The organism is Kitasatospora sp. Root107, assembly GCF_001424875.1.
In the GTDB taxonomy this organism is placed as follows: Bacteria; Actinomycetota; Actinomycetes; order Streptomycetales; family Streptomycetaceae; genus Kitasatospora.
Map to the genome: position 1 here is coordinate 378,106 of NZ_LMCT01000072.1, position 95,382 is coordinate 473,487.

The 95,382-nt window shown below is 72.6% G+C and carries 82 protein-coding genes, 3 pseudogenes and 1 riboswitch; of the genes and pseudogenes, 41 read left to right on the forward strand and 44 right to left on the reverse strand.

What is annotated here, in order from left to right; genetic code table 11:
- The 6 genes and pseudogenes from ASC99_RS39595 to ASC99_RS35225 all read left to right on the forward strand — a co-directional run.
- A pseudogene (locus tag ASC99_RS39595) lies at positions 1-341 on the forward strand (type II secretion system F family protein); the annotation flags it as partial.
- Between the two features lie 65 nt (positions 342-406).
- Entirely contained in the window at positions 407-658 is a 252-nt protein-coding gene (locus ASC99_RS35205) for a hypothetical protein (RefSeq protein ID WP_057239824.1), read from the forward strand.
- Positions 655-1,068, forward strand: coding sequence for a TadE/TadG family type IV pilus assembly protein (locus ASC99_RS35210; RefSeq protein ID WP_057239826.1), 414 nt, complete (start codon positions 655-657; stop codon positions 1,066-1,068). Before ASC99_RS35205 ends, ASC99_RS35210 begins: the two co-directional genes overlap by 4 nt.
- Entirely contained in the window at positions 1,065-1,520 is a 456-nt protein-coding gene (locus ASC99_RS35215; protein ID WP_057239828.1) for a TadE/TadG family type IV pilus assembly protein, read from the forward strand. Before ASC99_RS35210 ends, ASC99_RS35215 begins: the two co-directional genes overlap by 4 nt.
- Positions 1,517-1,957: a hypothetical protein gene (locus ASC99_RS35220; protein ID WP_057239830.1), complete on the forward strand. Its 441-nt coding sequence runs from the start codon at positions 1,517-1,519 to the stop codon at positions 1,955-1,957. The genes ASC99_RS35215 and ASC99_RS35220 overlap by 4 nt, the downstream gene beginning before the upstream one ends.
- 83 nt (positions 1,958-2,040) lie before the next feature.
- Positions 2,041-5,628 (forward strand): BTAD domain-containing putative transcriptional regulator, encoded by a 3,588-nt coding sequence (locus ASC99_RS35225; protein ID WP_057239832.1) that lies wholly within the window; start codon positions 2,041-2,043, stop codon positions 5,626-5,628.
- 15 nt (positions 5,629-5,643) lie between these two features.
- On the opposite strand, the gene ASC99_RS35230 is transcribed toward ASC99_RS35225, so the two are convergent.
- Together ASC99_RS35230 and ASC99_RS35235 are read right to left on the reverse strand one after the other, a co-directional pair.
- Positions 5,644-6,024 carry a DUF6463 family protein gene (locus ASC99_RS35230; RefSeq protein ID WP_057239835.1) on the reverse strand — a complete coding sequence of 127 codons (381 nt, stop codon included), beginning with the start codon at positions 6,022-6,024 and terminating at the stop codon, positions 5,644-5,646.
- A gap of 2 nt (positions 6,025-6,026) precedes the next feature.
- Positions 6,027-6,533: a DUF3995 domain-containing protein gene (locus tag ASC99_RS35235; protein ID WP_057239837.1), complete on the reverse strand. Its 507-nt coding sequence runs from the start codon at positions 6,531-6,533 to the stop codon at positions 6,027-6,029.
- Positions 6,534-6,594: 61 nt separating this feature from the next.
- Here ASC99_RS35235 and ASC99_RS35240 point away from each other — a divergent pair, with 61 nt between their 5' ends.
- Both ASC99_RS35240 and ASC99_RS35245 read left to right on the forward strand, forming a co-directional pair.
- The gene (locus tag ASC99_RS35240) at positions 6,595-7,191 is read left to right on the forward strand and encodes a TetR/AcrR family transcriptional regulator (protein WP_057239839.1); all 597 of its coding nucleotides are present in this window, start codon (positions 6,595-6,597) and stop codon (positions 7,189-7,191) included.
- Positions 7,192-7,339: 148 nt separating this feature from the next.
- Entirely contained in the window at positions 7,340-7,708 is a 369-nt protein-coding gene (locus ASC99_RS35245; protein ID WP_157531949.1) for a hypothetical protein, read from the forward strand.
- Between the two features lie 174 nt (positions 7,709-7,882).
- On the opposite strand, the pseudogene ASC99_RS42460 reads toward ASC99_RS35245, so the two are convergent.
- From ASC99_RS42460 to ASC99_RS35255, 3 genes and pseudogenes are all read right to left on the reverse strand, one after another.
- A pseudogene (locus tag ASC99_RS42460) lies at positions 7,883-8,021 on the reverse strand (alpha/beta hydrolase); the annotation flags it as partial.
- 149 nt (positions 8,022-8,170) lie between these two features.
- Positions 8,171-9,436: a tetratricopeptide repeat protein gene (locus tag ASC99_RS35250; RefSeq protein ID WP_157531950.1), complete on the reverse strand. Its 1,266-nt coding sequence runs from the start codon at positions 9,434-9,436 to the stop codon at positions 8,171-8,173.
- A 96-nt stretch (positions 9,437-9,532) separates the two neighbouring features.
- Positions 9,533-10,225 (reverse strand): aspartate/glutamate racemase family protein, encoded by a 693-nt coding sequence (locus tag ASC99_RS35255; RefSeq protein WP_057239844.1) that lies wholly within the window; start codon positions 10,223-10,225, stop codon positions 9,533-9,535.
- An 86-nt stretch (positions 10,226-10,311) separates the two neighbouring features.
- Here ASC99_RS35255 and ASC99_RS35260 point away from each other — a divergent pair, with 86 nt between their 5' ends.
- From ASC99_RS35260 to ASC99_RS35275, 4 genes are all read left to right on the forward strand, one after another.
- Positions 10,312-10,851: a GNAT family N-acetyltransferase gene (locus ASC99_RS35260; RefSeq protein ID WP_057239847.1), complete on the forward strand. Its 540-nt coding sequence runs from the start codon at positions 10,312-10,314 to the stop codon at positions 10,849-10,851.
- A 4-nt stretch (positions 10,852-10,855) separates the two neighbouring features.
- On the forward strand, positions 10,856-11,644 hold the full coding sequence (locus ASC99_RS35265; RefSeq protein ID WP_057239849.1) for an MBL fold metallo-hydrolase: 789 nt from the start codon (positions 10,856-10,858) through the stop codon (positions 11,642-11,644).
- A 43-nt stretch (positions 11,645-11,687) separates the two neighbouring features.
- Positions 11,688-12,731, forward strand: coding sequence for a S66 peptidase family protein (locus ASC99_RS35270; protein WP_057239851.1), 1,044 nt, complete (start codon positions 11,688-11,690; stop codon positions 12,729-12,731).
- 133 nt (positions 12,732-12,864) lie between these two features.
- Positions 12,865-14,436, forward strand: a complete 1,572-nt coding sequence (locus tag ASC99_RS35275) for a hypothetical protein (protein ID WP_057239853.1) — start codon at positions 12,865-12,867, stop codon at positions 14,434-14,436.
- A gap of 40 nt (positions 14,437-14,476) precedes the next feature.
- Here ASC99_RS35275 and fabG read toward each other — a convergent pair whose 3' ends face one another.
- Genes fabG through ASC99_RS35290 form a run of 3 tightly spaced genes read right to left on the reverse strand, consistent with a single transcriptional unit; the run spans position 14,477 to position 17,609 of the window.
- Positions 14,477-15,235 (reverse strand): 3-oxoacyl-ACP reductase FabG, encoded by a 759-nt coding sequence (gene fabG, locus ASC99_RS35280; protein ID WP_057239855.1) that lies wholly within the window; start codon positions 15,233-15,235, stop codon positions 14,477-14,479.
- 9 nt (positions 15,236-15,244) lie between these two features.
- Positions 15,245-16,432, reverse strand: a complete 1,188-nt coding sequence (locus tag ASC99_RS35285) for an acetyl-CoA C-acyltransferase (protein ID WP_057239857.1) — start codon at positions 16,430-16,432, stop codon at positions 15,245-15,247.
- Positions 16,433-16,460: 28 nt separating this feature from the next.
- Positions 16,461-17,609 (reverse strand): acyl-CoA dehydrogenase family protein, encoded by a 1,149-nt coding sequence (locus ASC99_RS35290; protein ID WP_057239859.1) that lies wholly within the window; start codon positions 17,607-17,609, stop codon positions 16,461-16,463.
- Between the two features lie 119 nt (positions 17,610-17,728).
- Between ASC99_RS35290 and ASC99_RS35295 the strand changes: the two genes are divergently transcribed.
- Both ASC99_RS35295 and ASC99_RS35300 read left to right on the forward strand, forming a co-directional pair.
- Positions 17,729-18,382, forward strand: coding sequence for a TetR/AcrR family transcriptional regulator (locus ASC99_RS35295; RefSeq protein WP_057239861.1), 654 nt, complete (start codon positions 17,729-17,731; stop codon positions 18,380-18,382).
- The gene (locus tag ASC99_RS35300) at positions 18,379-18,648 is read left to right on the forward strand and encodes a glutaredoxin domain-containing protein (protein WP_082598890.1); all 270 of its coding nucleotides are present in this window, start codon (positions 18,379-18,381) and stop codon (positions 18,646-18,648) included. The genes ASC99_RS35295 and ASC99_RS35300 overlap by 4 nt, the downstream gene beginning before the upstream one ends.
- Positions 18,649-18,653: 5 nt before the next feature.
- Here ASC99_RS35300 and ASC99_RS35305 read toward each other — a convergent pair whose 3' ends face one another.
- Positions 18,654-19,811, reverse strand: a complete 1,158-nt coding sequence (locus ASC99_RS35305) for an aminoglycoside phosphotransferase family protein (RefSeq protein ID WP_200948509.1) — start codon at positions 19,809-19,811, stop codon at positions 18,654-18,656.
- A gap of 41 nt (positions 19,812-19,852) precedes the next feature.
- On the reverse strand, positions 19,853-20,920 hold the full coding sequence (locus ASC99_RS35310) for an RNA ligase (ATP) (protein ID WP_057239863.1): 1,068 nt from the start codon (positions 20,918-20,920) through the stop codon (positions 19,853-19,855).
- Positions 20,921-21,208: 288 nt separating this feature from the next.
- Between ASC99_RS35310 and ASC99_RS35315 the strand changes: the two genes are divergently transcribed.
- The 3 genes from ASC99_RS35315 to ASC99_RS35325 all read left to right on the forward strand — a co-directional run bounded on the left by ASC99_RS35315 (position 21,209) and on the right by ASC99_RS35325 (position 22,871).
- Positions 21,209-22,114, forward strand: a complete 906-nt coding sequence (locus ASC99_RS35315) for a DMT family transporter (protein ID WP_057239865.1) — start codon at positions 21,209-21,211, stop codon at positions 22,112-22,114.
- Positions 22,115-22,214: 100 nt separating this feature from the next.
- On the forward strand, positions 22,215-22,586 hold the full coding sequence (locus tag ASC99_RS35320) for a DUF4259 domain-containing protein (RefSeq protein WP_057239867.1): 372 nt from the start codon (positions 22,215-22,217) through the stop codon (positions 22,584-22,586).
- A 6-nt stretch (positions 22,587-22,592) separates the two neighbouring features.
- Positions 22,593-22,871, forward strand: a complete 279-nt coding sequence (locus ASC99_RS35325) for a hypothetical protein (RefSeq protein ID WP_057239869.1) — start codon at positions 22,593-22,595, stop codon at positions 22,869-22,871.
- A 103-nt stretch (positions 22,872-22,974) separates the two neighbouring features.
- Here the strand turns inward: ASC99_RS35325 and ASC99_RS35330 are convergent, their stop codons facing one another.
- The 10 genes from ASC99_RS35330 to egtA form a co-directional block, all read right to left on the reverse strand.
- Entirely contained in the window at positions 22,975-24,282 is a 1,308-nt protein-coding gene (locus ASC99_RS35330) for a DUF2254 domain-containing protein (RefSeq protein WP_057239871.1), read from the reverse strand.
- Between the two features lie 13 nt (positions 24,283-24,295).
- On the reverse strand, positions 24,296-25,564 hold the full coding sequence (locus ASC99_RS35335) for a sugar ABC transporter permease (RefSeq protein WP_057240050.1): 1,269 nt from the start codon (positions 25,562-25,564) through the stop codon (positions 24,296-24,298).
- A gap of 68 nt (positions 25,565-25,632) precedes the next feature.
- Entirely contained in the window at positions 25,633-26,412 is a 780-nt protein-coding gene (locus tag ASC99_RS35340; protein WP_057239873.1) for an ATP-binding cassette domain-containing protein, read from the reverse strand.
- Positions 26,413-26,470: 58 nt separating this feature from the next.
- The gene (locus ASC99_RS35345; RefSeq protein WP_057239875.1) at positions 26,471-27,571 is read right to left on the reverse strand and encodes a sugar ABC transporter substrate-binding protein; all 1,101 of its coding nucleotides are present in this window, start codon (positions 27,569-27,571) and stop codon (positions 26,471-26,473) included.
- Positions 27,572-27,689: 118 nt separating this feature from the next.
- Complete coding sequence (locus ASC99_RS35350; protein ID WP_057239877.1) at positions 27,690-28,505, reverse strand: alpha/beta fold hydrolase; 816 nt, start codon at positions 28,503-28,505, stop codon at positions 27,690-27,692.
- A 43-nt stretch (positions 28,506-28,548) separates the two neighbouring features.
- A complete protein-coding gene (locus ASC99_RS35355) occupies positions 28,549-29,565 on the reverse strand; it encodes a nitric oxide synthase oxygenase (RefSeq protein WP_057240051.1) in 1,017 nt (338 codons plus the stop codon).
- 265 nt (positions 29,566-29,830) lie between these two features.
- Positions 29,831-30,799 (reverse strand): L-histidine N(alpha)-methyltransferase, encoded by a 969-nt coding sequence (gene egtD, locus ASC99_RS35360; RefSeq protein ID WP_057239879.1) that lies wholly within the window; start codon positions 30,797-30,799, stop codon positions 29,831-29,833.
- A 44-nt stretch (positions 30,800-30,843) separates the two neighbouring features.
- A complete protein-coding gene (egtC, locus tag ASC99_RS35365; RefSeq protein ID WP_057239881.1) occupies positions 30,844-31,581 on the reverse strand; it encodes an ergothioneine biosynthesis protein EgtC in 738 nt (245 codons plus the stop codon).
- On the reverse strand, positions 31,581-32,903 hold the full coding sequence (gene egtB / locus ASC99_RS35370; RefSeq protein ID WP_057239883.1) for an ergothioneine biosynthesis protein EgtB: 1,323 nt from the start codon (positions 32,901-32,903) through the stop codon (positions 31,581-31,583). Before egtB ends, egtC begins: the two co-directional genes overlap by 1 nt.
- Positions 32,897-34,219, reverse strand: a complete 1,323-nt coding sequence (gene egtA / locus ASC99_RS35375) for an ergothioneine biosynthesis glutamate--cysteine ligase EgtA (protein WP_057239885.1) — start codon at positions 34,217-34,219, stop codon at positions 32,897-32,899. The genes egtB and egtA overlap by 7 nt, the downstream gene beginning before the upstream one ends.
- A 337-nt stretch (positions 34,220-34,556) precedes the next feature.
- Between egtA and ASC99_RS35380 the strand changes: the two genes are divergently transcribed.
- Positions 34,557-35,123 carry an antibiotic biosynthesis monooxygenase gene (locus ASC99_RS35380; protein ID WP_057239887.1) on the forward strand — a complete coding sequence of 189 codons (567 nt, stop codon included), beginning with the start codon at positions 34,557-34,559 and terminating at the stop codon, positions 35,121-35,123.
- On the opposite strand, the gene ASC99_RS42465 is transcribed toward ASC99_RS35380, so the two are convergent.
- The 3 genes and pseudogenes from ASC99_RS42465 to ASC99_RS35390 form a co-directional block, all read right to left on the reverse strand.
- Positions 35,050-35,565 (reverse strand): GNAT family N-acetyltransferase, encoded by a 516-nt coding sequence (locus ASC99_RS42465; protein WP_369825216.1) that lies wholly within the window; start codon positions 35,563-35,565, stop codon positions 35,050-35,052. The two genes, ASC99_RS35380 and ASC99_RS42465, sit on opposite strands and share 74 nt — an antisense overlap.
- Before the next feature lie 114 nt (positions 35,566-35,679).
- Positions 35,680-36,042, reverse strand: a pseudogene (locus tag ASC99_RS41610) (GNAT family N-acetyltransferase); the annotation flags it as partial.
- Positions 36,043-36,103: 61 nt separating this feature from the next.
- The gene (locus ASC99_RS35390) at positions 36,104-37,192 is read right to left on the reverse strand and encodes a winged helix DNA-binding domain-containing protein (RefSeq protein ID WP_057239889.1); all 1,089 of its coding nucleotides are present in this window, start codon (positions 37,190-37,192) and stop codon (positions 36,104-36,106) included.
- Positions 37,193-37,606: 414 nt separating this feature from the next.
- Here ASC99_RS35390 and ASC99_RS35395 point away from each other — a divergent pair, with 414 nt between their 5' ends.
- Positions 37,607-39,781, forward strand: coding sequence for a glycoside hydrolase family 6 protein (locus tag ASC99_RS35395; RefSeq protein ID WP_082598910.1), 2,175 nt, complete (start codon positions 37,607-37,609; stop codon positions 39,779-39,781).
- 7 nt (positions 39,782-39,788) lie between these two features.
- Here the strand turns inward: ASC99_RS35395 and ASC99_RS35400 are convergent, their stop codons facing one another.
- Positions 39,789-41,597, reverse strand: a complete 1,809-nt coding sequence (locus tag ASC99_RS35400; RefSeq protein ID WP_057239893.1) for a glycoside hydrolase family 15 protein — start codon at positions 41,595-41,597, stop codon at positions 39,789-39,791.
- A 163-nt stretch (positions 41,598-41,760) separates the two neighbouring features.
- Here ASC99_RS35400 and ASC99_RS35405 point away from each other — a divergent pair, with 163 nt between their 5' ends.
- The 7 genes from ASC99_RS35405 to ASC99_RS35435 all read left to right on the forward strand — a co-directional run bounded on the left by ASC99_RS35405 (position 41,761) and on the right by ASC99_RS35435 (position 49,345).
- Positions 41,761-42,567: an SAM-dependent methyltransferase gene (locus ASC99_RS35405; protein WP_057239894.1), complete on the forward strand. Its 807-nt coding sequence runs from the start codon at positions 41,761-41,763 to the stop codon at positions 42,565-42,567.
- Positions 42,568-42,593: 26 nt separating this feature from the next.
- Positions 42,594-44,678 (forward strand): bifunctional diguanylate cyclase/phosphodiesterase, encoded by a 2,085-nt coding sequence (locus ASC99_RS35410; protein WP_235502940.1) that lies wholly within the window; start codon positions 42,594-42,596, stop codon positions 44,676-44,678.
- A gap of 327 nt (positions 44,679-45,005) precedes the next feature.
- Positions 45,006-45,839 (forward strand): glycosyltransferase family 2 protein, encoded by an 834-nt coding sequence (locus tag ASC99_RS35415; RefSeq protein WP_057239898.1) that lies wholly within the window; start codon positions 45,006-45,008, stop codon positions 45,837-45,839.
- A complete protein-coding gene (locus tag ASC99_RS35420) occupies positions 45,839-47,137 on the forward strand; it encodes a glycosyltransferase family 2 protein (protein WP_057239900.1) in 1,299 nt (432 codons plus the stop codon). The genes ASC99_RS35415 and ASC99_RS35420 overlap by 1 nt, the downstream gene beginning before the upstream one ends.
- A 138-nt stretch (positions 47,138-47,275) precedes the next feature.
- Positions 47,276-47,554 carry a hypothetical protein gene (locus ASC99_RS35425; protein WP_157543758.1) on the forward strand — a complete coding sequence of 93 codons (279 nt, stop codon included), beginning with the start codon at positions 47,276-47,278 and terminating at the stop codon, positions 47,552-47,554.
- Complete coding sequence (locus tag ASC99_RS35430; protein WP_063857278.1) at positions 47,514-48,536, forward strand: glycosyltransferase family 2 protein; 1,023 nt, start codon at positions 47,514-47,516, stop codon at positions 48,534-48,536. The genes ASC99_RS35425 and ASC99_RS35430 overlap by 41 nt, the downstream gene beginning before the upstream one ends.
- Positions 48,533-49,345: a polysaccharide deacetylase family protein gene (locus ASC99_RS35435; RefSeq protein WP_200948510.1), complete on the forward strand. Its 813-nt coding sequence runs from the start codon at positions 48,533-48,535 to the stop codon at positions 49,343-49,345. The genes ASC99_RS35430 and ASC99_RS35435 overlap by 4 nt, the downstream gene beginning before the upstream one ends.
- An 18-nt stretch (positions 49,346-49,363) precedes the next feature.
- On the opposite strand, the gene ASC99_RS39250 is transcribed toward ASC99_RS35435, so the two are convergent.
- Genes ASC99_RS39250 through ASC99_RS35445 form a run of 3 tightly spaced genes read right to left on the reverse strand, consistent with a single transcriptional unit; the run spans position 49,364 to position 52,575 of the window.
- Complete coding sequence (locus ASC99_RS39250; protein ID WP_157531951.1) at positions 49,364-49,522, reverse strand: hypothetical protein; 159 nt, start codon at positions 49,520-49,522, stop codon at positions 49,364-49,366.
- A gap of 13 nt (positions 49,523-49,535) precedes the next feature.
- Positions 49,536-51,329, reverse strand: coding sequence for a hypothetical protein (locus ASC99_RS35440; RefSeq protein ID WP_057239904.1), 1,794 nt, complete (start codon positions 51,327-51,329; stop codon positions 49,536-49,538).
- A gap of 28 nt (positions 51,330-51,357) precedes the next feature.
- Positions 51,358-52,575, reverse strand: coding sequence for an NAD(P)-binding domain-containing protein (locus ASC99_RS35445; protein WP_235502939.1), 1,218 nt, complete (start codon positions 52,573-52,575; stop codon positions 51,358-51,360).
- 273 nt (positions 52,576-52,848) lie between these two features.
- Between ASC99_RS35445 and ASC99_RS35450 the strand changes: the two genes are divergently transcribed.
- Positions 52,849-53,988 carry a hypothetical protein gene (locus ASC99_RS35450; RefSeq protein WP_057239906.1) on the forward strand — a complete coding sequence of 380 codons (1,140 nt, stop codon included), beginning with the start codon at positions 52,849-52,851 and terminating at the stop codon, positions 53,986-53,988.
- A gap of 4 nt (positions 53,989-53,992) precedes the next feature.
- Here the strand turns inward: ASC99_RS35450 and ribA are convergent, their stop codons facing one another.
- The gene (ribA, locus tag ASC99_RS35455; RefSeq protein WP_057239908.1) at positions 53,993-54,622 is read right to left on the reverse strand and encodes a GTP cyclohydrolase II; all 630 of its coding nucleotides are present in this window, start codon (positions 54,620-54,622) and stop codon (positions 53,993-53,995) included.
- Between the two features lie 158 nt (positions 54,623-54,780).
- Between ribA and ASC99_RS35460 the strand changes: the two genes are divergently transcribed.
- Both ASC99_RS35460 and ASC99_RS35465 read left to right on the forward strand, forming a co-directional pair.
- A complete protein-coding gene (locus ASC99_RS35460) occupies positions 54,781-55,689 on the forward strand; it encodes an NADP-dependent oxidoreductase (RefSeq protein WP_057239910.1) in 909 nt (302 codons plus the stop codon).
- Between the two features lie 13 nt (positions 55,690-55,702).
- Positions 55,703-56,467 carry a VOC family protein gene (locus ASC99_RS35465; protein ID WP_057239912.1) on the forward strand — a complete coding sequence of 255 codons (765 nt, stop codon included), beginning with the start codon at positions 55,703-55,705 and terminating at the stop codon, positions 56,465-56,467.
- On the opposite strand, the gene lnt is transcribed toward ASC99_RS35465, so the two are convergent.
- Positions 56,443-57,984, reverse strand: coding sequence for an apolipoprotein N-acyltransferase (lnt, locus tag ASC99_RS35470; protein WP_057239914.1), 1,542 nt, complete (start codon positions 57,982-57,984; stop codon positions 56,443-56,445). The two genes, ASC99_RS35465 and lnt, sit on opposite strands and share 25 nt — an antisense overlap.
- Before the next feature lie 177 nt (positions 57,985-58,161).
- On the opposite strand from lnt, the gene ASC99_RS35475 reads away from it, so the two are divergent.
- Positions 58,162-58,683 (forward strand): EF-hand domain-containing protein, encoded by a 522-nt coding sequence (locus tag ASC99_RS35475; protein ID WP_057239918.1) that lies wholly within the window; start codon positions 58,162-58,164, stop codon positions 58,681-58,683.
- 64 nt (positions 58,684-58,747) lie between these two features.
- Here the strand turns inward: ASC99_RS35475 and cobN are convergent, their stop codons facing one another.
- Entirely contained in the window at positions 58,748-62,359 is a 3,612-nt protein-coding gene (gene cobN / locus ASC99_RS35480) for a cobaltochelatase subunit CobN (RefSeq protein WP_057239919.1), read from the reverse strand.
- Positions 62,360-62,450: 91 nt separating this feature from the next.
- Positions 62,451-62,592: riboswitch (cobalamin riboswitch) on the reverse strand.
- Between the two features lie 91 nt (positions 62,593-62,683).
- Here cobN and ASC99_RS35485 point away from each other — a divergent pair.
- From ASC99_RS35485 to ASC99_RS35495, 3 genes are read left to right on the forward strand one after another with little or no spacing between them, the layout of a single operon-like run.
- Positions 62,684-63,886 (forward strand): cobalamin biosynthesis protein CobG, encoded by a 1,203-nt coding sequence (locus tag ASC99_RS35485; protein WP_235502938.1) that lies wholly within the window; start codon positions 62,684-62,686, stop codon positions 63,884-63,886.
- Entirely contained in the window at positions 63,883-64,509 is a 627-nt protein-coding gene (locus ASC99_RS35490; RefSeq protein ID WP_057239921.1) for a precorrin-8X methylmutase, read from the forward strand. Before ASC99_RS35485 ends, ASC99_RS35490 begins: the two co-directional genes overlap by 4 nt.
- Positions 64,506-66,014: a precorrin-2 C(20)-methyltransferase gene (locus ASC99_RS35495; protein WP_057239923.1), complete on the forward strand. Its 1,509-nt coding sequence runs from the start codon at positions 64,506-64,508 to the stop codon at positions 66,012-66,014. Before ASC99_RS35490 ends, ASC99_RS35495 begins: the two co-directional genes overlap by 4 nt.
- A gap of 34 nt (positions 66,015-66,048) precedes the next feature.
- Here the strand turns inward: ASC99_RS35495 and ASC99_RS35500 are convergent, their stop codons facing one another.
- Positions 66,049-66,603 carry a hypothetical protein gene (locus ASC99_RS35500; protein ID WP_057239925.1) on the reverse strand — a complete coding sequence of 185 codons (555 nt, stop codon included), beginning with the start codon at positions 66,601-66,603 and terminating at the stop codon, positions 66,049-66,051.
- Positions 66,604-66,684: 81 nt separating this feature from the next.
- On the opposite strand from ASC99_RS35500, the gene ASC99_RS35505 reads away from it, so the two are divergent.
- The gene (locus ASC99_RS35505) at positions 66,685-67,581 is read left to right on the forward strand and encodes a S41 family peptidase (protein WP_057239928.1); all 897 of its coding nucleotides are present in this window, start codon (positions 66,685-66,687) and stop codon (positions 67,579-67,581) included.
- Here the strand turns inward: ASC99_RS35505 and ASC99_RS35510 are convergent.
- Positions 67,552-68,295, reverse strand: a complete 744-nt coding sequence (locus ASC99_RS35510; RefSeq protein WP_057239930.1) for a cobalt-precorrin-6A reductase — start codon at positions 68,293-68,295, stop codon at positions 67,552-67,554. The two genes, ASC99_RS35505 and ASC99_RS35510, sit on opposite strands and share 30 nt — an antisense overlap.
- Positions 68,296-68,315: 20 nt before the next feature.
- On the opposite strand from ASC99_RS35510, the gene ASC99_RS35515 reads away from it, so the two are divergent.
- Complete coding sequence (locus ASC99_RS35515; protein WP_057239932.1) at positions 68,316-69,425, forward strand: cobalt-precorrin-5B (C(1))-methyltransferase; 1,110 nt, start codon at positions 68,316-68,318, stop codon at positions 69,423-69,425.
- 13 nt (positions 69,426-69,438) lie between these two features.
- Here the strand turns inward: ASC99_RS35515 and ASC99_RS35520 are convergent, their stop codons facing one another.
- Complete coding sequence (locus tag ASC99_RS35520) at positions 69,439-69,876, reverse strand: nuclear transport factor 2 family protein (RefSeq protein WP_057239934.1); 438 nt, start codon at positions 69,874-69,876, stop codon at positions 69,439-69,441.
- Between the two features lie 87 nt (positions 69,877-69,963).
- Here ASC99_RS35520 and ASC99_RS35525 point away from each other — a divergent pair, with 87 nt between their 5' ends.
- From ASC99_RS35525 to ASC99_RS35545, 5 genes are all read left to right on the forward strand, one after another.
- A complete protein-coding gene (locus tag ASC99_RS35525) occupies positions 69,964-70,536 on the forward strand; it encodes a PadR family transcriptional regulator (RefSeq protein WP_057239936.1) in 573 nt (190 codons plus the stop codon).
- Complete coding sequence (locus tag ASC99_RS35530; protein WP_057239938.1) at positions 70,520-71,320, forward strand: SGNH/GDSL hydrolase family protein; 801 nt, start codon at positions 70,520-70,522, stop codon at positions 71,318-71,320. The genes ASC99_RS35525 and ASC99_RS35530 overlap by 17 nt, the downstream gene beginning before the upstream one ends.
- 122 nt (positions 71,321-71,442) lie before the next feature.
- Positions 71,443-72,159 carry a molybdopterin-dependent oxidoreductase gene (locus ASC99_RS35535; RefSeq protein ID WP_057240059.1) on the forward strand — a complete coding sequence of 239 codons (717 nt, stop codon included), beginning with the start codon at positions 71,443-71,445 and terminating at the stop codon, positions 72,157-72,159.
- Positions 72,140-72,745 carry a cytochrome b/b6 domain-containing protein gene (locus ASC99_RS35540; protein WP_057239939.1) on the forward strand — a complete coding sequence of 202 codons (606 nt, stop codon included), beginning with the start codon at positions 72,140-72,142 and terminating at the stop codon, positions 72,743-72,745. The genes ASC99_RS35535 and ASC99_RS35540 overlap by 20 nt, the downstream gene beginning before the upstream one ends.
- 144 nt (positions 72,746-72,889) lie before the next feature.
- Positions 72,890-74,167, forward strand: coding sequence for a transposase (locus ASC99_RS35545; protein ID WP_235502937.1), 1,278 nt, complete (start codon positions 72,890-72,892; stop codon positions 74,165-74,167).
- Here ASC99_RS35545 and cobM read toward each other — a convergent pair.
- The 3 genes from cobM to ASC99_RS35560 all read right to left on the reverse strand — a co-directional run bounded on the left by cobM (position 74,110) and on the right by ASC99_RS35560 (position 76,640).
- Positions 74,110-74,883, reverse strand: a complete 774-nt coding sequence (cobM, locus tag ASC99_RS35550; protein ID WP_057239941.1) for a precorrin-4 C(11)-methyltransferase — start codon at positions 74,881-74,883, stop codon at positions 74,110-74,112. The genes ASC99_RS35545 and cobM overlap by 58 nt on opposite strands.
- Complete coding sequence (gene cbiE / locus ASC99_RS35555; RefSeq protein ID WP_235502936.1) at positions 74,880-76,127, reverse strand: precorrin-6y C5,15-methyltransferase (decarboxylating) subunit CbiE; 1,248 nt, start codon at positions 76,125-76,127, stop codon at positions 74,880-74,882. The genes cobM and cbiE overlap by 4 nt, the downstream gene beginning before the upstream one ends.
- A 171-nt stretch (positions 76,128-76,298) precedes the next feature.
- Positions 76,299-76,640 carry a DUF5713 family protein gene (locus ASC99_RS35560; RefSeq protein WP_057239944.1) on the reverse strand — a complete coding sequence of 114 codons (342 nt, stop codon included), beginning with the start codon at positions 76,638-76,640 and terminating at the stop codon, positions 76,299-76,301.
- A gap of 102 nt (positions 76,641-76,742) precedes the next feature.
- Here ASC99_RS35560 and ASC99_RS35565 point away from each other — a divergent pair, with 102 nt between their 5' ends.
- Positions 76,743-77,168, forward strand: a complete 426-nt coding sequence (locus ASC99_RS35565) for a hypothetical protein (protein ID WP_057239946.1) — start codon at positions 76,743-76,745, stop codon at positions 77,166-77,168.
- 69 nt (positions 77,169-77,237) lie between these two features.
- Here the strand turns inward: ASC99_RS35565 and ASC99_RS35570 are convergent, their stop codons facing one another.
- The 8 genes from ASC99_RS35570 to ASC99_RS35605 all read right to left on the reverse strand — a co-directional run.
- On the reverse strand, positions 77,238-77,999 hold the full coding sequence (locus ASC99_RS35570; protein WP_057239947.1) for a DUF4239 domain-containing protein: 762 nt from the start codon (positions 77,997-77,999) through the stop codon (positions 77,238-77,240).
- A gap of 68 nt (positions 78,000-78,067) precedes the next feature.
- A complete protein-coding gene (locus ASC99_RS39255) occupies positions 78,068-78,811 on the reverse strand; it encodes a hypothetical protein (RefSeq protein ID WP_157531952.1) in 744 nt (247 codons plus the stop codon).
- Positions 78,812-78,969: 158 nt separating this feature from the next.
- Positions 78,970-81,213 (reverse strand): germacradienol/geosmin synthase, encoded by a 2,244-nt coding sequence (locus ASC99_RS35580; protein ID WP_235502935.1) that lies wholly within the window; start codon positions 81,211-81,213, stop codon positions 78,970-78,972.
- An 84-nt stretch (positions 81,214-81,297) separates the two neighbouring features.
- The gene (locus ASC99_RS35585; protein WP_057240065.1) at positions 81,298-82,710 is read right to left on the reverse strand and encodes a family 2B encapsulin nanocompartment shell protein; all 1,413 of its coding nucleotides are present in this window, start codon (positions 82,708-82,710) and stop codon (positions 81,298-81,300) included.
- Positions 82,711-83,019: 309 nt separating this feature from the next.
- On the reverse strand, positions 83,020-84,081 hold the full coding sequence (locus ASC99_RS35590) for a branched-chain amino acid aminotransferase (RefSeq protein WP_057239952.1): 1,062 nt from the start codon (positions 84,079-84,081) through the stop codon (positions 83,020-83,022).
- 44 nt (positions 84,082-84,125) lie between these two features.
- Entirely contained in the window at positions 84,126-84,509 is a 384-nt protein-coding gene (locus ASC99_RS35595) for a nuclear transport factor 2 family protein (protein ID WP_057239954.1), read from the reverse strand.
- Positions 84,506-94,738 carry a non-ribosomal peptide synthetase gene (locus tag ASC99_RS35600; RefSeq protein ID WP_057239956.1) on the reverse strand — a complete coding sequence of 3,411 codons (10,233 nt, stop codon included), beginning with the start codon at positions 94,736-94,738 and terminating at the stop codon, positions 84,506-84,508. The genes ASC99_RS35595 and ASC99_RS35600 overlap by 4 nt, the downstream gene beginning before the upstream one ends.
- Positions 94,735-95,382, reverse strand: a 648-nt coding sequence (locus tag ASC99_RS35605) for a phosphopantetheine-binding protein (protein ID WP_057239957.1), incomplete at its 5' end; no start/stop codon positions are given. The genes ASC99_RS35605 and ASC99_RS35600, both read right to left, overlap by 4 nt.

Sequence of the window (95,382 nt, forward strand, 5' to 3'; positions counted from 1 at the left end):
GCCGGTCCACCGTGTTCCGCCGGATCAGGGATGCGCTGGAGCGGGCCGCCACCGACCGGCTGCCGCCCTGGGACGGGCTGGACGCGCTCGCCACCGAGCTCGGCCTGACGCCGCTTCAGGACGTTGCCGACATCATGCGGCTGTCCGGCAGCGACGGCGCCGCCGTCTACGACACCCTGCGGGCCCGTTCCAAGAGCCTCCGTGACGAACTGCTCGCCGAGGACCTGTCCAGGGCCAACACCGACAGCGAGCGGATGGTGGCGCCGGGCGCGGCGCTCACCCTGCTCATGACGGTGCTGATCGTCTTCCCCGCGCTGTACCAGATGCTCAACGTGATCTAGCCCGCCCGCCCGCCCGCCTGCCCGTCCGATCCGCCCTCCGCCCTCGTCGCCCTGGAGACCACACCATGGTTGCTCTGCGAAACCTGCTCACGGCGCTGTTCCTGCCCGTGAAGCTCTGCCTGTTCGTCTTCCACTACCGGGTCGGCCGGGTCCGCGCGGCCCGCGCGGCCGGTGACCGCGGCGCCATCAGCATCGAACTCGCCCTCGCCATCATCGTGTTGGTGGGCATCGCGGTCGCCATCCTCGGCGTCCTGCTGGGTCTCGCCAACAAGGTGAAGAGCCAGGTACCGAAGGACGCAGTGGTCACGGCACCGTGATCCGACGCCCGACGATCCGTCACCGGCCGGGAGACCGGGGGGCGCTGACCCTCAGCCTCGCCCTGGTCTTCCCGGTGGTGCTCTTCCTGGTCTTCCTCGTGGTCCAGGCCTCGCTGTACTGGTACGCGGGCCAGGCCGCGCTGACGGCTGCCCGCGAGGGGGCCGACGCGGGCCGGGTCAGGGGCGGCACGCCCGAGGCGGGGGAGCGGAAGGCCAGGGAGTTCCTGACCCGGGTCGGCGATCTCGCCGAGCCCGTCACGGTGGACCCGACCGGCGGGGACCCGAACACCTTCAAGATCGTGGTGACCGTCCGGCCGCTGGCGGTGCTCCCGGGCTTCGACGGTTTCACCATCACCCGTCAGGTCACCGCCCCCCGGGAGAAGTTCGTACCCCAGGCGGTCCAACCATGAGGCGCGGCAGGGGGGACCGGGGCAGCGCCGCCCTGGAGGCCGCCATCATCGCGCCGGTGCTGGTCGCTTTCGTACTGATCGCGGTCGCGGCAGGGCGTATTCAGAGCACCGGCGGGGTAGTTGATGCGGCAGCCCGTTCCGGTGCCCGCGCGGCCTCGCTGGCCCGCACGCCGGAGGGGGCGCAGCAGGCGGCGGGGGACGCGGTGCTGGAGGTGCTCCGGGGGCAGGGGGTGCAGTGCGCGCAGGCGACGAGTCCGCCGGTCGAGTACGGCACGCTGAACACCCCGGCCGGCCCCCTCAGCACGGTGACGGTGCGGGTGAGTTGTACCGTCCGGCTGAGCGACCTGCTGGTCGACCTGACGCCGGGCAGCAAGACCCTGACGGCCAGTTTCACCTCGGTGCTGGACCACTACCGGGGGACCGAACCGGGAACGAAGGAGAGACCGCGGTGAGAGCACGGCGGACCGGCGACGCGGACGGCGGCTCGATCGCCCTGTTCGTCGCCATCTGCGCTGCCGGGCTGGTGATGATGATCGGGATCGTGCTGGAGGCCGGGGGCCGGTTGCGGGCGATCGAGACCGCCGACGCCCGGGCCCAGGAGGTGGCCCGGGTGATCGGTCAACAGCTCGACGAGACGGCGCTGCTGCGCGGCGGGGGTTACCTGCTGGCCCAGGACGTGGCCGCCGCCCGGGCGGCCGCCGACGCCTACCTGCAGCCGTACGGTCTGCACGCCGAGATCGGGTTCCGCGAGGGCCGCACGGTGGTGGTGGACATCCGGGCCCAGTACCGGACCACTCTGCTCGGAGCGTTCGCGGTGGAGTCGCTGGAGGTGCGCGGGCATGGCTCGGCCACTCTGGTGCACGGCGTCAAGGAAGCGGAGACTGCCTGAATGGGTGCGGGCAGGACTCTTGATGGGCGTCGGCGCGGCACGGCCGCGGTGGCGCACGGTGTGACGGAAGCGGAGAAGGACTGATGGCCGCGCGACGAGCCAAGGAACAGCACCGGGCCGGTACGGGCACGAGCCCGCCGGCCGGACGGCGGCCGGTGCCGCTGCGGCCCGACCACCGCCGCCGGACGGCCGGTTCGGTGTTCACCGCACTCGGTGCGCTGGTGCTGCTGGCGCTCCTGCTGGTCGGCGTGCCCGCGCTGCTGCTGTACGGGACCACCGCCGTCGCCGACATGGGCGGCCAGAGCACCGACAGCCTGGCCGAACTGCTGACCACCCCGGACGACGGGCGGATCTTCCTCTGGGCGCTGGTCGCGATCGGCTGGGTGGCCTGGCTCTGCTTCGCCGTCTCTGTGCTGCTGGAGATCCCGGCCCAGCTGCGCGGCCGGGTGGCCCGCAGGCTGCCCGCCTTCGGCTGGAGCCAGCGGATCGCGGCCGGGCTGGTCGGCTCGGTGCTGGCCCTGCTGCCGGTGGCCGGTTCGGCCTTCGCCGCCGTGCCCGACCGCCCGGTCGCGGTGGCCCCGGCCCAGCTGACGGCCGCGCCGCAGTACGCCGCGCTGCCCGCCGCCCCGGTGGCGCCCGCGCTCACCCCGGCGGCCGACCCGCAGCCCCGCTACACGGTCCAGGACAGCCGGCCGGCCGACAGCCTCTGGTCGATCGCCGAACGCCAACTCGGCTCCGGTGAGCGGTGGCTGGAGATCGCCAAGCTCAACGACGGCCGGGTGATGGACGATTCGGGCCGCACCTTCGACGCGGACCGGCCGATCCACCCGGGCTGGCAGCTCCTGATGCCGGGCGACGCCAAGACCCAGGCGGCACCGGCTCCCGGGCCTGTGCCCGCGTCCGCGCCCGCCGCGCAGACTCCCGCGCCCCGGCACGCCTCGGTGACCGTCGAGGCGGGGGACACTCTGTCGGCCATCGCGGAGCGGGAGTTGGGCGATGCGGAGGGGTGGCCGAAGCTCTTCGAGGCGAACAAGGGCGTGGCCGCGCCCGACGGTGCGCGGCTGACCGATCCGGACGTGGTGGTGCCGGGCATGGTGCTCGCCATCCCCGGCGCCCCTGCCCCTGCCCCTGCCCCTGCCCCTGCTCCTGCCCCTGCCCCTGCTCCCGCCCCTGCCCCTGCTCCCGCCCCCGTTCCCGATCCTGTGCAGGAGACGCCCGCGCCGGTCACGCCCGCGCCCGTCACCCCTGCTCCCGCTACACCCGCCCCCGCGACCCAGGGCCCGGTGGTCCCGTCCCAGGCGCCGACCCCCGCCGCCCACACGCCTGCCGCCCACACCCCCACCAAGGCGGAAGCGCCGAGCGACGACTACTCCGTGGCGCTGGCCGCCTCGACCGTCGGGGTCCTGCTCGCCGCCGTCCTGGTCGGCACGGTGGCCCGGCGGCGCGGTGACCAGCAGCGGTCCCGCAAGCCCCGGCACCGGATCGCGCTACCCGCCCCGGCCGCGCTCGCCTTCGAGTCCGAGCTGAAGGTCCGTCAGGACGACTCGGGGCTGGCCCTGCTGGACCGGGCGCTGCGCACGCTCGCCCGGAACACCGTCCGGGGCGGCAAGCGCCTGCCCACCCTGGTCGCGGCCCGCATCACCCCCGGCCGTACGGTCGAGCTGCACCTCGCCGCCCCGGCCGCGCCGATCGCGCCGTTCCGGGCCGCGCACGCCCCGAACGTCTGGTGGTGCCCGGACGACTCGTCCGAGCTGCTCGGAGCCTCCCAGGCGGCGAAGAACAACGCCCCGTACCCGGCGCTGGTCACCCTCGGCAGCGCACCGGACGGCTCGGTGGTGCTGGCCGACCTGGAGACCGTCCGGCTGATGCACCTGTCCGGGCACCCGGACGACTCGCACGACGTACTGCGCACCCTGGCCGTCGAGTTGGCGCACAGCCCGCTCGCGGACCGGCTGAACCTGCACCTGGTCGGGCTGGCCGAGGACCTGCCGATCTCCGGCCCGGCGCTGGAGCGGGTGCACCGGCACGACTCGCTGGAGGCGGCGCTCGCCGCGCTCGGACCGCGTACCGCCCGGGCCAGGGCCACCCTGGTGGCCGCGGAGGCGGCCAGTCCCCGGGACGCCCGCAGCCGGGGTCAGGACGACGAGTCCTGGGTGCCGGAGATCGTGCTCTCGGCCCAGCCGCCCAGCGGCAGTCTGCCCACCGAACTCGGCCGGCTGCTCGACGGCACCCCGCGCACCTGCCTGGCCGTCGTCACCCGGGCCCCGGAGCGAGGCAGCGGCCCGGTCGCCCGGTGGACCCTGCCCAGCACCGGCAGTGCCGTCATCCCGGGCCTGCACCTCACGGTGCAGATGCAGCGGCTCAGCCAGGACCAGTACGCCCAGCTCGGCGACCTGCTCCGGTCCTCGGCCGACACCGCCCAACTGCCCGCTCCCGACTGGACCTTGGACGGCGTGGAGCTCGAACCGTCCGAACTCCCGCTGCCGGTACCGGTGCTGGCCGCAGTCGGCGCCTCGTCCGGGAGTGCCGGGCGGACCGTCGCCGAGACGGCCGCCCTCGAAGCGGTCTCCCGGGTGATCGGCACCGGCAGCAGCCCGTTCGCGGGTGTCAGTCCGGCCGCCACGCCCCGGCACTCGGCCAACTCGGTGGGCCTGCACATCAAGTCCCCCGACCCGGTGACCCCGGTCGCGCCGGTCCCGCCCGTGCTCCCCGCTCCCATTTCCACTCCTGCTCCTGCTCCTGCGCCCGACCCGGAGCCGGTCCCGACGCACGAGCCCGCCGCGCCGGTGGCCGACACCACCCCGGCCCGACCCAGCCCGCCACCTGCCGCAGCCCCAACTCCCGCTCCCCGCACCGACAGTGACGACCTGCTCGCCATTCTCCGGTCCCCGGAGGCACACTCGGTCCGTACCGCGCCCCGGATCCGGCTGCTCGGTCCACCCGACGTGCTCGGCACCACCGGACCGGTCACCCCCGAGGGCCAGCCCCGACTGACCGAACTGGCCGCCCTGCTCGCCCTCCGCCCGGGCGCCGACCAGTCCACCCTGGACCGCGCCCTGCACCCCGGCGCCGCCCACCTTGACCCGCACCCCACCACCACCGAACACACCGTCACCCCGATGCCGACCCGGCTGGCCGAACTGGCCACCTGGCTGGGCGAGTCCACCGAGGGCCGGGCCTTCCTCCCGCTCGACGGCGGCGAGGGCCACACCTTCGCACCGACCGTCAGCTGCGACTGGGACGAGTTCCGCAGCCTGTACCGGCGCGGCATGCGCAGCACCAGCAGCACCGCCGACGCCGCCCTCGCCCACGCCCTCGCCCTGGTCCGCGGCGCCCCGTTCGCCGAGGCCCCGGGCTCCGCCTACGGCTGGGCCGAGCCCGAACGCCAGGACATGATCGCCACCATCGTCGACACCGCCCACGAACTGGCCGCCCGCCGCCTTCAGTACGGAGACCACCGCACCGCCGAGGCCGCCATCTTCCGCGGCCTCGCCGTCGCCCCGGACATCGAACTGCTGCACCGCGACCTGTTCTACGCCTACGCCTCGGCCGGCGCCCGCGACCAACTCGTCCGCGCGGTCAACCGCCTGGACGCGCTGAGCCGCCGGACCGGCCGCGACCTCGACCCCGACACCGTGGCCCTGCTCCGCGACCTCCTCTCGGGAGGGTGACCCGGAAGGCCGGTTCTAAAGAGGTGTCCGACTCCTCTCTCCTGCACTGTCCCGCCGAGCCGCGATCAGGGCCAGCACCCCGAGCACGATCAGTCCGGGCGCGCCGGAGACAGGACAGAGAACCTGCAGCGGCACGCCGATGGCGAGCAGATACCAGCCCAGCTGTGCCGGGAGCCTGCCGGTGTCACGGGCGATGCGTTGGCTGAGTGTGCCCAGGGCGAGGAGGCCGAACCCCGCGAGGAAGAACCACATCTCGTACCCGCGTTGCGGATTTCCCGGGACGGCGTTCCAGAATCCGTCGCGGGCCACATCACCGAAGGTGCCGGAGGCGGTCAGGGAGACCGCGAAGTGCACTGCGGCCAGTCCGATCACGAGTCGGGGAATCAACCGGATCATCGTCAGTTTCCTCGATTCGTACGGTTCTTGGGCGTCTGGATGACATGGAGCGGGTCCTGACGGCGAGGGGCGCGAGTGGAGGCAGCGACGTACGCCGTCAGTCCTCCGAGCACCAGACACAGCGGGGAGTACAGCGCCAGGTCCCAGCGGGTGTACTCGGGCGGCCGGCTGGTGCTGGTCAGACCGGAGGAGATCAGACCCGCCGCACCTCGCAGCAGCAGCACGCCCGCGACACCCCATGCGCCGTGGCGCACCAAGCCGCGCGGTGGTACCCGAGGGACCAGGTCGGCCCGCGCCGCAACCACGTAGGCCGCCGCCCCCAGGGCCGCCGCGACTGCGGCCGTCAACTCCGGTGTGGGCAGGTCCGCTTCGGCCACCCCGACCACCGTCCGGGCGATCTCGGCCCGGCCGGCCAGCGGCCAGGGAGAGAAGGTCCAGATCCCGTGCAGCGCCCCGGCCGCTCCGAGGCCGACTGCGGCCGTCCCGGCGGCGAGTTTCGTCAGTGTCATAGTGATCCCCCAGTCCATCCGTACACCCCTGTACGGATGGACCAGACAGTACTGTACGGGGATGACGAGAAAGCAGCTCACCCCCCAGGACTGGTCGACTGCGGCGTTGCGCGCGATGGCACGCGGCGGAGTCGCCGCCGTCTCGGTCAATGCGCTCGCCGGCGAGCTGGGGGCGACACGGGGCAGCTTCTACTGGCATTTCAAGGATCGCGACGCGCTGCTGACGGCCGCACTGGAGATGTGGGAGCAGGACACCACCACAGCCCTGATCTCGGAGCTGGGCGACATCACCGACCCTCGGCAGCGGCTGACGGTCCTGCTCACCACCGCGCTGGGGCAGGAAAGCAGCAACGGCCTGGAGCCCGCGATCGTCGCCCACGCCGATCACCCCGCCGTCGCCCGAGTCCTGCGCCGGGTCACCGAGCGGCGCATCTCCTACCTCACGGACCTCTACGCCGACCTGGGCCTGGCCCCCGCGCCAGCCCGACGTCAGGCAGTCGCCGCGTACGCCGCGTACCTCGGATGGCACGAACTGCGCCGCTCCGTCTGCGACATCGTGCCCGAGGTTGCCACCACAGGTACCGTCGCCAGCGCCGCGCTCGAGCACCTCCTCACCGAGCTGGCCAGACCTGCCATGCACCAGGCGGAGCCGAAGTAGAGCGCGCCACCGCCCCCGAGAGTCCCGCCCACGAGCCCGGAATCGGGCACAGATTGCCCGTGATTCCGTGATGCGTCCACTCGGCAACCGCCGAGGCCCCTTGACCGTCCTGTTGGTTGACGATGGATCATCGAACGGGGAGCGGTTCGTGCGGAGAACGGTGTCGGGGTTCGCGGCGGCAGTCCTGGGGTGCGAGGCGCTGTACGCACTCTTCCTCTGCTCCGGGGTCGTGGAGAAATGGGTGGTCGGAAGGTCGGAGTTCGAGGGCCTGCACCTGAGCGATTTCGCCATCTACATCGGCTGGACAGTCCTGTGCTTCTGGGTCGCGCGCAGCGCCGTACGGCTGCCCAGGGAGCCCTCGGCCGCACACCGGTGGCGCCTGCTCGCGATGGCGGCGCTCCATCTCCTCCTGGCGGTACCCCTGCTCGACTACCAGAACCAGCTGATCCCGTACTGGCTGATCGCGGTTGGAGCCCTGCTGGTGCTGCTCGGCGCGCAGCGGGTACCGAGCAGGTAGTGGGCACGGGCCGTCCCGCCGCCGAGACCGCGTACGTCCTGCCATGCCTGCTCGGTGCCCAGTTCATGGCTTCGGGCACCACGGGCCCCTGCCAGTTCGGCAGGGGCCCGTGGTGTGGACAGCCGAGGAGAGCTGACACCGCTCACCGTCCGGAGGCGGCCTGACGGCCCGGCCTCACTTCAGGTGCCGGGCGAAGAAACGGTCCCCTGTCCTCCACCTCGAACCACGGGGTGCCGGCGTGCCCGCCCAGGTTGGCGTGCAGCGTCTTCTCCCCGGTGCCGAAGGCGTCGAACAGGTCAAGGGCCCGCTGCCGGCAGCGGGACGACGAAGGACTCGAAGATCTCGTCGACCGGCTCGCCGGCCTGCATCGCCCGGCGGAGGTCGGCGCGGGCCGGGAGCTAAGCATTGGTCGCCGTGGTCCCCCAAACGGTTTTTGCGCGAGCTCCGCGGGCCTGAGCCCGGTCACATCCCGGCGAGTTCCGTCCGGATGCGGTCGGTCTCCGCGTCACGCCCGAGCAGGTCCAGCGTCCGCAGTTGGGTGCTGAGAGCCCGCCGCAGCCCCGCGCCGTACCGGCCGGGTGACCGCTCGGACAGGACCCGGTATCCCGCTGCCGCCAACTCCCCCTGAAAGCGGGCCTGTTCGAGTAGACCTTCGGTTGTCAGCTGCTCGGCGGCGGACAGCATGCGGTCCGCCAGCGACTGCTCATGGTCCTCATCGCTCAGCAGGGCCAACTCGCGGAGCGCGGCGGTCGTCTCCTCAGCGCGGCCGAGGTGGGCGCAGACGCAGGCGAGGTTCCAGAGCACCTTCTTGGCCGTCCAGTCGTCGGCCCAGCTGCGGCTCTCCGGTCGGCGCACCAGTTCCACCGACCGGCGGGCGTGGAGCAGGGCCTCCTCCGGTTGGCCGCAGTCGCGCAGGAGCAGGGCGAGGTGCGACAGATGGGCCGCGGGCAGGGCGGACTCCGGGCCGCCCGGTTCGACCTCCGGAAGCAGGCCGACCAGTTCCTGCTGGGCGGCCAGCGCTTCCCCAGGACGACCGGTGCGGGACAGGGCTCGCGCCAGCAGGTCCAGCACCTCGCTCAGCAGCTCGCCGTCCTGTGCGGGGTGCTCGCGCAGGAACTCGGCGGCGCGGCGGGCCGGTTCGACCGCCTCGGCCGGACGGTCAGCTTCGATCAGGTGATCGGCGAGCGCAGCCCGGCGGCCCGCCATCCACGGCCGGTCCGGGCCGGGTGTGCGTTCCTCCAGCGTGAGCGCCTCGGTAAGGTCTGCGATGACCTCGTCGGACCGCCCGAGCTCGTGGCGGATCGCAGCCCGCAGGCCGAGTGCTCCGCTGAGCAGGCCGGTGTGCGGGTGAGGCTGCCGTACGATGAGTCGGCGTCTGACCGCGACGGACTCGTCGAGAGCCGTCAGCGCCTCCTCGTAGCGCGACTGCTTTCCCAGTTCCAGCGCCCTGCTGTACTGGGTCGCCGCGAGCTTCGCGTCGAAGTGGCTCGACCGTCGGTAGACGGCCGTCACCGTACCGAGCACCTCGGCGTGTTCGGCCGGCGGAATGGCTGCGATCAGTCTCCGGTTGAGTGGCGGCACCAGCCGGTGCACCGCGATCTGTGCGAGGACCGCCGGCGCCACACCCCACCAGAGCCCCGTGACCGCGCAGTACACCGCGCCCGCTGCCGGAACAAGCGCCGCCAACGCCGTGGCCCCGAGTCCGGCCTTGGCCCATCCCCCTGTCACCCGCGGGACCCGGCCAGCTGCAGGCTGGTGGGGCCGCGCGGCAGCGGCGGTTCGGCAAGGAATTCGAGTTCGCTCTGCCCCCGGGCCCGGCCTTCTTCAGGTCCCGAGGGCGGCCGCGACCGCAGCTTCGGCATGCAGGCGGGTGGTGGCGAAGACCGGGACGGGGCTGTCGGCGGGGGAGATCAGCAGCTCGATCTCGGTGCAGCCGAGAATGATCCCCTCGGCGCCCTGCGCGACCAACTCCCCGATGACGGAACGGTAGGCGGCCCGCGACTCCTCGCGGATCACGCCCAGGCAGAGCTCGTCGTAGATCACCCGGTGCACCAGCGCACGGCCCGGGGCGTCCGGGGTCAGCACCTCCAGACCGTGCGAGGCCAGCCGGTCCCGGTAGAACGACTGCTCCATGGTGAACGCGGTGCCCAGCAGGCCGACCCGGGTCAGGCCCGCCGACCGGACGGCGAGGGCGGTGGCGTCTGCCAGGTGCAGCAGCGGGACGTCGACGGCGGCCGCCACCTGGTCGGCCACCTTGTGCATGGTGTTGGTGCAGATCAGCAGCAGCTCGGCCCCGGCCGCCTCCAACGACCGTGCGGCGTCGGCGAGTACGACCCCGGCCCGGTCCCACTCCCCGGCGGCCTGGAGCCGTTCGATCTCGGCGAAGTCCACCGACCAGAGCACGCAGCGGGCCGAGTGCAGCCCGCCCAGCCGCTCCCGGGTCAGCTCGTTCAACAGCCGGTAGTACTCGGCGCTGGATTCCCAGCTCATCCCGCCGATCAGTCCGATGACCTTCATCGCTCACCTCCACCCGCGCATCATCGCACCGTCCTGGATCGGTAATGCGCTTGCTATCGCTCGTCCCGTTTCGGTAGACCCGTCCCATGTTGCGTGGAGAGCGAATCGGCCTGCGGGTCCGCCTGGAGTCGGATGTACCGGTACTGCACGAGGAGTTGTACGAGGATGTGCTGACCCGCTCGCGAGCGGACACCCGGCCCTGGCAGCCGACCCCGGTCGGCGCCTCGCCGTACGCGGTGGGGGAGGCCAGTGAGGGCCACGCCGCCTTCACGGTGGTGGAGTTGACGAGCGGTGAGGTGGTCGGCGAGGCGATCGTCTGGGGGATCGACAGCCACAACCGGCTGGCCCACCTCGGGCTGGCCCTGCGGCCCGGCTTCCGGGGGCGCGGCTACGGGGCCGAGTCGGTCCGGGTGATGTGTCAGTACGTGTTCGAGGTACGTGGTTTCCAGCGGGTCCAGCTGGAGACGCTGGCCGACAACGAGCCGATGATCCGGGCCGCCGAGAGCGCCGGGTTCGTCCAGGAAGGGCGGCTGCGGCGGTCCGCGTGGGTGTACGGCGAGTACCTGGACGAGGTGATCCTCGCGCTGCTGGCCGAGGACTGGGCGAAGGCGAAGACGGAGGCGTAGCGGGATGCCGCATCAGGGGTTGGTGATGGCGGGCGTCGAGGTGATCCCGCTGTGCGACGCGGTCGGGCCGATGGGGGATCAGATCGCCCTGCCGCTGCGCGAGATGTTCGGCGGCCCGGACCACCCGGTCTGGACGCGGCCGGGCGCCGCCGACCCCTGGGTGCTGCACTTCCACTGCTACCTGCTGCGCGCCCCGGACGGCCGCACCGTCCTGGTGGACACCGGCCTCGGCGGGCCCGACTCGCCCGCCGCCGGCTGGGCCCCGGTGCCGGGGCGGCTGGCCGCCGAGCTGGCGGCGGCCGGGGTGCGGCCCGAGCAGGTGGACACCGTCGTGCTGACCCATCTGCACAGCGACCACGCGAGCGGCAGCCTGGCGGCTGACGGCGCCACCCCGGCGTTCCCGAACGCCCGCTACCTGGTCCAGCGCACCGAGCTGGACTGGCTGGAGGCGAGCGACTCGCCGCTGCTGGACGCGGTGGTGCGGCCGCTGCGCGCGGCAGGCTGCCTGGACGCCCGGCCGGGTGAGGTGACGCTCGCCCCGGAGATCAAGGTCTTCGCCACCCCCGGCCACACCCCGGGCCACCAGAGCGTGGCGGTCGGCGGACGCCAACTCGTGGTCGCGGGCGACGTGGTGCTGCACCCCGTCCAGCTCGCCGACCCGACGGCGGGCTACGTCTACGACCACTCCCGGGAGGCCGCCACCCGGACCCGGCAGCGGCTGCTGGCGGAACTGACAGCGCGGCACGGCATCCTGGCCACCGCGCACTTCGCGGACCCGTTCACCCAGCTGTGAAACCCGTTCGTCCGAGCACGACACCTCGCACTACCCTCCCGGCATGACCGAATTCCGCTGCCCGCCCAAGCCCGTCCCCGGTGACCGGGTCGCCGTCCTGTCGCCCGCTGCCGGGCTCGCCGAGGTCCTGCCGCTGCCGCACGATCTCGGCGTGCGCCGGCTGGTCGAGGCGTACGGCCTGAAGCCGGTGGAGTACCCGACCACCCGTCAGCTCGGCGCGAGCGCCGAGGCCCGGGCGGCCGACATCCACGCCGCGTTCGCCGACCCGGAGATCAGGGCGGTGATCGCCAGCATCGGCGGCGCCGACCAGATCACCGTGATCCCGCACCTGGACGCCGAGCTGATCCGGGCGAACCCGAAGCCGTTCTTCGGGTTCAGCGACAACACCCACCTGCTGAACTTCCTGCGCAATCTCGGCCTGGTCGGCTACCACGGCGCCGCCGTGATGACCCAGTTCGGCCGCCCGGGCGCCGAGCACCCGCTGACCGCCGAGTCGGTTCGGGCCGCGCTGTTCACCTCCGGCGAGTACGAGCTGCGCCCCTCGGCCGACACCAACGACGTGGAGCGCCGCTGGGAGGACCCGGCGACCTTCGACAGCGAGCCCGTGATGTACGCCGCCGACGGCTGGACCTGGCACAACGCCGACCGGGTGGTGGAGGGCCCGAGCTGGGGCGGCTGCCTGGAGTCGCTCGCCGAGCTGGTGATGGCGGGCCGGGACGTCCGGCCGGTGGCGGAGTACGCGGGCCAGGTGCTGTTCCTGGAGACCTCGGAGGAGCTGCCGAGCAGTACGGCGGTCTACCGCATCCTGCGTGCCTTCGGCGAACGCGGGCTGCTCGCGCAGTTCCCCGCCCTGCTGATGGGCCGGGCCAGGGCCTGGTCCTTCGACCACCCCAACGACGCCGAGGCCCGCGCCGCGTTCCGGGCCGACCAGCGTGCGGCCGTCCTGCGGGCGCTGGCGGAGTACGCCCCCGGAATGCTGGCGGTCTTCGACGTCGACCTCGGGCACACCGACCCGCAACTGGTCATCCCGTACGGCGGCCGGATTCGGGTCGACGGCCCGGCCCGGCGGATCACCGTGACGTACTGACCAGGTAACGGGTGGCCGGTGATCACCACCCGCTCTGGCTCCGTCGCCGGAGCTCGTCGTAAGGTGGCGAGATCGTGGTGGCGGGCACTGCGGCGGATGTCGCGCTGGCGACGGGGTGGGGCGGTGACCTGCGGTGGCTGACCTGACGGCGGGCGGCATCTGGTCGGGCGCGACGGCGGACCGGGCCGACCCGAGCGCCCATCGCGAGGTCTCGACGGGCTGGACCGGCAGCATCCCGGCCGTCCAACTGCCCAAGCCCGCCGCAGCGCAGACGGTCGGCGACGGGGCCCGGGGCCGCATCCTGGTGATCGAGGGCGGCTACGGGGCCGCCGGCCGCCGGCACTGGGGGCGCGGCGCGGGCTCGCAGGCCCAGGTGCTCTCCGCCATGCTGGCGGCCGTCTCGCCTGGCACCCTGCTGGCCGCCGAGTCGGTCGACGCCGTGCACCTCCCGGGCGCCACCGACCCGCAGAGCGTGCTGGCCCACCTGCGCGCCGCCGCCCTGCACCCGGGGCCGCTGCTGATCCACCTCGGCGGCCACCTGGTCACCGACCGGCGTGGCGAGCACCTCTACCTGACGCTGCGTGACTCCAAGCCCGCCACCGTCCGGCAGGACGGCCTGCCCTGGCAGGCGCTGGCCGCCGAGCTCCAGCACCGGGGCGAGCTGCCCACCCTGGTGATCGCCGACCTGAGTGCCGATCAGGCCGCCTGGCCGCTGGTGCAGAGCGCGATCTCCCCGCTCGCGGACGGCATCCCGCTCTGGGCCGTGGTCAGCCCCGACCCCGAGCAGATCGGCACCTTCTCCCGCGCGCTGATCGAGGTGCTGCACCGCGGCCGCCCCGGCGGCCCCGCCCTGCTCGCGCCCGAGCTGCTCCGCGACCAGGTGCACTCGGTGGTGCGGAACGACTCGATCATCCTGCACTCGCACCCCACCGAACGGCCGTTCTTCCGCAACACCTCGCGGCAGATCAACGAGGCGTTGCCGGGTGCCGCGTCCGGGCCGCGACCGGCAGCCGTACTGGTGCCGCCGAAGGGGCAGGCCCGTATGCCCAAGCCCCGCCCCGGTACGCCCGTGGTCCAGCTCGGCAAGCCTGCCGTGGCCTCGGCCGGGGTCTCGCTGCTCAAGCCCGGTGTGCCGCCCACGCCCCGGCGGGTCGGGCCGCCGGTCTCGTTGCTGAAGGCGGGTCAGCACCCGGTGGTCAGCCTGGACAAGCAGCCGACGGCGGTCTCCTTCGACAAGCCCGGCCCGGCGGCGACCCCCGACCCGGCCCCGGTCGACTACCGGGAGGCGATCGGCCGGATCGTCCGCAGCGCGGAGGCGGGCGAGCACGACACCGCTGCCGAACTCGCCCTGGCCCTGGAGGAGTCCGCCGTCGCCGCGCACGGCCCGGTGGCCGCCGAGGTACTCCAGGTCCGCCAGGTCCGCGCCCACATCGCCCGCCTGGCCGGCCGCCTGGCCCAGGCCGCCGAGGTCTACCGCGAGGTCGCCCTCGCCCTGCTCCGCTCGCACGGCGCCGACCACCCCGAGACCCAGCAGGCCGCCACCAACGCCGAAGCCTGCTGGCGCGCCGTCCCGGACCGCACCGAGGCGATCCGGATGGCCCCCGAGATCATCGAACTCCGCGCCCACCTCCCCGGCCCCGACGGCCGCAAACTCCGCGCAGCCGAACGCCACTTGAAGCAGCTCGCGGCCGCCGCGCACGGCTAGTGCCGTGCCCGGCACGGCACTAGGACCTCCGGACGGTGCGTCAGCGGGCGCCGCCGTTGACGTAGAGGGTCTGGCCGCTGACGTACGAGGCGTCGTCGCTGACCAGGAAGGCCACCACCGAGGCGATCTCCTCCGGCTGGCCGACCCGGCGCAGCGGGGTGCGCTCGGCGACCTGGGCCTGGTGGTCCTCGGCGGTGGCGCCGACGCGTTCGGCGGTGGCGGCGGTCATCGAGGTGGCGATGTAGCCGGGGGCGACCGCGTTGACGTTGATGTTGTACGGGCCGAGCTCGATCGCCAGGGTGGCGGTCAGGCCCTGGATGCCGGCCTTGGCGGCGGCGTAGTTGGCCTGGCCGCGGTTGCCGAGGGCGGAGCGCGAGCTGAGCGAGACGATCTTGCCGTACTTCTGCTTGACCAGGTACTTCTGTGCCACGTGGCTGCAGTTGTAGGCGCTGGTCAGATTGACCGTCAGGACGGCGTCCCAGTCGGCCTTCGGCATCTTGAAGAACAGGTTGTCCCGGGTGATCCCGGCGTTGTTCACCAGGATGTGGATGGCTCCCAACTCCTCGACCACCGAGGCGAAGACGGCCTCCACCGCGTCGTAGTCGGCCACGTCGCAGCCGTACGCCCGCGCGCTGCCGCCCTTGGCGGTGATCGCGTCCACGGTGCCCTGCGCGCGCTCAGCGGAGAGGTCGACCACCGCGACGGTGGCGCCCTCCTCGGCGAGCCGCAGCGCGGTGGCCGCGCCGATGCCCTGCGCCGCACCGGTGACGACGGCGACCTTGCCTGCGAAACGAGTCATGACAGCTCCCTAGACGTTCTCGACGAGTACGGCGGTGCCCTGCCCGACACCGACACACATGGTGGCCAGCCCGCGCCGGGCGCCGGTCCGGTGCATCCGGTGCAGCAGGGTGGTGAGGATCCGGGCGCCCGAGCCGCCCAGCGGGTGACCGAGGGCGATCGCGCCCCCGGACGGGTTGACCAGCTCCGGGTCGAAGCCCAACTCCCGGACGCAGGCGAGCGCCTGGGCCGCGAAGGCCTCGTTGAACTCGGCCTCCTCGACGTCCTCGACCGCCCAGCCGGTACGGGCCAGCACCTTGCGGGTGGCGGGCACCGGGCCGATGCCCATCACGTCGGGGTGCACCCCGGCCGAGGCACCGGCCACGTAGCGGCCGAGCGGTTCGAGCCCGAGCTCGTGCAGCACCTCCTCGCTCACCAGCAGCAGCGCGGCCGCGCCGTCGTTCATCGGTGAGGCGTTGCCCGCCGTCACGGTGCCACCGGCCCGGAAGACCGGCTTGAGGGCGGCGAGGCGCTCCAGCGAGCTGTCCTCCCGGATGCTCTCGTCCTGGGTGACGGTCACGCCGTCGGCCCGCAGCACCGGCAGCAGTTCGGCGTCGAAGTGCCCGTTCTTCCGGGCGGCGGCGGCCCGTTGGTGGCTGCGCAGCGCGAACTCGTCCTGGTCCGAGCGGCTGACGCCGTACCTGGCGGCCACCTCCTCGGCGGTCTCGCCCATGCTCAGCACACCGTGCAACTCGCGCATCCGGGGGTTGGTGATCCGCCAGCCGAGCCGGGTGTCGAAGGTCTCCAGCTTGTGCGGCAGTGCCTCGTCGGGGCGCGGCAGCACGAACGGGGCGCGGCTCATCGACTCGCAGCCGCCCGCGACCACGACCTCGGCCTCGCCGGAGCCGATCGCCCGGGCGGCGGTGGTGACGGCCTCGAGGCCGGAGGCACAGAGCCGGTTCACGGTGGCGCCGGGAATGCTCTCCGGCAGACCGGCCAGCAGTACGGCCATCCGGGCCGCGTTGCGGTTGTCCTCCCCGGCCTGGTTGGCGGCGCCCCAGTAGACGTCGTCGATCCGGGCCGGGTCCAACTGCGGTACGGAGTCGAGCAGTCCGCGCAGCACGGCGGCCGACAGGTCGTCAGGCCGGACGGACGAGAGGGCGCCGCGCAGCCGCCCGATCGGGGTGCGGCGAGCGGCGGCGAAGTAGACGGGACGCACGTCGTTGGGCTCCTCAACTACTGGTTGATTAGAAGGCGTTGACGCCGGTCAGCGAACGCCCGATGAGCAGCTTGTGGATCTGGCTGGTGCCCTCGTACAGGGTCATCACGCGGGCGTCGCGCAGGTACTTGCCGACCGGGTACTCGTCGATGAAGCCGTACCCGCCGAAGACCTGCAGCGCGTTGTTCGCGGCCCGGACGGCGGCCTCGCTGGCGTACAGCTTCGCCACCGAGGACTCGGTGGCGAACGGCAGCCCGCGGTCGATGTGGTCGGCCACCCGCCAGGTGAGCAGCCGGGCGGCGTCCAGGTCGACCGAGATGTCGGAGATCAGCTCCTGCACCAACTGGTAGGAGGCGATCGGCTTTCCGAACTGCTCGCGCTCCTTGGCATAGCCGACGGCGGCGTCCAGGCAGGCCTGGGCGATGCCGACACAGCCGGCCGCGACCGACATCCGGCCCTTGGCCAGCGCGGCCATCGCGACCGAGAAGCCCTTGCCCTCGGCGCCGAGCCTGGTACTGTCCGGCACCCGGACGGCGTCGAAGGTCAGCTCGGCGGTGGCCTGGCCGCGCAGGCCCAACTTGCCGTGGATCTCCCGGCGTTCGAGGCCAGGGGTGGCGGTCGGGACCAGGAAGGCGGTGATGCCCTGGTGACCGGGCCCGCCGGTGCGGGCGAAGACCAGCGCGACCTCGGCCCACGTCCCGTTGGTGATGAACATCTTGGCGCCGGTGATCAGCCAGTCCTCGCCGTCCCGGACCGCCCGGGTGGTCAGGTTGGCGGCGTCCGAACCGGTGCCTGGCTCGGTGAGAGCGAAGCAGCCGAGTGCCTCGCCTGAGGTCAGCCGGGGGAGCCAGTGCCGCTTCTGCTGCTCGCTGCCGTAGCTGTTGACCGACTTGGCCACTAGGCCGAGCGAGACCGAGACGATGCCGCGCACCGAGGAGTCGCCCCGGCCGAGCTCCTCCAGCACCAGGCAGTACGCCAGGTGGTCGCCGCCGCTGCCGCCGTACTCCTCCGGGATGGTCAGGCCGAGGAAGCCGACCTTGCCGAGTTTGCCGATGATCGCCCGGTCCACCGACTCCGCGCGGTCCCAGTCGGCGGCGTACGGCACGATCTCGCGGTCGGTGAAGTCTGCGGCGAGCTGCTTGGCGGCGGCCTGCTCCTCGGAGAGCTCCAGGTTCATCGGGGCCTCTCGGTTAAACTAGCGGTGCAAGTTTTGACCCGACTGTAGCCCGCCTCCGGACGGCTGTGAAGAGCGGCCTGCGAGAATGCCCGGAACCCCACCCGACCGGAGGAGCGACCATGGCCCGCCCGCGCACCCCGCTGCTCAGCCGCGAGCGGATCGTCGCGGCCGCCCTCGCCCTGGTGGACGCCGAAGGGCTGGCGGCGCTCTCCACCCGCCGGCTGGCCACCGAACTCTCGGTCAGCGGCCCCTCGCTGTACAACCACTTCGCCACCAAGGACGAACTGCTGGACGCGGTGGTGGACAGCGTGATGGGAGAAGTCGACCTGTCGATGTTCGAGCCGCCCGCACCCTGGCGTACCGCGCTGCGCGACTGGGCCCGCTCCTACCGGGCCGCGCTGGCTGCCCACCCCGCGATCGTCCCGGTGCTGGCGCAGGGCCCGGGCCGCCGGCCGAACGCACTGCGGCTGGCCGACGCGGTCTTCGGCAGCCTGGTCGCGGCGGGCTGGCCGCGCGGCCAGGCCACCCGGATCGGCGCGCTGATGCGGTACTTCGTCACCGGCTCGGCCCTCGGCTCGTTCGCGGCCGGCTTCCCCGAGGATGCGGCGCTGTACGCCGAGGAGTACCCGCACCTCGGCGAGGCCCACAAGCTCGCCGAGCACCGGCGGCGGATCGACGAAGGCGCGTTCGAGACCGGCCTGGAGGCCCTGCTCGACGGCCTGGAGCTACGCTACGGACGTACCGTCAACTCGACCCGGGGGAGCGAAGCGTGACCGAGGACCAGGACGGCGTGGTCGTTTACTGGCGGCCGATGTGCACCTTCTGCATGAAGTTGCTCACCCAGCTGCGGTTCACCGATCTGCCCTACCGCAAGGTCAACATCTGGCGCGACCCCGAGGCCGCCGCTTTCGTCCGCTCGGTCGCCGACGGGAACGAGACCGTCCCGACGGTGACCGTGGCCGGGCACGCGATGGTCAACCCCTCGCGCAAGGAACTGCTGGCGGCGGTGCGGGAGCACGCCCCGCACCTGCTGGCCTGACTCCCTCAGCGGCAGGCCAGGGCGGCGCGGATCTCGGACTCCGGGTCGCCGTCGTGGTAGACCCGCTCGGTGGCCTCGATGCCGTCCAGGAACTCCTGGTAGCGGACGGCGTAGCCGAGGTGCATCAGCGGCTCCGCCAGCTCCAGCGCCCTGGCCGGGTCGGAGCCCGGGGCGTGGGTGGTCCAGGCGTCGATCCAGAGCTGACGGACTGTCGCCCAGCGGTCCTCGGCGAGGAAGTCCTGCGGCCGCAGGCCGTCAATGGCGGGGTGCCCGTAGTAGCTGTCGGAGAAGTCGACGAGCACGTTGCGGGTGCCGTCGAAGCGCCAGTTGCCCGGGTGGAAGTCACCGTGCACCAGCGTCTCGGGCAGCCCGCAGGCCGCCAACTCCTCGATCAGTGACGGGAGATCGGCGAGCAGACGCTCGGCGGCGGCCCGCTCTTCGGATGTCAGGACGACCCGGGGGAGCAGCGCCGCGAATCGCTCGGGCAGCGTGCCGGGGGTGCGGTCCGGCAGCCCGGCGCCCTGCCCGGCGAGCGCGGCCTGGGCCGCGACCAGCCGGGGGACCGCGTCCAGCATGGCGTCCTCGGGCAGCCCCCAGCAGTCCACCCCGGGCAGATGGCCGAGCAGCACCCGGCCCTCGGCGGCGGCCAGCACGGGCGGCACCAACTCCGGGTCGACGGCGGCCAGTCGGGCGATCACCTCGGCCTCGGGCACCGCGAACGCGGGCGTGGTCTTCAGCCAGACCGCACCGTCGGCGGTCGGCAGCCGGTAGAGGCCGGAGAGGTTCCAGCTCTTCACCTGCTCGGCCGGACCGACCGCCCGCACCGTACCGGCGGCCCATGCCAGCGCGGCCCGCAGCCCGGCCGGGGTGGCCCACGGAGCCCGCAGCGGGTCCTCGCCCACCGAGAGGGCGGAGTCGGCGAGTTCGACCTCCGGGAACCGCAGCGCCTCGGCGTGGTACGCGACCGTGCCGCCGTACCCGGTGTCGGTGCTGTCGTGCGTCAGCAGGCGCAGCACATGCACCGGCACGCCCAGCCGGAGCGTCAACTCCTCGGCCACAGGCCCGACGTCGTGCCAGCGCGGCGTCGCCACCGGGAACGGCCCGATCTCGCCGAGCTGCTCACCCTGATACGTCACCAACACCGTCACGCTTCGCTCTGTCACCTGCGAAGTTTCGGCCCCGACACCCCGCTCGGCAACTGGTTTTACTCGTACTCGGTGCCGCCCTTGCGGGTCAGGTACGCCCCGCTGACCACCTTCGCGATCGCCCGGCCGCCGGTCACCGGGCTGTACCGCTCGACCACCGGCCGGACCACGACGCCCTCGCGGAGGTGCAACTCCCGCCCGGAGAAGGTCTCCCGGCCGTCGGCCAGCGCCAGTACGGTCTCGGCGTCGAACGGGCCGCTCCACAGCTGCGGCACCAACGGCAGCTTCCCGGCCAGCAGTTCGGCCGCGTCCAGCCAGATCAGCTGCCCGTCGATCACCGCCGAGACGTCGAAGGCCGCGTACCCGGGCAGCTCGGTGCGTCCCGACTCGCCGTACGTCAGGTCCTGGACGCCCGCGCCGAAGACCTCGCCGAAGATGCCGACCCGGCTCGCGCCCAGCCGAGCCGCCAACTCGGCGGCCACTGCCGGGATTCCGTGCGCGCGGACCGTCCGCCAGTACAGATTGGTGTCATCCTCGCGCAGCGCCAGCCCTTGGGCGCCGATCCCCTTCGAGGAGACCTGCACGGTGCCGGAGTCGGCGTGGAACGTGACCAGGCAGCAACTGCCGTGCAGCTTCTCGGAGACGACCACCGGCTCGCCCGGCTCGAAGACGTCCGGGAAGCGCTTGAGGTTCTCGATGTCCACCCAGGGCAGCAGCTCCGGCGCCGACTCGACGTCACCGCTCATGCCGACCGGGATCGGCGGGACCCACTTGGTGATGCCGAGCCGCTCGGCGAAGTCCGCACCCTCGGCGACGGCCTCGGCCAGATCGGTGCCGGCCAGCGCGGCGGGGCGGCAGACGATGCCCTGGGAGAGCTCGCCACGCAGCCGGACCGCCTTCACCCGGTCACGGGCACTGCCCGCCAGCTTCCCGGTCAGGCCCAACTCCTCGATCAGCGCGGGCGGCAGCACCGCCTGCTCCGGGATGTAGACGGCCAACTCGCCGGTCCGATAGGCGCCCTTGGCGACCACCGCACGGTAGAGGCCGACCTGCGCCAGCTCCAGTGCGTCGGCGTTCGGGTGCGTCAGGATGGTCAGCCGCTCGGCCGTGACCCGCAGTGTCGACATGGTGATTCCTCCCCGGATGGTGAACGAGGATCACTCTGTCCGGTGGACGTTCCCGGCTGCGACCGGTTTTCGGGGCCGATATCCAACTGATCTTTCCCGGCCGGGCGTACTAAGGTCCTGGCCATGAAGCCGTACTCCCTCGCAGTCCTGCCTCCGCCCGCCCGCTAGCGGGCGGCCCGACCGGATCTCATCCCCCTCCGAGCGCTCCCCGAAGGAGCCGCCGGAGCGGTGTCCGCTGCCCGCGCGCCGAGTCCACGCGCCGTCAGCGACCACCGACCGGAGTCCTCCATGCGGGCTGCACCCGTACGTCCACTGCTCTACATCTCCCTCTCCGCCGCCTCCTGGGGCAGCGCCGGAGCCGCCGCCGCGCTGCTCCACCGCACCAGCGGCCTCGGCCCGGTCGCGGTCTCCTGCTGGCGCTTCGCCGTGGGTGCCGCGCTGCTGCTCGCCGGGCGCGCGTTCATCAGGCGAGCCGTCGGCGAGCAACGCGCCCGGCCGCTTGCCCTGGTGGCGACCGGCATCCTGATGGCGGTCTTCCAGACCTGCTACCTGGCCGCGGTGACCCTGGCCGGCCTGGCCGTCGGCACCGCCGTCGCGCTGGGCGCCGGGCCGGTCTTCACCGCTCTCGGTGCCCGGCTGGTCTTCGGCGAGCGGGTGGGGCACCGCGGCGCGCTCACCCTCCTGCTCGCCGTACTCGGGCTCACCCTGCTGGCCTTCGGCGCTGACGACGGCTCAGGAGGCAGCGCACCGGCGTGGGGATTCGTCTGCGCGCTCGGCTCGGCCGCCGGTTCCGCCGCGATCAACCTGCTCACCCAGGCCGAGGCACGCTGCGGCCGCTCCGGCCATCCCTACGACCGCGCGCTGGCGGGCTTCGCCGTCGGCGCGGTCTGCCTGCTGCTCGTGGCGGCACCCACCGGCCCCCTGCTGCCCGTGCAGACGGAGCTCGCCGGCTCCGTCGCGCTGCTCGGCTACCTGGGCGCGATCCCGACCGCCCTCGCCTACGCACTGTTCTTCTCGGCCCTGCGGGCGGTCCGAGCCACCACCGTCTCCGTGGTGATGATGCTCGAACCCGTCGCCGCCTTCGCCCTGGGCATCACCCTGCTCGGCGAGCGGCTCACCCTCGGCGCCGCCACGGGCACGGCCGTACTGCTGTGCGCGGTCCTGCTGCTGACGAAGGAGAAGACGAACGGCTAGCCGAGCCGGCCAACGCTCGAGGCTCTGCCGGCCGGTGGTGTCGCTCCGGCCTGGTTCGATGGGACCCAAGGACACGGCACCACCATGCAGAGGAGACTTCGTGGGCACCTGGGGCAGCGGCAACTTCGAGAGCGACGCGGCGTTGGATCACCTGTCGATCGTCGTCGACCGGCTCGTCACCGAGATCGCCGAGGCCGTGGCCGGCGATCCCGTCGCCCTCGAACCCGATGAGTACTGGGGTGTTGCCGTGCCGTGCAACCTGGAGCTGCTGCACGTCCTCGCCCAGGCCGGTCACGCCGCCGACGACCTGCCGGAGCCCGGGGTGGTCGAGGAATGGAAGAAGACCTACATGGCCGTCTGGGAACGGACCGTCGACAACCTGCAGCCCTCGCCGGAGTTCAAGGAGGAACGGCGGTCGGTGCTGAACCGTACGTTCGACCAGCTGGCCGACGCCGCCGCCGGGCGGAGCTGATCCTCGGTGAAAAAGCCCTACTGGCAGCCGTACTGGTGGCGACTGCTGTTCCGCGCGGACGGTGAGCCGGGCTGGCAGGTGATGGGCCCCGAGCCGGTCAGCGAGGTTCCGAACGACGCTCTGAAGACGGCATCGCTCGAAGCGTGGGCGCACGCCCTGCTGGCGGAAGCACCCTACGAGCTCGACGACCTGCGCGGCGACCTGCTGCTCGAGTGCTACGCAGAGCCCGCTCCCGCGGACGGTACGCCGCCGGTGTACACGTGCCAGGTACGGCTGCCCGGATAGACCCGGTCAGTGGATCGTCTGAGCGCGACGGTTGCGGCATCGGCGGCCGGCGCGAGTCCGGCATCCATGCACCGCTGGACCGTGGCGGAGCGTCGGCTCCTGCTCAACTCCCGGTCAGTTCCGCCGCCAGTTCCCGCACCAGGACCAGGTCGGCCGGCTGGGCGATCCGGCGCTCCGCGTCGGCGAGCACCAGCGCCGCCTGGGTGGTGATCGCCTGCCGGCGGGTGGGGTCGTCGGTCACGGTGGTGAGGACGGTGAGCAGCCGGAGCAGGGCGAGGCAGACGGCCGGCTCGGCGGCGCCGTAGCGGCGGACCTGGCCGCAGGCGAGGTCGAGGTAGTCGGCGAAGGCCGGTCCGCGGGCGATCACCCGGGCCACTCCGGCCGGGTCGGCGAGGAGGCTGTCGCCGAGCGTTCGGCGCGCCAGCAGGGCGAGCAGGGTGGCGAGCCGGTCGAGTGCCTGGACGGCGGTGTAGGGGTCGTTGATGGCGGGCGAGAGCGCGCGGAGCGCCATGTCCTCCAACTGCCGGACGCCGAACAGGGTGTCCTGTTGCCGGGTCCGTTCGGGGCCGATCTGCACCGCCTGCCACAGCGCCTGGGTGACCCGGACGGTGTCTGCGGGCGGCGCGCCGCCCGGCCGCCAGGCGTACCCGAGCGGTTCGGCCCCGGCGACGAGGTGGTCGCCGACCCGGGCCGTGACGGTGACCACCAGGTCCAGTTCGACGGCCACCGCCAGCAGGCGCTCGGGGTGGACGGTCTGCAGGTAGCCGGAGCGCGGCGCGGCGATCGGCACGGCGTCCGGCGGCGGGGCAGGGGCGACCAGGTCGATGCCGGGTCCGGGCGGGGTGCGGGTCTGCGCGCCGCGTGCGGTGGTGGTGGCGACCGAGTTCATCACGCTGTCGATCTGGATCGAGTGCGCGACGTGGTCCACGAAGTAGACCAGCATCACCAGGCTGACGAAGACCAGCGTGATCGCCCCGGTGACGGCGAGCCGGGGGAACTCCTCGACGTCCATGCCGCCAGAGATCCCGACCGTGTACAGCCCGGCGGTGCTGTAGGCGAAGGTGGCGCAGAAGGACGCCAGCACGATCTGGTTGGGGCGGTCGCGGAGGAAGTTGCGCAGCAGGCGGGGCGAGAACTGGGTCGAGGCCACCTGCAGCGCCACGATCGTCAGGCCGAGCACCAGCGCGATCACCGTGACCATGGTCGCGGCGATCGCGGTGAGCACGTTCCGGGCGTCGTCCGCCGTGCCGGCGAAGGCGAGCGGGTCGAGCGGTGAGTCCGGCGGGATGTCGATCTGGGAGAGCACGCTGCCGGCGATCAGCGCGAACACCACCGCCAGCCCGGGCAGTACCCAGAGCGCACCGCCCAGGTACTCGTGCAGCGCCTCGGCCCGGGTCCGCAGCGGTCGCATCAGCGGTTCACCCTCAGGCCCGGCCGGCCGCTCGCTGGGTCCGGCGGGACAGCGAGTCGATGACCACCGCGGCCAGCAGGACCGCACCGGTGATCATGAACTGGATGGCGTTGCTGAGGCCCTGGATGTTCATACCGGACTGGATCGACCCGATCACCAGTGCACCGAGCAGGGCCGACCAGGTGTTGCCGCGTCCGCCGAAGAGGCTGGTGCCGCCGATGACGGCGGCCGCGATCGCGTTCATCAGCAGGTTGCCGCCGCCGGAGGTCTGGCTGGCGGACTGGATCTGGGCAGCCAGGAACAGACCGCCGACCGCCGCCATGGTCGAGCAGATCATGAAGACCGAGATCCGGATCCAGGAGATGTTGATACCGGCCCGGCGAGCGCCCTCGATGTTCCCGCCGAGCGCGAAGATCTGCCGCCCGTAACCGGTCCGGCGGAGCACGAAGTCGAGCACCACGATGAAGATCAGGAAGATCAGCAGGGCCAGCGGCAGACCCTTGTACTGGTTCAGCGTGTACGCCGCCAGGAAGGCCAGCACGGCGAGCACGATGGTGCGCAGTGCGATGTCGCTGGCCGGCCGGTACGGTACCCCGGCGTTGCGGCGGCGCCCGGCGTCGAGCAGGGCGGCGCCGAGGAAGAGCAGGACGCCGACCGCCGCGAGGGCGTACGCCGCGATGGCCTGGCCGTAGATGGTGGTGTAGAGCCGGGAGACGATGTCGTGGCCGGAGAGGTTGACGGTGCCGCTGGCACCGAGGATCTGCAGCATCAGACCGTTCCAGAACAGGAAACCGGCCAGGGTGACGACGAAGGCGGGCACGCCGATCTTGGCGAAGAAGAGGCCCTGGATGAGCCCGACGACCGCGCCGCCGGCCACCGCGGACAGCAGCGCCACCCACTCGTTGACGCCGTGCGTCACGTTCATCACGGCGAAGATCGCGGCACACAGACCGCTGACCGAGCCGACCGACAGGTCGATCTCCCCGAGCAGCAGTACGAAGACCACGCCGATCGCGATCATGCCGGTGCCGACGATCTGCTGCGAGAGGTTCGAGAGGTTCTGCGCCGACAGGAAGGTGCTGTTCAGGCTGCCGAAGACGGCCCAGATCACGATCAGCGCCAGGACGACCGGCAGCGAGCCGAGCTCGCCGCTGCTCACCCTGCGTCGGAACTCGCCGAGGTAGCCCTTCACGCCCTCCTGGCGGATGATCAGGCGCGGGTCGACGGCGGGGGTCGCCTCGGCCGCCACCGGGACGGGGGCGTTGACCCCGCCCTTGGGCATCGCGTCCTCGGGGAGCGGGTTCCGTCGGGAACCGTTCCCCGGCTGGGGGGTGTTGTTGCCGTCGTCGCTCACAGGTCGCCCTCCGTGCCACGGGCCTGACGGCGGGTCACAGCGTTGTCCGTGGCGCCGGTGATGGCCGAGATGATTTCTTCCTGACTGGTGCTACGGCGGTCGAAGAACCCGTTGTTCCGACCCAGCCGGAGTACCGCGATCCGGTCCGCCACAGCCATCACGTCCGCCATGTTGTGGCTGATCAGGATGACGCCCAGACCCTGGTCGCGGAGCCGCTCGACCAGGTCGAGGACCTGGGCGGTCTGTTCCACGCCCAGGGCGGCGGTGGGCTCGTCCAGAATGACGATCTTGGGTGAGCCGATCAGCGAGCGGGCGATGGCGACCACCTGACGCTGGCCACCGGAGAGCGAGGCGATCGGGATCCGCACGCTGGGGATCCGGATGGAGAGGGTGTCCAGGAGAGTCCGGGACCGCTTCTCCATCCGGACCTCGTCCAGCACGCCGAACCGCATCAGCTCGCGGCCGAGGAAGAGGTTGCCGACCACGTCGAGGTTGTCGCACAGCGCGAGGTCCTGGTACACGGTGGCGACGCCCAAGTGCTGGGCGTCCTGCGGCCGGTGGATGGCCACCGGCCTGCCCTCCCACTCGATGACGCCCTCGTCCGGCTGGTTGACCCCGGCCACCGCCTTGACCAGGGTCGACTTGCCGGCGCCGTTGTCACCGACCAGGGCGACGACCTCGCCCGCGTTGACCTCCAACTCGATGTCGGTGAGCGCCTGGACGGCGCCGAACCGCTTGGAGACCCCGCGCAACGCCAGTACGGGCGAACCTGTCACAGCAATCAACTTCCTTTCCCCGTACCGGATCCGACGTGACGTGATGTGACGTGTGCGATTACTGGAGCCCGGCCGCGGTGCACGCGGCGGCGTAGTCGGGCGTGCAGATCTGGGCGACGGTGTACAGGCCGTCGGCCACCACGGTGGTCTTGATGTTGTCCTTGGTCAGGACGATCGGCGTGATCAGGTTCGACTTCACCTCGGTGCCGCTGCCGTTGGTGGCCTTGGTCGGCGCGAGGGAGGGCTCCAGGCTCTTGCCCTGGGCGAACTGGACGGCCATCGTGGCGGCCGCGTCCGTCTCCGGCTTGAAGGGCTTGTAGATCGACATCGTCTGCGTGCCCGCCAGGATCCGTTGCACCGCGTCGAGTTGGGCGTCCTGCCCGGTCAGCGGGACGCTCAGGCCCGCCGCCTTGAGGGCGGTGGCGATACCGGCGGCCATGCCGTCGTTGGCGGAGTAGACGCCGACCACGTTCGGTGCGCCGAGGGCGGTGATCGCGGCGGCGGCCTCCTGGTTGGCGTTGTTCGGGTCCCAGTTCGGCGTGTCGTACTCCTTGCCGATGGTCAGCTTCCCGTCGATGGCGCTGTGCGCGCCCGCCTTGAACTGGGCGGCGTTCGGGTCGGTCGGCGAGCCGTTGATCATGATGATCTTCCCGCTCGACGCCTTCGGGCCCACCGCCGCGACCAGGGCCTCGCCCTGGAGCTTGCCGACCTTGTTGTTGTCGAACGACACGTACGCGTCGACCGGCCCCTGGGCGAGCCGGTCGTAGGCGATCACCTTGACGCCGGCGTCATGCGCCTTCTGCACCGAGGACTGGATGGACTTGGAGTCCACCGCGTCCAGGATCAGCACCTTGTCGCCCTTGGTGAGCGCGGTGTCGACCTGGGTCTGCTGGGTCGTCGCGTTCTCGTTCGCGTTGTAGTAGTCGATCTGGGCGTCCGGCGCGAGCTCCTTGATCTTCGCCTCGATCAGCGGCCGGTCGAACTGCTCGTACCGGGTGGTCTTGGTCTCCGGCAGCAGCAGGCCGATCTTGATGGGTCCGGCCGCCGCCGATCCTGTGGAGGTGCCGGTGGACTGTTTGGCGCTGCCGCAGGAGGCCATGCCGAGGCCGATGGACACTGCAGCGGCCGCGACCGCGATACGACGAAGACCGAGCTTCATAGGGACTGCCTCTCAGTTCGAGCTCACCCCCGCCTCCGAGTCTGGGAAGCCGCGCCCGCCTCCGCGAACGGAACTGCGCCGTACGTGCGGTGGTGCACCCCGTTCGGCGGACAGCCCGTCAGGCGGGGCCCGTGACCAGGGCGGCGAACGCGGCGATGTCGCGGGTCACCTCGTCGGGGCGTTCCCAGTACACGAGGTGTCCCGCGCCCTGATGGACGATCAGGCGCGCGCCGGGGACGGCGTCCAGGATCACCTGCTGGTCGGCGCGGGGCAGCAGGTCGTCGCGATCGCCCCACACGACCAGCGTCGGCACCGAGATCCCGTCGAGGGTGGCCCGCAGGTCGGTGTCGAGGAGGCCGAGCATGGTGTCCCGCCAGACCCGGGCCGGTGCTTTCAGGCTCTCGGTGATCATGGTCTGCAGGAAGTCCGGGTCCACGCCGCCGTCGGTCAGGCCGCTGCTGAACGCCGCGGCGAACTCCCGCCCGACCGGATCGCGCAGCTCCTGCACGCGCGCCCGGACCTCACGGGCCATGGGCTTGTCGGCGAGCGTGGCGGGCACCCCGAGCAGCACCAGCCCGGCGACCCGGTGGGGGTGCCGTCCGGCCAGGATCCTGGCCTGCACCCCGCCGCTGGAGCCGCCGACCAGGATCGCCCGGCCGATGCCGACGGTGTCCAGGAAGGCGAGCAGGTCCTCGGCCAGCTCGGCGGGGGCGTAGCCGTCCGGCGGCCGGTCGGCGTCACCGTGCCCGCGCTGGGTGAGGGCGTACGCGTGCAGTCCGGCGGGCAGCCGCCGCAGCAGCGGCTCGAAGGAGCGCCAGGTGTCCGCCCAGCCGTGCACGAACACGACCGGCGTGCCGCCCGGCGCGCCCACCTCGGCGTACGGGAGCGCGAGACCTTCCCGTAGCCTCGCGGTCTTCAGGGCGATCTCGGGCATCGTGTCTCCTCCCGCCACCTCCAGGGTAGGCACGGACCTCGGGTCAGCGGGGGAGGAAGGCCGGGCGGAGGTCCGGTTCCACCGGGTCGTAGTAGCGGTGGTAGACCGGGGTGAGGCCGCCGGAGACGGGCGGGACGATCCAGCTCCAGTCGGTCGGGGTGCGGCGGCCCAGGCGTTCCTCCTGGGCGATGTGCTTGAGGAAGCGTTCGGACTCGGTGTGGTGGTCGGCCATCGTGACGCCCGCCTCCTGGAAGGAGTGCAGGACGGCGACGTTGAGTTCGACCAGGGCGCGGTCCCGCCAGAGCGTGCGTTCGGAGGAGGTGTCGAGCCCCAGGCGGGCGGCCACCACCGGGAGTTGGTCGTAGCGGTCGGCGTCCGCCAGGTTCCGGGCGCCGATCTCGGCGCCCATGTACGCGGGCACCGCGTACCAGCGCAGGCCGAGCTCGGCGAACCAAGCGTGCTCGGGGTGGCGCAGCGGTACCTCGAGCACCGCGTCCTCCGGCACCTCGTACCACTGCGGCTCGTCCTCGTCCCGCCGACGGACCATCAGCGGCAGTACCTCGAACCGCTCCTCGCCGCCCTTCCACCCCAACTCGCGGGCCTGGGTGGTCAGTACGGCCCCCGCCGGGTCGCCCGCCCCGGAGGGGTGGCCCGCGTAGCGGACCAGCTGCTGGTTGACGATCCGCGGGGCGGGGCGGTCGGGGCGGTCGGGGGCGAAGACGGTGATCACCGGCCGGATCCGGCCGCCGTTGGTGGCCGTGCGCAGGTGCTCGAAGCACTCCTCGGCGATCCCGTCGGGGGAGTCGACGTGGCGCCGGTCTCGGACCACCAGGCTGCGCCAGTAGAGGCGGCCGATGCAGCGGGCGGAGTTCCGCCAGGCCACCCGGGCGCCGAAGGCCAGCTCCTCGGCGGTGTGTTCGTACGTGCCGGTGCGCTCGATCTCGGCGAGCACCTGACGGACCCTCGGCGCCGGATCGCCCGCACCGGGCCGCTCCTGGTGGAACTGCCGGACGAAGGCGACGGCCTGCCCGGCCAACGAACCGTCAGGTGCCGCGGGCAGCTCGGGCGCTGCCGGGATGCCGGTGTACGGGCAGCCCGGGGCGACCACGGCGGTCGAGACGGTGGCGGTGACGAGCCTGGCGGACTTGCGGGTGCGGAGCCGACTGAAGATCAAGGACACATCCCTCCCACCGACATGGGTACCGGAGGTGATGTTCGGGGCGCGCGGAGTGAGTGAATCCCGCCCACTCCGGTGTGATCAGCCGCTAAGGTGCGCGCGGAACGGGGCCCCACGCCGCAGTGTGAGGCCCCGCACGGTCAGATTCTCAGAGGGTCGAGAGCGAGAGCCCGAACCGGCCGGCCCGGTCGGTCCACCAGGCCGACAGCTCCAGCCCGGCCGCGCGAAGTTCCGCCGCCACCCGCTCGCGGCGGAACTTCGCCGAGATCTCGGTCCGCAGCTCCTCGCCGCGCTCGAAGTGCACCGGCAGGTCCAGCTCGCGGATCTTGACGGTCTGGGCCACCCGGGAGCGCAGCCGCATCTCGATCCACTCCTGCTCGGCGTCCCAGAGCGCCACGTGGTCGAAGAGCTCCGGGTCGAAGTCGCCGCCCAGCTCCCGGTTCAGCACGTTGAGCACGTTCTTGTTGAAGGCCGCGGTCACCCCGGCCGCGTCGTCGTACGCCGCGACCAGCGTGTCCGGGTCCTTCACCAGGTCGGTGCCGAGCAGCAGGGTGTCGCCCGGCTCCATCGCCTCGCGCAGCTCGCGCAGGAAGACCGCGCGCTCGGCCGGCAGCAGGTTGCCCAGCGTGCCGCCCAGGAAGACCACCAGACGCGGGCCCTGGCCCGGCGGCAGGCCGAGCCGCTGGGTGAAGTCGGAGACCACCGCGTGCGTGGTCAGCTCCGGGTAGTCGACGGTGAGCGCCTCGGCGGCGGCCGCCAGCGCGCTCTCGCTGACATCCACCGGGACGTATGTCCGCAGGGTGCCGAAGTCGCGCAGCGCGTCGAGCAGCAGCCGGGTCTTCTCGGAGGAGCCCGAGCCCAGTTCGACCAGGGTGCGGGCCCCGGTGGCGGCCGCGATCTCGGCGGCCCGGTCGGTCAGGATCTCCCGCTCGGCCCGGGTCGGGTAGTACTCCGGCAGCCGGGTGATCTCCTCGAACAGCTCGCTGCCCCGGGCGTCGTAGAACCACTTCGGCGGCAGCGACTTCGGACTCGCCGTCAGACCGCTGCGTACGTCGTGCCGTAGCGCGTGGCTGAAGTGGTCGGCGGCCAGCAGACGGGTCAGCTCGTAGGCCCTCACAGCAGTATTCCCTTGCTCGATCGGTCGGTTGAGGTTGGTTGAGGTCAGTTGAGAGAGGAGACGGTCACACCGTGGACATCGGCGAGCAGCAGCGAACGGTCCGGCAGGTGCTGCCAGTCCGGCAGGTCGTCGGAGGGTTCCGAGGCGACCAGCACCGAGCCGGGTCCGGTCCGGTAGCAGAGCGTGTCGCCCCAGCTGGTCGCGGCGACCGAAGTGCCGTCGGTGAGCAGCAGGTTGAGCCGGCCTTCGGTGTGCTTGGCGGCCTCGTGCACCGTGGCGGTCAGCGCCTCGTCCAGCCCGGCGCCGTCCCGCAGGTGGTGCAGGGCGAGCGCCCAGAGCAGGGCCGAGTCGGTGCGCGCGGTGAGCCGCAGCAGCTCGGCGGGCGGCAGCAGGGCCGCCAGCCCGGCCAGCCCGTCCGGCCACCCGGGCAGCGCGCCGTTGTGGCTGAACAGCCACTGGTCGGCCGCGAACGGGGCCGCCGCCGCCTCGCCCGCCGCACACCCGGCGGTGGCGGACCGGACGGCCGCCAGCACCGCGCCCGAACGCACCACCCTGGCCAGGTCGGTGAAGCCCTCGTCGGCCCAGATCGGCCCGGCCCTGCGGTACCGGGCCGGGACCGGATCACCCTCGGCGTACCAGCCGACGCCGAAGCCGTCCACGTTGACCGTGCCGTACTGCTGCAGCCGGGGTGCCCAGGACTGCCGGTACAGTCCGGCCGGTGGTGCCACCAGCAGCTCGTTCAGCGTCACCGGTGCGCCCAGGTAGCCGAGATGACGGCACATCAGCCCGCCTCGCCGTCGCGCGCGGTCCGGAAGCCGGCGAAGATCTGCCGGCGGATCGGGTAGTCCCAGTTCCGGAAGGTCCCCCGGCTGGCGACCGGCGCGGCGGCGAAGCAGCCACCGCGCAGCACCTTGTACTCGGGGCCGAAGAAGACCTCCGAGTACTCCTGGTACGGCCAGGCCCGGAAGCCCGGGTAGGGGGTGAAGTCGCTGGCCGTCCACTCCCACACATCGCCCATCAACTGCCGGACACCGTGGGGGGATTCACCCTCGGGGTAGCTACCGACCGGCGCGGGCTGGAGGTGCCGCTGGCCCAGGTTGGCCAGCTCGGCGGTGGGTTCCTGGTCGCCCCAGGGGTAGCGGCGGGAGCGGCCGGTGGCCGGGTCCTGCCGGGCCGCCTTCTCCCACTCGGCCTCGGTCGGCAGCCGCCGCCCGGCCCAGCGGGCGTACGCGTCCGCCTCGTACCAACTGACGTGCAGTACCGGCTCGTCGGCCGGTACCGGCTCCACCGTGCCGAACCGGCGGCGCAGCCACTGCCCGCCGTCCCGGCTCCAGAACAGCGGCGCGAACAGCCCGGCCTGCTGCCGGTGCGCCCAGCCCTCGGCGGTCCACCAGCGCGGGTCGTCGTAGCCGCCGTCGGCGATGAACTGCTGGTACGCGCCGTTGCTCACCGGGGTGGTGTCGAGGTGGAACGCGGACACCTCCACCTGGTGGGCCGGGCGCTCGTTGTCCAGCGACCACGGCTCGGTGTCGGTGCCCATGGTGAACGGGCCGCCGGGGACCAGGACTTCGGTGGGCAGCGGCCCGGTCGCGGTGACCGGTGGCGGCGGGGCGGTCAGCGCGCCCTGACCCTTGCGGAGCTGATGGGTGATCAGCATGGTCTCGTCGTGCTGCTGCTCGTGCTGGATGATCATGCCGAAGGCGAAACCGTCCCGGACCAGCGGGAGTTCGCCGTCCAGCGGCGTGGTGGCGAGCAGGTCGAGCACCCGGCCGCGCACCTCGTGGGCGTACGCGTGGGCCTCCTTCGGCGGCAGCAGCGGCAGCTTGGGCCGCTCGGCCCGCGGGTGCTCGAAGGCGTCGTAGAGCGGGTCGATCTCGGGCCGCATCGGCTCCCGGCCGCCGACGTTGCGGAGCAGCCAGAGCTCCTCCTGGTTGCCGATGTGGGCGAGGTCCCAGACCAGCGGGGACATCAGCGGGGAGTGCTGGGCGGTCAGGTCGTGGTCGTCCAGCGCGGTGAGCCCGGCGGTGCGCTCGCGGGCGGCGATCAGCTCGGTGGCGATCCGCTCGCGGACGGCGTCTGCCTCGCGGTGGTCGGTGTTCAGCATGCTGCGGTCTCCAGGGCATGGGGAAGGGCGCCGGTGCGCAGGGCGTCCAACTGGTCGTCGGCGGGGCAGCGGCCACGGGCCGGGTAGCGCTCGGCGAAGTCGGCCAGCGCGGTCCGCAGCCGGGACGGGCCGCCACGGGTCTGCTCCCGGCGGGCGAGCGCCTGGTCGGCGGCGCCGAAGCAGGCCAGCGCGGCCCGGCGGAGCTGCGGGTCGCCCAGCGCCAGGGTGGCTGCCCGGTGCCACAGTTCGGTGCGTGGCGGGTGGCGGTCCCGGTAGGCCGGGGTGCCCAGCGGTTCGAGCGCCTCCTCGGCTGCCTCGGCCGCCACCGGGTCGTCCAGCAGCGCGCCGACCAGGGCCAGCGGCACCTGCCAGCCCTCGCCCGGCTGGGCGTCGATCATGCGCAGCTCCAGGTGCCCGCGCGGCCGTACGGGTGGGAAGAGCGTGGTGCGGTGGTACTCCAGGTCGGCCATGGTCGGCGGCCGCTCGCCCGCCCCCCGCAGCCAGCCGCGGAAGGTCAGCCCGGCCGGGGCGGTCCACGGCAGCCCGTCCGGGCGGCGGACACAGATCACCTCCGCGTCCAGCACGTACTCGGCCCAGCGCTCGCGCGGGTCGCCGGCGAAACCGGGGGCCAGGGTGCGGCTCGGGTCCATCCGGGACCAGACCAGCTGACGGGTGGACCGGTAGCCGGTCGGCCGGCCGTCCAGCAGGGGTGAGTTGGCGAAGGCGGCCACCAGGACCGGGCCGAGGCGGTGGGCCAGCTGCCAGCGCCGGGTGAAGCCGTGCGTCCCGGCCCCGGTGCCCGCGTCCACGCAGACCTGGGCGGAGGCGGTGCCGGTCATCATCACCCGGCCCCACGGGCCGACCCGGTCGAAGTGCTGCTCCATCGCCAGGTAGCGGGGGTGGTCGAGCCGCATCAGACGCTCGCGGCCGAGTGGATCGGTGCCGCTGCCGGTGAGCCGTAAACGGTGGGCGGCGAGGGCGGCGCGGAGGGTGGCCTGATCCCGCAGCATGGTGTCGGCACACTCTTCGGGGTCGGCAGCGGGCGGGGAGCTGAGCTCTACCTGTCCGCCCGGTTCGTAGGTGAGACCGGTGCCCGAGGGAAGCAGCGGGGCGGGGTCACCCGGATTCTGGTGGGTGGGAAGTGCGGAGAGTGCGTCGGCCAGGCGACGCGGGTCGACCGGTGACTCCGGACAGTCGCCGTCGTGGACGAACCACTCGGCTTCCACCCCGATCAGCCGGGGAGGTCCGATCTTGAAACAGATTCCGGCCAGATGGCTCAGTGCGGCCGATTCGGTCAGCGGGAGCGGTGTCTCCACCGCCTGTTGCTGTGGTGCGGACTGGGCGGGCGCTGAATTGGGACGTAGGGGTATCACCGGACTCACCATTCCTTGGGTAGTGATTCGAGGCCCGGAGGTTCCTGCTCAGTCTGCAATGGAACAAACCTCGGTGCCGAACAGAACACGCCAATCCGGATCCGGATCCGGTCAATCGCCGCCGGCCGACCTCCAGTGACGGAGTGTGACCGGCTTGGCGGAACTGCCGACCGCGCGGTCGTCCGGCCGGGCCGGGACTGTGTCAGTGGATGATCCGTCAGGCCTTCACCCCCGGCGCCGCCGCCGCATAGGCTGCGGGCGGACCAATGGGCGGAGAACCATGAGCACGGACGTACGGGACGGGGAGAACGGGGAAGAGGTCACCCTCTTCGTGGCCCGACGGGTCGACCCGGGGCACGAGGAGCAGTTCGAAGCCTGGGCGAAGTCCATCCTGCGTGCGGCCGCCGACCACCCCGGCAACCTGGGCACCGGGCTGCTGCGCCCGGCCGGCCCGGACGACCCGTGGCACCTGCTGCTGTCGTTCCAGGACGCCGACTCGTTCCGCGCCTGGCAGCTCTCGCCGGCCCGGGCCGCCTGCTTCGCCGAGGCCGACGGCCACCACGTCGAGGTGGCCCGGCGCGAACTGCTCGGCATGGAGGGCTGGTTCGCCACCACCGCGGCCGGCGCCCGGCGCACGCCGGCCCCGCGCTGGAAGATGGCCGTCGCCTCCACGCTGGCGATCGCCCCGCTCACCACCACCGCGAACTTCTACCTCACCCCGCACCTGGCCACCCTCCCGGTGCTGGCCCGCTCACTCATCCTGGCCCCGGTGATCAGCGCCCTGATGACCTACCTCGCCCTCCCGGTCGCCACCCGGGTGCTGCGCCGCTGGCTGTTCCCCGGGTAGGGCCTGTCTGACAGGCCCGAGGCCGGCTGGGGTCGGCTTCGGGGCTGCCTCGAGGATCATCCACTTCTGTGGCCGCGGACCAGGTCGATGCCGGTGGAGCTGAGCCACTCGACCTGGCTACGCGGCGCAGCTCGTACGGCGCGAGGTGGTCCCGAACGGCGGCGGCCAGGGCGGTGCCCAGACCCCGGCCCCGGGCGGCGGGCGCGATGTAGACGTCGCAGAGCCAGGCGAAGGTGGCCAGGTCGGTGACCACCCGGGCGTAGCCCAGCTGGGTGCCGGTGGCGGAGTCGTACACCCCGAAGTTGAGCGATCCGGCGATCGCCAGGTCCTGCTTCTCCCGGGACCGGCCGAGCGCCCAGTAGGCGTCCTCCGACAGCCACCGGTGGACCAGCGCGGCGTCCAGCCGGGCCGGATCGGTGGAGATCTCGCAGCCGGTCGGCAGAAGCCGGGCCCGGAGCTGTTCGTGCCATCGCCCGGGGTCGCGGGGGTGCGGCTCACGTTCGCCGGTCGGCCGGAAACCGGCGCGCAGGTAGAGACTCCGGGCCGGGGCGTTGTCCTCGCCCACGGTCAGCGAGACGGTGGTGGCGCCCTCGGTGCGGGCCCGGTCGAGCACGGCGGCCACCAGGGCGTCGCCCACGCCGCGCCCGCGCCGGGTCGGGTCGACCCACATCGCGTTGAGCTGATGCTCCGTCAGGGAGGTGACGGCCGAGGCCAGACCGACGGGCTCCGGGCCGTCCCAGGCGATGAACCAGACCCCGGCCGCGATCCGTCGGCGCCAGTACTCCGCCGGCTGGTCCTGCTCGCGTTCGAGCGTCGATCCGAACGCCTCGGGGTTCTGCTCCAGCGCGCGCAGGCGTACCGCCCGAAGGGTCTGCCAGTCCTGGTCCGTCACTGTTCCCACTGTCACCATGCGCCCCATGCTGCCTGCTGGCCACCAGCGGGGACCACCGGTATTTCGGGCCCGGGAAGGTGACGCCGAGTCACCCCGTCAGGCGGCGCTCCAGCGGAGTCCGGAAGCGCGGGGTGACCCGGGCCGGGCCGAGCCAGCGGGTGAGGCGGTCGGCCTCGGCGTCGATGGCGGCGGTGGCTTCACGGGGGAGAGGTTCGAGGGCCTCCCAGCGGAGGCGGCCGTCGGCGTGCTGGGCCCAGCCGCCGACCACGCGGCCGTTCCACCAGACGGTGGGGCCGATGTTGCCGGAGCGGTCGATCAGGTCGGTGCGGTGGGCAGCGGGCAGGTACCAGTCGCGCTGCTGCCAGCCCATCGGGGTGGGGTCGAGGGACGGGAGCAGGGCGGCCCACGGGGCGGGGTCCGGCAGCGGGTCGAGGTCGTCCGGGAGGGCGTGGCCAGGGCCGCAGTCCAGGTCGACGGTCACCGCGCCGCAGGCGGCCAGAGCCGCCCTGGCCTCGCGGACGCCCCAGCCCGTCCACCATCGGACGTCCTCGGTGGTGGCGGGGCCGAAGGTGGTCAGCCAGCGGCGGGTCAGTTCCGCCTGGGCCTGGCCGCGGACGATCTCGTTCTCCATCCCGAGCACCCGGAGCAGCCGCACCCCGATGGTCTGCTGCGCCTCGTAGGGCTTGCCGACCGCCACCGTGATCGACTCGCGCAACTCGGGGACCAGCCCGCCCAGTTGGCTGCCGGTGGCCTGGCCGGCCTCGGCCAGGGCGGCCAGCGTGCGGCGCTGCACCGCGGCCAGCCAGTCGGCGTCGAAGCCGCCCTCGGCGGCGAAGGCGAGCAGCCCGCGCCGCTCCTTCTCGGCCACCTTGCGGGTCGTGGAGGCGTACACCACCGGGGCGAGGTCGGCCGGGACCACGAACAGCGTGTGTCGCATACCGTGCATCCGCAGCAGGGTCTCGTCCTGGTACAACGCCCGTTCCAGGTCGGCGGGTTCGAGCCGGGTCAGCCGGGCGGCGACGGACAGGAAGACGGTGGCGGGATCGGTGGCGTGCAGGGCCACCAAGGCCTCGACGACCTGCTCGGGGGAGTCTGCCCGGTGGGCGGGGGCGAGGAGTTGACGGGACGCCAGGCGGGCACGGCGCTGCTGGTCATCGATCGTGGGGCGGGCGGTCATCGAGTGGCCTCCGAGGTGGTGGAATCCCGAGGTTCTCACGGGACACCGTCAACTCCCGTTCGGGAGCGCTCCCATGAGACCTGCCGTGTTCAACTACTGAAGTCGGTCAGAACGCTTGACGCTCCAGCGCCTTCATGGGTTGATATGCCCTGAGCTCAGGGGCCGCCCTGAGATGCGGGGAGTTATTCACCCGTCGAGTCGGTCATGCATCACCGCACCCCACCAGCCTTTCCCGTGATGCCGACCGAGTCACAGTAAGTGGGAGCGCTCCCACAGTTGGGCCGGCGCTCCCGCTACTCCGCCCCACCGGATTTCCCCCCACCCGAAAGGAATCCGCACGTGTCAGGACAGCTCCTTCGCCGCCTCCGCTCGGTCGCACTCGCGACCGCGCTCGGCGCGGCAACCCTGCTTCCGATGGCGGGCAGCGCGCACGCCGCGACCAAGGTCGACAACCCCTATGCCGGCGCCGGCGTCTACGTGAACCCCGAGTGGTCCGCCAATGCCGCAGCCGAGCCTGGCGGTTCGGCCGTCTCCAACCAGCCGACCTACGTCTGGCTGGACCGGATCGCCGCGATCAACGGCTCGAGCAGCTCAATGGGCCTGCGGGCGCACCTGAACTCCGCCGTCACCCAGGCCAACGCCGCGGGCAAGCCGTTCGTCTTCCAGGTGGTCATCTACGACCTGCCCGGCCGCGACTGCGCCGCGCTGTCGTCCAACGGTGAGCTCGGCCCGACCGAGATCGGCCGCTACAAGACCGAGTTCATCGACCCGATCGCCGCGATCCTGGCCGACCCGGCCTACGCGAACCTGCGGATCGTCACCACGATCGAGCTCGACTCGCTGCCGAACCTGATCACCAACGCAGGCGGCACCGCCACCGCCACCCCGACCTGTGACGTGATGAAGGCCAACGGCAACTATGTGGCCGGCGTCGGCTACGCGTTGAACAAGTTGGGCGCGATCTCCAACGTCTACAACTACATCGACGCCGGGCACCACGGCTGGCTGGGCTGGGACTCCAACTTCGGCCCGACCGCGAGCCTGCTCTACCAGGCCGCCAACGCCTCCGGCTCCACCGCCGCCAACGTGCACGGCTTCGTGGTGAACACCGCCAACTACTCGACGTTGAAGGAGCCCTACTTCACCATCAACGACACCGTCGGTGGCCAGTCGATCCGGGGCACCTCGAAGTGGGTGGACTGGAACCGCTACGTCGACGAGCTGTCGTACGCCCAGGCGTTCCGGGCCAAGGCGGTCGAGGCCGGCTTCCAGTCGAACGTCGGCATGCTGATCGACACCTCCCGCAACGGCTGGGGCGGCGCCAACCGTCCGACCGGTCCCGGCCCGCAGACCAGCGGTGACGCGTACGTGGACGGCGGCCGCCTCGACCGCCGCTTCCAGACCGGCAACTGGTGCAACCAGTCCGGTGCGGGCCTCGGCGAGCGGCCGACCGCCGCCCCCGAGCCGGGCATCGACGCCTACGTCTGGGTGAAGCCTCCGGGTGAGTCGGACGGCGCCAGCAAGGTGATCCCGAACGACCAGGGCAAGGGCTTCGACGGGATGTGCGACCCGACGTACGCCGGGAACGCGCGCAACAACTTCCAGATGTCCGGCGCCCTGCCGGACTCGCCGCTGGCCGGCACCTGGTTCTCCGCCCAGTTCCGCCAGCTGCTCCAGAACGCCTACCCGCCGGTCGGCGGCGGCACCAGCGACACCGTCGCCCCGACCGCTCCGACCGTGCTCGCCTCGAGCAGCGTCACCGCCTCCGGTGCGACCCTGAGCTGGACCGCCTCCACCGACAACGTCGGCGTGACGGGTTACCAGATCTTCCGTAACGGTGTGCAGGTCGGCACTTCGGCCACCACCTCCTACACGGACAGCGGCCTGACCGCCTCCACCGCGTACAGCTACACGGTCAAGGCCCGCGACGCGGCCGGTAACGTCTCGGCGGCCTCCGCCGCGCTGAGCGTCACCACCTCGGCCGGTACCGGCGACACCACCGCTCCGTCCGTCCCGACCGGGCTGGTCGCGAGCAACGTCACCACCACGGGTCTGACCCTGGGCTGGGCCGCTTCGACCGACAACGTCGGTGTGACGGGCTACCAGGTCTTCCGTAACGGTGTGCAGGTCGGTACCTCGGCCACCACCTCGTACGCCGACAGCGGCCTGACCGCTGCGACCGCGTACAGCTACACGGTCAGGGCCCGCGACGCGGCCGGTAACGTCTCGGCGGCCTCCGCCGCGCTGAGCGTCACCACCCTGACCGGTGGCGGCGGCGGGAACGCCGGTTGCACCGCGACCTACAAGGTGAGCAACGACTGGGGCTCCGGCTTCAACGCCGACGTCACGGTGACCAACACCGGCACCGTTTCCATCAACTCCTGGAAGGTCACCTGGACCTGGGGCGGCAACCAGCAGGTCACCAACCTCTGGAACGGCAGCCTCACCCAGAGCGGTACGGCGGTCGCGGTCACCAACCTCGGCTACAACGGCACCGTGGCGGCCGGTGGCAGCACCGGCTTCGGCTTCGGCGCCAACTACTCGGGCAGCAACACCGCCCCGACCCTGAGCTGCACCGCCACCAGCTGACGGCGGTTCAGTGAGCGGCGGCCGATCCCACGGCGGTGGGGTCGGCCGCTTCGCCGTCGGCCAGCCCGAACGCGGTGTTCACCAGTGCGACATGCGTGAACGCCTGTGGGGCGTTGCCGAGTTGGCGGCCCGAGACCGGGTCGTACTCCTCGGCCAGCAGGCCCAGGTCGTTGGCCACCGTCAGCGAGCGCTCGAACAGCTCCCTGGCCTCGGCCCGCCGTTCGGTCAGGGCCAGCGCGTCGGCCAGCCAGAACGAGCAGGCCAGGAAGGCCCCTTCGGTCCCCGGCAGCCCGTCGGTGTCGGGGGCGGCCCGGTAGCGGCGGACGAAGCCGCCCTGGTCCAGCTCGGTCCGGACGGCGTCCACGGTGCGCACCAGCCGGGGGTCGTCGGGCGGCAGGAAGCCGGACTTGGCGATGAACAGCGTGGCGGCGTCCAACTCCTCGGCGCCGTACGACTGGACGAAGATCCCGCGCCGGGCGTCGTAGCCGTGCTCGCAGACCTCGGCGTGCACGGTGTCACGCAGGGTCCGCCACTGCTGTACCGGTGCGGGCAGCCCGGTGGCCTCGGCGAGCCGGACGGCGCGGTCGGCGGCCACCCAGACCATCACCTTGGAGTGCACGAACTGCCGTCGGCAGCCCCGGACTTCCCACAGTCCCTCGTCCGGTTCGCGCCAGTGCAGGGAGAGAAAGTCCATCAGGCTGCGGAGCAGTCCCCAGACCTTGCGCTCCATCGGGATACCCGCCCGGTAGGCGAGTTCGAGGGTGTCCAACACCTCGCCGTAGACGTCGAGTTGGAGCTGCCGGACGGCCGCGTTGCCGAACCGGACCGGGGTGGAGTCGCGGTAGCCGGGCAGCCAGTCGGCCGAGGTCTCCGGCAGGGTGCGCTCGCCGGCCACCCCGTACACCGCCTGGAGGTCGCCCGGGTCGCCCGCGATGGCCCGCAGCAGCCACTTGCGCCAGGCCGCCGCCTCGTCCCGGAAGCCGCCGCGCAGCAGCGCGGCCAGCGTCATGCTGGAGTCCCGCAGCCAGCAGAACCGGTAGTCCCAGTTGCGTTCCCCGCCCGGGTGTTCGGGCAGCGAGGCGGTCGGGGCGGCCACGATGCCGCCGGTCGGGTCGTAGGTGAGCGCCTTGAGGGTGATCAGCGAGCGCAGTACCTGCTCGCGGTACGGGCCCTGGTAGCGCAGGCCGTCGGCCCAGGACTGCCAACCGGTCAGGGTGCGGCTCAGCAGCTCGGCCGGGTCCACCCGGGGGGTGTCGGTGCGGTGCGAGGGCTGCCAGGTCAGCACGAACGGGACCTGCTCGCCCGGCTGCACGGTGAACTCGGAGACGGTCGCACCGTCCTCGCCCCAGGTGTGCACGCCGGTGGGCACCCGGAGCCAGGCGGAGTCGGGTCCGGCCACCGCGATCCGGTGGTGGTCGGTGCGGCGCACCCAGGGCTCGATCCGGCCGTGGTTGAAGCGCAGCCGCAGCTCGCCCCGGATCCGGACGGTGCCCGAGAGGCCCTCGACGATCCGCACCAGCCGGGGCAGCCGCTCCCGCTGGGGCATGAAGTCGGTGACCCGGACGGAGCCGGTGGGGGTGTGCCAGACGGACTCCAGCACCAGGCTGGCCGGGTGGTAGCGGCGTTCGGTGCACGGGCCGCCGGTGCTGGGGGCCAGCCGCCAGGCGCCGTGCCGGTCGGTGCCGAGCAGTCCGGCGAAGCAGCTGGGAGAGTCGAAGCGGGGCAGGCACAGCCAGTCGACCGATCCGTCCCGGCCGACCAGGGCGGCGGTCTGCAGGTCTCCGAGGAGCGCGTAGTCCTCGATGGGTCCAGCCATGAGGGTCTTATTCTCGCCCGCCCGGCCCGGAACGGCGCCCCGTCCGGCGCCGAGCCCCTTCCGTCACACCCGTCTCATCGGTTTCACTGCTTGCAGGCGACAGGCGATGATAGGAAGATCCTCATGTTTTGTAGTCCACTCCACCTTCGGTAGGGATGCCGCCATGCAGCAAGCGAACTGGGTCCCCGCCGGCACCGACACCGAGAAGCCGAACGCCGCCCGGGTGTACGACTACTACCTCGGCGGCTCCCACAACTTCGAGGTCGACCGGGCGATGGCCCGGAAGGCGATGGAGTTCTGGCCCGAGCTGCCCGCCATCATGCGGGCCAACCGGGCCTTTCTGCGCCGGGCCGTGCAGCACCTCGCCGAACAGGGTGTCACCCGCTTCCTGGACATCGGCTCCGGCATTCCGACCTTCGGCCCGGTGCACGAGGTGGCCAGGGCGGTGAATCCGGACAGCCAGGTGGTCTACGTGGACCACGATCCGATCGCGGTCGCGCACAGCCGCCTGCTGCTCAAGGACGACCCGCACAGCGTGGTGGTCGAGGCCGACCTGCGCCAGGTCGAGGACCTGCTCGCCCGGCCCGAGGTGGCCGGGCTGCTCGCCGCGGGTGAGCCGGTCGGGCTGCTGATGGTCGCGGTGCTGCACTTCATCACCGACGGCGACGACCCGTACCGGCTGGTGCGGGTGCTCAGGGACGCGCTGCCGCCGGGCAGTGCGCTGGTGATCTGCCACGCCTCGCTGGAGGGCCGGCCGGACCAGGCCGGTGCGCACCAGGACCTGTACAAGCGCACCCCCACCCCGATCACGATGCGCAACCGCGCGGCGATCGGCGCCTTCTTCGACGGCTTCGAGCTGCTCGAGCCCGGGCTGGTCTACCTGCCCGAGTGGCGCCCCGAGGACCCGGAGTCGGTCGGCCCGCACCCGGAGCGGATGACCGGCCTGTCAGGCGTCGGACTGCTGCCGTGACCGCAGGGTCGGACGGGGAGGGCCGGGTGGACGCTCCCACCTGGTTCCACCAGGAGTGGGAGCGGCTGCTGCGTGGTGGCCACGGCATGGCCGTGCACCCGGGCATCCTGAGCCGCCTGGTGTCCCGGACGGCCGTGCTGCTGCACCGGGCCCAGCACGAGGATCCGTTCCGGCCCGAGCTGGCCGGGCAGGCCGGTGCCCAGCTGGTGGACGCGCACTTCACCGACCCGGCCGTGCTGGCCAGGGCGGTCGAGCTGCTCCAGCTCGGCCCGGTCGGCGACGGCCGGGGCCCGGCGCTGTGCGGCGCCTTCGCGGCGGGCTGGGCGGAGGCCCTGCGGGAGCGGACCCTGCGCGAGCAGGAGGCGATCCGACTGGCCGCCGACACCGCCCGGCGGGAGGTGGAGAAGGCGCTACGGGAGTCGGAGAACAAGTTCCGCGCGCTGTTCGAGAGCGCCGCGATCGGGATCGGCATCGGGGACACCGACGGCAAGATCATCTCGGTCAACCGGGCGCTCGGAGAGATCTTCGGCACCGGCTCGATGGACATGACGGGCCGTCGGGTGGACGAGCTGGTGCACCCCGAGGACACCCCGGGCGTCTGGGAGGCGTACGAGGACCTGATCGCCGGGCGCCGGGAGTACTTCCAGTTCGACAAGCCGTACTACCGGCAGGACGGCGAGGTGGTCTGGACCCACCTGACCGTCTCGCTGATCCGGGACGACGAGGGCGTGCCGCTCTACCAGGTGGCCATGCTGGAGGACATCACCGACCGGTACCGGCTGCAGGAGCGGCTGCGGCACCAGGCCACCCACGACCCGCTGACCGGGCTGCCGAACCGGGTGGCCTTCTTCGAGCGGCTGGAGAAGCTGTTCGAGGAGCCGGAGCCCGGGGCCAGGTTCGGCCTCTGCTACGTGGACCTGGACGGCTTCAAGGTGGTCAACGACAGCCTCGGCCACGACACCGGCGACCAGCTGCTGGCCGCGGTGGCGCAGCGGCTCGAGACCGCGCTGACCCCGCTCGGCCACCTGGTGGCCCGGCTCGGCGGCGACGAGTTCGTGGTGCTGCTGGAGGACTGCCGGGGCGAGCAGGAGGCGGTGGCGGCCGCCAAGACGGTGCTGGCCGCGCTGGCCAGGCCGGTGCAGGTCGGCGACCACTCGCTGGCGGTCGGCGCCAGCGTCGGCGTGCTGGAGCGCCGGGTGGCCACCACCACGCCGGGCGCCGCGGTCCGGGCCGCCGACCTCACGCTGTACCGGGCCAAGGAGGCCGGGCGCGGCCGCTGGACGCTGTTCGACCCGAAGGAGAACGCCCGCGCGGTCAGCCGGTACGCGGTGTCGGTGCGGATGCCCGCCGCGCTGGACCGGGGCGAGTTCTTCATCGACTACCAGCCGCTCTGCTCGCTGGCCGACGGCTCGCTGGTCGCGGTCGAGGCACTGGTGCGCTGGCGGCACCCGCAGCTCGGGGTGCTCGGCCCGGACGAGTTCATCGGGGTGGCCGAGGAGACCGGCCTGATCATGCCGCTCGGCCGCTGGGTACTGGAGCAGGCCTGCCGCCAGGCCACCGACTGGGTGCGGGAGTTCGGCCCGGACGCACCGCAGATCAACGTCAACCTGGCGGTCCGGCAGGCCCGCAACGCCGGGCTGGTCACCGATGTCGAGCGGATCCTGCGGAAGACCGGACTGCCGCCGGCCAAGCTCCAGTTGGAGATCACCGAGTCCACCGTGGTGGGCCCCGAGGACGAGGCGCTGAAGGCCCTGCACGGCGTACGCGACCTGGGCGTCTCGCTGGCGGTGGACGACTTCGGCACCGGCTGGTCCAACCTGGCCTACCTGCGGGACCTGCCGGTCTCCTGCCTGAAGATCGCCGGCTCCTTCGTCGGCGACCTGCACGATCCGACCAAGGACGCGCACACCGGCTGGCGGATCGTCAGCGGGCTGGTCTCGCTGGCCCACACGCTCGGCCTGACCGTGACCGCCGAAGGGGTGGAGAGCGGTGCGGACGCCGAGCGGCTGCGGCAGATGGGCTGTGACTGGGCACAGGGCTGGCACTTCGGCCGCCCGGTCCGCCCGGACGAGATCTCCCGGCGGATCGCCGAGGCGCGCCGCACCCCGTAGGCCCGCAGCACCCCGTAGCCCGGTCCGAAGGACGAGAGTTGATAAAGCGGACATAAGGGTTGACATGGGGCATACTCCGGGCGGACGATGAGGCCCTGGCACCAGTTCATTCGCCAGTTGCCCGTGACAGTCGGCGTCAAGCCGCCCGAGTCCGACCGGCGCATTTCGGAGGGGTCCGGGGGAGTCCGTACCAGCCCGCCGTGCCGTACGTCGTTCTCATTCCGACCGGGGCCTGCCCCGCGCCCAGCGCGGCCCGCCCGCCCCGTCTCCCGGGTCACGCCTGTGGGGGGCCCGCGTGCCCGCAGCCTCGGAGAAGGCCGTTTCGCGATGAGCATCACGCTGCCCCCCAACGTCCTCCCCTACCCGACCCGTGACGACGGCCGGCCCAGGCGCCGCGCCACCGACCGGCTGCCCGCCGACCGGCCGATGCGCCGGGCCGAGGACGGGATCAGGACCAGGCACTCGGTCAGCCTGGTCGTCCCCGCCCAGAACGAGGCCCGCAACATCCCGTGGGTGTTCGAGCAGATCCCGAACTGCGTGGACGAGGTCATCCTGGTGGACGGCTCCTCCACCGACGCCACCCTGGCGGTGGCCGAGCACTGCCTGCCCACCGTCCACAGCGTCCAGCAGAGCGCACCCGGCAAGGGAAATGCGCTCCGGACCGGCTTCGCCGCAGCCGGCGGCGAGTACGTGGTGATGATGGACGCCGACGGCTCGATGTGGCCCGGCGAGATCCCGCACTACCTGCACTTCCTGGACCACGGCTACGACTTCGTCAAGGGCTCGCGGTGCATCGCCGGCGGCGGCTCGCTGGACCTGACCCGGATCAGGGCGCTCGGCAACCTGGCGTTGCTCGCTGTGGTGAACCGGCTCTACCAGACCAAGCTCACCGACCTCTGCTACGGATTCTGCGCCTTCCGCCGCAGCTTCCTGGACCAACTCGACCTGCGCTCGGCCGGGTTCGAGATCGAGGCCGAGATGATCGCGCACGCGCTGCGGTCCGGCCTGCGGATCGCGGAGGTGCCGAGCCTCGAACTCCCTCGCCGTAGTGGCCGTTCGCACCTGCACGCCGTCTCGGACGGCCGCCGGGTGCTGCGGACGTTGCTCGCCGAACGTCCTGGCGGCAGTGGAACGGCCCACCACGCCACGAGGGAGCGGTGATGAACGGCACCGACCGGCGCACCGCAACGGCCTGCCCCTGCCCCGCCGCCCGAGACTCGCTCTACACCCCTGTCCACGTGGTCGAACTGGACCTGGCCGAACCCGGTGAGCTCCGCTCGCCCGGGGGCACCGGGCCGGCCACTCCGGACGGCCGCGTGTTGGCGTTGGTGCGGCTGCACGGACACCCGCTCGGACTGGTCACCGCCACCGGCAGCGCCGACGATCCGGTCGGTCTGCGCCGGGCGCTGGTCGAGGCCGCTTTCAGCGAGATCCGCATCACCGCACACCAGTTGACCACCGCGACGATCAGGGCGCCCCTCAGTCGGGTCGGCGGCGTCCGGCCGTCAGCGGAACCGCCCAGGATCAGCGTCGTGATCGCCACCCACAACCGTCCCGAGCTGCTCCGCCAGTGCCTGGACTCCGTCCTGCGGATCGACAGCCCGCAGTACGAGGTGCTGGTCGTCGACAACGCCCCGGCCGGGGATGACGCGAAGACCCTGATCCGCGAGCGGTACGCCGACCGGGTCCGCTACCTGCGCGAGCCGGTAGCGGGCCTGGCCCGAGCCCACAATCTCGGACTGGCCGCCGCCCGGGGCGAGTTGATCGCCTTCACTGACGACGACACGCTGGTCGACCGGCACTGGCTGAGCTCCCTGGTCGCGGCCTTCGCCGACGATCCCGCTGCCGGCTGCGTGACCGGCCTGATCCTGCCCGCCGAGCTGCAGACCGCGGCGCAGGCCGCGCTCCAGCAGCACGGCGGCTACGACAAGGGCTTCAACCCGCGCCGCTGGTCGCTCGACCTGCCGCCCGGTGACCCGCTGTTCCCGTTCACCGCAGGGCAGTTCGGCTCTGGCGCCAACATGGCCTTCCGGACCCGACTGCTGCGCACGCTGGGCGGTTTCGACCCGGCCACCGGCGTCGGCACCCCCGCGCACGGCGGCGACGACCTGCTGGCCTTCTTCCGGATCGTCACCGCCGGGCACGTGCTCAGCTACCAGCCGGACGCCATCGTCTGGCACCGGCACCGCCGGACCCCCGACGCGCTGCCCGCCCAGCTCTACGGCTACGGCGCGGGCCTCGGCGCCTACCTGGCCGCCGCCGTCGTCGCCGAGCCCCGGCTGCTGCCCGCACTACTGCGCCGGATCCCCGGCGGGCTGCGGCACGCCGCCGCACAGGCGAGGAGCCGCACCCTGCCGTCCGGCCAACGGTCCACCCGGCTGGCCGCGTTGGAGCTGCGCGGGATGCTGTACGGGCCGGTCGGCTACCTCCGCTCGCTGCGCCAGGCGAGGACGGAGTGAGCGTGATGGCCAGCTTCGTCACCGGGACCCGCGCCGCAGGCTGCGGCTGCCCGCAGCCGCCGCCCTGCCAGTGCTCCTGCCGCACGCTGCTCCGCGCCCGGCTCCGGGCCGCCGGTTCGGCCGAGCCGCTGCCGCACCATGGCCATGTGCCCGCCCAACCTGGTGCTCGGCGTCGCCGTCGACGTCTGCCGGGCCCGGCGCGCGATGCGCTGGGTGATCGGCCTGCAGGCCGCGCTGCTGGTCGTCGTCCTGTCGCTCACCGTCTGGCTGCTCCCGCTGTACGGCCTGGCCGGCGTCGGCCTGCCCGGAACGCCTCGCCCGGAACGGCGCTGCCCCGGGAGACGGCCCCCCGGACGACGAAGGGAAGGCGAGGACGATGACCGACCGACTCGACCCGGTCCGCGAGGGGACCGGTGAGCAGCTGACGGGGCATCGGCTCACCCTGAGCGTGGTGGTCTGCTCGTACACCATGGCCCGCTGGCCCGATCTGGTCGCCGCCATCAGCTCGCTGCAGCGCCAGTCGAGCCCCGCCGACGAAGTGCTGCTGGTGGTCGACCACTGCCCCGAACTGGCCGTCCGCGCGGCCGGGGTACTGGCCGGCGTGCGGGTGGTGGCGAACCGGGAACAGGCTGGTCTGTCCGGCGCCCGGAACACCGGGGTGGCGCTGGCCAACAGTGACGTGGTGGCCTTCCTGGACGACGACGCCACCGCCGACCCGGACTGGACCGAACGGCTGCTGGCCGGGTACCTGGACGCCCGGGTGCTCGGCGTCGGCGGCCTGGTCAGGCCGCGCTGGGAGACCGCCCGCCCGCCCTGGTTCCCGCCCGAGTTCGACTGGGTGGTCGGCTGCTCCTACCGGGGGATGCCGGAACAGGCCGCCAGGGTACGGAACTTCATCGGCGCCAACATGTCCTTCCGGCGCGCCGAACTGGTGGCCGCCGGCGGCTTCCGCCCCGACCTCGGCCGGATCGGCAGCCGGCCGCTGGGCTGCGAGGAGACCGAGCTGTGCATCCGGCTGGCGGCCGGTCGGCCGGAGGCCGAACTGCGCTACGAACCGGCCGCCGGGGTCAGCCACCGGGTCCCCGAAGGGCGGACCAACTGGGCGTACTTCCGGGCCCGTTGCTATGCCGAGGGCCTCTCCAAGGCGGTGGTCGCCCGGTACACCGGGCGCGGCCCGGCGCTGGCCAGCGAACGCCGCTACCTGCGCAGCACGGTGCCGCGCGGGCTGGCCAGGGCGATCGGCCCGGGCGGCGGCGGCCCGCGCGAGTTCGCGGCCCTCGCGCTGGGCGTGGCCACCACCCTGGCCGGCTACACCAGCGGCCGGTTCGGCCGGCCCGGCGCCCTCGGCCGACTGGTCGGCCCGGTACGGCGGGCCAGGGACCCGGGCGGTGCGCCATGACCGTCGTCCCGGTGTTCCTTTACCACTCGGTGTCCGACGACCCACCGTCCTGGATCGCACCGTTCACCGTCACCCCGCACGTCTTCGCCGAGCAACTGGACCGGATCGCCGACGCCGGTCGCACCATCGTCCCGCTGCACCGCCTGGTGGCGGCGATCCGCGGCGGCCCGGCGCTGCCCGCCGACTCGGCGGTGCTCACCTTCGACGACGGCTTCGCCGACTTCTACTGGACGGTGGCCCAGCTGCTGACCGAACGCGGCCTGCCCGCCACGCTGTTCGTCACCACCGGCGCCGTCCACCCGCCGGGCGGGGAGGCGGCCGGCAGCCTGCTGCCCCCGGCCCCGATGCTGAGCTGGCGTCAGGTGGTCACGCTGGACGCCTGCGGCGTGGAGATCGGTGCGCACACCCGGACCCACCCGCAGCTGGACACCCTGTCGGGCCGCTGGCTGGCCAGCGAGATCGTCGGCTGCCGCCAGGAGTTGGAGGATCTGCTCGGCCACCCGGTGACCTCCTTCGCGTACCCGCACGGCTACTCCAGCGCCACCGTCCGCCGCCAGGTCGCCGAGGCCGGTTTCAGCTCTGCCACCGCGGTGCTGAACGCCTTCAGCTCGGGCAACGACGACCCGTTGCGGATCGCCCGGCTGATGGTGCGGGCGGACACCACGCCCGAGCAGTTCCGGAGCTGGACACGGGGCGAGGGCGCCCCGGTGGCGCCGCTCCCGGAGCGCCTGCGGACCAAGGGCTGGCGGCTCTACCGCCGGGCCAGGGCCGCAGTCGGCAGCCCGGTCGGCGGGCCGCCGGAGATCTGACCCCGGGTCAGGCGAGCGTCAGTGCCGCCAGACCAGCAGGTAGGCCAGGGTGACGGGCAGTCGGACCGGCGTCGGCAGGGCCAGTGCCCCCAGCGCGACCCAGCCGGAGGCGGCGAGCAGCAGCGAGACCGTCAGTTTCGAGGTCGCCAGTTTCGACGTGAAGGCCTTCACCACCATCGGTGACACCTCCTCAGGCCGCGTTCGGGACGAAGCGGTAGACCACCGCGTCGTCGTTGCGGTAGACCACGGTGAACCGGGGCGCCCCGTCCACCGCGGTGCCGAGCCGGGCCACCGTGTCGGCCGGCAGTACGCCGGTCAGGTAGCACTCGGCGGCCTGGGCCCGGTTCAGGAGCAGGTAGGCGGGTGTGCCGGCCTCGGTGGAGTCGGCGGCCCGGGTCAGCCCGGCCAGGGGGTCGGCGAGCAGCAACTGCTGGGTCTCCCGGCTCTCCTCGGAGAGCTGGATGCGCGGGTGCAGGTCGTACTCGGCGGCGCCGCCGGGCAGGTTGCCGGTGACCGAGACGATCACCGCGCCGGGCGGGGCGAGCGCGATCATCCGGCGGGCGGCGGTGACCTCGCCTGGGGTGAAGTAGTTCATGTCCTCCTTGCTGTAGTAGCCGAAGAACAGGCCGCCCAGCAGGGCCAGTGCCACCGCCATGGAGGTGAGCGAGCGCAGTCCCGGCAGCCGCCCGGGGCGCAGCAGGGCGGCGATCAGGAAGGCGCAGGCGGGCAGCGCGAACAGGTAGACCCGGAAGACCATCTCGCCGCCGTAGCTGTTCGCGGCGAGCAGTGGCATCGGCGCCACCGCCAGCAGCGGCAGCGCGGTCCGGCGGACCCAGGGACGCCGCCAGACCGCCGCCAGCGCGAGCAGGACCACCGTCGCCGACAGTCCGCGGTCCACCCAGGCCACCACCACCTGGCCGGGCGCGGCGGCGCCGAGGCCGACCAGCCCGGAGAGGATGTTGCTCTCCGGCGCGGTCAGCCCGGCCACGAAGTCCGACAGGTTCTCGGAGAGGAACGGCCGGGCCACGGTGGCGTACCAGACACCGTTCAGCACCAGCAGCCCGGCCAGCGCGGGCAGCACCGCGCGCCGGTTGCGGCGGGGCAGGGCGAGGGCGGTCAGCGCGCAGAGCAGCATCAGCGGGGTGAGCTGGTGGGAGACCACGATCGCGGCCTCCAGCAGCAGGATCGCCGGCAGCCGGCCGCGGCTCGGCGCGGTCCGGGCCGGGGCCAGCGAGGGCCGGGTGCCGCCCGGACCCGTACCGCCGTTCGGGAGTTGGCCGGCCACCAGCACCAGCACCGTGAGGAACAGCAGGAAGGCGAAGGCCTGCGGGGCGAAGTAGTCCTGGCCGACCCAGGCGCAGCAGTAGTAGATCCACAGCGCGCCCCAGACCAGCCGCCGTTCGGTGCTGAAGGTCCGGTAGAGCAGCAGCAGCGGCGCCAGCAGCAGGGCGTTGGTGGCAGCGGGGGCCCAGGCGGCGTAGCCGAGCGCCGACTCCATGCCGGTGACCCGCAGGAACAGCCCGTTCAGCACGAAGAAGCCGGGCCACTGGTTGTAGATGTCGAAGCCGCCGGCGTGGGGCACCGGGCCGTCGTTGCGGATCATCGCGTCGAGCACCGCGATGTGCTTCCAGGCCCAGGCGTACCGCAGGCTCGGGTACAGCAGGCTCGGGGTGGCGTGGATCATCGCGATCAGCCCGAGCAGATACGCCGTCAGCCACCCGGTGCGGACCCGGCGGTCACGCAGCGCCAGCCAGAAGCCGACGGTCAGCAGCACCACCGCGATCCAGTACAGCGGCGGCAGCACCTGGAGCAGCCCCAGGTCGTTCATCGCGTCCAGGTCGACCGAGCGCAGCGAGAGCAGCCAGAGCAGCAGCGCGAGCGGCAGCACCAGGTACGGCGCGAGCCTCCCGGCCCGCCGGCAGGTCGCTGACCAGGCGTCAGCGGCGTCCTTCCCGGTACCGGCGCCGTCCGCGGCGGCTAGCACGGGGGCAGCTCGGGCCGCCCCGGCCGGTTCACCGGACGGCCTCCGCGACGGCGGCGCAGATCCGTTGGGAGGCGAAGCCGGTGCCGCAGACGAACCGCATCAACGGGCCGAAGGTGGCCGCAGCCGCCAGCCCGGTGAAGTACAGGCCGGGCACCGAGGACTGGAAGGTCTGGTCCAGCCGGGGCGCGCCTTCGATCCGGCGTAGCCCGCGCCGCAGTTCGGGTCCGAGCAGGCCAAGACGGTCGACGTCCACCCGGTAGCCGGTGGCGGCCAGCACGTGGTCGGCATCCAGCACCTCGGTGCCGCCGCCGGGCCGGTGCAGGTCCAGCCTGACCTGCCCGGCGGACTCCTGGACGGAGCCCAGTCGGTGGCCGGTGAGCAGCCGGACCCGGCCCTCCACCCGGTCCCGCAGCCACCAGGCGCCGGAAGGACCGAGCACGGTGCGGACCAGGTGCAGCCTGGTCCGGTCCGGCAGGTGCCGGAAGACGGCGGGTGCGCGGCTGAACGCGAACAGCGACCAGCCGGGCCCAAGCGGCGAACCCGGTTTGACCAGCCGGCCGGTCAGCGCCCGGTCGGCGTTGCGGTCGGCCTCCGGCGGGGTGCCGAACAGCAGCGTGTCCGTCCTGGCCACCACGGTCGGCTCGGCCCCTGCCTCGTGCAGCAGCGCCGCGCTCTCCAGCGCGGACTGCCCGGCGCCCAGCACCACCACCCGCCGGCCGGCGAACCGGGTCAGGTCCCGGTGCTCGGAGGAGTGCGAGACCAGTCCCGCCTCGGCGAGCGGCGCCAACTCCCGGGGCAGGTGCGGGAACGTGCCCAGGCCGGTGGCCACGACCACCTGACGGCTGGTGAACTCCTCGCCGTCGGCCAGCTCGATCCGGAAACCGGTCCGCCGGGCGTCGATCCGCTGCACCGCAGTGCGCTCGAGCGCGGGCACGCAGCGCTCCTGGAACCAGAGGCCGTACCGGATGAACTCCCCGATCGGGACGGGGTACAGATCGCCGCCGGTGACCCGGCCGTCGAAGGCCCGGAAGTCGTCCAGCCGGTGCAGCTCGGCCGGGTCGGAGATGGAGGAGGCCGAGGGCGTGGACTTGAGGTACATCCCGGCGGGCATCCGGGACCGCCAGCTCTCCATCGGCTCGCCGAAGACCCGCAGCGGCACCCGGCGCCCGCGCAGGTGGGCGGCGGCGGCCAGCCCGTACGGGCCCGCCCCGACCACGGTGACCGGCACCGCGTCGGCGGGACTCACGAGGGCCTTCCCGATTCGGTACGGCAGGTGGTCAACAGACGGTTGGTCAACACTCGGCGCCCTCCTCGGACGGAGCACCCCTCAACCCAGGGTGCACCCGTGTAGCCGACCGCGAACACCCCCCATCGGGTCACCGCCGGTGCCGCTGTGTACTCGTACGCTCCTGCACTGGCCCGATCCGCTCCGAACGCGCGAGAATTGTCCTGACCGGCCCGGTGCGGGGACGGGGGCATCGCCCGTCCGGAGTCGGACTGCACCAGCGATGAGGCTCTCATGCCGCAAGCCCGGATCGAGCCGGACCGCGCGACCCCCGCCCTGCTGGTGAAGATCGGGCACTACCCGCAGCACCACGGCGGGGTCGGGGTGATCCGTACCCTCGGCCGGCTGGGTGTCCCGGTCTACGCCATGGTCGAGGACCGCTGGACGCCGGCAGCGCTCTCCCACTACCTCACCGGTGCCTTCGTCCGCCGCAGCGACGGTTCGGAGGAACCGGACGCGCTGCTGGCCGTGCTGCTGGAGATCGGCGCCGCGATCGGCCGCCCGAGCGTGCCGGTGGCCACCGACGACGAGGCGGCCCTGCTGCTGGCCGAGTACGCCGAGCCGCTCTCCCGGTACTTCCTGCTCCCGCCGGTGCCGCCCGCGCTGCCCCGGCGGCTGGCCAGCAAGGCCGGGCTGTTCGAGCTGTGCCGCCGGTACGGCGTGCCGAGCCCGGCGGCCTGGGCACCGCAGGAGTACCGGGACCTGCTGGCGGTGGGCCGTGAGCACGGCTACCCGCTGGTGCTGAAGAACCTGGAGGCGTGGACCAGACTGCGGGCACCCGCAGTCGGGCACACCACGGTGGTGCACGACGAGGCCGAGCTGCGGGAGGTCTGTCCGCCGGGCCCGGTGCCCTCGGTGCTGGTCCAGGAGTACCTGCCGCCGGAGCAGGCCGAGGACTGGATCACCCACCTGTACTGCGGCCGGGACGGCGCAGCACCGCAGGTCTTCACCGGCCGCAAACTCCGCTCCTGGCCGCCGGGCGCCGGGGTCACCACCCGGGCGCAGTCGCTGCCCAACCGCGAACTCGCGGCGCTGGCCGGCGAGTTCTGTGTCGGGATCGGCTACCACGGGGTGGCCGACCTGGACTGGCGGCTGGACCGGCGGGACGGCCAGTACAAGCTGGTCGACTTCAACCCGCGCACCGGGGCGCAGTTCCGGCTGTTCCAGAGCACCGGCGGGGTGGACGTGGTGCGGGCCCTGCACCTGGACCTGACCGGCCGTCAGGTACCGGCGGGTCGGCTGCCGCAGGACGTGCTGCCCCGGGTCGGCACCGAACGAAGCTGGCTCTGCCGGGACGACCCGCTGCCCGCGTTCGGCGAGGCGGTCCGCTTCACCGGCACGGTGGCGGAGCGGCTGCGCCGGGCGGTGCGCTGACTCCTCAGCTCACGAGTTCGGCCAGCGGGATGGCGTGGTTGGTGTGCTCGACCTTTGCGCGCAGGTACCGGACGTTGCTGGCGGAGACGTGCACGCCGGTGGGGACCCGCTCGGCCACGTCGATGCCGAGGGCGGTCAGTTGGGCGGCCTTGTCGGGGTTGTTGCTGAGCAGCCGGATGCCGGTGGCGCCGAGGGTGCGGAGCATCTGGGCGGCGGCGGTGTAGTCGCGGCCGTCCTCGGGGAGGCCGAGGGCGGTGTTGGCGGCGTACGTGTCGAGGCCCTGGTCCTGGAGCTGGTAGGCGTCGAGCTTGTTGTAGAGGCCGATGCCGCGTCCCTCCTGGCGGAGGTAGAGCAGGTAGCCGCCGGCCCCGGCGATCCGCTCGACGGCCTCGCGCAGCTGCGGGCCGCAGTCGCAGCGGGCCGAGCCGAACACGTCGCCGGTGAGGCACTCGGAGTGCAGCCGGACCAACGGCGTCCGGTCTCCGGGCTCGCCGATCCTGAGCGCCAGGTGCTCGGCGCCGTCGGTCAGGCCGTGGAAGGTGAAGACCTCGGCGTCGACCCGGTAGCCGTCCGGGAATACCAGGGGGATCTGGACGTTCGACCGTACCGTCGCGGGGCTCAGCTGATCCGCCATGCCGGACCTCCTTCGGGCTGTTTCGACCGACCGTACACCGTTGTTCCAATTTGAACAACATGCTTCCGGGCTATCCCGTTCGGCTCAGCATCCCCATCCGTGCCGGGCTCGCCGCCCGCAAGCTGGTGGAGGCAGGTGAGCCCGAGCGAAGGAAGAACATGTCCAAGGCATTCGGATTCGTGGCGTACGGCGGGCCGGAGCACCAGGAGTTCCTGGACCGGCCCGTACCCGTGCCAGGGCCGGGCCAGCTGCTGATCGCCGTGCACGCGGCCGGGGTCAACGCGGCCGACTGGAAGATCCGGCAGGGCCTGTTCGGCACCGCGGAGCCGACGCCCCGGGTGCTCGGTCTGGAGGCGGCCGGGGTGGTTCAGGTGCTGGGGGAGGGGGTGACCGGACTGGTGGTCGGCGACCCGGTGTTCGGGCCCACGCCGGGCGGGGCCTTCGCCGAGCACACGCTGCTGGAGTCGGACAACGCCGCCCAGGTGCCCGACGACGTGTCCTTCACCCAGGCCGCCACCCTCTCGGTGGCCGCCGCCACGGCGTACGACGCGGTCGAGCAGCTGGGCCTGACCCCCGGTCAGGTACTGCTGGTGCTCGGTGTCGCGGGCGGGGTCGGCAGCGCCGCCGCGCAGATCGCGGCGGCCCGGGGCATCAAGGTGCTCGGCACCGCGAGCGACCAGAACCGGGAGTACGTGGCGAGCCTGGGCGCGGCCCAGATCGCGTACGGGGAGGGGGTGGCCGGGCGGGTGAAGGCGGCCGCGCCCGGTGGTGTGGACGGCATCCTCGACCTGGTCGGCGGCGAGGATGCCAGGGCCGCTTCGGCCGCGCTGCGCCCCGGCGGCCGGCTGGTCTCCACCGCCGATCCGGTCACCGCAGTCGCTCTGGGCGGCGAGGCCGTGAGGCGGCGGCACGGTGGGGAGGTGCTGACCGCGCTGGCGGCCCTGGTGGCGAACGGCGGCCTGGACCCGCACGTCTCCGAGACCTTCACGCTGGAGCACGCCGCCGAGGCGATGCTCGCGGTCGAGTCCGGCCACGCGCGCGGCAAGTGCGTCATCGAGATCCGCTGAGAGGACGTCCGAGATGAGGATCACCGAGAGCACCCCCGGCGCCCCCTGCTGGGCCGAGCACTGCAGCGGCGACGCGAAGGTGGCGCAGGCGTTCTACGGCGAGCTGTTCGGCTGGCGGGCCGAGACCGACCCGCGCCCGGAGGCGGGCGGCTACACCGTGATGCTGCTGGGGGAGGACCCGGTGGCCGCGATCACCCCGCTGGCCGGGACCGGGCGGCCCACGGCCTGGACGGTGGCGATCGCCACCGCCGACGCCGACACCACGGCGGCGACCGCGACGGCCGCCGGGGGAGCGGTGCCGATGGCGCCGACGGACGTCTTCGACGAGGGCCGGTACGCGATGCTGGCCGATCCGGCGGGCGCGGTCTTCTCGGTCTGGCAGGCCAGGGCCTTCCGGGGCGCCGCGCTGCTCGGTGAGCCGGGCGCGCTGGGCTGGATCGAACTGGCCACCCGTGACGTGCCCGGCGCGCTGGCGTTCTATCCGGAGCTGTTCGGATGGAGCGTCAGCCCCGGCGAGTCGTACACCCAGTGGGGCCTGGGCGGCCGGGACTTCGGCGGGGTGCTGGACATGGGCGAGCAGTTCCCGGCCGACCTGCCGCCGTACTGGATGCCGTACTTCGCGGTCGCCGACGTGGACCTGTCGGCGGAGCGCGCGGTGGCGCTGGGCGCCGAGGCGATGCTGCCGCCCACCGACGTGCCGGACGGGCCCCGGCTCGCGGTGCTCCGGGACCCGCTCGGCGCGGTGTTCGGGATCTACCTGGCCGACACCTCGGGCTGACGCTCGGTCAGCTCCTGCACCGCCGCCCGGCGGCGGCGCAGCTCCCCGACGGCGGCGGCCAGCGTGACGGCCGCCGCCGTGTACGGGACCCAGTCGCCGAGCCGCAGGTACCAGGTTTCGGCCCCCGGCGCGGCCAGCGGCAGCGTGACGGTCAGCGCCCCGGAGCCGCCGGTGCCGAGCGAGGCCAGCCGGCGGCCCTGCCGGTCGTACGCCACCGACTCGCCGGTCAGCGCCGCCTGGACGACCGGGCGGCCGGTCTCGGCGGCCCGCAGCGCGCCGAGCGAGGCGTGCTGCTGCGGGGCCCAGGAGGACTGGAAGGTCGAGGTGGCGGACTGGAAGACGATCATCCGGGCGCCGTCGGACGCCGCCACCCTGGACAGGTCGGGGAAGGTCGACTCGAAGCAGATCAGGGCGCCGAACGGGAGCGGACGGCCCGCCCGGTCAGTGGCGTGCAGCAGGTGGAAGCCCGCGCCAGGGGCCCGGTTCTCGCCCGCCGCCTTGCTCACCCCGGTCAGCCAGCCGAGCACCGGCCGGAGCGGGACGTACTCGCCGAACGGGACCAGCCGGATCTTCCGGTAGCGCTCGGCCACGCCGTCGGGGGTGACCAGCACGGCGTCCTTGGAGATCTTCCCGTCCGCCTTCCGGGCGTCCTCGCCGACCAGCAGCGGGGCGCCGGTGGCGGTGGACAGCTGCCGCAGCCGGGCCAGCGTGTCGGGGGAGCGGTCCAGGTCGGCGGTGGTGCTGCTCTCGCCCCACACGACCAGATCCAGCGGCTGCCCGGCCAGGGCGGCGGTGATCCGCTCACCGGCGGCCAGCCGCTCGTCCGGTCCCGGGGTCTGGCCGGGCTGGACCAGGGCGACGGTCGCGGTGTCGCCGGGGGCCGGGGCCCGCTGGGCGGCGAACAGCAGCGGGCCGGCCAGCAGCGTCGCGGTCACCACCAGCACGGCCAGCGCCCGGACCCGGAGCCGACGCCCCGTCAGCAGGATCAGTACCCCTACATTGGCGGCCACGACCGCGGCGCTCACCAGCCACGCCCCGCCCACCGAGGCCAGCCCGAGCACCGCCGGGTGCTCCCACTGACTCGCGCCGAGCAGCGCCCACGGCCCGCCCAGCGCGTGCCAGGACCGGACGAACTCGGTGCTCACCCAGACCGACGGCACCACCAGCAGCGCGAGCGCGGCCCGGCCCGGGGTGACCGGCGGGTGCAGCAGCCTGTGCACGGCGAGCCCGACGGCTCCCTGCAACGCGCCGAAGACCACCGCGAGCGCGAGCAGCCCGGGCCCGATCGACGGCACCAGCCAGTACATCGCGGTCAGGATGAACCCCGCCCCGAACCACCACCCCCGGACCACGGCCTCCCGTGCCGTCGCCGCCCGCTGCATCAGCACCAGCCCGGGGACCAGCCCCACCCAGGCCAGCCACCCCCACCCGGCCGCCGGAAAGCTCAGCACGGGCAGCGCCCCGGCCACCGACGAGGCGTACCGGGCGGGTTGGCGGAGCGACGCGGGCAGGTGCATGACTCAACGCTAGCGCTCGACCGCCGACGGCCCGGCGCACATTTCTCGCGCGCGCCGGTAACTGCGCTCGTGCTCCATGTCAGTGGGGGGAAAGCAGTCGTGAGTGCCTCGGGCGCGGGTGTACTGGACAAGGCTTGACCAGCACGATCATGCGTGCACCTGATCGAAGGAATTTCGATGGACGACATCACTGCGAAGCGACTCATCTTCGCCATGCTCGACGCGGACGGCGACGGCGTCATCTCGGCCGAGGAGTACTTCGCGCGTGCCGAGCGGGTGGCCGCGGCGACGGGGCGGACCAAGGACGATCCCCTGGTCATCGCCGCACGCACCGCCGGTCAGCGGGCGTGGACGGCGATGGACGCGAACGGCGACGGGGGGATGACCTTCGACGAGTACGAGGTCTGGGCCGGCGCCCGCGCGTTCGACGCGGTCTGCGAGCCGGTGCTCGGCGGACTGTTCGACCTCGCCGACACCGACGGCGACGGTGCGCTGAGCCTGGCGGAGTTCACGACGCTGCGCACGGCACTGGGGAACCCGGTCAGCAACATCCGGGCCGCGTTCTCCGTGCTGGACGTCAACGGCGACGGACAGATCAGCCGCGAGGAGTACCTCGCCTCGGTCCGCGCCCACGTCAGCGGGGAGGACTCTCCCATGGGCGAGGCGCTCTACAGTCTGGGGGCGGCCGAGGTGGGGTGAGCGGCGGAACACCGCGGCCCCGCCCGGCAGCTACCGGGCGGGGCCGTCGTCCGAGCGGACGTGGCTAGCTGTCGCCTTCGAGGTCGCCCTCGGTCTCCAGGAAGGCGGTGCGCAGCGCGTCGATCAGGGCAGGGTCGGGCTCGGCCCAGAGGCCGCGGTCGGCGGCTTCGAGGAGGCGCTCGCTGATGCCGTGCAGGGCCCAGGGGTTGGCGCCGCTGAGGAACTCGCGGTTGGTCGGGTCGAGCACGTACTCCTGGGTGAGCTTCTCGTACATCCAGTCGGCGACCACGCCGGTGGTGGCGTCGTAGCCGAACAGGTAGTCCACCGTGGCGGCCATCTCGAAGGCGCCCTTGTAGCCGTGGCGGCGCATCGCCTCCATCCAGCGCGGGTTGACCACCCGGGCGCGGAAGACCCGGGCCGCCTCCTCGGTGAGGGTGCGGGTGCGGACCGTCTCCGGGCGGGTCGAGTCGCCGATGTAGGCGGTCGGGGCCTTGCCGGTGAGAGCACGCACGGTGGCCACCATGCCGCCGTGGTACTGGAAGTAGTCGTCCGAGTCGGCGATGTCGTGCTCGCGGGTGTCGGTGTTCTTGGCGGCGACGGTGATCCGCTTGTACGCGGTCTCCATCTCCTCCCGGGCCGGGCGGCCGTTCAGCTCGCGGCCGTAGGCGTAGCCGCCCCAGACCGTGTAGACCTCGGCCAGGTCGGCGTCGGTGCGCCAGTCCCGGCTGTCGATCAGCTGGAGCAGACCGGCGCCGTAGGTGCCCGGGCGGGAGCCGAAGATCCGGGTGGTGGCCCGGCGTTCGTCACCGTGCTCGGCCAGGTCGGCCTGGACGTGGGCGCGGACGAAGTTCTCGGTGGAGGACTCCTCCTGACGGGCCGCCAGGCGGACCGCGTCGTCGAGGAGCGCGACCACGTGCGGGAAGGCGTCCCGGAAGAAGCCGGAGATCCGCAGCGTGACGTCGATCCGCGGGCGGCCCAACTCGGCGAGCGGGATGGCCTCCAGGCCGGTGACCCGGCGGGAGGCGTCGTCCCAGACCGGGCGGACGCCGAGCAGCGCGAACGCCTCGGCGATGTCGTCACCGGCGGTTCGCATCGCGCTGGTGCCCCAGAGCGAGAGACCGACCGAGGGCGGGAACTGGCCGTCGTTGTCGGCCTGGTAACGGTCCACCAGGGACTGTGCCAACGCCTGCCCGGTCTCCCAGGCGAGCTTGGAGGGGACGGCCTTCGGGTCGACCGAGTAGAAGTTGCGGCCGGTCGGCAGCACGTTCACCAGACCGCGCAGCGGCGAGCCGGACGGGCCCGCCGGGACGAAGCCGCCACCCAGTGCGTGCAGTACGGCGTCCAACTCGTCGGTGGTGGCAGCGAGTCGGGGCACCACCTCGCGGGCGGCGAAGTCGAGGACGGCACGTACCGCGTCCGGGAGGCCGGCCGAGACCTTCTCGACGGCGGACGGGGCCCAGTCCTCGGCCTCCATCGCCTCGACCAGCGCCCGGGCCTGCGCCTCGGCCGCGTCGGTCGCGCCCAGGGTCAGCGCGGCCTCGTCCAGGCCGAGCGCCTCGCGCAGGCCGGGCAGCGCGCTGACACCGCCCCAGATCTGCCGGGCCCGCAGGATGGCCAGCACGATGTTGACCCGGTCCACCCCGGCCGGGGCCTGGCCGAGCACGTGCAGGCCGTCCCGGATCTGGGCGTCCTTGATCTCGCACAGCCAGCCGTCGACGTGCAGCAGGAAGTCGTCGAAGCCGTCGTCCTCGGGGCGCTCGTCCAGACCGAGGTCGTGGTCCAGCTTGGCGGCCTGGATCAGGGTCCAGATCTGGGCCCGGATCGCGGGCAGTTTGGCCGGGTCCATCGCGGCGATGTTGGCGTGCTCGTCGAGCAGCTGCTCCAGCCGGGCGATGTCGCCGTACGACTCGGCCCGGGCCATCGGCGGCACCAGGTGGTCGACCAGGGTGGCGTGCGCGCGGCGCTTGGCCTGGGTGCCCTCGCCCGGGTCGTTGACCAGGAAGGGGTAGACCAGGGGGAGATCGCCGAGGACGGCGTCGGGGCCGCACTCGGCGGAGAGCGCGGCGGTCTTGCCGGGCAGCCACTCCAGGTTGCCGTGCTTGCCGAGGTGCACCACGGCGTGTGCGCCGAAGCCGTTGTCCTCCTGGGTCGCCTGGATCCAGCGGTAGGCGGCCAGGTAGTGGTGCGACGGGGGGAGGTCGGGGTCGTGGTAGATCGCCACCGGGTTCTCGCCGAAGCCGCGCGGCGGCTGGATCAGCACCAGCAGGTTGCCGGAGCGGATACCGGCCAGCACGATGTCGCCGTCCGGGTTCTGCGAGCGGTCCACGTACAGCTCGCCGGGGGCCGGGCCCCAGTGCTCCTCGACCTTGGTGCGCAGGCCCTCGGGGAGGTCCGCGTACCAGCGGCGGTAGTCGGCGGCCGGGATCCGGACCGGGTTGCGGGCGAGCTGGTCCTCCGTCAGCCAGTCCTGGTCGTAGCCGCCGGCGGCGATCAGGGCGTGGATCAGTGCGTCGCCCTCGTGGCCGTCCTCGGTGTCGAGGTCCAGGCCGGGGACGGCGGTGCCGATGTCCATGCCCTCGGCGCGCAGCCTGGCCAGCAGGCGCATCGCGGAGGCCGGGGTGTCCAGGCCGACCGCGTTGCCGACCCGGGCGTGCTTGGTCGGGTACGCGGACAGGACGAGGGCCAACCGCCGCTCGGCGGCGGGGACATGACGCAGCTGGGCGTGCTTGACCGCGATGCCCGCGACCCGGGCGGCGCGCTCGGGGTCGGCGGCGTAGACAGTCAGGCCGTCCTGGTCCAGCTCCTTGAAGGAGAACGGGACGGTGATCAGCCGGCCGTCGAACTCCGGCACCGCGATCTGGGTGGCGGTGTCCAGCGGGGAGAGGCCGTCGTCGCTGGCCTCCCACTGGGCGCGGGACCAGGTCAGGCAGAGCGCCTGGAGGATCGGGCGGTCCAGCGCGGCCAGCGCACCGGCGTCCCAGGCCTCCTCGTCGCCACCGGCCTGCGCGTCGGCCGGGCGGGTGCCGCCCGCCGCGAGGACGGTGGTGACCAGCGCGTCGGCCTGGCCGAGCTCGGCCAGCAGCTCGGGCTCGGCGCCGCGCAGCGAGGCGCAGTAGAAGGCGCGGGCCCGGGCGCCCTGGTCCTCGATCGCCCGGCAGAGCGTCTCGACGAAGGCGGTGTTCCCGCTCATGTGGTGGGCGCGGTAGTAGAGCACCGTGACCAGCGGGCCGTCGTTCTCGGCGGCCGGACGCTCCAGCGGACCCCAGGCGGGGGCGGAGGCGGGCGGCTCGAAGCCGTGGCCGGTGAGCAGCACGGTGTCGGAGAGGAAGGCGCCGAGCTCGGCCAGGTTGGCCGGGCCGCCGTGCGCGAGGTAGGCGTGCGCCTCGGCGGCCAGGCCGGCCGGGACGGTGGAGAGCTCCATCAGCTGGGCGTCCGGGGCCTGTTCACCCGTCAGCACGATCACCGGGCGCGGCCCGGCGAGCAGCGCGTCCAGGCCCTCCTGCCAGGCCCGGCGGCCGCCGAGCAGCCGGACCACCACCAGCTCGGTGCCGTCCAGCAGTTCGGGCAGGTCCTCGACGCCGAGCCTGGCCGGGTTTCCCAGCCGGTACGGGACCGGTCCGGCCGCAGCGCGAGCGCTCAGCAGGTCGGTGTCTGAGGTGGAGAGGAGCAGGATCATGCGAGGGCCCTCCCGGCCGTGACGACGCCCCGGGACGGAGGCAGGAACCGCGAGGAACAGCGCATGGTGAAGCCTTCCTCGAGGTCCGCGCCCCGGGCAGTGTGAGGACGGCAGGAGTTCCTGGCTTCCACGGCTGAGCCGTGGTCACAGTGGCGGGACCGCACCGGGTTCGCACCGGTTTCCTCCACTTTGCCGTCGCTGGCGGTGGCCGGACCGCGAGGCCCGTCCGGTGAGCATCGTACGGGGTGCGGTCCGGGAATGGACCAGGGCTACGTGATGCACCGGACAGCGGCAAACCGCCTGATCGTCGGTATGCTCGCCGCCATGCCACCCACGCCAGCCGCTGCCGAACCACGTCCCGGTCCGTCCGACCGGGCGGGTGGCGACGCCTGCCCGGGGGCGCTCCGTCTGCATACGGCCGACGACGGCGCGCTGGCCCGGGTCCGGCTGCCCGGCGGGGTGCTGACGGACCGTCAGGCGCTGGTGCTGGCCGAGCTGGCCGAGCGGCTGGGTGACGGCGCGCTGGAGCTGACCTCGCGTGGGAACGTCCAACTGCGCGGCCTGCCCGCCGACTCGGGCCCCGAACTGGGCGCCGCGCTGCGGGCGGCCGGGCTGCTGCCGTCGGAGACCCATGAACGGGTCCGCAACATCGTCGCCTCCCCGCTGTCCGGCCTGGACGGTGCCGGGTACGCCGACGTCCGGGGCTGGGTCCGGGAGCTGGACCGGCTGCTGTGTGCGAGTCCGCTCGCGGCGGGCCTGGCCGGGCTCTTCCTGTTCGCGCTGGACGACGGACGTGGTGACGTCGCGGCGCTGGACGCCGATGTGACATTGATCGCAACGCCCGGCGGCGGTGGGCTGCTGCGGCTCGGGCGGGCCGTCACCGCCCGGTGGGTGGCGCCGGGTGACGAGGCGTCGGCGGCGCTCGGCGCTGCCGAGGAGTTCCTCGCCGCGCTAGGAGGGACCAAAGCCTGGTTCGTCCGGGACGCCCCCGAGCTGCTCGACCCCGGCGCCGAACCGCTGCCCGCCCTGACCTGCGCCCCGCCGGAGCCCGGCCCGTTCGTGGGCGGCCTGGTGGTCGGCACCCGGTTCGGGCGGCTGACTGCCGGTCAGCTTCGACAGCTCGCCGGTGCCGCGCCTGAGCTGCGGATCACGCCCTGGCGCAGCGTGGTGCTCCCCGGCGCCGGCGTTCTTGAGCTGCCCGGACTGCGCACTGCCCCGGGCTCGCCCTGGGAACGGGCCACCGCCTGCACCGGGGCGCCGGGCTGCGCCAAGTCGCTCGCCGACGTACGGGCGGACGCGGCGGGGGCGCTCGAGGACGGCGTACCCGGACTGCCGGTGCACTGGTCCGGCTGCGAGCGGCGCTGCGGGCGCCCGGCGGGCCAGTGGGTGGACGTGCTGGCCACTGGGCAGGGCTACCGGGTGACGGTGCATCACGCTGACGGACGGCGTGGTGACGGACAGACTTCGCAGGACCTGACAACGGAGCAGATGGCCGAGGCGGTAGCCGAGGCCCGGAGGACCACGTGATCGAGTACGAGAAGGACGGCGCGGCCATCTACCGCGAGTCCTTTGCCACCATTCGGGCCGAGGCCGAGCTGGCCCACCTGCCGGCCGACGTCTCCCAGGTCGTGGTGCGGATGATCCACGCCTGCGGGATGACCGACCTGGTGCAGGACGTGCTGTACTCGCCCGGGGTGGTCGCCGACGCGCGGGCCGCGCTGCGGGCCGGGGCGCCGATCCTGTGCGACGTGTCGATGGTCGCCAGCGGAGTCACCCGCAAGCGGCTGCCCGCCGACAACCAGGTGATCTGCACGCTGTCCGACCCGTCGGTGCCCGGGTTGGCCAAGGAGATGGGCAACACCCGCAGCGCCGCCGCGATGGAGCTCTGGCTGCCGCACCTGGAGGGCGCGGTGGTCGCCGTCGGCAACGCCCCGACCTCGCTGTTCCGGCTGCTGGAGATGATCGAGGCCGGGGCTCCCCGTCCGGCGGCCGTGATCGGCGTCCCGGTCGGTTTCATCGGCGCGGCCGAGTCCAAGGAGGCGCTGGCCGCGCACCCGTCCGGCCTGGAGCACCTGGTGGTGCGGGGCCGTCGCGGTGGCAGCGCGATAGCCGCCGCGGCGATCAACGCGATTGCGAGCGAAGTCGAATGACGGAACGTACGACCGGCAGGCTGTACGGCGTCGGGCTCGGCCCCGGCGACCCGGAGCTGGTGACCGTCAAGAGCGCCCGGCTGATCGGCGAGGCCGACGTGGTGGCGTACCACAGCGCCCGGCACGGGCGTTCGATCGCCCGCTCGATCGCGGCGCCGTACTTCCGCGAGGGCGTGGTCGAGGAGAAGCTGGTCTACCCGATCACGGTCGAGACCACCGACCACCCGGGCGGCTACCGGGGCGCGCTGGACGAGTTCTACGAGCAGGCCGCCGACCGGCTGGCCGCGCACCTGGACGCGGGCCGCACGGTGGTGGTGCTGGCCGAGGGCGATCCGCTGTTCTACGGCTCGTACCAGCACATGCACAAGCGCCTCGCGCACCGCTACCCGACCGAGGTGGTGCCCGGGGTGACCTCGGTCAGCGCTGCGGCCGCCCGGCTGGGCAAGGCGCTGGTGGAGGCCGAGGAGGTGCTCACCATCCTGCCCGGCACTTTGCCGGAGGAGGAGCTGACGGCCCGTCTGGCCTCCGCCGACTCGGCCGTGGTGATGAAGCTCGGCCGGACCTTCCCGACCGTGCGCCGGGCGCTGGAGCGCTCGGGCCGGCTGGCCGAGGCGCACTACGTCGAGCGGGCCACCATGCCGGGCGAGCGCACCGCGCCGCTGGCGGAGGTGGACCCCGCCTCGGTGCCGTACTTCTCGGTCGCCGTGCTGCCCAGTCGGGTCGCGGCCGGTGCTTCGGCGCCTGCGTACGACGGCCCCGGCGAGGTGGTGGTGATCGGCACCGGACCGGCCGGACCGCTCTGGCTGACGCCCGAGGCGCGCGGTGAACTCGCCGCCGCCACCGACCTGGTGGGCTACACCACGTACATCGACCGGGTGCCGGTCCGGGCCGGGCAGATGCGGCACGGTTCGGACAACAAGGTGGAGGCCGAGCGCGCCGAGTTCGCCCTCGACCTGGCCCGGCGGGGTCACCGGGTCGCGGTGGTCTCCTCCGGTGACCCGGGCGTCTTCGCGATGGCCACCGCCGTGCTCGAGGCGGCCTGCGCCGACCCGTACCGTTCGGTGCCGGTGCGGATCGTCCCCGGTATGACGGCCGCGCACGCCGCCGCCTCCCGGGCCGGCGCCCCGCTCGGCCACGACTACGCCGTGGTCTCGCTCTCCGACCGGCTCAAGCCCTGGGAGGTGGTGGCGGCCCGGCTGCGCGCCGCCGCGCAGGCCGACCTGGTGCTGGCGCTCTACAACCCCGGCTCGCAGTCCCGCACCACCCAGGTCGGGCTGGCCCGCGACCTGCTGCTGGAGCACCGCGCCGCCGACACCCCGGTGGTGATGGCCCGTGACGTCGGCGGCCCGACCGAGCGGGTCCGCACGGTGAAGCTCGGCGAGCTGGACCCGGCGGAGGTCGACATGCGGACCATCCTGCTGATCGGCTCCTCGCAGACCCAGGCGGTGGCCCGGGACAACGGCACCGAGGTGGTCTGGACTCCGCGCCGCTACCCGGAGGCGTGACCCCGGGGCCGCGTCCATGGACGCGGCCCCGGGCTCAGGGGAGTGGGAGGGTGTGGGTCCAGGTGCCGTTGTCTTTGCGGACGGTGATCCGGTCCGGGCCGCTCCAGGCTGCGGACTCGAAGCTGCCGTGGCCCGGGAACCCTTCCCGGAAGTCGTCGACCTGCCAACGGCGGAGGGACCAACCGGTGCCGGTCTCCACGGTGATCGTCCAGGACTGGGACTCGGACTCCGAGCCGAGGTTGCCGTGGTGGGTCACCACGAGCACCCGGTCCGGCACGGCGGGGTTGGGCTGACGGGACGTCACCGGGGAGACCGGGGCGGTCCCTGCCACGAGTACGGCGCCGATGGCGTAGAGCAGGGTGGTCGCGGCCAGCAGCCCAGCGACGGTTCGGCCCCTGGTGGTCCGGGCGGCCACCGTCACTACCAGCAGGGCGATCGCCGGGAAGAACGTGATCGCCGGCCGGTACAGCGCGTCAGCGACCAGCGCCCGGCCGCCCGAGTAGTGCTCCACCACGCCCCAGGCGTACGCCCCCAGGGCGAGCAGCGCGGCGAGTACGAGCAGAGCGGGCCAGCGGCGCCGAGGTGTCATGAGTGTCCTTCCCCCGGCGGCACTCTAGCGGCGTGGTTAATGGTTCGTCAGACCACGTGAAGATCCGTAACATTCGCGCCCGTGACTTCAAACATCAAGATTCTCGACGCCGCCCTGACCAAGATCAACGACCGGTACGTCTTCCCCGAGCTGACCTCCGGGATCGAGGACGCGCTGCGCGGGCGAGCGGCGAAGGGCGAGTACGACGGTCTGGGCGGGCCCGAGCTGTGCGCGGCCGTGACCGCGCACCTCCAGGAGGTCCGGCCGGACAAGCACCTGCGGCTGCTCTGGAGCGACGAGGCGGTGCCGGTCGAGAAGGAGGACTCGCCGGAGGAGGAGAAGGAGCGCTGGGCGGAGTACTACCGCAAGGGCAACTTCGGTATCGCCGGGGTCGAGCACCTCGACGGCAACATCGGCTACCTCGACCTGCGGTTCATCCCGGACGCCGACGCGGCCTACCAGGCGATCGGCGCCGCCATGCAGCTGGTCGCGCACACCGACGGCCTGGTGATCGACCTGCGCACCTGCCGGGGTGGCTCGCCGAACGGCGTCGCGCTCTGGTGCAGTTTCTTCTTCGCCGACGACGAGGTGCACCTGAACGACATCTACGACCGGGAGACCGACTCCACCCGGCAGTTCTGGACCTACCCGCACCTCCCGGCGCCGCGCTACCTGGGCCGCCCGGTGACCGTGCTGACCGCCGCCTTCACCTTCTCCGGCGGCGAGGAGTTGGCCTACAACCTGCAGGCCAACAAGCGCGCCACCCTGATCGGCGAGACCACCCGGGGCGGCGCCCACCCCACCGACCGGTTCGCGCTCACCCCGCACATCGCCGTGACGGTGCCGACCGCCCGCTCGATCAACCCGATCACCAAGACCAACTGGGAGGGCGTCGGCGTCGTCCCGGAGATCGCGGTGCCGGCCGAGCAGGCGTTGGAGACGGCGCTCTCACAGCTGCGCGAGCCAGCCCAGGGCTGACAGGACGTCCGGGACCGTCGGCACGCCCGCCGGCGGCTCCGGACGGCTCACCACCACGACCGGCAGTCCGAGTTCGCGGGCGGCGGTGAGCTTGGGGGCGGTGGCCGCGCCGCCGCTGTCCTTGGTGACCAGGACGTCGATCCGGTGCTCGCGGAGCACCGCTCGCTCGCCGTCCAGGGTGAACGGACCTCGGTCGAGCAGTACTTCGGTGTGCGCGGGCATCGGCGGCTCGGGCGCGTCCACCGAGCGGGCCAGGAAGAACAGGCCGTCGAGGGCGGCGAAGGCGGCCAGGCCCTGGCGCCCGGTGGTCAGGAAGATCCGGCCGCCGAGCGTCGGCAGCAGCGCGGCCGCCTCGTCCAGGGAGCCGACCGGGTGCCAGCGGTCCCCGGAAACCGGTACCCAGCTGGGACGACGCAGAGCCAACAGGGGAACATGGACCTCGGCGGCCGCCTCGGCCGCGTTCCGACTGATGGCACTGGCGAAGGGATGGGTGGCGTCGATGACCGCATCCACCGCCTCGGCCCGCAGCCACGCCGCCAGTCCGGCGGGCCCGCCGAAGCCGCCGACCCGGACCTGGCCCTCGGGCAGCCTGGGCTGTGCCACCCGCCCGGCGAGCGAACTGGTGACCCTTGGACCGACCGGCCCGGTACGGTCGGCGAGCGCGGCAGCGAGTTCGCGGGCTTCGGTGGTGCCGCCGAGGATCAGGATGTGCAACGGAACTCCAGGGGACGTACGTGGCTGGTGAGACTACGGGAGGCCGGGCCGGACAGCTGAAGAGCAGCGGCCTCCGGCACGGCTGGACCACCGGCGCCTGCGCGACCGCCGCCACCACGGCGGCCTACACCGCCCTGCTGACCGGCGAGTTCCCCGACCCGGTGACCATCACGCTGCCCAAGGGGCAGCAGCCCGCCTTCGCGCTGGCGGCCGAGCTGCTCGCCGAGGGCCGGGCGATGGCCGCAGTGGTCAAGGATGCCGGGGACGATCCGGACGTCACGCACGGGGCCCTGATCCGCTCCACCGTACGGCTCGGCCCGCCCGGCAGCGGCGTGGTGTTCCGGGCCGGTCCCGGCGTCGGCACGGTCACCAAGGCCGGACTGCCGATCCCGGTCGGCGAGCCTGCCATCAACCCGGTGCCCCGACAGCTGATGCGTGATCACATCGCCGAGGTGGCCGGCCGGCACGGCGGCGCCGGGGACGTCGAGGTGGAGATCTCGGTCGACCACGGCGAGGAGATCGCCCGCTCCACCTGGAACCCCCGGCTCGGCATCCTCGGCGGACTCTCCATCCTGGGGACCACCGGCATCGTGGTGCCGTACTCCTGCTCGGCCTGGATCGACAGCATCCGGCGCGGCGTGGACGTCGCCCGGGCGGCCGGCCGTACCCATGTCGCCGGGTGCACCGGCTCCACCTCGGAGAAGGTCGCCGTCGCGGTGCACGGCCTGCCGGAGGACGCCCTGCTCGACATGGGCGACTTCGCGGGAGCGGTGCTCAAGTACGTCAAGCGCCACCCGGTCGACCGCCTCACCATCGCGGGCGGCTTCGCCAAGCTCTCCAAGCTCGCGGCCGGGCACCTCGACCTGCACTCGGCCCGTTCCCAGGTCGACAAGGGTTTCCTCGCCTCGCTCGCCCGGCAGGGCGGCGCCTCCGTGGAGCTGACGGCGGCGGTGGCGGAGGCGAACACCGCGCTGGAGGCGATCCAACTCTGCTCCGCCGCCGGTGTCCCGCTCGGCGACCTGGTCGCGGCGGGGGCCCGGGCCACCGCGCTCGACGTGCTGCGCGGCGCTCCGGTCGCCGTCGACGTGATCTGCATCGACCGGGCCGGGGTCATCGTGGGCCGGGCCTGAGCGCCGTCGGCGGCTACCGCTCGGGGAACGGGGCGGGGATCAGGCCGTCGGCGACCAGACCGCGCAGGACTGCCTCGGAGAGGGTCTGAACGGCCGTCAGGGGTCGGACCATGACGGTGAACTCGTTGATCCGGCCGTCCGCGTCGAACTGGAGCTGGTCGATGCCGTGGATCTGCCGGCCGTCGACCGTGGTGCGGAACGGCAGGATCACGGCGGGGGCGGCGGGTCCACCGCCGGTGGTCTCGGTGGTGCCCTCGAACTCGCCCAGGTAGCGGAAGTCCTCGAAGGTGCGCAGCAGGACACCGAAGAGCCCGAGTACCAGTGGGCGGCCCTCGAACGGGGTGAACTTCACCGGGCTGTAGAAGCGGATGTCCTCGCTGAACAGGTCTTCCAGGGCGGCGTGTTCGCCCTTCTCGACGGCGGTGCGGAAGCGGTCGGCGGTCGACCTCACGGGTCCTCCTCGATAGTCATCAATCTGACTAGTCACTTTCTTGAGTATGATGCAGCCGCGGACCTCGGAAGGGAAGGGGCGACGGAGATGGCGCTGCGACACGCCGTACTGGCCGCGCTGCTGGACGGCGAGTACAGCGGCTACCAGCTGGCGAAGGCGTTCGACATCGGTGTGGCCAACTTCTGGCACGCGCTGCCCCAGCAGCTCTACGCCGAGCTGGCCAAGCTGGAGAAGGAGGGTCTGCTGTCAGGCCGTCAGGTGCTCCAGGAGGGGCGGCCGAACAAGCGCCTCTTCCGGGTCACCGAGGCCGGCCGGGCCGAACTGGAGGCGTTCGCGGAGACGGTGGCGAAGCCCTCGTTCATCCGGGACGACCTGATGGTGAAGGTGCAGGCCGCCGACCTGATCGGCACCGCAGCGGTGATCGCGCAGCTGGAGGAACGGGCGGAGGTGTCCAAGGGCAAGGTCGAGTTCCTGACCGAGCTGCTCCGGACGCTGCGCGGCGGCGCGGAGGAGGACGAGTACCTGCGTCACGGCGAGCGGATCGGGCCGTACCTGACCTGTCTGCGCGGCGTGGCGTTCGAACAGGAGACCCGGGACTGGTGCCTGCGCATCGCGGCCGTCCTCAGAGCGCGACAGGAGAACCGTGCCGAACACGCCTGACCCCCGACCCCGTACCTACCTCCGCTACGTCGCCCTCGGCGACAGCCAGACCGAGGGCGTCGGCGACGGGGACGACACCGTCGGTCTGCGTGGCTGGGCGGACCGGCTGGCCGAGCAGCTGGCCGCCGCCGACCCCGCCGTGCAGTACGCCAACCTGGCCGTCCGGGGCCGGCTCGCCGGGCAGGTCCGGGCCGAACAGCTCGGCCCCGCGCTCGCGCTCCGCCCCGACCTGGCCACCGTGGTAGCCGGGGTCAACGACCTGCTCCGGCCCGGTTTCGACCCGGCACGGGTGGCGGGCGAGCTGGAGGAGATGTTCGCCGCCCTCACCGGGGCGGGGGCGCAGGTCGCCACCGTGACCTTCCCCGACGTCGGACGGATCGTCAGGCTGGCCAAGCCGCTGCGCCCCCGGGTCCTGGAGCTGAACGACCACATCCGGGCCGCCGCCGCCCGGCACGGCGTCGTGGTGGCCGAGACCGCCCTGCCGGAGGCCTCCACCGACCCTCGGATGTGGAGCACCGACCGCCTGCACGCCTCCCCGCTCGGCCACCAGCGGATCGCCGACGCCGTGGCCGATGCCCTCGGCCTCCCCGGCAGCGACGACGGCTGGACCCGGGGGCTGCCCCCGCAGCCCGTGCCCGGAGCCCTGCGGGCCACCGCCGCCGAACTCCGCTGGGCCGGCGCCTTCCTCGGCCCCTGGCTCGCCCGCCGCATCCGCGGCCGCTCCTCCGGTGACGGTCGCACCGCCCGCCGCCCGGCCCTCCTGCCGGTCGGCACTGCGGGCTGACCGGCCGGCCGCCGGTTCGGGGCTCGTCGTTCGGGCACCCAGGCGTTCGGGAGAGATGACGAGAGTCTGACGTCCGGTTGTCGGCTCTGGCCAAGGGCGGCTGGGGCTGGTCGAATCACTGTGTGACGGATGACCGTGGGACATCGGGCCGAGGTGCGCCGGTCGGGCGGCGGGTGGTGCTCGCCATGCTGGGGCTGGGGGTGGCGGGGGTCGCCGCCGGGCCCTACCTGCAGCGCGGCGTGGAGGCCGTGACCAGCAAGGACCCGACCGGGCTGACCGGCCTGCTGCCCGGGGGTGGCGGCTTCCGGTACTACTCGGTGGTCAGCTCGGTGCGGCCCCGGACGGCGGCCGACTACACCCTGACCGTGGACGGCCTGGTGGACCGTCCGGCGAGCTACCGGCTGCCCGAGCTGCAGGCACTGCCGCAGCGACGGATCGTCCGCGACGTGCAGTGCGTGACCGGCTGGCGGGTGCCCGCCACCCCCTTCGAGGGTGTCCGGCTGGCGGACCTGCTGGACGCCGCCGGGGTCCGGGCGGAGGCCACCGCCGTACGGTTCAGCTGTTTCGACGGCGCGTACACCGAGAGCCTGACGCTCGATCAGGCCCGCCGGGACGACGTCCTGGTGGCGCTGCGGATGCAGGACGCCCCGGTGAGCCACGACCACGGCGGCCCGGTCCGGCTGTACGTGGCACCGATGTACTTCTACAAGTCGGCGAAGTGGCTCTCGGGGATCACCGTGACCTCCGCCGTCGAGCCCGGCTACTGGGAGCGGCTCGGCTACGACGTCGACGCCTGGGTCGGCAAGTCGAACGGACGTGATGATGCCCCGACCACCTGAGACCGAGCGCGTCCCCCGGTTCGGACCGGCGCAGCGGCGGGTGCACCGGGCGACCGCCGCGCTGATGCTGAGCTGCCTGGTGACGGCGGCCTTCCTGTACTACCCACCGCTGTCCCAACTGGTCGGCCGACGGCGGCTGGTGGTGCTGGTGCACGAGTGGTCCGGCCTGCTGCTGCCGGTGCCGCTGCTGCTCGGCCTGGTCTCCCACGCGCTGCGCGCCGACCTGACCCGGCTGAACCGCTTCACGGCGATCGACCGGGACTGGCTGCGGGCGGTGCGGCAGCGCTCGTACCGTCGCCCGGCGGGCAAGTTCAACGCGGGCCAGAAGCTGTACGCGGCGTTCACGGCCGGGGCGGTGCTGGTGATGCTCGGCACCGGGCTGCTGATGTGGTTCACCCACCTCGCCCCGCTGCTCTGGCGCACCGGCGCCACCTTCGTCCACGACTGGCTCGCGGTGGCCGTGGCGATCGCGGTCACCGGTCACATCTGGCTGGCCGTCAAGGACCCGGAGGCCCGACGCGGCATGCGCACCGGCAGCGTGGACCGAGCCTGGGCGACCCGTGAGCACCCCGACTGGGAGGATTGACCGGGCTTGCAGTGGACTCTTGCGAGGAACCCCGGGCGTTCACGCTCAGGAGGAATCGCATCCTTCACTCGTAGGCGCGGAGCGACGGAGTCATCTTCGTTGCCCTGTCCGGGCGTTGTCAGTGCGGACTGTTACGTTCTCCGCGTGAAGATCGTGACGCGGGTGAAACTCCTGCCGCCGCCCGAACAGGCGATGGTGCTGGAGCGCACCCTGCGTACGGTCAACGACGCGGCGAACGGGGTTTCGTCCGTGGCGTTCGAGCGCGGCGTTCCGCGTGAGTACGAGTTGCGTAAGCACACCTACGCCGAGTTGAAGGCGCGAGGGCTGGGGGCCCAGGCGGCCCAGCACACGATCAAGAAGACATGTGACGCTTATACGACGTTGAAGGCCAACCTGCGGGCCGGGAATTTGGGCAAGCCGGGCTCGAAGCGCCGGGGCAAGGTGGAGTCCAAGCCGATCATGTTCCGCCCGGAGGCCGCACAGCCCTATGACGACCGGTGTCTCTCCTGGCAGTTGGACGCCGGGACGGTGTCGATCTGGACCATCGCCGGGCGACTCAAAGGCGTTCGGTTCGCCTGCTCGCCGGAGGCGCTAAAGATGCTCCGCAAGCACCGCAAGGGTGAGTCCGACCTCATCGAACGTAACGGCGTGTTCTACCTGGTCGCTACCTGCGACGTGCCCGAGGCCCCGCTGAACGAGAACCCGGCTGGGTTCGTCGGTGTGGACCTGGGGATCGTCAACATCGCCACCACGTCCGCCGGATACCGGGCCGCCAGCCGGGGCCTGAACCGATATCGCAACCGGCAGCTCGACCTGCGGCAGAAGCTTCAGGCCAAGGGCACCAAGTCCGCGAAGCGTCTCCTCAAGAAGCGCTCCCGGAAGGAAGCCCGGCACAGCGCCAACGTCAACCACATCGTCTCCAAGACCATCGTCACCGCCGCTGAACGCACCGGCTCCGGTATCGCCCTGGAAGACCTAACGGGCATCCGCACCCGGGTACGGCTCCGAAAGACACAGCGGACATCCTTGCACTCGTGGAGCTTCCAGCAACTCGGCCAGTACATCGCGTACAAGGCCAAGCGCGCCGGGGTGCCGCTGGTGTACGTCGACCCGGCATACACCAGCCAGCAGTGCTCCGAGTGCCATCACATCGAGCGGAAGAACCGCGTCGATCAGGCAACCTTCGCGTGCCGGTCCTGCGGGACGGTCATGCACGCGGACCACAACGCGTCCCGCAACATCGCCCGCAGGGGCGGCGTGGTGTGGACTGCGGGGCGTGAGTCACGCGTCCCAGCACCCGCACGGGTGCTCAGACGGAGGAGGCCACGCGACAGCCAGTCGCGCCCTACCTCCAAGCCCGGCCTTCACGGCCGGGTCAAAGTTGACTCGCAGACGTGGTCGCGGTCGCGGTCCGCCGAGTAGAGGTGGCTGTCGGGGAACTGCGAGGCGCCCAGGGTGCGGCCGACCAGGATGACGGCGGTGCGGAGTACGCCCGCCTCCTTGACCTGGCCCGCGATGTCGCCGAGGGTGCCGCGCAGCACCAGCTCGTCCGGGCGGCTGGCCATCGCGACCACGGCGGCCGGGCAGTCCGCGCCGTAGTGCGGGAGGAGCTCCTCGACCACGCTCTCCACGTAGCGGGTCGCCAGGTGCAGCACCAGCAGGGCGCCGCTGCGCCCCAGGGTGGCCAGGTCCTCGCCCTCGGGCATCGGGGTGGCCTGGCGGGAGACCCGGGTGAGGATGACGGTCTGACCCACCGTCGGGACGGTCAGTTCGCGCTTGAGCGCGGCCGCGGCAGCGGCGAAGGCGGGGACGCCGGGGATCACCTCGTACGGGACGCCCGCCGCGTCGAGGCGTCGCATCTGCTCGGCGACCGCGCTGAACACGGAGGGGTCGCCGGAGTGCAGCCGGGCCACGTCCTGGCCGGCCTGGTGGGCGCGGACCAGTTCGGCGACGATCTGATCGAGGTTCAGGTCGGCGGTGTCGACCAGCCGGGCGTCGGGCGGGCACTCGGCGAGCAGCTCGCGCGGTACCAGGCTGCCCGCGTACAGGCAGACCGGGCTGGCGGCGATCCGGCGCTGGCCGCGCAGGGTGATCAGGTCGGCGGCGCCGGGGCCCGCGCCGATGAAGTAGACGGTCATTCCGTGTTGGTCCTTTCCTTGACCACCGACCACTGGGTGACCGGCATCGCCTGGCGCCAGCCGGTGAAGCCGCCGACCGGGACGGCGTGCGACACCGCCAGCCGGAGCAGTTCGCCGCCGTGCCGTCGGTACCACTCGGTGAGCAGCGCCTCGGACTCCAGCGTCACGGTGTTGGCGACCAGCCGTCCGCCCGGCGGGAGCGCTGCCCAGCAGGCGTCCAGCAGGCCGGGGGCGGTGAGGCCGCCGCCGACGAAGATCGCGTCCGGGGTCGGCAGGCCGTCCAGCGCGGAGGGCGCGGGGCCGGTGACCACCTGGAGCCGGGGCACGCCGAGGGCGGCGGCGTTGCGGGTGATCCGCTCGGCCCGTACCGGGGAGCGTTCGACGCTGACGGCCTGACAGTCGCGGTGTGCGCGTAGCCACTCGATCGCGATCGAGCCGGAGCCGCCGCCGATGTCCCAGAGCAGTTCGCCGGGTGCCGGGGCGAGGGTGGCCAGGGTGGCGGCCCGGACGTGACGCTTGGTCAGCTGGCCGTCCGACTCGTAGGCGTCGTCGGGCAGGCCGGGCACGACGGAGCTGCGGGGTCCGTCCTCGGCGCAGTCCAGGGCGATCACGTTGAGCGGGTCGCCGGGTGGGTGCGGCCAGTCGGCGGCGGTGCCTGTCAGCTGGTGCTCAGCAGGGCCGCCGAGCTGTTCGAGTACGCGGAGCCGGGACGCGCCCCAGCCCTGACGGGCCAGCAGACCGGCGACGGCGGCGGGGGTGGCGGCGTCCGCACTGAGCACCAGGACGCGACGGCCGGGGTTCAGCGCCAGGTTCAGCGTCTCCAGCGGCCGGCCGACCAGGCTGACCACCTCGGTGGACTCCAGCGGCCAGCCCAGCCGGGCGCAGGCGTACGAGAGGGAGGAGGGATGCGGCAGGACGTTCAGCCGTTCGGCGCCTGCCACCTCGGCGAGGGCCCGGCCGATCCCGAAGAACATCGGGTCGCCGCTGGCCAGCACCGCCAGGCCCTGCCCGGCATGCTCGGCCAGCAACCCGGGGACGGCGGGCCGCAGCGGCGTGGGCCAGGCGATCCGGACCGCCGTCACCTCGGCAGGCAGCAACTCGAGTTGGCGCGGCCCACCGAGCACCACCCGGGCCGCCCGCAACGCCGCCCTGGCCTGTTCCCCGAGCCCGGCCCAGCCGTCGGCCCCGATCCCCGCCACCACAATCGGCGGCCCGGGCGGCAGAACGGGCAGGACGCTGCTCAACACGGACTCCTCATCAGGGAACACGCAGGTCGGAAGGGGCACCCGGCAGCCTACCCGGGCCCCACCGAGGCACCCGCAGCGCCTGTCGGTGCCTCGCTCGGGGGCGGCGGATGTGTTCGTGCTCTTCGCGGGTGAGGATCTGGTTCTGGGTGGGGAGTCCGATGCCCGGTGTCACCAGTTCCGGCCGGAGATCAGCTCCTCCGCGTCCGCGTCCGTGAATCCGTAGGCGTTGGCCACGAACCAGAAGTCCCCGCCGATCTCCTCCCGGGCCACCGTCTCGATCTCGCTGTCCGCCGCCTCGAACTCGGCCTCCAGCGCGTTGAACTCCTCGGTCGCGGCTCCGGTGAGCAGGTACAGCGCGGGCAGGTCAGCCGGCCGCTCCGCTTCGATCCGCTCGCACAGCCGCAGCAGGATCGCCTTGCCCAGGTCGAGCACGTGGTCCGGGTAGTAGTCGTCCCGGTAGAGCCCGCGTAGGAACGGGTGCGCAGCCACCTGCTGGTTGGTGATCGTCATGGCGGCATCCTGTACCGCCGCACTGACACCGCCCGGAAATTCAGTGGCCGACGAGCGGAGCGGGTGGACAGAATGCCGGCATGAACAGTCGACGAAAGGCCCATGGCGCGTAAGCCGCCCGCCCGCGTCCGCGCGGGCCTCGCCCGGGAGCCTCGCGCGGGCGACTACCATCCGCGCCGGGTGGTGCCCGGCCTCTCGGGAACCGCGCAACGGGCGGTCGCCGCGTTCGAGTTGGCGCGCGACCGGCCCGGCGGTATCGCGGCCGCACTGGAGGAGTGGGAACGCTTCGTCCGAAGATCCCCCCAGCACGAGCCTTTCGAGCACAGCGAACAGGCCTTCCACATGATCTGCGAGGACGACGACCTCGGGATGAGCCGGGCTCTGCTCGAACAGGCACTCCGTGCGTTGCCCTCGCGGTCCGCCCGCGAACTCCGTTCCGTGGTGGGTGAAGTGGACCGGATCTACCTCGCCCGGGTCCGCCCGGATCCTCGGTGCAACGGGCGCGAGGACTGGTGGCGCTTCCTGTGACGGACCGGGAGGTACGTGCCAGGGCCCCGCCGGGTTGCTCCGGCGGGGCCCTGGGTGCGCGCTGGTGGGTCAGCTGAGGTTGGGGAAGAGGTCGAGGAAGGGTTGGGCGGTGACCGAGATGCCCCGGCCGTAGGGGTTGTCGAAGTCCCAGATCAGGAAGAGCAGGAAGGCGATCAGGGCGGAGAAGGCGGCGGCCAGCAGCAACTCGCGGGTGGAGCGGCGGATCTGGAGGGCGAAGAGCATGCCGACGGTGACCGCACCGCCGGTCAGCAGGCCGAACCAGACCACGCCCGGCATGGTCGGGCCGACGCTCTGGCCACGGGAGTTGCGGGCCTCGTCGGCGGTGGCGATGCGCTCGAGCATCGGCTGGTAGGCCTGGTTCTCCAGCTCGTTCTCCGGGGCCCTCTCGGTCACCGTGCGGCGCAGCTGGTCGAGCAACTCGGTGCCCTTGGGGGAGAGTTCCTCGTTCGTCGACATGTAGGACCACTCGGTGTCGACCACGTACGAGACGTAGGCGTCGACCTGGCTGCGGACCTTGTCGCGGGCGTCGGGCGGGAGCACCTCGGCCCGGGCGCTCACCTCGTGCAGGGCCTGGGCCTCGCGGAGGGTGTCGGCCTGCGCCGCCCCCATGCCCTCCCAGACGCCGGCGATGGCGAGACCCAGGACGATCGCGTAGACCACGCCGATCATCATGGTCATGTACTCGATGACGTCCGGCGTCTCCGACGGGTCGTCGTCCTCACCGACCCGACGTTGTCGTAGTACGACGACCGCCAGCACCACGGCGCAGACCGCGACCATGGCGATGAGGAGTGCCACCCACTCAGACATGAGAGAGCTCCAATTCGGTTTTCCGGTGAAGGGGAGGTTCGTTCAGGGGGCTTGCCGGGAGCGGGAGTTCAGGACCGGCCACGGCCGCCGCCGGACGAGCGGCCGCGTGGCCGAAGGGCGCCGGCCGCGAGCACGGCCGGGACGGTCACCAGCAGCACGGTCCTGGTCGTCGGCATGCTGGTCCGCTTGGGCGGCTCGACGGCCGCCACCCGGGCCGGGCGGCGGAACGTTACGGCAGGTGCGGGTACGGGACGTGGTGGCGTCACGGTGGGGGTGGGCGTCGGAGTCGGGGTGGCCACCGGGGGTGGGATCACCGCTCGGGTCGGCGTCGGCGACGGGGTCGGACGCGGCGTCACCTTCGGCTTGGGGGCGGCGGGCGATGGCGGCGGCGGTGTGGGAGACGGGGTCGGCGAGGGCTTGGGGGTCGCCGACGGGGACGGCTTGGGCGTGGGCTTCGGCGTAGGCGAAGGGGTAGGCGTGGGCTTCGGCGTAGGCGAAGGGGTAGGCGTGGGCTTCGGCGGGCACGGGTGGTGGTGCGGCGGCCACGGCAAGGGCCAGTGGTCGTGACCGTTCCCCTTGCCACCGCCGTTGCCGTTGCCGAGTGCGAACTCGGCCGTGACCTCGACCGAGACCGGTGCGAGGCCCAACTCGACCCGTACGCACCACCCGTAGGCGTTGCCGGGAGGGTGCCCGTGGTCCTGCGGGGCGCTGGGAGCGGCCCCGGCCAGAGCGGAGCAGAGCGCGGTCGCGCCCGCGACCGTGACGGCTCGCCAGAGCCATCGGCGCGCTGTCGAAGGGGAGTTGTCGCTCACGTGGATGATCACCGAGCGACCGGGTGGATAGGTTCTCCAGTTGGGCACTGAATACCTCGAAAGGGCTAACCGATCGTCAGCCAGTGTGATGACTTCACGAATTGGACGGTGTACCGAAGAAGGGGTCCGGGTGCGAGCACCCGGACCCCGGATCACGATCAGCTGCCGCCGATCAGCTCCAGCACTCTCGCGGCCGACGTACCAAGACCGGTCGGTCCGCCGAGCGGCTGCCGGACCGGGGTGGTGGTCGGGGCGAAGTGCCGCAGCAGCGCGGCCTCGTTGTAACGGTCGCACTCGGAGTGCCAGACCAGGATTCCGTACAGCCAGTGCCGGAGCTCCTGGACGTAACCCTCCAGCTCCCGCCTGGCCTCCGCTTCGAGGTTGAACTCGTCGAGGAGTGCCGGGAGTTCGATCTCTGTCAGGTGCTCGAACTGCTTCATCCGGCTGGTCATCAGGTCGCTCACGATGTCCAGCGCCTGGTGCCGGTCGCAGTCGAGGAAGTTCTGCACCACCAGTACCGCGTTGTGCAGCTCACCCTCGAACTGGATCTCCTTCTGGTAGGAGAAGACGTCGTTCATCATCGCGGCGTAGTCGGCGGCCGCGGCCTCCAGCTCGACGATCGGGGTGGAGGCGAACACCTCGGGCGGGATGCTGTTGCCCCGGGCCAGCCGGGCCAGTGCCATGGTGAGGTCCGAGCCGAAGGTCTGCCGGCGCATCTCGATGTAGTCCACCGGGTCCGGGATGTGGTTCTGGATCTGGTTCGCCAGCTCCCAGAGCCAGCTCTCCAGCATCCGCTCGACCGCGCCCCGGAAGGCCCGGCGGGACTCGACCGGCATCGGGCCCGCCGTCCGCTGCCACAGGTCGGCCAGCGAGATCTCGATCGGGTGCAGCGGGGTGATCGCCGGGGCACCCTCGACCGGCATCAGGCCGAGCATCCGCTGGTGCAGGTGCTTGGCGCCGGTCATGTCGCCGGTGCGGCCGTAGACCAGCGGGTAGAGGTCGTCGCCCCAGGTGCCCCAGGTCAGCCAGGCCGTGGTCAGGTCCAGCTGTTCGAGGGTGGCGTCCGGGTGGATACCGGCCGAGCAGAGTGCGAAGTCGTACGCGCGCAGCTTCTCCTCCGTCCACAGCCCGGATCCGGGCACGCCGGGGACCAGGTCCAGCAGGCCCATCCGGTGCGCCCAGCCGACCACGTTCTCCCTGGCCCGGTCCAGGTGCGGGCTCAGGGCGTTCTTGAACGGCATGTAGAAGTCCGGCAGTTCGCTCGGGCCGACCTGCTCGAACGGTGTCCGGGTGAAGCTGCGCAGCCGGGCCGGCATGGTCCGGGCGACCGAGCCGAACAGCCGGACGGCCGAGGTGCCGAGCCCGGAAGGCCCGCTCAGGAAGCCGGGCAGCGCGGACCCGGCGTTGGCGGCCTCGTTCATGTACCGGCTGGAGCGCAGGTGCCACTCGTGGCCGCCGGACTGCCAGTCCTGCAGCCCCTTGACGTAGGCGAAGACGTCGGCGGCGGCCTTGGCGTCCAGCCCGTTCTCGATCAGGAGCATCGGGACTTCGGTCAGCGCGGTGTGCTCGAACTGCTGGAGCCGGGAGGTCAGGAGATCGTTGACCCGCTCGGCGGCCTCCTGGGTGGAGCAGTTCAGGAACCTCTCCAGCACCAGGATGCCGTTGGAGAGTTCACCCTCGCCCTCGACCTCGCGCTGGTAGGAGAACAGGTCGTTGCGCAGGTGCACCCCGTCCGAGAAGCTGTCCCGCAGCACCTCCATCGGGCGACTGGCGGCGATCACGGCCGGCACCTCGGCGCCCGCCGCATGCTCCACCAGACCGGCCGACCACGGCGCGCCGCCGACCTTGCGGCGCATCGCGATGTACTCGATCGGGTTGGAGACCCGGCCCTCGTTGATGTTGGCGAGCTCCCACATGGACTCGTCCAGCAGCGCCTTGGTGGCCACGGCGAAACGTTCCCGCCAGTCCATCGACATGGCCGGCACGGACCGGGCCCAGAGGTCGGCCAGACCGGCCTCGACCGCGTTGGTCGGCTCCGGATAGCCCCGGCTGTCGTCCAGCGGCATGTAGGCGGGCAGCCGGTCCAGATAGGCCTTGCCGCCGACCAGGTCGCCGCTGCGCTTGAAGATGTCCAGGAAGTGGTCGTCGAAGAAGAACACCCAGACGTACCAGTCGGTGATCAGTGCCAACTCGGCGGCGTCACAGTCCGGGTGGGTGTACGAGCAGAGCAGCGCGTAGTCGTGCCGGTCGAAGTCGTCCTCGTCCCAGATCCCGGAGCCCTCGATCATCACCATCTCGCGGGCCCAGGCCTTGGAGTGCTCGCGGGCGCTCTCCAGATGGGGGTTCAGCCGGGCCGGGTACGGCATGTAGAAGTCCGGCAGTTGGAAGGGTTGCGGCGCCATCGGTGTGCCAAGCCTTTCGTGGGTCATGGCACCGGGCGGCCCGGCCACGCGGCCGGACCGCCCGATACCTGCTCAACCGATGGACTAGTCGCGTCCGTTGGCGATCTGGACGTTCTCCAGCACACCCAGCGCGTCCGGCACCAGGACGGCGGCGGAGTAGTAGGCGGTGACCAGGTAGGAGATGATCGCCTTCTCGTCGATGCCCATGAAGCGGACCGACAGGCTCGGCTGGTACTCGTCCGGGATACCGGTCTGGTGCAGGCCGATCACACCCTGGTTGTCCTCGCCGGTCCGCATCGCGATGATCGAGCTGGTCCGGTCCTTGCTGACCGGGATCTTGTTGCAGGGCAGGATCGGCACGCCGCGCCAGGACGGCACCTTGGAGCCGTGCAGGTCCACGTGGTCCGGGTACAGGCCACGGGAGTTGAACTCCCGACCGATGGCGGCGATGGTGCGCGGGTGGGCCAGCAGGAAGTCGGTGTCCCGGCGGCGGCTGAGCAGCTCGTCCAGGTCGTCCGGGGTGGGCGGGCCCGAGTGGGTCTGCAGGCGCTGCTTGAAGTCGGTGTTGTTCAGCAGGCCGAACTCGGGGTTGTTGATGAGCTCGTGTTCCTGGCGCTCGCGCAGCGCCTCGACGGTCAGCCGGAGCTGGTGCTCGGTCTGGTTCATCGGCTGGTTGTACAGGTCGGCGACCCGGGTGTGCACCCGGAGCACGGTCTGCGCGACGCTCAGCTCGTACTCGCGCGGCGCGGCGTCGTAGTCGACGAAGGTCCCGGGCAGCTGGACCTCGCCCCAGTGGCCGGCCGAGAGGGCGATCTCCGCCTCGCCCAGCTCGTTCTGCCGCTGCTGGGGGAGGGTCAGGAACTCCTGCACGTGCGCCTGGAGGGCGGGCGAGGCGTCCAGGATGGTCTGGAAGTCGGCGCGGGAGAGCGAGAGGACGGTGCCGTTGGTGACGGCCTTGACGGTGTAGTCCCACAGCGCGGTGTCGTCGGTCAGGCTCTGCTCGCCGAACCGGTCGCCGTCGGCCAGCACACCGAGCTGGGTGGGCGCGTCGTACGCGTCCAGACCGGCCCGGCTGACCTTGCCGTGGGCCAGCAGGTGCAGCTGGTCGATCGGCTCGCCGAGCTCGGCCAGCACCTCACCGGCTCGGAACTCGCGCTGGACGCACCGGCCGGCCAGCGCAAGCAGCACGTCCGGGTCGTCGAAGCCGCGCAGCAGCGCCAGCTCACCCAGCTCGGCCGGGATGACCCGGACCTCGGAGCCGGTCTTCACGAAGTCGATCCGGCCGTCGCCGACCGTGTACGTCAGGCGGCGGTTGACCCGGTAGGCCCCACCGGCGGTCTGCACCCAGGGAAGTACCTTGAGCAGCCAGCGGGAGGTGATCTCCTGCATCTGCGGGGCGGACTTGGTCGTGGTGGCGAGATTGCGCGCAGCGGCTGTGCCGAGGCTCAGCTGCTTCTCCTGGGCCTGGGTGCTCTCCAGGCTTGCGTCGACGGACATCTGCCGGGTCTCCTTCATATGGTCACAGCGACCGCCTGTCGTCCTGACAGGTCGTCAAATATGCGTGAAGAGACCGGGGTTGATGATGTCGGCAGCAGCGCCGACCCTTCTCCCCGGTCACTGACGACACTAGATCGTCAGGGTGTCCGGAAGCCCCGGACCGCCCGTCCGCTCGCCTGATCAGGTGAAGAATGTGCATGACGTGTGCAGTTCCGGAATTTTCTGCTCAAGGTGGTGTCCGAACTAAAACGGGTGGGCCGGGGCATGCCCCGGCCCACCCGTTTTCCCGGCCCACCCGTTTTCGGGTCGTCAGCGGGTGGGGTGCAGCCAGCCCTGGGGGTCGGCGGCGAGGCCGTGGTGCAGGTCGGTGAGGGCGGTGCGGAGGGAGCGGGTGACCGGGCCCGGGGCGCCGTTGCCGATGGTCCAGTCGCCGTCCCGGTCGCGGACCCGGCCGACCGGGGTGACCACGGCGGCGGTGCCGCAGGCGAAGACCTCCGAGATGGTGCCGTCGGCGCACTCGCGGCGCCACTGCTCCAGGGTGATCCGCTCCTCGCCGACCCGGTGCCCGAGCTGCTCGGCCAGGGTCAGGATGGTGTTACGGGTGACGCCGGGGAGCAGGGTGCCGGTGAGCTGAGGGGTGATCACCTGGGCGTCGGCGCCCTGGCCGCGGACCAGGAACATGTTCATCCCGCCCATCTCCTCCAGGTAGCGCCGCTCCACCGCGTCCAGCCAGACCACCTGCTGGCAGCCGGCCGCCTCCGCCTCGCGCTGGGCCAGGAAGGACGGGGCGTAGTTGCCCGCGATCTTCACGTTGCCGGTGCCGCCCGGGAAGGCCCGGACGTAGTCGTGGCTGACGAAGACCGAGACCGACTCGGTGTTCTCGCCGAAGAAGCCGCCCGCGACGAAGGCCATCAGCAGGAAGCGGTACGTGCGGGAGGGCCGCAGCATCAGCGAGGTGTCGGTGCCGAACATCATCGGCCGCAGGTAGATGCTGTGCGACGGGTCGTCGGAGAGGCTGCCCTGGTCGGCGTTGATCAGCTGGTCGATCACCGAGACGAAGACGTCCGCCGGGAGTTCCGGCATGGCCAGCCGGGCGCAGGAGCGCTGGAACCGCAGGGCGTGGTCGGCGGAGCGCCAGACGCCCATCGCGCCGTCGGCCCGGCGGTGCGCCTTGAGGCCCTCGAAGGCGACCTGGCCGTAGTGCAGGCCGATCATGCCGGGGTGGATGGAGAGGTTCTGAAGGGAGGTCAGCTCCGGGGTGGACCAGCCGTCCTGCTCGTTCCACTCCATGCTGATCATGTGCTCGGTGAAGGACTCGCCGTGGCCGGGGTTGGCGACGACCTGGGTGCTGGGCTCGAGGGTGGTGGTCATGGCGGGACTCTCCTTCTGAAGGGGGTGGACCTGGGGGTGGACGGTCAGACGAGCGGTGCGAAGAAGTAGGTGTCGCGGGTGGCGAACAGCCCGTCGGGGCGGACGGTGAAGCTGTCGGCGAAGCGTAGGTCGACCGGCTCGCCGGAGTGCAGCACGCCGTGGAACTCACCGAAGACGCCGACCGTCGGGCCGTCCGCGAGCACGGTGGTGAGGGTGTGGTTTCCCGCGCGGATGGTGCGGTCCCGCCCGTAGAAGCCGAGCAGACCCTCGGGGCCGGTCATCAGCCCGTAGCCGGGGCGGCGGTACTCGGCGTCCGGCGCGAACAGCGCGGCCAGGCCGGGGGCGTCGCCGCGGTCGACCAACTCGTAGAAGCGGCGGACCACCTGGACGGCGAAGGCGCTCTCGGTGGCGGGCGGGGCAGTGGTCATCGGGGGTCTCCAGGGTTGGGTCGGACAGGCCCTAGGGCGGCGGTCAGGGTCGGGCGGATCGCGGCGAGTGGTGCGGGCCCGGTCATCCAGGCGTGGGCGCAGTCGATCGGGTGCACGGTGAGCCCGCCGCCGACGTACGGCTGCCAGACGGTGGGTTCGGGGGCGTCGGCCGGGCGGCCGGCGGTGGCCAGGTAGAACAGCAACTCGCCGTCGAAGTAGCCCGGTTCGTGGTCGGCCAGCAGATTGAGGTTGCCCGCGAACACCCGGGGCAGGGCGGCCAGCAGTTCGGGTTCGAGCCCGGCCAGCGGGCCGTCGGCGTGCTGCACCGCCGCCCGGTACTCGGCCGGGGTCGGCCGGCCGTCGCGGTAGCCGTCCAGTGGGTAGCCGAGGGTGTTGAGCAGGGCGGCCAGCGTCTCGCCGTCCTCCGGGGACCAGTCCCGGAGTTGGGCCGGGATCGGCGGGTAGCCGTCCAGCATCGCCAGCAGCGCGACCTGCTCGCCCGCGGCTCGGAGCTGGACCGCCATCGAGTGGGCGACCGCGCCGCCGTACGACCAGCTGAGCAGCTGGTACGGACCGGTGGGCTGGACCTGGCGGATCTGCTCCAGGTAGTCCTTGGCCATCTCCACGATGCTCGCGGGCGCCGCCTCCGGGTCGGCGAAGGCCCGGGACTGGAGGCCGTAGACCGGCTGCTCCGGATCGAGCGTGCTGAGCAGGCCGGAGAACACCCAGCTCACCCCGGCGGCCGGGTGGACGCAGAACAGCGGGGTCCGCGAGCCGCGCGGCCGGAGCGGCAGCAGGACGGACAGTGAGTCCGACTCCTCGCCGGAGTCCAGGTGTTCGGCCAGTTCGGCCACGGTCGGCGCCTCGAACAGGGCCCGCAGGCTGAGCCGGGCGCCGAGGGCGGAGCGGATCCGGCTGACCAGGCGGGTGGCCAGCAGGGAGTGGCCGCCGAGGTCGAAGAAATTGTCGTCGATGCCCACCTCCGGCTGTCCGAGCACCTGGGCGAAGATCCCGCAGAGCGTCCGGTCCCGCTCGTCGCGCGGGCCCCGGCTCGCCTGTCGGGTCGGAAGGTCGGGGGCGGGCAGGGCGCGGCGGTCGAGCTTGCCGTTCGAGGTCAGCGGCAGCGCGTCCAGCTGGACGAAGGCGGCCGGGACCATGTAGTCGGGCAGCTGCTCGGCGGCGAAGGCCCGCAGCCCGGCCGGGTCGAGCGGGTCGAGCGGGTGAGCGGCGGTCAGGTAGGCGACCAGGCGCCGGCTGCCCGGCTGGTCCTCCCGGACGTCCAGGGCGACCTGCGCCACCTCCGGGTGCCGGGCCAACTGGGCCTCGATCTCGCCGAGTTCGATTCGCAGGCCGCGGATCTTGACCTGCTGGTCGGCCCGTCCGGCGAAGGCCAGCTGTCCGTCGGGGCGGCGGCGGACCAGGTCGCCGGTGCGGTACATCCGCTCGCCGGGCGTGCCGTACGGGTTGGCGGTGAAGCGCTCGGCGGTGAGACCGGGGCGGTTGAGGTAACCCCGGGTCAGGCCCGCCCCGGCGAGGTAGAGCTCGCCGGTGGCGCCGACCGGGACAGGTGCGAGGTGCTGGTCGAGTACGTAGACCCGGGTGTTGTGCACCGGCCCGCCGATCGGCGGCAGGGCGCCGGGGCTCGGCTCGGGACCGAGGTCGGCGGCGGTGGCCGCGACGGTGAACTCGGTCGGCCCGTACATGTTGACCATCCGGAACGGGACTCCCGGTGCGGGCCAGCGGCGCAGCGTGTCGCCGCCCAGGTAGAGCAGGCGCAGGGCACCGGGGGTGGCGGTCAGGTCGTCGAGCGAGGCCTCCAGGCGGGGGGTCGGCATGAAGCAGGCGGTGATCCCGGCCTCGGCCACCCAGCGGGTCAACGCCTCGGCGTCGTCCAGCAGCCGGGTGTCCGGCAGGACGGCGGTGCCACCGGCGGTCAGCACCGGCCAGAGCTCCATCACCGAGGCGTCGAACCCCGGGGTGGCGAGCTGGCTGGCGCGGTCGGCAGCGGTGACGCCGTACTCGCCGGTGATCCAGGCGCACAGGTCGGTCAGTCCGGCGTGTTCGCAGACCACGCCCTTGGGGCGGCCGGTGGAGCCGGAGGTGTAGATGACGTACGCGGCGTCCCCGGGCCGGATGGAGACGGCGGGTGCGGTGTCGGGTCGGTCGGGTCCGTCGGGGTGGCCGGGCAGGACGAGCGGTACGTCCGGCAGCCGGTCGGCCAGTTCGGGCCGGGTGACCACCAGGGTCAGGGCGGCGTCCTCGACCAGGAAGGCGAGCCGTTCGGTGGGGTAGGAGGCGTCCAGCGGGACGTACGCGGCGCCGGCCTTCAGGACCGCGAGCAGGGTGGTGATCAGCTCGGTGCCCCGGTCCAGGCAGACGCCGACCAGCGCGCCCGGCGTGACGCCCCGGTCGATCAGGTGATGGGCCAGGCGGTTGGCCCGGGTGTCGAGTTCGGCGTACGTGAGGCGCTCGGTGCCGTGCTCCAGGGCGGTCGCGGCCGGGGTGCGACGGGCGTGTTCGGCGATCAGCTCGGGAACCGGCAGGTCGGTGCCGGCCGGGACGGTGGTGTCGTTCCACTCCACCAGGGCGGTGTGCCGCTCGGCCTCGGTGAGCAGGTCGAGCCGGCTGACCGGCAGCTCCGGAGCGGCGAGCGCGGTCTCCAGGAGTCGGAGGAACTGGCCGAGCAGGCGGGTGACGGTGTCGTGGTCGAGCAGGTCGGTGGCGTAGTCGGCGTTCAGCCGCAATCCGGCCGGGGCACCGTCCAGCCGGGTCTCGGCGACGGCCAGCGTGAGGTCGAACTTTGCGGCGCCGGTACCGAGTGCCAGCGGGGTGGTGGTCAGCCCGTGGAAGGCCGCGCCGTGGCCCTCGCCGGGTGGCTGGGCGAGCAGCATGATCTGGAACAGCGGGTGTCTGGCCAGGCTGCGCGTCGGGTTGAGCTCCTCGACGATCCGCTCGAATGGGACGTCCTGGTTGGCGTACCCGGCGAGGTCGGACTCCCGTACCCGGCCGACCAGTTCACGGAAGGTCGGGTCGCCGGAGACGTCGGTGCGGAGCACCAGGGTGTTGACGAAGAAGCCGACCAGATCGTCGAGTGCTTCGTCGGTGCGGCCCGCCGTGGCCGAGCCGACCGGGATGTCCGTCCCCACGCCGAGGCGGCAGAGCAGGGCGCCGAGGGCGGCCTGGGCGACCATGTAGAGGGTGGCGTGCTGCTCGTGGGTGAAGGCGAGCAGCCGGGCGTGCAGCTCGGGGCTGCTGGTGACGGTGGCCGCTGCGCCGCGGAAGGACGGTTTGGCCGGGCGGGGGCGGTCCAGCGGCAGCGGTACCTCGTCCGGGAGGCCGGCCAGGGCCTCGCGCCAGTGGGCGAGTTGGCGGCTGAGTAGGCTCTCGGGGTCGTCGTCGGTGCCGAGCAGTTCGTGCTGCCAGAGGGTGTAGTCGGCGTACTGGACCGGCAGCGGCCGCCACTCGGGTGCGGTGCCGGTGCAGCGGGCCCGGTAGGCGGTGGCCAGGTCGCTGAGCAGCGGGCCGAGGGACCAGCCGTCGGTGGCGATGTGGTGCATCACCAGCAGCAACACATGCTCCTGCCCGGTGATCTGGAACAGGAAGGGCCGGATCGGCAGGTCGGTGGTCAGGTCGAAGACGTGGCCGCAGGCCTCCGCCAGTACGGCGTCCAGGGCAGGTTCGGCGCAGTCCGCGTAGGTCCAGTGTGGAGTGGCGCCGACGGGCAGCACCCGCTGCCGGGGCTCGCCGTCGATCTCGCCGTAGGTGGTGCGCAGTGCCTCGTGGCGGTCGAGCACGTCGGTCAGCGCGAGGCGGAGCGCCTCGGTGTCCAACTCGCCGGTCAGGCGCAGCGCGTAGGGCAGGTTGTAGGCCGGACCCGGTCCCTGGATCTGCTCGTGGAACCAGAGCCGGTGCTGTGCGTGCGACAGCGGGACGGCAGCGTCACGTTCGACCGGGCGGAGTGCGGGGCGGGTCTCGCCGGTCAGCCGGCCGGCCAGTTCGGCGATGCTGGGCGCCTCGAACACGGCCTGGATGGTGAGTTCGCCGCCCAGCGCGGTGCGGACCCGGCTGATCAGCCGGGTGACCAGCAGGGAGTGGCCGCCGAGGTCGAAGAAGCTGTCGTCGATGGTGACGGCCGGCTGTCCGAGCACCTCCGCGAAGATCGCGCAGAGCACCCGCTCCCGCTCGTCCCTGGGCTCGCGGCCGGTCTCGCCGGTAGGCAGTTCGGGGGCGGGAAGGGCCCGGCGGTCGAGCTTGCCGTTCGGGGTCAGCGGCAGCCGGTCGAGCTGGACGAAGGCGGACGGGACCATGTACTGCGGCAGCCACTGGGCGGAGTACCGGGCCAGCTCGGCCGGGTCGAGCTGCTGACCGGCGGTCAGATAGGCGACCAGGCGCCGGTCGCCGGGGCGGTCCTCGCGGACCAGCAGGGCGACCTGGGTGACGTCGGGGTGGCGGGTGAGCAGGGCCTCGATCTCGCCGAGTTCGATCCGCAGGCCGCGGATCTTGACCTGCTGGTCGGCCCGTCCGCCGAAGGCGAGTTGACCGTCGGGACGGAGCCGGACCAGGTCGCCGGTACGGTACATCCGATCGCCGGACGCTCCGTACGGGCAGGCGACGAACCGCTCGGCGGTCAGCCCGGGCCGGTTCAGGTAGCCCCGGGTCAGACCGGCCCCGGCGAGGTAGAGCTCGCCGACCGCGCCGACCGGGACGGGGGCGAGGTGGTCGTCCAGGACGTAGACGCGGGTGTTGGCGGCGGGCCGGCCGATCGGCGGCAGGGCGCCCGGGCTCGGCTCCGGGCCGAGGTCGGCGGCGGTGGTGGTGACGGTGAACTCGGTCGGTCCGTACTGGTTCGACATCCGGAACGGGACCCCGGGGGCGGGCCAGCGGCGGAGGGTGTCGCCACCGAGGTAGATCAGCCGCAGCGCACCCGGGTTGGCGGTCAGGTCGTCGAGGGCGGCCTCCATCCGGGGAGTCGGCATGTAGCAGGCGGTGATCCCGCTGTCGGCCACCCACTGGGTCAACGCCTCGGCGTCGTCCAGCAGATGAGGCGTCGGCAGACAGGCGGTGCCGCCCGCGCAGAGGATCGACCAGAGCTCCATCACCGAGGAGTCGAACCCCGGGGTGGCGAGCTGGCTGGAGCGGTCGGCGGCGGTCAGCCCGTACTCGTGAATCATCCAGTCGGCCAGATTGCTCAGACCGGCGTGCTCGCAGACCACGCCCTTGGGGCGGCCCGTGGAGCCGGAGGTGTAGATGACGTACGCGGCGTCCCTCGGCTGCACGGTCACCGGTGGTGCGGTGTCCGGGCCGTGCTGGCTGCCGAACAGGACGGCGGTGGTGCCGGGCAGCCGGTCGGCCAGCTCGGTCTGGGTGACCACCAGGGTCAGCGCGGCGTCCTCGACGATGAAGGCCAGCCGCTCGGCGGGGTAGGAGGCGTCCAGCGGGACGTACGCGGCACCGGCCTTGAGGATCGCCAGCAGGGTGACCACCTGGGCGGTGCCCCGGTCCAGGCAGACGCCGACCAGTGCACCGGGGGTGACGCCCCGGTCGATCAGATGGTGCGCCAACTGGTTGGCCTGGACGTCGAGTTCGGCATAACTGAGCCGGTCGGGACCGCATTCGAGGGCGGTGGCGGTCGGGGTCAGCCGGGCGTGCCGGGCGATCACCTCGTGCACCCGGCGGTCGGTCGGGAAGGCCACCGCGGTGTCGTTCCACTCCACCAGCACGGTGTGCCGCTCGGCCTCGGAGAGCAGGTCGAGGCCGCTGACGGGCCGGGTGGGGTCGTCGAGCGCGGCCTCCAGCAGCCGGAGGAACTGGCCGAGCAGCCGGGTGACGGTCGACTCATCGAGCAGCTCGGTGGCGTAGTCGGCGTTCAGTCGCAACCCGGCCGGGGCACCGTCCTCTCGGGTCTCGGCGACGGCCAGTGTGAGGTCGAACTTCACCGCGTCGGTGCCCACCGGGACTGGCTCGGCGGCCAGGCCGGTGAACTCGGGTCCCTGGCCCTCGCCGGGCGGCTGGGCGAGCAGCATGATCTGGAACAGCGGGTGTCTGGCCAGGCTGCGGGCGGGGTTGAGCTCCTCGACGATCCGCTCGAACGGGACGTCCTGGTGGGCGAAGGCGGCGAGGTCGGACTCCCTTACCCGGGCCACCAGTTCGCCGAAGCCGGGGTCACCGGAGACGTCGGTGCGCAGCACCAGGGTGTTGACGAAGAAGCCGACCAGGTCGTCCAGCGCTTCGTCGGTGCGGCCCGCCGTGGCGGACCCGAGCGGGATGTCGGTGCCCGCGCCGAGCCGGCTGAGCAGTGCGGCCAGCGCGGCTTGGGCGACCATGTAGAGGGTGGCGTGCTGCTCGCGGGTGAAGGCGAGCAGCCGGGCGTGCAGCTCGGGTGAGCTGGTCAGGGTGACCGCCGCGCCCTGGTGGGTGGGCTTGGCCGGCCGGGGGCGGTCCAGTGGGAGCGTGACCTCGTCCGGAAGTCCGGCCAGCGCCTCGCGCCAGTGGGCGAGTTGCTGGCTGAGCACGCTTTCGGGGTTGGTGTCGGTGCCGAGGAGTTCATGCTGCCAGCGGGTGTAGTCGGCGTACTGGACCGGCAGCGGCTGCCAGTCGGGTGCGGCGCCGTCCCGGCGGGCCCGGTAGGCGGTGGCCAGGTCCCGGGTGAAGGGGCCGAGCGACCAGCCGTCGGTGGCGATGTGATGGAGCACCAGCAGCAGGACGTGCTGCTCGTCGGCCAGTTGGAGCAGGTGCGGCCGGATCGGCAGGTCGGTGGCGAGGTCGAAGGGGACGTTGCAGGCGCGGGCCAGCTCGGCGCTCAGGTCAGGTTCGGCGCAGCGGCCGAAGGTCCAGGCGGGGCGCGCCGCCTCGGCCGGTACGATCCGCTGCCGGGGCTCGCCGTCGACCTCCTGGTAGGTGGTGCGCAGCGTCTCGTGCCGGGCGATCACATCGTCCAGGGCCAACTGCAGGGCCGGACCGTCCAGTTCGCCCTGGAGCCGGATCGCGTACGGGAAGTTGTACGCCGTGCTTTCGGCGCCCTGGGCCTGCTCGTAGAACCAGAGCCTGGCCTGGGCGGGGGAGAGCGGGATCGCGGCATCCCGGTCGGTGCGGCGCAGACCGGGACGCCGGCCGCCGTCGGTGACCAGCTGGTTGACCAGCTCGGCGATGGTGGGTGCCTCGAAGACGGCCTTGATGGTGAGCTCGGCGCTCATCACCGTGCGGACCCGGCTGATCAGACGGGTGACCAGCAGGGAGTGGCCGCCGAGATCGAAGAAGTTCTCGTCGATGCCGACCGTCTCCAGGCCGAGCAGGTCCGCGAAGATGCCGCAGAGCAGCTCCTCCCGGGCGTTCCGGGGGCCTCGTCCGGCCTGCCGTTCGGGGAGTTCGGGAGCGGGCAGGGCGCGCCGGTCGAGCTTGCCGTTCGGGGTCAGCGGCAGCGCGTCGAGCTGCACGAATACGGTCGGGACCATGTAGTCGGGCAGCCACTGGCCCGCGTGCCGGCGGAGCTCGGCCGGGTCGAGCGGCTGACTGCCGGTCAGGTAGGCGACCAGCTCCTTGCGGTCGCCGGGGCCCTGGTAGAGGTCCAGGGCGACCTGGGTGACGTCGGGGTGGCGGGTGAGCAGGGCCTCGATCTCGCCGAGTTCGATCCGCAGGCCGCGGATCTTGACCTGCTTGTCGGCCCGTCCGCCGAAGGCGAGCTGTCCGTCGGGGCGGCGGCGGACCAGGTCGCCGGTACGGTACATCCGCTCGCCGGGATCGCCGTAGGGGCAGGCGACGAACCGCTCGGCGGTCAGGCCGGGGCGGTTGAGGTAGCCCCGGGTCAGACCGGCCCCGGCCAGGTAGAGCTCGCCGGTGGCACCGGCCGGGACGGGGGCGAGGTGCTGGTCGAGCACGTACAGCCGGGTGTTGTCGTTCGGGCCGCCGATCGGCGGCAGGGCGCCCGGGGTGGGTTCGGGGCCGAGGTCGGCAGCGGTGGCGCCGACGGTGAACTCGGTCGGTCCGTACTGGTTGGAGAGGCGGAACTGCGAGTCCGGCGCGGGCCAGCGGCGCAGCGTGTCGCCGCCGACGTAGACCAGGCGCAGGGCCCCCGGGCTCGCCGTCAGGTCGTCAAGTGCGGCCTCCAGACGGGGAGTCGGCATGAAGCACACCGTGGTGCCGGAGTCGGCGACCCAGTGGGTGAGTGCCTCGGCGTCCTCCAGCAGACGGCTGTCGGGCAGGACGGCGGTGCCGCCGGCGGTCAGCACCGGCCAGAGCTCGACCACCGAGGAGTCGAAGCCCGGGGTGGAGAGCTGGCTCGCCCGGTCGGCGGCACCGAGGCCGAACTCCCGGACCATCCAGGCGCACAGGTCGGTCAGCCCGGCGTGTTCGCAGACCACGCCCTTGGGGCGGCCGGTGGAGCCGGAGGTGTAGATGACGTACGCGGCGTCCCCGGGCCGGATGGTGACGGCGGGCTCGGTGTCCGGACCGTCGGGCAGACTGTCGAGCAGGACCAGGGCGGCCGAGGTGGCGGGCAGCCGGTCGAGCAGGGCGGGCTCGGTGACCAGCAGGGGGAGTGCGGCGTCCTCGGCGATGAAGGCCAGGCGGTCGGCCGGGTAGGAGGCGTCCAGCGTGACGTACGCGGCGCCGGTCTTCAGGATGGCCAGCAGGGTGACGATCCGGTCGATGCCGCGCTCCAGGCAGAGCCCGACCAGGACTCCGGGTGCGGCACCCTGGGAGATCAGGTGGTGGGCCAACCGGTTGGCCCGGGTGTCGAGTTCGGCGTACGTGAGGCACTCGGCGCCGTGCTCCAAGGCGGTCGCCGTTGGGGTGCGGCGGGCGTGCTCGGCGATCAGTTCGGGCAGCGGACGGCCGTCCGGGAGCGGGACGGCGGTGTCGTTCCACTCCACCAGGAGGGTGTGCCGCTCGGCCTCGGAGAGCAGGTCGAGGCGGCTGACCGGCAGCTCGGGGGCGGCCAGCGCGGAGTCCAGCAGCCGGAGCAGCTGAGCAAGCAATCGGCGGACCGAGTCACCGTCCAGTACCTCGGTGGCGTAGTCGGCGTTGAGGCGCAGCCCGGCCGGCCGGCCCTCGCGGTGTGACTCGCCGACCGCCAGGGTGAGGTCGAACTTGACCGCGTCGGTGCCCACCGGCAGCGCAGTGGTGGTGAGTTCGGCGAAGTCCGGCCCTGCGCCGGTGCCCTCGCCCGCCTGCTGGGCGAGCAGCATGATCTGGAACAGTGGGTGTCTGGCCAGGCTGCGGGTCGGGTTGAGTTCCTCCACCAGGCGCTCGAACGGGACGTCCTGGTGGGCGAAGGCGGCGAGGTCGGACTCCCGTACCCGGCCGACCAGTTCGCCGAAGCCGGGGTCGCCGGAGACGTCGGTGCGCAGCACCAGGGTGTTGACGAAGAAGCCGACCAGGTCGTCGAGTGCTTCGTCGGTGCGGCCGGCCGTGGCGGAGCCGAGCGGGATGTCGGTGCCCGCGCCGAGCCGGGACATCAGGGTGGCCAGCGCCGCCTGCACCACCATGAAGACGGTGGCGTTCCGCTCCCGGGCGAAGGCGAGCAGCCGGGTGTGCAGCTCCGGTGTGCTGACGGCCGAGACGGCGGTGCCCTTGTGCGAGGGGACGGCCGGGCGGGGGCGGTCCAGCGGCAGCGGTACCTCGTCCGGGAGGCCGGCCAGGGCCTCGCGCCAGTGGGCGAGTTGCTGGCTGAGCAGGCTCTCGGGGTCCTCGTCGGTGCCGAGCAGTTCGTGCTGCCAGAGGGTGTAGTCGGCGTACTGGACCGGCAGTGGCTCCCAGTCGGGTGCGGTGCCGGTGCGGCGGGCCCGGTAGACGGTGGCCAGGTCGCGGACCAGCGGGCCGAGGGACCAGCCGTCGGTGGCGATGTGGTGCATCACCAGCAGCAACACGTGCTCGTGCTCGCCGAGTTGGAACAGGAAGGGCCGGATCGGCAGATCGGTGGTCAGGTCGAAGGCCAGGTTGCAGGCCGCGGCCAGTTCGGCAGTGAGGTTCTGCTCGGTGCAGGGGGTGACGGTCCAGACCGGGGCGACGTCCTCGATCGGCAGCACCCGCTGGTACGGCTGTCCGTCCGCCTCGCCGTAGGTGGTGCGCAGTGCCTCGTGGCGGTCGAGCACGTCGGTCAGCGCGAGGTGCAGTGCCTCGGTGTCCAACTCGCCGGTCAGGCGCAGCGCGTAGGGCAGGTTGTAAGCCGAGCTGGTGCCCGCGATCTGCTCGTAGAACCAGAGCCGGGTCTGCGCGTAGGAGAGCGGGATCACGAGGAGACCTCCTTGGTGCGGGCCCGCAGGGCCGGCCGGGCCCGGGTGGCGGTGGTCAGACGGCTGGTCAGATCGGCGACGGTGGGTGCCTCGAAGACGGCCTTGATGGTGAGTTCGGCGCTCATCACCGAGCGGACCCGGCTGATCAGGCGGGTGACCAGCAGCGAGTGGCCGCCGAGGTCGAAGAAGTTGTCGTCGATGCCGACGGTGTCCAGGCAGAGGATCTCGGCGTAGAGGCCGCAGAGCTTCTCCTCCCGCTCGTCGCGCGGGCCTCGGCCGACGGCTCGGGCGGTGTGGTCGGGGGCGGGCAGTGCGCGGCGGTCGAGCTTGCCGGTCGGGGTCATCGGCAGCGCGTCCAGCAGGACGACGGCCGAGGGGACCATGTACTCCGGGAGCCGCTCGGCGACGAAGGCGCGGACGGCGGCCGGGTCGACCGGGCGGTCCGTGACCACGTACGCGACCAGCCGCTTGTCACCGGGCTGGTCCTCGCGGACCACCACCGCCGACTGGCTGATGCCGGGGAACCTGCCGATGGCGGTGCGGACTTCGCCGGGTTCGACGCGGAAGCCGCGGATTTTGACCTGGTCGTCGGCGCGGCCGAGGAATTCGAGGGTGCCGTCGGGGAGCCAGCGGACGAGGTCGCC

Coding starts and splice junctions, on each gene's coding strand:
- ASC99_RS35205 (WP_057239824.1), top strand. CDS start 407: ATGGTTGCTCTGCGAAACCTGCTCACGGCGCTGTTCCTGCCCGTGAAG.
- ASC99_RS35215 (WP_057239828.1), top strand. CDS start 1,065: ATGAGGCGCGGCAGGGGGGACCGGGGCAGCGCCGCCCTGGAGGCCGCC.
- ASC99_RS35225 (WP_057239832.1), top strand. CDS start 2,041: ATGGCCGCGCGACGAGCCAAGGAACAGCACCGGGCCGGTACGGGCACG.
- ASC99_RS35230 (WP_057239835.1), bottom strand. CDS start 6,024: ATGATCCGGTTGATTCCCCGACTCGTGATCGGACTGGCCGCAGTGCAC.
- ASC99_RS35235 (WP_057239837.1), bottom strand. CDS start 6,533: ATGACACTGACGAAACTCGCCGCCGGGACGGCCGCAGTCGGCCTCGGA.
- ASC99_RS35240 (WP_057239839.1), top strand. CDS start 6,595: ATGACGAGAAAGCAGCTCACCCCCCAGGACTGGTCGACTGCGGCGTTG.
- ASC99_RS35255 (WP_057239844.1), bottom strand. CDS start 10,225: ATGAAGGTCATCGGACTGATCGGCGGGATGAGCTGGGAATCCAGCGCC.
- ASC99_RS35260 (WP_057239847.1), top strand. CDS start 10,312: ATGTTGCGTGGAGAGCGAATCGGCCTGCGGGTCCGCCTGGAGTCGGAT.
- ASC99_RS35265 (WP_057239849.1), top strand. CDS start 10,856: ATGCCGCATCAGGGGTTGGTGATGGCGGGCGTCGAGGTGATCCCGCTG.
- ASC99_RS35270 (WP_057239851.1), top strand. CDS start 11,688: ATGACCGAATTCCGCTGCCCGCCCAAGCCCGTCCCCGGTGACCGGGTC.
- fabG (WP_057239855.1), bottom strand. CDS start 15,235: ATGACTCGTTTCGCAGGCAAGGTCGCCGTCGTCACCGGTGCGGCGCAG.
- ASC99_RS35290 (WP_057239859.1), bottom strand. CDS start 17,609: ATGAACCTGGAGCTCTCCGAGGAGCAGGCCGCCGCCAAGCAGCTCGCC.
- ASC99_RS35295 (WP_057239861.1), top strand. CDS start 17,729: ATGGCCCGCCCGCGCACCCCGCTGCTCAGCCGCGAGCGGATCGTCGCG.
- ASC99_RS35310 (WP_057239863.1), bottom strand. CDS start 20,920: ATGTCGACACTGCGGGTCACGGCCGAGCGGCTGACCATCCTGACGCAC.
- ASC99_RS35315 (WP_057239865.1), top strand. CDS start 21,209: ATGCGGGCTGCACCCGTACGTCCACTGCTCTACATCTCCCTCTCCGCC.
- ASC99_RS35330 (WP_057239871.1), bottom strand. CDS start 24,282: ATGCGACCGCTGCGGACCCGGGCCGAGGCGCTGCACGAGTACCTGGGC.
- ASC99_RS35335 (WP_057240050.1), bottom strand. CDS start 25,564: ATGCCCAAGGGCGGGGTCAACGCCCCCGTCCCGGTGGCGGCCGAGGCG.
- ASC99_RS35345 (WP_057239875.1), bottom strand. CDS start 27,571: ATGAAGCTCGGTCTTCGTCGTATCGCGGTCGCGGCCGCTGCAGTGTCC.
- ASC99_RS35350 (WP_057239877.1), bottom strand. CDS start 28,505: ATGCCCGAGATCGCCCTGAAGACCGCGAGGCTACGGGAAGGTCTCGCG.
- egtC (WP_057239881.1), bottom strand. CDS start 31,581: ATGTGCCGTCATCTCGGCTACCTGGGCGCACCGGTGACGCTGAACGAG.
- egtB (WP_057239883.1), bottom strand. CDS start 32,903: ATGCTGAACACCGACCACCGCGAGGCAGACGCCGTCCGCGAGCGGATC.
- ASC99_RS35380 (WP_057239887.1), top strand. CDS start 34,557: ATGAGCACGGACGTACGGGACGGGGAGAACGGGGAAGAGGTCACCCTC.
- ASC99_RS35390 (WP_057239889.1), bottom strand. CDS start 37,192: ATGACCGCCCGCCCCACGATCGATGACCAGCAGCGCCGTGCCCGCCTG.
- ASC99_RS35395 (WP_082598910.1), top strand. CDS start 37,607: ATGGCGGGCAGCGCGCACGCCGCGACCAAGGTCGACAACCCCTATGCC.
- ASC99_RS35400 (WP_057239893.1), bottom strand. CDS start 41,597: ATGGCTGGACCCATCGAGGACTACGCGCTCCTCGGAGACCTGCAGACC.
- ASC99_RS35405 (WP_057239894.1), top strand. CDS start 41,761: ATGCAGCAAGCGAACTGGGTCCCCGCCGGCACCGACACCGAGAAGCCG.
- ASC99_RS35415 (WP_057239898.1), top strand. CDS start 45,006: ATGAGCATCACGCTGCCCCCCAACGTCCTCCCCTACCCGACCCGTGAC.
- ASC99_RS35420 (WP_057239900.1), top strand. CDS start 45,839: ATGAACGGCACCGACCGGCGCACCGCAACGGCCTGCCCCTGCCCCGCC.
- ASC99_RS35425 (WP_157543758.1), top strand. CDS start 47,276: ATGGCCATGTGCCCGCCCAACCTGGTGCTCGGCGTCGCCGTCGACGTC.
- ASC99_RS35430 (WP_063857278.1), top strand. CDS start 47,514: ATGACCGACCGACTCGACCCGGTCCGCGAGGGGACCGGTGAGCAGCTG.
- ASC99_RS35435 (WP_200948510.1), top strand. CDS start 48,533: ATGACCGTCGTCCCGGTGTTCCTTTACCACTCGGTGTCCGACGACCCA.
- ASC99_RS39250 (WP_157531951.1), bottom strand. CDS start 49,522: ATGGTGGTGAAGGCCTTCACGTCGAAACTGGCGACCTCGAAACTGACG.
- ASC99_RS35450 (WP_057239906.1), top strand. CDS start 52,849: ATGCCGCAAGCCCGGATCGAGCCGGACCGCGCGACCCCCGCCCTGCTG.
- ribA (WP_057239908.1), bottom strand. CDS start 54,622: ATGGCGGATCAGCTGAGCCCCGCGACGGTACGGTCGAACGTCCAGATC.
- ASC99_RS35460 (WP_057239910.1), top strand. CDS start 54,781: ATGTCCAAGGCATTCGGATTCGTGGCGTACGGCGGGCCGGAGCACCAG.
- ASC99_RS35465 (WP_057239912.1), top strand. CDS start 55,703: ATGAGGATCACCGAGAGCACCCCCGGCGCCCCCTGCTGGGCCGAGCAC.
- lnt (WP_057239914.1), bottom strand. CDS start 57,984: ATGCACCTGCCCGCGTCGCTCCGCCAACCCGCCCGGTACGCCTCGTCG.
- ASC99_RS35475 (WP_057239918.1), top strand. CDS start 58,162: ATGGACGACATCACTGCGAAGCGACTCATCTTCGCCATGCTCGACGCG.
- cobN (WP_057239919.1), bottom strand. CDS start 62,359: ATGATCCTGCTCCTCTCCACCTCAGACACCGACCTGCTGAGCGCTCGC.
- ASC99_RS35485 (WP_235502938.1), top strand. CDS start 62,684: ATGCCACCCACGCCAGCCGCTGCCGAACCACGTCCCGGTCCGTCCGAC.
- ASC99_RS35495 (WP_057239923.1), top strand. CDS start 64,506: ATGACGGAACGTACGACCGGCAGGCTGTACGGCGTCGGGCTCGGCCCC.
- ASC99_RS35500 (WP_057239925.1), bottom strand. CDS start 66,603: ATGACACCTCGGCGCCGCTGGCCCGCTCTGCTCGTACTCGCCGCGCTG.
- ASC99_RS35525 (WP_057239936.1), top strand. CDS start 69,964: ATGGCGCTGCGACACGCCGTACTGGCCGCGCTGCTGGACGGCGAGTAC.
- ASC99_RS35540 (WP_057239939.1), top strand. CDS start 72,140: ATGATGCCCCGACCACCTGAGACCGAGCGCGTCCCCCGGTTCGGACCG.
- cobM (WP_057239941.1), bottom strand. CDS start 74,883: ATGACCGTCTACTTCATCGGCGCGGGCCCCGGCGCCGCCGACCTGATC.
- ASC99_RS35560 (WP_057239944.1), bottom strand. CDS start 76,640: ATGACGATCACCAACCAGCAGGTGGCTGCGCACCCGTTCCTACGCGGG.
- ASC99_RS35565 (WP_057239946.1), top strand. CDS start 76,743: ATGGCGCGTAAGCCGCCCGCCCGCGTCCGCGCGGGCCTCGCCCGGGAG.
- ASC99_RS35570 (WP_057239947.1), bottom strand. CDS start 77,999: ATGTCTGAGTGGGTGGCACTCCTCATCGCCATGGTCGCGGTCTGCGCC.
- ASC99_RS35580 (WP_235502935.1), bottom strand. CDS start 81,213: ATGGCGCCGCAACCCTTCCAACTGCCGGACTTCTACATGCCGTACCCG.
- ASC99_RS35585 (WP_057240065.1), bottom strand. CDS start 82,710: ATGTCCGTCGACGCAAGCCTGGAGAGCACCCAGGCCCAGGAGAAGCAG.
- ASC99_RS35590 (WP_057239952.1), bottom strand. CDS start 84,081: ATGACCACCACCCTCGAGCCCAGCACCCAGGTCGTCGCCAACCCCGGC.
- ASC99_RS35595 (WP_057239954.1), bottom strand. CDS start 84,509: ATGACCACTGCCCCGCCCGCCACCGAGAGCGCCTTCGCCGTCCAGGTG.